The 112,500-nt window shown below is 39.6% G+C and carries 90 protein-coding genes, 3 tRNA genes, 11 rRNA genes, 1 other RNA gene and 1 other annotated feature (1 of these 106 only partly in view); of the genes, 15 read left to right on the top strand and 90 right to left on the bottom strand.

The features are described from left to right. From MKY13_RS00525 to MKY13_RS00435, 19 genes are all read right to left on the bottom strand, one after another. Positions 1-2,247, bottom strand: a 23S ribosomal RNA gene (locus tag MKY13_RS00525) (it extends 682 nt beyond the left edge of the window). A 268-nt stretch (positions 2,248-2,515) separates the two neighbouring features. Next, positions 2,516-4,070 (bottom strand): 16S ribosomal RNA (locus MKY13_RS00520). The 16S and 23S rRNA genes sit together here, the layout of an rRNA operon. Positions 4,071-4,537: 467 nt before the next feature. Then, positions 4,538-6,040 (bottom strand): lysine--tRNA ligase, encoded by a 1,503-nt coding sequence (gene lysS / locus MKY13_RS00515; protein ID WP_191701696.1) that lies wholly within the window; start codon positions 6,038-6,040, stop codon positions 4,538-4,540. Positions 6,041-6,336: 296 nt separating this feature from the next. Continuing rightward, positions 6,337-7,350, bottom strand: coding sequence for a tRNA dihydrouridine synthase DusB (dusB, locus tag MKY13_RS00510; RefSeq protein ID WP_191701697.1), 1,014 nt, complete (start codon positions 7,348-7,350; stop codon positions 6,337-6,339). Between the two features lie 22 nt (positions 7,351-7,372). Beyond that, the gene (locus MKY13_RS00505; protein WP_191701698.1) at positions 7,373-7,576 is read right to left on the bottom strand and encodes a helix-turn-helix transcriptional regulator; all 204 of its coding nucleotides are present in this window, start codon (positions 7,574-7,576) and stop codon (positions 7,373-7,375) included. Next, positions 7,528-8,049: a 2-amino-4-hydroxy-6-hydroxymethyldihydropteridine diphosphokinase gene (gene folK / locus MKY13_RS00500; protein ID WP_191701699.1), complete on the bottom strand. Its 522-nt coding sequence runs from the start codon at positions 8,047-8,049 to the stop codon at positions 7,528-7,530. The genes MKY13_RS00505 and folK overlap by 49 nt, the downstream gene beginning before the upstream one ends. Beyond that, positions 8,046-8,414, bottom strand: a complete 369-nt coding sequence (folB, locus tag MKY13_RS00495; RefSeq protein ID WP_191701700.1) for a dihydroneopterin aldolase — start codon at positions 8,412-8,414, stop codon at positions 8,046-8,048. Before folB ends, folK begins: the two co-directional genes overlap by 4 nt. 10 nt (positions 8,415-8,424) lie before the next feature. Next, positions 8,425-9,285 carry a dihydropteroate synthase gene (gene folP / locus MKY13_RS00490; protein ID WP_191701701.1) on the bottom strand — a complete coding sequence of 287 codons (861 nt, stop codon included), beginning with the start codon at positions 9,283-9,285 and terminating at the stop codon, positions 8,425-8,427. Next, positions 9,269-10,132, bottom strand: a complete 864-nt coding sequence (gene pabC, locus MKY13_RS00485) for an aminodeoxychorismate lyase (RefSeq protein ID WP_339214679.1) — start codon at positions 10,130-10,132, stop codon at positions 9,269-9,271. Before pabC ends, folP begins: the two co-directional genes overlap by 17 nt. Positions 10,133-10,147: 15 nt before the next feature. Then, on the bottom strand, positions 10,148-10,717 hold the full coding sequence (gene pabA / locus MKY13_RS00480) for an aminodeoxychorismate/anthranilate synthase component II (protein ID WP_339214677.1): 570 nt from the start codon (positions 10,715-10,717) through the stop codon (positions 10,148-10,150). Beyond that, positions 10,714-12,123: an anthranilate synthase component I family protein gene (locus tag MKY13_RS00475; RefSeq protein WP_339214675.1), complete on the bottom strand. Its 1,410-nt coding sequence runs from the start codon at positions 12,121-12,123 to the stop codon at positions 10,714-10,716. Before MKY13_RS00475 ends, pabA begins: the two co-directional genes overlap by 4 nt. A gap of 145 nt (positions 12,124-12,268) precedes the next feature. Next, the gene (gene cysK / locus MKY13_RS00470) at positions 12,269-13,204 is read right to left on the bottom strand and encodes a cysteine synthase A (protein WP_339214673.1); all 936 of its coding nucleotides are present in this window, start codon (positions 13,202-13,204) and stop codon (positions 12,269-12,271) included. Between the two features lie 201 nt (positions 13,205-13,405). After that, the gene (locus MKY13_RS00465) at positions 13,406-14,389 is read right to left on the bottom strand and encodes a peptidyl-prolyl cis-trans isomerase (protein WP_339214671.1); all 984 of its coding nucleotides are present in this window, start codon (positions 14,387-14,389) and stop codon (positions 13,406-13,408) included. Further along, entirely contained in the window at positions 14,373-15,254 is an 882-nt protein-coding gene (gene hslO / locus MKY13_RS00460) for an Hsp33 family molecular chaperone HslO (RefSeq protein ID WP_191701707.1), read from the bottom strand. The genes MKY13_RS00465 and hslO overlap by 17 nt, the downstream gene beginning before the upstream one ends. A gap of 17 nt (positions 15,255-15,271) precedes the next feature. Further along, entirely contained in the window at positions 15,272-16,039 is a 768-nt protein-coding gene (locus MKY13_RS00455) for a type III pantothenate kinase (protein ID WP_191701708.1), read from the bottom strand. 156 nt (positions 16,040-16,195) lie between these two features. Then, positions 16,196-18,229, bottom strand: coding sequence for an ATP-dependent zinc metalloprotease FtsH (ftsH, locus tag MKY13_RS00450; RefSeq protein WP_191701709.1), 2,034 nt, complete (start codon positions 18,227-18,229; stop codon positions 16,196-16,198). A gap of 176 nt (positions 18,230-18,405) precedes the next feature. Continuing rightward, positions 18,406-18,948, bottom strand: coding sequence for a hypoxanthine phosphoribosyltransferase (gene hpt, locus MKY13_RS00445; RefSeq protein ID WP_191701710.1), 543 nt, complete (start codon positions 18,946-18,948; stop codon positions 18,406-18,408). Positions 18,949-18,980: 32 nt separating this feature from the next. Further along, positions 18,981-20,387, bottom strand: coding sequence for a tRNA lysidine(34) synthetase TilS (gene tilS / locus MKY13_RS00440; protein ID WP_339214667.1), 1,407 nt, complete (start codon positions 20,385-20,387; stop codon positions 18,981-18,983). A gap of 20 nt (positions 20,388-20,407) precedes the next feature. Continuing rightward, entirely contained in the window at positions 20,408-22,762 is a 2,355-nt protein-coding gene (locus MKY13_RS00435) for a SpoIIE family protein phosphatase (RefSeq protein ID WP_339214665.1), read from the bottom strand. A 258-nt stretch (positions 22,763-23,020) separates the two neighbouring features. Between MKY13_RS00435 and MKY13_RS00430 the strand changes: the two genes are divergently transcribed. The 3 genes from MKY13_RS00430 (at position 23,021) to MKY13_RS00420 (ending at position 23,485) form a co-directional block, all read left to right on the top strand. After that, positions 23,021-23,097: transfer RNA gene (locus tag MKY13_RS00430), tRNA-Met, on the top strand. Between the two features lie 6 nt (positions 23,098-23,103). Then, positions 23,104-23,175, top strand: a tRNA-Glu gene (locus MKY13_RS00425). Between the two features lie 118 nt (positions 23,176-23,293). Continuing rightward, positions 23,294-23,485, top strand: coding sequence for a sodium:potassium antiporter (locus MKY13_RS00420; RefSeq protein WP_191701713.1), 192 nt, complete (start codon positions 23,294-23,296; stop codon positions 23,483-23,485). A gap of 166 nt (positions 23,486-23,651) precedes the next feature. Here MKY13_RS00420 and MKY13_RS00415 read toward each other — a convergent pair whose 3' ends face one another. From MKY13_RS00415 to spoVT, 7 genes are all read right to left on the bottom strand, one after another. Continuing rightward, positions 23,652-24,080, bottom strand: a complete 429-nt coding sequence (locus tag MKY13_RS00415) for a S1 domain-containing RNA-binding protein (RefSeq protein ID WP_008408265.1) — start codon at positions 24,078-24,080, stop codon at positions 23,652-23,654. Positions 24,081-24,338: 258 nt separating this feature from the next. Beyond that, positions 24,339-24,764 (bottom strand): septum formation initiator family protein, encoded by a 426-nt coding sequence (locus MKY13_RS00410; RefSeq protein WP_191701714.1) that lies wholly within the window; start codon positions 24,762-24,764, stop codon positions 24,339-24,341. A gap of 504 nt (positions 24,765-25,268) precedes the next feature. Then, positions 25,269-25,568 (bottom strand): sporulation protein YabP, encoded by a 300-nt coding sequence (gene yabP, locus MKY13_RS00405; RefSeq protein WP_191701716.1) that lies wholly within the window; start codon positions 25,566-25,568, stop codon positions 25,269-25,271. Between the two features lie 87 nt (positions 25,569-25,655). Further along, positions 25,656-25,946, bottom strand: a complete 291-nt coding sequence (locus MKY13_RS00400) for an RNA-binding S4 domain-containing protein (RefSeq protein WP_191701717.1) — start codon at positions 25,944-25,946, stop codon at positions 25,656-25,658. Between the two features lie 4 nt (positions 25,947-25,950). Continuing rightward, positions 25,951-27,417, bottom strand: a complete 1,467-nt coding sequence (gene mazG / locus MKY13_RS00395; protein WP_339214663.1) for a nucleoside triphosphate pyrophosphohydrolase — start codon at positions 27,415-27,417, stop codon at positions 25,951-25,953. 9 nt (positions 27,418-27,426) lie between these two features. Further along, positions 27,427-29,034 carry a polysaccharide biosynthesis protein gene (locus MKY13_RS00390; RefSeq protein WP_339214661.1) on the bottom strand — a complete coding sequence of 536 codons (1,608 nt, stop codon included), beginning with the start codon at positions 29,032-29,034 and terminating at the stop codon, positions 27,427-27,429. Positions 29,035-29,179: 145 nt separating this feature from the next. Then, a complete protein-coding gene (spoVT, locus tag MKY13_RS00385; protein ID WP_191701720.1) occupies positions 29,180-29,716 on the bottom strand; it encodes a stage V sporulation protein T in 537 nt (178 codons plus the stop codon). A 255-nt stretch (positions 29,717-29,971) separates the two neighbouring features. Between spoVT and MKY13_RS00380 the strand changes: the two genes are divergently transcribed. Next, positions 29,972-30,283 carry a hypothetical protein gene (locus tag MKY13_RS00380; protein WP_191701721.1) on the top strand — a complete coding sequence of 104 codons (312 nt, stop codon included), beginning with the start codon at positions 29,972-29,974 and terminating at the stop codon, positions 30,281-30,283. 65 nt (positions 30,284-30,348) lie between these two features. Here MKY13_RS00380 and mfd read toward each other — a convergent pair whose 3' ends face one another. The 18 genes from mfd to metG all read right to left on the bottom strand — a co-directional run bounded on the left by mfd (position 30,349) and on the right by metG (position 49,433). Beyond that, a complete protein-coding gene (gene mfd, locus MKY13_RS00375) occupies positions 30,349-33,861 on the bottom strand; it encodes a transcription-repair coupling factor (protein ID WP_339214658.1) in 3,513 nt (1,170 codons plus the stop codon). A gap of 85 nt (positions 33,862-33,946) precedes the next feature. Beyond that, positions 33,947-34,174, bottom strand: a complete 228-nt coding sequence (locus MKY13_RS00370; protein WP_191701723.1) for an anti-sigma-F factor Fin — start codon at positions 34,172-34,174, stop codon at positions 33,947-33,949. A gap of 60 nt (positions 34,175-34,234) precedes the next feature. Then, positions 34,235-34,798, bottom strand: coding sequence for an aminoacyl-tRNA hydrolase (gene pth, locus MKY13_RS00365; RefSeq protein ID WP_191701724.1), 564 nt, complete (start codon positions 34,796-34,798; stop codon positions 34,235-34,237). 72 nt (positions 34,799-34,870) lie between these two features. Beyond that, positions 34,871-36,082, bottom strand: a complete 1,212-nt coding sequence (locus MKY13_RS00360; RefSeq protein ID WP_339214656.1) for an MFS transporter — start codon at positions 36,080-36,082, stop codon at positions 34,871-34,873. 122 nt (positions 36,083-36,204) lie between these two features. Next, on the bottom strand, positions 36,205-36,858 hold the full coding sequence (locus MKY13_RS00355; protein WP_339214654.1) for a 50S ribosomal protein L25/general stress protein Ctc: 654 nt from the start codon (positions 36,856-36,858) through the stop codon (positions 36,205-36,207). A gap of 163 nt (positions 36,859-37,021) precedes the next feature. Continuing rightward, positions 37,022-37,981 (bottom strand): ribose-phosphate diphosphokinase, encoded by a 960-nt coding sequence (locus MKY13_RS00350; RefSeq protein WP_191701727.1) that lies wholly within the window; start codon positions 37,979-37,981, stop codon positions 37,022-37,024. A 26-nt stretch (positions 37,982-38,007) separates the two neighbouring features. Continuing rightward, positions 38,008-39,378: a bifunctional UDP-N-acetylglucosamine diphosphorylase/glucosamine-1-phosphate N-acetyltransferase GlmU gene (glmU, locus tag MKY13_RS00345; protein WP_339214652.1), complete on the bottom strand. Its 1,371-nt coding sequence runs from the start codon at positions 39,376-39,378 to the stop codon at positions 38,008-38,010. A gap of 234 nt (positions 39,379-39,612) precedes the next feature. Continuing rightward, positions 39,613-39,912 carry a septation regulator SpoVG gene (gene spoVG, locus MKY13_RS00340; RefSeq protein ID WP_191701729.1) on the bottom strand — a complete coding sequence of 100 codons (300 nt, stop codon included), beginning with the start codon at positions 39,910-39,912 and terminating at the stop codon, positions 39,613-39,615. 279 nt (positions 39,913-40,191) lie between these two features. Continuing rightward, on the bottom strand, positions 40,192-40,566 hold the full coding sequence (locus MKY13_RS00335) for a RidA family protein (protein WP_339214650.1): 375 nt from the start codon (positions 40,564-40,566) through the stop codon (positions 40,192-40,194). A gap of 1 nt (position 40,567) precedes the next feature. Next, positions 40,568-41,395, bottom strand: a complete 828-nt coding sequence (gene purR / locus MKY13_RS00330) for a pur operon repressor (RefSeq protein WP_191701731.1) — start codon at positions 41,393-41,395, stop codon at positions 40,568-40,570. 71 nt (positions 41,396-41,466) lie between these two features. Next, positions 41,467-42,333 carry a 4-(cytidine 5'-diphospho)-2-C-methyl-D-erythritol kinase gene (ispE, locus tag MKY13_RS00325; protein WP_191701732.1) on the bottom strand — a complete coding sequence of 289 codons (867 nt, stop codon included), beginning with the start codon at positions 42,331-42,333 and terminating at the stop codon, positions 41,467-41,469. A gap of 187 nt (positions 42,334-42,520) precedes the next feature. Further along, positions 42,521-42,712 carry a small, acid-soluble spore protein, alpha/beta type gene (locus MKY13_RS00320; RefSeq protein ID WP_191701733.1) on the bottom strand — a complete coding sequence of 64 codons (192 nt, stop codon included), beginning with the start codon at positions 42,710-42,712 and terminating at the stop codon, positions 42,521-42,523. A 108-nt stretch (positions 42,713-42,820) separates the two neighbouring features. Further along, positions 42,821-43,078, bottom strand: a complete 258-nt coding sequence (locus MKY13_RS00315; protein ID WP_191701734.1) for a Veg family protein — start codon at positions 43,076-43,078, stop codon at positions 42,821-42,823. Positions 43,079-43,218: 140 nt separating this feature from the next. Beyond that, positions 43,219-44,106: a 16S rRNA (adenine(1518)-N(6)/adenine(1519)-N(6))-dimethyltransferase RsmA gene (gene rsmA, locus MKY13_RS00310; RefSeq protein ID WP_191701735.1), complete on the bottom strand. Its 888-nt coding sequence runs from the start codon at positions 44,104-44,106 to the stop codon at positions 43,219-43,221. Next, the gene (rnmV, locus tag MKY13_RS00305) at positions 44,099-44,662 is read right to left on the bottom strand and encodes a ribonuclease M5 (RefSeq protein WP_191701736.1); all 564 of its coding nucleotides are present in this window, start codon (positions 44,660-44,662) and stop codon (positions 44,099-44,101) included. The genes rsmA and rnmV overlap by 8 nt, the downstream gene beginning before the upstream one ends. A gap of 356 nt (positions 44,663-45,018) precedes the next feature. Beyond that, the gene (locus tag MKY13_RS00300; RefSeq protein WP_191701737.1) at positions 45,019-46,218 is read right to left on the bottom strand and encodes a G5 and 3D domain-containing protein; all 1,200 of its coding nucleotides are present in this window, start codon (positions 46,216-46,218) and stop codon (positions 45,019-45,021) included. Positions 46,219-46,454: 236 nt separating this feature from the next. Beyond that, complete coding sequence (locus tag MKY13_RS00295; protein WP_191701738.1) at positions 46,455-47,228, bottom strand: TatD family hydrolase; 774 nt, start codon at positions 47,226-47,228, stop codon at positions 46,455-46,457. A 243-nt stretch (positions 47,229-47,471) separates the two neighbouring features. Next, on the bottom strand, positions 47,472-49,433 hold the full coding sequence (metG, locus tag MKY13_RS00290; protein ID WP_191701739.1) for a methionine--tRNA ligase: 1,962 nt from the start codon (positions 49,431-49,433) through the stop codon (positions 47,472-47,474). 349 nt (positions 49,434-49,782) lie between these two features. Here metG and MKY13_RS00285 point away from each other — a divergent pair, with 349 nt between their 5' ends. After that, on the top strand, positions 49,783-50,061 hold the full coding sequence (locus tag MKY13_RS00285; RefSeq protein ID WP_191701740.1) for an AbrB/MazE/SpoVT family DNA-binding domain-containing protein: 279 nt from the start codon (positions 49,783-49,785) through the stop codon (positions 50,059-50,061). Between the two features lie 113 nt (positions 50,062-50,174). Here MKY13_RS00285 and rsmI read toward each other — a convergent pair whose 3' ends face one another. The 13 genes from rsmI to MKY13_RS00220 all read right to left on the bottom strand — a co-directional run bounded on the left by rsmI (position 50,175) and on the right by MKY13_RS00220 (position 62,718). Next, positions 50,175-51,047: a 16S rRNA (cytidine(1402)-2'-O)-methyltransferase gene (gene rsmI / locus MKY13_RS00280; RefSeq protein WP_191701741.1), complete on the bottom strand. Its 873-nt coding sequence runs from the start codon at positions 51,045-51,047 to the stop codon at positions 50,175-50,177. After that, positions 51,028-51,306, bottom strand: a complete 279-nt coding sequence (locus tag MKY13_RS00275) for a GIY-YIG nuclease family protein (RefSeq protein WP_191701742.1) — start codon at positions 51,304-51,306, stop codon at positions 51,028-51,030. Before MKY13_RS00275 ends, rsmI begins: the two co-directional genes overlap by 20 nt. Next, entirely contained in the window at positions 51,290-52,039 is a 750-nt protein-coding gene (locus MKY13_RS00270; protein WP_191701743.1) for a tRNA1(Val) (adenine(37)-N6)-methyltransferase, read from the bottom strand. Before MKY13_RS00270 ends, MKY13_RS00275 begins: the two co-directional genes overlap by 17 nt. Positions 52,040-52,125: 86 nt before the next feature. Then, a complete protein-coding gene (gene yabA / locus MKY13_RS00265; RefSeq protein WP_191701744.1) occupies positions 52,126-52,485 on the bottom strand; it encodes a DNA replication initiation control protein YabA in 360 nt (119 codons plus the stop codon). Between the two features lie 23 nt (positions 52,486-52,508). Then, positions 52,509-53,324, bottom strand: a complete 816-nt coding sequence (locus tag MKY13_RS00260; protein ID WP_191701745.1) for a stage 0 sporulation family protein — start codon at positions 53,322-53,324, stop codon at positions 52,509-52,511. Then, positions 53,317-54,321, bottom strand: coding sequence for a DNA polymerase III subunit delta' (gene holB, locus MKY13_RS00255; protein WP_191701746.1), 1,005 nt, complete (start codon positions 54,319-54,321; stop codon positions 53,317-53,319). The genes MKY13_RS00260 and holB overlap by 8 nt, the downstream gene beginning before the upstream one ends. 122 nt (positions 54,322-54,443) lie before the next feature. After that, entirely contained in the window at positions 54,444-54,884 is a 441-nt protein-coding gene (locus tag MKY13_RS00250; protein ID WP_191701747.1) for a YaaR family protein, read from the bottom strand. Between the two features lie 132 nt (positions 54,885-55,016). Continuing rightward, complete coding sequence (locus MKY13_RS00245; RefSeq protein ID WP_191701748.1) at positions 55,017-55,346, bottom strand: cyclic-di-AMP receptor; 330 nt, start codon at positions 55,344-55,346, stop codon at positions 55,017-55,019. Between the two features lie 69 nt (positions 55,347-55,415). After that, a complete protein-coding gene (gene tmk, locus MKY13_RS00240; protein WP_191701749.1) occupies positions 55,416-56,045 on the bottom strand; it encodes a dTMP kinase in 630 nt (209 codons plus the stop codon). 19 nt (positions 56,046-56,064) lie between these two features. After that, entirely contained in the window at positions 56,065-57,486 is a 1,422-nt protein-coding gene (locus tag MKY13_RS00235) for an aminotransferase class I/II-fold pyridoxal phosphate-dependent enzyme (protein ID WP_318245231.1), read from the bottom strand. 301 nt (positions 57,487-57,787) lie between these two features. Beyond that, positions 57,788-57,903 (bottom strand): 5S ribosomal RNA (rrf, locus tag MKY13_RS00230). Positions 57,904-57,966: 63 nt separating this feature from the next. Further along, positions 57,967-60,895 (bottom strand): 23S ribosomal RNA (locus MKY13_RS00225). 268 nt (positions 60,896-61,163) lie between these two features. Further along, a 16S ribosomal RNA gene (locus tag MKY13_RS00220) occupies positions 61,164-62,718 on the bottom strand. Between the two features lie 1,321 nt (positions 62,719-64,039). Between MKY13_RS00220 and MKY13_RS00215 the strand changes: the two genes are divergently transcribed. Beyond that, complete coding sequence (locus tag MKY13_RS00215; RefSeq protein WP_191701903.1) at positions 64,040-64,453, top strand: DUF3888 domain-containing protein; 414 nt, start codon at positions 64,040-64,042, stop codon at positions 64,451-64,453. Positions 64,454-64,670: 217 nt separating this feature from the next. Here MKY13_RS00215 and rrf (MKY13_RS00210) read toward each other — a convergent pair. The 9 genes from rrf (MKY13_RS00210) to ffs form a co-directional block, all read right to left on the bottom strand. Next, positions 64,671-64,786, bottom strand: a 5S ribosomal RNA gene (rrf, locus tag MKY13_RS00210). A 63-nt stretch (positions 64,787-64,849) separates the two neighbouring features. Next, positions 64,850-67,778 (bottom strand): 23S ribosomal RNA (locus MKY13_RS00205). 268 nt (positions 67,779-68,046) lie between these two features. Beyond that, a 16S ribosomal RNA gene (locus tag MKY13_RS00200) occupies positions 68,047-69,601 on the bottom strand. A gap of 276 nt (positions 69,602-69,877) precedes the next feature. Beyond that, entirely contained in the window at positions 69,878-70,126 is a 249-nt protein-coding gene (locus MKY13_RS00195; RefSeq protein ID WP_336047046.1) for a pro-sigmaK processing inhibitor BofA family protein, read from the bottom strand. Positions 70,127-70,211: 85 nt separating this feature from the next. After that, the gene (locus tag MKY13_RS00190; protein WP_191701842.1) at positions 70,212-70,427 is read right to left on the bottom strand and encodes a YaaL family protein; all 216 of its coding nucleotides are present in this window, start codon (positions 70,425-70,427) and stop codon (positions 70,212-70,214) included. A 15-nt stretch (positions 70,428-70,442) separates the two neighbouring features. Next, positions 70,443-71,039 (bottom strand): recombination mediator RecR, encoded by a 597-nt coding sequence (gene recR, locus MKY13_RS00185; protein WP_191701843.1) that lies wholly within the window; start codon positions 71,037-71,039, stop codon positions 70,443-70,445. 68 nt (positions 71,040-71,107) lie between these two features. After that, positions 71,108-71,422 carry a YbaB/EbfC family nucleoid-associated protein gene (locus MKY13_RS00180; RefSeq protein WP_191701844.1) on the bottom strand — a complete coding sequence of 105 codons (315 nt, stop codon included), beginning with the start codon at positions 71,420-71,422 and terminating at the stop codon, positions 71,108-71,110. A gap of 26 nt (positions 71,423-71,448) precedes the next feature. Beyond that, positions 71,449-73,194, bottom strand: a complete 1,746-nt coding sequence (gene dnaX / locus MKY13_RS00175) for a DNA polymerase III subunit gamma/tau (protein WP_339214638.1) — start codon at positions 73,192-73,194, stop codon at positions 71,449-71,451. Between the two features lie 152 nt (positions 73,195-73,346). Continuing rightward, positions 73,347-73,614, bottom strand: an RNA gene (gene ffs, locus MKY13_RS00170) — signal recognition particle sRNA large type. 156 nt (positions 73,615-73,770) lie between these two features. On the opposite strand from ffs, the gene MKY13_RS00165 reads away from it, so the two are divergent. From MKY13_RS00165 to MKY13_RS00150, 4 genes are all read left to right on the top strand, one after another. After that, positions 73,771-73,863: transfer RNA gene (locus MKY13_RS00165), tRNA-Ser, on the top strand. 192 nt (positions 73,864-74,055) lie between these two features. Further along, positions 74,056-75,291 (top strand): ATP-binding protein, encoded by a 1,236-nt coding sequence (locus tag MKY13_RS00160; RefSeq protein WP_339214636.1) that lies wholly within the window; start codon positions 74,056-74,058, stop codon positions 75,289-75,291. Next, positions 75,291-76,169 (top strand): response regulator, encoded by an 879-nt coding sequence (locus MKY13_RS00155; protein ID WP_191701847.1) that lies wholly within the window; start codon positions 75,291-75,293, stop codon positions 76,167-76,169. Before MKY13_RS00160 ends, MKY13_RS00155 begins: the two co-directional genes overlap by 1 nt. A gap of 81 nt (positions 76,170-76,250) precedes the next feature. Then, positions 76,251-77,519 carry a cation:dicarboxylase symporter family transporter gene (locus MKY13_RS00150; protein WP_339216812.1) on the top strand — a complete coding sequence of 423 codons (1,269 nt, stop codon included), beginning with the start codon at positions 76,251-76,253 and terminating at the stop codon, positions 77,517-77,519. Between the two features lie 46 nt (positions 77,520-77,565). Here MKY13_RS00150 and MKY13_RS00145 read toward each other — a convergent pair whose 3' ends face one another. Next, a complete protein-coding gene (locus MKY13_RS00145) occupies positions 77,566-78,186 on the bottom strand; it encodes an RraA family protein (RefSeq protein ID WP_339214634.1) in 621 nt (206 codons plus the stop codon). 155 nt (positions 78,187-78,341) lie between these two features. Here MKY13_RS00145 and MKY13_RS00140 point away from each other — a divergent pair, with 155 nt between their 5' ends. Continuing rightward, positions 78,342-78,719: a sodium:proton antiporter gene (locus tag MKY13_RS00140; RefSeq protein WP_191701849.1), complete on the top strand. Its 378-nt coding sequence runs from the start codon at positions 78,342-78,344 to the stop codon at positions 78,717-78,719. Positions 78,720-78,765: 46 nt separating this feature from the next. On the opposite strand, the gene MKY13_RS00135 is transcribed toward MKY13_RS00140, so the two are convergent. The 3 genes from MKY13_RS00135 to MKY13_RS00125 form a co-directional block, all read right to left on the bottom strand. After that, positions 78,766-79,434, bottom strand: coding sequence for a deoxynucleoside kinase (locus MKY13_RS00135; protein ID WP_191701850.1), 669 nt, complete (start codon positions 79,432-79,434; stop codon positions 78,766-78,768). Next, positions 79,431-80,069: a deoxynucleoside kinase gene (locus MKY13_RS00130; RefSeq protein ID WP_339214631.1), complete on the bottom strand. Its 639-nt coding sequence runs from the start codon at positions 80,067-80,069 to the stop codon at positions 79,431-79,433. The genes MKY13_RS00135 and MKY13_RS00130 overlap by 4 nt, the downstream gene beginning before the upstream one ends. A 124-nt stretch (positions 80,070-80,193) precedes the next feature. Beyond that, positions 80,194-80,988 (bottom strand): hypothetical protein, encoded by a 795-nt coding sequence (locus MKY13_RS00125; RefSeq protein WP_339214629.1) that lies wholly within the window; start codon positions 80,986-80,988, stop codon positions 80,194-80,196. A 104-nt stretch (positions 80,989-81,092) separates the two neighbouring features. Between MKY13_RS00125 and tadA the strand changes: the two genes are divergently transcribed. The 3 genes from tadA to MKY13_RS00110 are packed head-to-tail and all read left to right on the top strand — an operon-like array spanning position 81,093 to position 82,568. Further along, positions 81,093-81,596, top strand: coding sequence for a tRNA adenosine(34) deaminase TadA (gene tadA, locus MKY13_RS00120; protein WP_191701853.1), 504 nt, complete (start codon positions 81,093-81,095; stop codon positions 81,594-81,596). Between the two features lie 8 nt (positions 81,597-81,604). Further along, positions 81,605-82,303, top strand: a complete 699-nt coding sequence (locus MKY13_RS00115; RefSeq protein ID WP_339214627.1) for a YwaF family protein — start codon at positions 81,605-81,607, stop codon at positions 82,301-82,303. Between the two features lie 37 nt (positions 82,304-82,340). Then, positions 82,341-82,568, top strand: a complete 228-nt coding sequence (locus MKY13_RS00110; RefSeq protein ID WP_339216810.1) for an IS3 family transposase — start codon at positions 82,341-82,343, stop codon at positions 82,566-82,568. A gap of 82 nt (positions 82,569-82,650) precedes the next feature. Here MKY13_RS00110 and MKY13_RS00105 read toward each other — a convergent pair whose 3' ends face one another. From MKY13_RS00105 to serS, 7 genes are all read right to left on the bottom strand, one after another. Further along, entirely contained in the window at positions 82,651-82,797 is a 147-nt protein-coding gene (locus tag MKY13_RS00105; RefSeq protein ID WP_339214625.1) for a hypothetical protein, read from the bottom strand. Between the two features lie 168 nt (positions 82,798-82,965). Beyond that, entirely contained in the window at positions 82,966-84,330 is a 1,365-nt protein-coding gene (locus tag MKY13_RS00100; RefSeq protein WP_339214623.1) for an MmgE/PrpD family protein, read from the bottom strand. Further along, the gene (locus MKY13_RS00095; RefSeq protein WP_339216808.1) at positions 84,317-85,441 is read right to left on the bottom strand and encodes a CoA transferase; all 1,125 of its coding nucleotides are present in this window, start codon (positions 85,439-85,441) and stop codon (positions 84,317-84,319) included. Before MKY13_RS00095 ends, MKY13_RS00100 begins: the two co-directional genes overlap by 14 nt. A gap of 30 nt (positions 85,442-85,471) precedes the next feature. Then, positions 85,472-86,323: a hydroxymethylglutaryl-CoA lyase gene (locus MKY13_RS00090; protein ID WP_339214621.1), complete on the bottom strand. Its 852-nt coding sequence runs from the start codon at positions 86,321-86,323 to the stop codon at positions 85,472-85,474. A gap of 10 nt (positions 86,324-86,333) precedes the next feature. After that, positions 86,334-87,500 (bottom strand): acyl-CoA dehydrogenase family protein, encoded by a 1,167-nt coding sequence (locus MKY13_RS00085; RefSeq protein ID WP_339214619.1) that lies wholly within the window; start codon positions 87,498-87,500, stop codon positions 86,334-86,336. 11 nt (positions 87,501-87,511) lie between these two features. Continuing rightward, complete coding sequence (locus MKY13_RS00080; protein WP_191701859.1) at positions 87,512-88,288, bottom strand: enoyl-CoA hydratase/isomerase family protein; 777 nt, start codon at positions 88,286-88,288, stop codon at positions 87,512-87,514. A 358-nt stretch (positions 88,289-88,646) separates the two neighbouring features. Further along, positions 88,647-89,939, bottom strand: coding sequence for a serine--tRNA ligase (gene serS, locus MKY13_RS00075; protein WP_339214616.1), 1,293 nt, complete (start codon positions 89,937-89,939; stop codon positions 88,647-88,649). A 95-nt stretch (positions 89,940-90,034) separates the two neighbouring features. Continuing rightward, positions 90,035-90,254, bottom strand: a binding site (T-box leader). A gap of 156 nt (positions 90,255-90,410) precedes the next feature. Between serS and MKY13_RS00070 the strand changes: the two genes are divergently transcribed. Continuing rightward, positions 90,411-91,817, top strand: a complete 1,407-nt coding sequence (locus MKY13_RS00070; RefSeq protein ID WP_339214615.1) for a PLP-dependent aminotransferase family protein — start codon at positions 90,411-90,413, stop codon at positions 91,815-91,817. 40 nt (positions 91,818-91,857) lie between these two features. Here MKY13_RS00070 and asnB read toward each other — a convergent pair whose 3' ends face one another. The 13 genes from asnB to dnaA form a co-directional block, all read right to left on the bottom strand. Further along, entirely contained in the window at positions 91,858-93,684 is a 1,827-nt protein-coding gene (asnB, locus tag MKY13_RS00065) for an asparagine synthase (glutamine-hydrolyzing) (RefSeq protein ID WP_191701862.1), read from the bottom strand. A gap of 127 nt (positions 93,685-93,811) precedes the next feature. Continuing rightward, on the bottom strand, positions 93,812-95,152 hold the full coding sequence (locus MKY13_RS00060; protein ID WP_339214613.1) for a D-alanyl-D-alanine carboxypeptidase family protein: 1,341 nt from the start codon (positions 95,150-95,152) through the stop codon (positions 93,812-93,814). 132 nt (positions 95,153-95,284) lie between these two features. Further along, entirely contained in the window at positions 95,285-96,751 is a 1,467-nt protein-coding gene (gene guaB, locus MKY13_RS00055; protein ID WP_339214611.1) for an IMP dehydrogenase, read from the bottom strand. Positions 96,752-97,166: 415 nt separating this feature from the next. After that, a 5S ribosomal RNA gene (gene rrf / locus MKY13_RS00050) occupies positions 97,167-97,282 on the bottom strand. Between the two features lie 83 nt (positions 97,283-97,365). Beyond that, positions 97,366-100,294: ribosomal RNA gene (locus MKY13_RS00045) — 23S ribosomal RNA — on the bottom strand. Between the two features lie 268 nt (positions 100,295-100,562). Further along, positions 100,563-102,117: ribosomal RNA gene (locus tag MKY13_RS00040) — 16S ribosomal RNA — on the bottom strand. Positions 102,118-102,563: 446 nt separating this feature from the next. Continuing rightward, positions 102,564-103,658, bottom strand: a complete 1,095-nt coding sequence (locus MKY13_RS00035; RefSeq protein ID WP_191701040.1) for an HD-GYP domain-containing protein — start codon at positions 103,656-103,658, stop codon at positions 102,564-102,566. Between the two features lie 190 nt (positions 103,659-103,848). After that, the gene (gyrA, locus tag MKY13_RS00030; RefSeq protein ID WP_191701041.1) at positions 103,849-106,350 is read right to left on the bottom strand and encodes a DNA gyrase subunit A; all 2,502 of its coding nucleotides are present in this window, start codon (positions 106,348-106,350) and stop codon (positions 103,849-103,851) included. Positions 106,351-106,378: 28 nt separating this feature from the next. After that, complete coding sequence (gyrB, locus tag MKY13_RS00025; protein WP_191701042.1) at positions 106,379-108,304, bottom strand: DNA topoisomerase (ATP-hydrolyzing) subunit B; 1,926 nt, start codon at positions 108,302-108,304, stop codon at positions 106,379-106,381. 67 nt (positions 108,305-108,371) lie between these two features. Then, positions 108,372-109,484 (bottom strand): DNA replication/repair protein RecF, encoded by a 1,113-nt coding sequence (recF, locus tag MKY13_RS00020; RefSeq protein WP_339214609.1) that lies wholly within the window; start codon positions 109,482-109,484, stop codon positions 108,372-108,374. A 3-nt stretch (positions 109,485-109,487) separates the two neighbouring features. Continuing rightward, positions 109,488-109,724, bottom strand: coding sequence for a S4 domain-containing protein YaaA (gene yaaA, locus MKY13_RS00015; RefSeq protein ID WP_191701044.1), 237 nt, complete (start codon positions 109,722-109,724; stop codon positions 109,488-109,490). 125 nt (positions 109,725-109,849) lie between these two features. After that, positions 109,850-110,986 (bottom strand): DNA polymerase III subunit beta, encoded by a 1,137-nt coding sequence (gene dnaN / locus MKY13_RS00010; RefSeq protein WP_191701045.1) that lies wholly within the window; start codon positions 110,984-110,986, stop codon positions 109,850-109,852. A gap of 170 nt (positions 110,987-111,156) precedes the next feature. Next, positions 111,157-112,500, bottom strand: coding sequence for a chromosomal replication initiator protein DnaA (gene dnaA, locus MKY13_RS00005; RefSeq protein ID WP_191701046.1), 1,344 nt, complete (start codon positions 112,498-112,500; stop codon positions 111,157-111,159).

The following is a 112,500-nucleotide window of genomic DNA, read 5'->3' as shown; positions in this document are numbered from 1 at the left end:
CCCGCTAAGGGGCATGGGTTAGAAGTTCAATACAACCAGGGTAGTATCCCACCGACGCCTCCTCCGAAGCTGGCGCTCCGGGATCTCTGGCTCCTACCTATCCTGTACAAGTTGTACCAAAATTCAATATCAGGCTACAGTAAAGCTCCACGGGGTCTTTCCGTCCTGTCGCGGGTAACCTGCATCTTCACAGGTACTATAATTTCACCGAGTCTCTCGTTGAGACAGTGCCCAGATCGTTACGCCTTTCGTGCGGGTCGGAACTTACCCGACAAGGAATTTCGCTACCTTAGGACCGTTATAGTTACGGCCGCCGTTTACTGGGGCTTCAATTCACAGCTTCGCTTGCGCTAACCGCTCCTCTTAACCTTCCAGCACCGGGCAGGCGTCAGCCCCTATACGTCACCTTACGGTTTTGCAGAGACCTGTGTTTTTGCTAAACAGTCGCCTGGGCCTATTCACTGCGGCTTCTCTAGGCTATGCACCCAAAGAAGCACCCCTTCTCCCGAAGTTACGGGGTCATTTTGCCGAGTTCCTTAACGAGAGTTCTCTCGCACACCTTAGGATTCTCTCCTCGACTACCTGTGTCGGTTTGCGGTACGGGCACCTCTCACCTCGATAGAGGCTTTTCTTGGCAGTGTGAAATCAGGAACTTCGCTCTAAAGAGCTCGTCATCACAGCTCAACGTTATAGTATGCGGATTTGCCTACATACACGCCTTACTGCTTGAACACGCGCAACCAACGGCGTGCTTACCCTATCCTACTGCGTCCCCCCATTTCTCAAACGGTGAGGAGGTGGTACAGGAATATCAACCTGTTGTCCATCGCCTACGCCTATCGGCCTCGGCTTAGGTCCCGACTAACCCTGAGCGGACGAGCCTTCCTCAGGAAACCTTAGTCATACGGTGCATGGGATTCTCACCCATGTTTCGCTACTCATACCGGCATTCTCACTTCTAATCGCTCCACCAGTCCTTCCGGTCTGACTTCAACGCTATTAGAACGCTCTCCTACCACGCATACTCAAAGTATGCATCCACAGCTTCGGTGAATCGTTTAGCCCCGATACATTTTCGGCGCAGCGTCACTCGACCAGTGAGCTATTACGCACTCTTTAAATGATGGCTGCTTCTAAGCCAACATCCTGGTTGTCTAAGCAACGCCACATCCTTTTCCACTTAACGATTACTTGGGGACCTTAGCTGGTGGTCTGGGCTGTTTCCCTCTTGACTACGGATCTTATCACTCGCAGTCTGACTCCCGTGTATAAATATCCGGCATTCGGAGTTTGTCTGAATTCGGTAAAGCGAGATGCCCCCCTAGTCCAAACAGTGCTCTACCTCCGGTATTCTCAATCACGAGGCTAGCCCTAAAGCTATTTCGGAGAGAACCAGCTATCTCCAGGTTCGATTGGAATTTCTCCGCTACCCACACCTCATCCCCGCACTTTTCAACGTGCGTGGGTTCGGGCCTCCAGTGAGTGTTACCTCACCTTCACCCTGGACATGGGTAGATCACCTGGTTTCGGGTCTACGACCACGTACTAATTCGCCCTATTCAGACTCGCTTTCGCTGCGGCTCCGTCTTCTCAACTTAACCTCGCACGTAATCGTAACTCGCCGGTTCATTCTACAAAAGGCACGCTATCACCCATTAACGGGCTCTAACTACTTGTAGGCACACGGTTTCAGGATCTATTTCACTCCCCTTCCGGGGTGCTTTTCACCTTTCCCTCACGGTACTGGTTCACTATCGGTCACTAGGTAGTATTTAGCCTTGGGAGATGGTCCTCCCGGATTCCGACGGAATTTCACGTGTTCCGCCGTACTCAGGATACACTCTGGAGGGAATGAACTTTTGACTACAGGGCTTTTACCTTGTTTCGCGGACCTTTCCAAGTCGCTTCGTCTAACTCATTCTTTTGTAACTCCGTATAGAGTGTCCTACAACCCCAAAGAGCAAGCTCTTTGGTTTGGGCTCTTCCCGTTTCGCTCGCCGCTACTCAGGGAATCGAATTTTCTTTCTGTTCCTGCAGGTACTTAGATGTTTCAGTTCCCTGCGTCTGTCCTCATCACGCTATGTATTCACGTGTAGATACTATCCGATTAAAGATAGTGGGTTCCCCCATTCGGAAATCCCCGGATCAAAGCTTACTTACAGCTCCCCGAGGCATATCGGTGTTAGTGCCGTCCTTCATCGACTCCTAGTGCCAAGGCATCCACCGTGCGCCCTTATTAACTTAACCAAAAGTTAACACTTAGATAAAATCTAAGATTTAAGTTTACACGTCAATTGCTTGACTTGTTACATTTCTATAAAATAGAAATTTGTTTTATTGCTATCAATGTCGTTTTATCCAGTTTTCAAAGAACGAAATGCGGTTCAATCATACAAGATGAATTAAACCAACAAGGTTTTGAAGTATCTCATTCAATTAAGAATGAACCTTCAAAACTGAACAGCAAACGTTAATGTTTCATTCCCCAAGGGAATGATTCCGAAATAATCCTTAGAAAGGAGGTGATCCAGCCGCACCTTCCGATACGGCTACCTTGTTACGACTTCACCCCAATCATCTATCCCACCTTCGGCGGCTGGCTCCATAAAGGTTACCTCACCGACTTCGGGTGTTACAAACTCTCGTGGTGTGACGGGCGGTGTGTACAAGGCCCGGGAACGTATTCACCGCGGCATGCTGATCCGCGATTACTAGCGATTCCGGCTTCATGTAGGCGAGTTGCAGCCTACAATCCGAACTGAGAACGATTTTATCGGATTAGCTCCCCCTCGCGGGTTGGCAACCGTTTGTATCGTCCATTGTAGCACGTGTGTAGCCCAGGTCATAAGGGGCATGATGATTTGACGTCATCCCCACCTTCCTCCGGTTTATCACCGGCAGTCTCCTTAGAGTGCCCAACTGAATGATGGCAACTAAGAATAAGGGTTGCGCTCGTTGCGGGACTTAACCCAACATCTCACGACACGAGCTGACGACAACCATGCACCACCTGTCACCGTTGCCCCCGAAGGGGAAACTATGTCTCCATAGTGGTCACCGGGATGTCAAGACCTGGTAAGGTTCTTCGCGTTGCTTCGAATTAAACCACATGCTCCACCGCTTGTGCGGGCCCCCGTCAATTCCTTTGAGTTTCAGTCTTGCGACCGTACTCCCCAGGCGGAGTGCTTAATGCGTTAGCTGCAGCACTGAGGGGCGGAAACCCCCCAACACTTAGCACTCATCGTTTACGGCGTGGACTACCAGGGTATCTAATCCTGTTTGCTCCCCACGCTTTCGCGCCTCAGTGTCAGTTACAGACCAGACAGTCGCCTTCGCCACTGGTGTTCCTCCAAATCTCTACGCATTTCACCGCTACACTTGGAATTCCACTATCCTCTTCTGCACTCAAGTTCCCCAGTTTCCAATGACCCTCCCCGGTTGAGCCGGGGGCTTTCACATCAGACTTAAGGAACCACCTGCGCGCGCTTTACGCCCAATAATTCCGGACAACGCTTGCCACCTACGTATTACCGCGGCTGCTGGCACGTAGTTAGCCGTGGCTTTCTAACAAGGTACCGTCAAGGTAGCGCCAGTTACTACGCTACTTGTTCTTCCCTTGCAACAGAGTTTTACGAACCGAAATCCTTCTTCACTCACGCGGCGTTGCTCCATCAGACTTTCGTCCATTGTGGAAGATTCCCTACTGCTGCCTCCCGTAGGAGTCTGGGCCGTGTCTCAGTCCCAGTGTGGCCGATCACCCTCTCAGGTCGGCTACGCATCGTTGCCTTGGTGAGCCGTTACCTCACCAACTAGCTAATGCGCCGCGGGTCCATCTTATAGTGACAGCCGAAACCGTCTTTCAACTTTCAAACATGTGTTTAAAAGTATTATTCGGTATTAGCCCCGGTTTCCCGGAGTTATCCCAATCTATAAGGTAGGTTACCCACGTGTTACTCACCCGTCCGCCGCTAAATCAGAGAGAAGCAAGCTTCTCTCATCATCCGCTCGACTTGCATGTATTAGGCACGCCGCCAGCGTTCGTCCTGAGCCAGGATCAAACTCTCCATAAAAGTAGTTTGAAAGCTCATTTGCTTTGCTAGCGATTTAACTTAATTAAAAGTTAAAATCTATTGTTTGCTTCATTTAAGAAGCTTGTTTCATTAACGTTGCTTGTTCAGTTTTCAAGGTTCATCGCGCTGTCCTTTATGACAACTCTTATATCTTACCAACTTTCTTTTCGAATGTCAATAACTTTTTTAAAAAGTTTTAAGGGACATTCAATCTTTCAAATCGGCAACTTTTATACTTTATCACTCTGAAGTTGATAAGTAAAGAAGTATTTTAAAAGTGTGTGACGCGTTTCAGCGACAAGTAATAATATATCACCTTGTAAATTATATTGCAATAGTTTTTTATAATTTATTTCATATTTTTATTTTATTAATCTCTTCCACCCACATACTTTTATAATCTTCACGCTCTCTCTACTTATATAGAAGTAAAGAGCCCTGTAATTATTACAGGGCTCTTTAAAAGATTATTTCGTTGTGTGGCGCATTGTTGGGAATAATAGTACGTCACGGATAGATGGAGAGTTTGTTAATAACATAACTAAACGATCGATACCGATACCTAAACCACCAGTTGGCGGCATACCGAATTCTAATGCTTCAATGAAGTCATTATCCATTTCGTGGGCTTCATCATTACCCGCTTCTTTTTCTGCCATTTGTGCTTCAAAGCGCTCACGTTGATCGATAGGATCGTTCAATTCCGTGAAGGCATTTGCATGTTCACGACGAACGATGAACAACTCAAAACGATCCGTAAAGCGTGGGTCTTCAGGATTTTTCTTCGCTAATGGAGAAATTTCTACTGGGTGACCTGTAACAAATGTCGGTTGAACTAATGTTTCTTCGATTTTTTGCTCGAAGAATTCATTAATAATATGCCCTACTTCGTGAGAATCTTTAATTTCTACACCGTGTTCAGCAGCATGTTTACGAGCCTCTTCGACAGTCATCGGAGCCCAGAAGTCTACACCTGTTGCTTCTTTAACTGCATCTACCATATGAACACGTTTCCAGCCAACACCTAGCTCGATTGTATCTTCGCCGTATTGTACAGACGTAGAACCTAAAACTTCCTTAGCTACGTGTGCGATAAGGTTTTCTGTTAAGTCCATAATATCATTGTAATCTGCATACGCTTCATATAATTCAATCATCGTAAATTCTGGGTTGTGACGAGTTGAAATTCCTTCGTTACGGAATACACGACCGATTTCATATACTTTTTCCAAACCACCAACAATTAAACGTTTTAAATGTAGCTCAATTGCAATACGCATATAAAGCTCCATATCTAATGCGTTGTGGTGTGTAATGAACGGACGAGCCGCTGCTCCACCAGCAATTGTGTGTAGCATTGGTGTTTCTACTTCTAAATAACCGTTGTTATCTAAGTAGTTACGGATTGCACGGATAATTTTAGAACGTAAAATGAAAGTGGCCTTTGACTCTTCATTCGTCATTAAGTCTACATAACGTTGACGGTAACGTTGTTCTACATCTGTTAACCCGTGGAATTTATCAGGTAGTGGACGTAATGCTTTTGTTAAGAACGTGAATTCCGTTGCTTTAACAGAAAGTTCTCCTACTTGTGTGCGGAATACGTTTCCTTTTACCCCTACAATATCACCAAGGTCTGCTTTATTGAATAATTCATATGCTTCTTCACCGATAGCATCTTTACGTACATAAATTTGGATTTGACCTGCTAAGTCTTGGATATGCGCAAAACCAGCTTTACCTTTACCGCGCTTAGTCATGATACGTCCTGCGATTACAACTTCGCGAGGGTTTTCTTCTAATTGTTCTTTATCAAATTGGTCATTTTCTGCAACTACTTCATTTGATAAATGTGTGCGCTCAAAACGGCTACCGAATGGGTCCATACCGTTTTCGCGAATATCAGTCATCTTCTGGCGTCTCACCAAAAGTTGGTCGTTTAATTCTTCGATATTTGACACGTATTTCACTCCTTAATGTTTTTGCGCTCCAAAACGGCACAATAGTCCATAATGTTTCTATTGTACAGTATTTCGTTTTGTGATTCACCTGTTTCGAATTAAATAGAAATATTTAATAATTCTGTTAAGTGAATGGCGGTATCTAGATAGAGAGATACCGTAATGTCATTCCAAAGCTAGTCACCTGAGAAGAGTAACACTAGAACAGATTACATAGTACTTACTTATAAAAAAGAAAGGCTATGTTAAAAGTCCATTCACTTTTAACATAGCCTCACCTATTGATAGTATTACGGATCTCGGACTTAAGCTAACACTAACTCATCTTCATCACGTTCTTCTACAACATTATTCAGAAGTGCACGCAGCTCTTGCTCAGTCTCCGCTAAATTAATAGCGTTACGGATTTTTCCGTTACCGCGAATTCCTTTTAAATACCAAGAAGCATGTTTTCGCATTTCACGAACAGCAACTTTTTCACCTTTTAATGCTTTAAGTCGTTCAAAGTGCAACAGACATACATCCATTTTCTCACGCACAGACGGTTCTGGCATTAATTCACCCGATTCTAAATATTTTACCGTTTGGTACATCATCCATGGATTTCCTAATGCCGCGCGACCAATCATGACTGCATCGGCTTTCGTATGCTCCAGAATCCGTTTTGCATCCGCTGGTGTTTCCACGTCACCGTTAGCAATGAATGGGATATTAATATTTTTCTTCACTTCTGCCAAGACGTCCCAGTTTGCCTTACCTTCATACATTTGAACACGAGTCCGTCCATGCATTGCAATTGCTGCTGCTCCTGCACGTTCTGCTGCTTGTGCATTTTCTACAGCAAATACACGTTCATCGTCCCAACCAATACGCATTTTCACTGAAACCGGCTTATCAACTGCATCTACTACAGCCGAAACCATTTCGTAAATTTTATTCGGATCTAGAAGCCATTTCGCACCAGCTTCACATTTAATAATTTTATTAACAGGACAACCCATATTAATGTCGATAATATCCGCTGTTGTATTTTTATCTACGAATTTTGCCGCCTCTACTAAATTTTCTTTGTCTCCACCGAAAATTTGTAGGGTCATTGGATTTTCACGTTCATCAATATAAAGCATATCCAACGTTTTTTTATTGCGAATATTTAATGCTTTGTCACTAATCATTTCCGCATATACTAAACCTGCACCAAACTCTTTCACCGTTAAACGGAAAGCCGAGTTACAAATCCCTGCCATAGGGGCTAGTACGACACGGTTATCCATTATAATATCACCAATTTGGAAAGGTTTTTGGTCATTATTTGACACCTTTAGTTACCTCCACACTAGGTTACTCACCTTTTAATTCTTGAACATCTATTTGTAATACATCCGCAATTTTTTGGAACTGTTCTTCAGAGGGAATTTTTTCGCCTCGTTCAATACGCCCCAAAATCGTAACAGATATACTAATCTGTTTTGCAAATTCGGTTTGCTGAATACGTTTTAGCTTTCGAAAGGCACGAATTCTTCGACCGTAGCGATTTTCTTCCACAACTTGACGCCCTCTTTCTCTATGTCGAGTGCTAGTAGTGCTTTTTGCACAGATACAAGCATACCACATTTTTGCGTCATAATCTCTTCAAGAGGCACTAATACAAACGCACGTTCGAACATGCGAGGGTGTGGGACAACTAAATTTTCTGTTTCATATTTTTCGTTATTGTATAACAAAATATCGAGATCTATAATGCGGGGACCCCACCGGAATTCGCGTACACGCCCTAAATCATTTTCGATCTTTTGACATTGTGCAAGCAGCTCAAAAGCATTTAGGCTTGTTTCAACGGCGACCGCAATATTTAAAAAATCTGCCTGTTCCGTAAATCCGACCGCTGCTGTCTCATAGATTGAAGAAATGGCTGTAACTGTTATTTCCTTATGTGAAAGGAGCAGCTTTACTGCGTCTTGCAAGTTTTGCTCACGTTCCCCGATATTTGTTCCAATGGATAAATAGGCTGTTGTCATATAAATTGTCCTCGAACAATTTCCACTGCGACTTCTTTATAATGACCTGGAATTGGCGGGTCAGGCTTAATCACTTCCACACGGCAACCGAAAATTTGCCCTTCGTATTGGGTTAAAATGCGAGTAGCAATCGTTTCCGCAACCGCCTCAATTAATTTATACGGCTTGCCTTCCAATACTTCTTTACATATATCATAAACTCCTACATAGCTTACAGTGTCATCAAGCTCATCTGTTTTACCGGCACGCTTCATATCAACAGCAAGCGATACATTCGCACGAAAGCGTTGACCTAACACGTTTTCTTCCGGCAACACACCATGATAACCAAAAAATTGCATCTCTCTTAAATGAATATAATCCATTACAATCTCCTTAATGTCTCGGTGCTAATTCACCTTGTACTTCAAACTTTCCAACAAGCGCATCCATCATTTTAACAGTCCGCGCCACTTCTTTTACATCATGCACCCGCATAATATGACAACCCTTCTGTACACCGAATGCACAAGTTGCAGCTGTTCCTTCTACACGTTCGTCAACAGGTAAATCCAATACCGAGCCGATCATACGCTTTCGAGAAGTCGCCAATAACACGGGATATCCCAATGCAACAAGCTCATCTAAACGCTGCATTGTCTCGATACTTTCACTTAAGCTTTTCACAAACCCTATACCTGGATCAAGAAAAATATGTTCATCGCGAACACCGGCTTCTTTGGCAATTTCAATACTTTCATGCATATCTGCCATATAATCATTGAAAAAGTTATTATACTGATTATTTTCTCTATTATGCATTAAAATAATCGGTACATTTAGCTCTGCCGCCACTTTGGCCATTTCTGGGTCTGCTTTTGCTCCCCAAATATCATTAATAATATGGGCACCTGCTTCAATTGCGGCACGTGCAACGTTCGATTTATACGTATCAATTGAAATAATTGCTTGTACTTCTTTTAACAGCGCCTGGATTACTGGGACAACACGCGCAATTTCCTCTTCATCTGATATTCGTGTATAGCCGGGACGTGTGGATTCTCCACCAACATCAATAATTTTCGCACCATCTGCTACCATCTTTTTCGCTTGCGCAACTGCTTTTTCAATCGAATTAAACTTTCCGCCATCCGAAAAAGAGTCTGGTGTCACATTTAAAATTCCCATAACGAATGTTTCTTTATTAAAATCCAATTCAATTCCATTTAGTGTAAGTGTTTTATAATTTTCTAACATGACTTTCTCCTAAGTGCATAACAATTTTTTGTAAATAAGCCGTATGAAGCTTTTTATAAAGCCTACCTTCACTTCCAGCAAAACGAATCTTTCCAATATGTGAAATTGGTACAAGCTCCTGCACCGCTGTCGTAACAAAACATTCGTCCGCCTGCTCTAATTCCCATGTCATAAAACTACCTTCTCTTACCGGAATTGCGAGCTCTTTAGCAAGGCGGATAACAATTGCTCGTGTAATGCCTGGCAAAATACCCAACCTTGTGGAAGGCGTATACAGTATATCATCTTTAATCCAGAATATATTCGATGTAATGCCCTCTGCTACTACCCCGTTTTTATCGGTAAAAAATCCTTCTTGGTTGGCTAGACTAGATAATTCTAGACGCGCACGGACATTATTACCGTAATGATGACTTTTATAGCGTGTTTGTTGTTCAGGAGAATTACGCGCAGTTTTCACCCAAACTGCCTCTTTTTCAGTCCCGCGCACCATTTTAGGCAGCTCTTTACGGAATAGAATGATTGTCGGCTCCGTATATTCGGACGGAGCAAGACCAATTGGATGTACACCTGCTGATACATTTAAGCGAAAATACCCTTCTTTACCGTCCTGTGCATTGAGCTTTTCGATTACTTCCTCTATATCTTGAATAGTATATGGAAAATGAATACGGTATTCTTTCAATGCTTCTATTAAGCGATTGAAATGTTCTTGTAAGTACACAGCTTTCCCCTCATATGTACGAAACGTCTCGAAAAATCCAAGGCCATACAAAAACCCATGATCAAAAGGGGAGATTTTCAACTCATGTTCATCGATATACTGTCCATTCATCCAACAAAGCATTGATCTCCACTCCTCTTAACAATATGTTTCGATAAATGTGCGTAAAAGTTGTTTACCATCTTCAGTCATAATGGATTCCGGATGATATTGAACCCCTTCAATTGGATACGTTTTATGACGTAGCCCCATTATTTCGCCTTCTTCTGTCCAAGCTGTCACTTCTAAACAATCCGGTAAAGTTGTCGGTTCCACTATTAAAGAATGATAGCGTGTCGCAGAAAATGGATTGGCATTTTTTCTATGTAGACCGATGCCTTTATGATGTACAGGAGATGTTTTCCCGTGCATCAGCCGCTCTGCCCGCACAACATCTCCACCAAAAACCTGTGCAATCGCTTGGTGGCCTAAGCACACCCCTAAAATCGGAAGCTTTCCAGCAAAATGCTCAATAATATGAAGACTTTGTCCGGCTTCATTTGGTGTACATGGCCCTGGTGAGATGACGAGCATCATCGGTTGAAACGCTTCAATGTCTTCTATCGTTATTTCATCATTACGCTTTACTACTAACTCGTGACCGAACTCCCCAAAATATTGCACTAAGTTATACGTAAACGAATCATAATTATCAATCATTAAAATCATTTGCTCACCTCTTCTGCCATTGCCTTTGCTTGCCACATTGCTTTTGCTTTATTCATCGATTCGATAAATTCGTTTTCTGGAATCGAGTCGATTACAATTCCCGCCCCTGCTTGTATGTACACAATTCCATCTTGTATATACGCTGTACGAATCACAATATTTAATTCTAAATCACCTGTATAGCCAATCCAGCCAATTGACCCTGTATAAAGACCACGGCGAATAGGCTCAAGCTCTTCAATAATTTCCATCGTTCGAATTTTAGGTGCACCCGTTATCGTACCACCCGGGAACATTGCACGAATGACATCTGCATTCGTTTTCCCTTCCGCAATTTCTCCACGTACATTCGATACAATATGCATTACATGGGAGTAATGCTCGATCACCATAAATTCATTAACTTCCACCGTTCCATACTTACTTACCCGCCCTAGATCATTACGTTCTAAATCGACAAGCATCACATGTTCGGCGCGTTCTTTTTCATGTTGAATCAATTCGTTAGCCAACGCCAAATCCTGTTCTTTCGATTCTCCGCGCGGCCGCGTCCCTGCAATTGGTCTTGTTGATAATTCATTGCCTTTACGTTTCACAAGCAATTCAGGCGAACCACTTACAATCGTAAAATGTTCACTTTCAATATACGCCATATACGGAGAAGGGTTAAATGAACGAACCGCCTCATACATTGTGATCGGTGCAGCAGAAAGTTTTTTTGCCTGACGCACAGACAAATTCACTTGGAATACGTCACCCTGACCAATATAATGTTGAATTTTACGCACAGCCGCTTCAAAAGCTTCTCCCTTAAATGACACTTGTAATTCCATTTCATCTTGCTGGATGTTTTTTGCTGTTTCCTGATTAAAATGGCGCTTTTCTAATCCAACTACGGCTTTTTCCTGCCAATTTGTCTGCCATGCCTGTAGATCTATTTCACATGTAGAAAACTTCATAAGTGTTACTTCATTGGTTTTTACGTTATGTACAGCCCAATGATCAAATAAATAAAAATAAATGTCTGGTATTTGTAGATCATCTTCTGCCTCAAGTGGAAGTACCTCAATCGTACGAGCGTAGTCATAGGAAATAAACCCAATTGCGCCACCTTGGAAATCTGGCAATTGCGAATTCACTTCAAGCTTGTATTCAGAAATTACTTGTTCTAATTCGGCTAGTGCTTCCCCTGTCTTCAACTCAATATTTCCATTTGCCCAAGTCAGTTCAAGTCCTTGTTCTACAGATTTGGCACTAGCAATTGGATGCCATGCTGCAATTGAATAATGCCCTCCACGTCCACTTTCTAAAAATACACGTTGCTTTTCGGCCATTGACTGCTCTTGAAAACTATAGAAAAATTCATCTTTAGTCATTTGAAATGTATGATATTCTAGTTGTTGCATCTATTTACACCCGCTTTATTCTTTTCCTTAATTAAACTCGAAAACACTCTAAAAATCCAATTTTATCTTAGAGTAAACTAAGAAAAAGCTATTTTACGAGTGTTAACCCATAAAATAGCTTTAGAGAATGACTTGTTGGTTTTAATTAGTCTTCAAATTGATATAAAGGTGTTGATAAATAGCGCTCACCATTTGAAGGGATGATTGCCAATACGTTTTTGCCTTTACCTAAACGTTTTGCTGTTTCGATAGCTGCATAAATAGCTGCACCTGAAGAAATACCCGCTAAAATACCTTCTTCACGCGCTACTTTACGTGCATTTTCAAATGCAATTTCATTTTCTACCGGGAATACAGAATCATATATCTCTGTATTTAATACGTCCGGAACGAAACCTGCACCAATACCTTGAATTTTATGTGGTCCAGGGTTACCACCTGAAAGAACTGGTGAATCTTTAGGCTCAACAGCAATAATTTCGATATCTGGGAATTTATTTTTCAATACTTCGCCTGCACCCGTAATTGTACCACCAGTACCTACACCAGCGACAAAGGCATCCAGCTTTAAGCCCTCTTGCTCAAATGCTTCTGCAATTTCAGGACCTGTTGTTAAACGGTGAATTTCTGCGTTAGCTTCGTTTTTAAATTGTTGTGGCAAGAAGTAGCCTTCTGATTTTGATAACTCCTCCGCCTTTGCAATTGCACCTTTCATTCCTTCTGGACCAGGTGTTAATACTAGATCAGCTCCATATGCACGTAACAGGTTACGACGCTCTAAAGACATTGTCTCTGGCATTACTAAAATTGACTTATAACCTTTCGCTGCTGCAATCATCGCTAAACCAATACCTGTATTACCTGAAGTTGGTTCAATAATTGTACCACCTGGCTTTAAAGAGCCATCCTTTTCAGCTGCTTCAATCATCGCTAAAGCTAAACGATCTTTTACGGAAGAACCCGGGTTAAAGTATTCCAATTTTACATATACCGTTCCGTCATTTTCACCTGTAGCATTATTTAACTTTACGATTGGTGTACGTCCTACTAAATCTGCCACCGAATTTGCTAATTTACTCATCTAATCCATCCCTCTCTCAATCCCTACAAAGTCAATAGGTTTTACTTAATCGTATCTTATCAATTTTTTATACTACTTGTCAATTGCTTGGATCGTAATTTTTGGAAAATTTCTGACTATTTTACTGAATTTTTCATTTAGTTTAAAAATGGCTGTATTAGAAGCAACGCATACTAATACAACCATTTATTATGTTTTATTTTATTTTTTCGATTCTCCATAAATCCAAGTAGCATTAAACTCTTTCCAGAAGGTTTCTGGTGTAATCGAAGGTGGCAGTTGTTCCAATGCTAGCTGACGCTTCACATGTCCTGTCACCTGATCAAAGCTAAAGGACTGTCCTTCCATCTTTTCTGTAACCATAGCAATCGCATATCGGCCATCACTTAACACAAAAGGCTTAGAAGTCTCTTTCTCCTTGAGTTGCTCCACTTCTTGTAAAACGGCTGGATCGAGTGTCGTTTGACTAGATGTAATAAAGCCAATATCGCCGCCTAAACTAGCCGAGGCTGCATCCACTGAATGCTCACGTGCTAAAACCGTAAAATCAGAGCCACTTTTCAGCTCTTTTTCCACTCGCTCCACATCTTCCTTAGAGTTCACGATAATCATACTTGTTCGATAGGTCGTCGGAATATTATAGAGTGATTTGTTTTCGTCGTAATACTTTTTTGCCTCTTCCTCTTCTACAACAACATCATTTGTTAATACTTTATCTAAGATGAGCTGAGCACGCACTTTTTGGCGGAGTTGCTCTGGGGAGAGGCTATGTAGAGTTGTATCATTTGAATCTTGTGCCGAACGCAATAAAGCAATTTCTAAATCGATTTCTTCGTCTTTAACATCAATTTTATATTTTTTAGCGGCCTTTTCCATCACCGCTTCATTCACTAAACCTTGTAAAGTTTCTTTTCCATAACGATTTTCCATCGCGGATAACCATTGTTGGCTTGTAATGGGCTCTCCGTCAACGGCAGCAATTTCCTCGCTGCCGTCTTGAGATGCTGGGGATGTTGTATCATCCGAAGGGAGTAGCCATAATACTAGCCAAAATAAATTTCCGATTAACAAAATAAGCAGTAAAAGTAGCGTTGGTTTTGTTTTTAAGCGTCGTTGTGTGTACGGTAAATTATTTGGTGTATTTTGTGGTGGTTGGTGTAAATTACGATTACGATTGGATTTCATTCACAAAGCCTTCAAGTTCATTTTTGTCGAAATGATATTTCTCTAAACAGAAATGACATTGCGCTTCTGCTCCACCATCTTCGTCAATCATTTCTTGAATCTCACCGACACCTAGACTGATAATTGCCGCACCAAAACGCTCTTTTGAACATTGACATTGAAACTGCACAGGCATTGATGTAAGAATTTGAACATTCCCTTCACCTAATACCGCATCTAAAATTTGTTCAGGTGAATAGCCTTTTTCAATCATTTTTGATACAGGCTCAATGGATGACAAACGTCTTTCAATCTCTTCGATTGTTTCCTCATTACAGCCTGGCATTAATTGAATGATAAAGCCACCTGCAGCTAAAATTGTATTATCCGGATTTACTAATACGCCTAAACCTACTGATGAAGGTACCTGTTCAGATGAAGCGAAGTAGTATGTGAAGTCTTCAGCGATTTCGCCGGAAACAATTGGTGTCTGACCTGAGAACATATCGCGTAAACCTAAATCTTTTACGACTGTTAGTGCACCTTCTGTACCGACACCTGCACGAACATCTAGTTTCCCATGTTCATTTAATTCAAAATGAACATGCGGATTCGTAACAAAGCCTCGCACATCTCCTTTAGCATCTGCATCAATTACCATTGGACCAATTGGACCGTTACCTTCGATTTTTATCGTAACTTTATCGTCACCTTTTAACATCGCCCCCATCATTACTGATGCTGTCATCGAACGACCTAAAGCAGCAGATACGATTGGCCATGTATTGTGGCGACGTTGTGCTTCTCCTACAGTCTCTGTTGTATTTGTTGCAAATGCACGAACCTGTCCGTCAAAAGCAATTGCTCTTACTAAGTAGTCTTTCATGTTGAAATTCCTCTTTTCTACTGATTTCTTTTATAAATAATCGCTAATCCCTTTAAGGTAAGGAATGAATCGACAATATCAATCATTTGTGTTTCATCGGCAATTAGTTTTGCTAGTCCACCTGTGGCAATAACCATTGGCTCCTCTTTACTTTGAGCCTTCATACGACCTACAATGCCCTCCACTTGTCCGATAAAACCGTAAAAAACACCTGCTTGCATTGCGGCAATCGTATTCTTCCCAACAACCTGCGATGCTCGGGCAATTTCAAAGCGGGGCAATTTTGCTGCCCGTACATTTAGCGCTTCTACAGAAATCGCAATTCCGGGTGCAATGGCGCCTCCTAAATAATCCCCACGTTCATTTATAAAGCAGTACGTAATAGCTGTCCCAAAATCGATAATAATTAATGGTCTGCCACCATATTGCTCTAAAGCGGCGACAGCATTAACAATACGGTCAGCCCCCACTTCACGTGGATTTTCATACTTTATATTCAAGCCGGTTTTTACACCTGGTCCAACAATTAAAGGCTGGGTATGAAAATATTTTTTGCACATTAATTCAAGTGCAAACATTATAGGCGGCACAACTGAGGATATAATAATCCCCTTTATTTGTTCAAATGAAATGCCTTCATGAGCAAAAAACGCCTTAAATTGTATCGCATATTCATCTTCTGTCTTCCGTATATTTGTTTCTGTCCGCCAATGATGTATGAGTTTATCATGATGATAAATACCTAAAGTAATATTGGAGTTTCCTGCATTCATTACTAAAATCAAAAGCGACACCTACTTTTCATGTTCTGAAAAAAATCATACCATATTTGGTCATTCACTTTACAGTATTCCGTTTTTTCCTTTATCAGTTGAATAATAAAAAATCGAATGAAAAAACTGACTATCTCCTTTTCCTAGGAAATAGTCAGTTTACTTATATTACTTTGGACGGTCTTCATCAATACCTTGTGGGCGATCATCCGACACATCTTTCGGTAAATCTTCTACAGTTGGAGGCGTCTTTTCACCTTGTACCTCTTCATTAATTGAAGCATTGCCTGCCGTTTCAATTGTTGGCGTTACTTCTTTTTCTGTTTGAGGCTCTGATTCTACTACCTCTTCTTCAGGAGGCAGTACACCATGGTCACGTAAATGTTCGATTTGCTGTGCATTTAACGTTTCAATGTTAATTAACGTATTTGCAATTAAATCAAGCAAGTCACGACGCTCTGTTAAAATACGTTTTGTACGAGCATATTGCTCATCGACAATACGTTGAACTTCTTTATCAATTTCATATGCTACTGTATCTGAGTAGTTTTGGTCTGAGCCGAAATCACGTCCTAAGAACGGATTACCACCTTGGTTTGAGCCATACTGAACAGCACCTAAACTATTGCTCATACCATACTCTGTTACCATCGCACGTGCAATGCTCGTTACTTTTTGGAAGTCATTATGTGCACCTGTTGATACTTCACCAAGTACGATTTCTTCCGCAACACGTCCACCTAAAAGGCCAGCGATACGGTCAAGTAACTCTTGCTTTGTCGTAAAGAAGCGCTCTTCTTTTGGTAACATAATCGCATAACCACCCGCTTGACCGCGTGGAACAATTGTTACTTTATGAACAGTATCTGCTTCATCTAATTCTAACCCAACAACAACGTGACCCGCTTCATGGAAGGCAACAAGCTTTTTCTCTTTTGGAGAATAAACGCGGCTCGCTTTTGCCGGACCAGCGATAACGCGGTCCGATGCTTCATCAATATCAGCCATCGTGATTGTTTTTCTGTTTTTACGAGCTGCAACTAGGGCACCTTCGTTTAATAAGTTTTCTAAATCAGCACCTGAGAATCCTGGTGTACGCTGTGCAACGGCCGCTAAATCAACTGTATCCGCTAATGGCTTATTGCGTGCATGTACTTTTAGAATTGCTTCACGGCCTTTTACGTCTGGGTGACCAACCGTAATTTGACGGTCAAAACGACCAGGACGTAATAATGCTTTATCTAGGATGTCTGGGCGGTTTGTCGCAGCGATAATAATAATCCCTTCGTTTGCACCGAAACCATCCATTTCAACTAATAATTGGTTTAATGTTTGTTCACGCTCATCGTGACCGCCACCAAGACCCGCACCACGTTGACGACCTACTGCATCAATCTCATCAATGAAAATGATACATGGTGCATTTTTCTTCGCGTTTTCGAACAAGTCACGAACACGAGATGCACCGACACCGACGAACATTTCCACGAAGTCAGAACCTGAAATCGAGAAGAATGGTACACCTGCTTCACCTGCTACCGCACGTGCAAGTAATGTTTTACCAGTACCTGGAGGACCTACAAGTAGAATCCCTTTAGGAATACGTGCACCGATATCAGTAAATTTACGGTGATCTTTTAGGAAGTCGACTACTTCGACAAGCTCTTGCTTCTCTTCATCGGCACCTGCTACGTCGTTGAAGCGAACTTTTTTCTTTTGGTCATCATAAAGCTTAGCTTTTGATTTACCAAAGTTCATCACCTTATTACCGCCACCTTGAGATTGGCTTAATAAGAAGAAGAATAAAATGATAATGATAACAAATGGAATAATGCTCGTAAGGAATGTTACGAACCCGCTTGTTTGCGGTTGTTCTAAAATTTCCACTCCTGGATATTCACCGTTTGCAACTTGATCTTGCATCTGCATAATACGGTCTACAGAAGTTTGGTCATTTTGTAAAACGTTTACTGTGAAAGTCTCGCCTTCTTCAGCACCGTTCATTTGACCTACGATTTTGTACACGCCTCGCTCAGGCTGTATTGTAATAGAGGCAACCTCATTACTTTCTAAAGCCTCAAAAAATGCGTGATAATCAAGATTTTCAGTTGTCTGTTTTCCACCATTAAATGTTCCAAAAATCCCGATAATTACGAGAAAAATTAGTAAATAAAATATGGTGTATCGAAATATTCGATTCATCCCCAGCCTCCTCACAACGTTACAGAAAAACTATAAGTAAAATCTTAACATACGTTGAAATTTTCATACAACGAAAAGCACTCTAATTTTAAATGTTCAAACGAATTATGACAAAACCCGCTCTTTTTATCGATTATGCCAATGAAAAACAGCATTTGTATCGACTTTAATCCCAATTAAAATGAATAAACTTCACGTTTTAAAATTCCGATATATGGCAAGTTACGATATTTTTCCGCATAATCTAAACCGTAACCAACTACAAATCCGTCTGGAACTTCGAAGCCAACAACATCTGCTTCTAAATTTACTTTGCGCCCAGATGGCTTATCTAGCAATGTAACAATTTTTATTGATTTTGCTTTACGGTACTTAAATAAATCGACTAAATAGCTCAAAGTTAAACCGCTGTCGATGATGTCTTCAATAATAATGACATCGCGGCCTTCTACACTCGTATTTAAGTCTTTTACAATTTTTACTTCCCCTGATGATACTGTTGCATTACCGTATGAAGTAACGTCCATAAAATCCAACTCAACATACGAATCAAAACGCTTCATTAAATCTGTCATAAAAGGCATAGCACCTTTTAATACACCAACTGCCAATGGGAAAAGTTCTTTATATTCCTCTGTCAGTTCTGCACCAAGTTCTTTAATACGCTCTTGGATTTGTTCTTCTGTAATCATAATTTTTTCAATATCATTTTGAATCATGAGTAGATTCCTCCTTTAATTAATTAAACTTTCTAAAGACGTTCATTGCTGTCGACAAGAAGCACCATTGAATGCACTGTCGATTTTACATTAGAAAATTTATTGTTTACGCGCACAGCTAATATGGAGAGCAACTCATCATTAGCATCTACTAACAACGGCCAACTAGCTCTTTTTAAGAAAGGAATCTTGTCATCAATAAAAATGCGAGATACTTTTTTCTGGTGCTGCATGCCATGTAGCGCAATACGATCCCCTTGTTTTGGAGACCTTATGAATAATGGAAACGATACAGATGACGCTTCGAAAAAATGTGGATGATATTGTTGTAATAGAGCATCATCACATAACGTAAGTTCTCCGATATAAATGCGCATCGTCCCAAGCATGTACCACTCATTCAAAACGATTTGTTGTTTTTCCATCAAAAAGCTCTTCTTTTTAGTTTCAAATACAACTTCATCGTATTGTCGCCGGGCAATAAAATTCTCAGGTAAATCAAGTGTACAACTTCCTTCAGACGTTGAAAACAACGCCAAAACTGTCGTACAAAGTACATAGCTTTGAAACGTTTTTGAATCGTTATAAAGATAACTTAATAGTATTAAAACGAGCCTTCTTTGTAAAGCAAGTGGTTCTTTTTGAAATGCGGAAACATTCACTTTGTAATAATTTTTGTCAAATTTATTAAAAAGCTCAGAAAAACGCACTTTTGCAAGGTCCATTAAATACGTATCATCTTCTGTAAGTTGTTGTGCGATTTGTACGGCATGTTGGGACACGAGGGGATTTTCTTCTTTTAAAATTGGCACGACATGATGACGAAATCGATTGCGGGTATAATCATTCTTTGCGTTGCTTGGATCTTCACGGTATAAAATGCTTTTACTATGTAAATATTCCCCAATTTCATGTTTTGTAACCATTAAAAACGGGCGAATTACCGTATAATCATAAAATTTTCGAATCGGTAAAATTCCTTTTAATCCATTTAACGAACTCGCTTTCGTCAGTGCCATTAACATGGATTCCAATTGATCGTCTGCATGATGGGCCGTTACTAGTTTTGTGCATTTGTGTGCATCCATGACCTCTTCAAAATAACGATAGCGCTCTTGACGGCAAATTGCCTGGATATTGCCTCCGTCTCTTTGCTGAATTTCTGCAATAGGAATAGCACAGCTGTAAAAAGGGATTCCCCAAGTTTTACACGTCTCTTCCACAAATTCACAATCCTCAGCCGATTGCTCGCCGCGTAACATATGATCGACATGGGCTACGGCGAGCTCGATTTGAAAGTAGCTTTGAAAATGGTGAAAAAAAGAAAGAAGCGCCATCGAATCAACGCCTCCTGAACAAGCAATTAATAGTTTTTCACCATCTTCTATAAGCTGATGCTCTTTTATAAAAGCTAAAACACGATGTTCTAAACTGTGCATTTTTTCACCTCATAAACCGTTCAATGTTTGATTGTTGGTCGAAATACTTGCCATGGCTTTGTTACATGTTGCAGACGGAACAGCATTACAGTACAGTCGTCCGCAATTGGGTACATTTGTTTGAATTGAGTCATTACATCAAATAATACAACTTGGATAGAGGCACCTTTTTCGATTCCTTGACGAATCAAACGGATAAATAATTGTTCTTGAGCATCCCATTGTGCGGAGGGTGAAAACAATCCATCCGAAATCATTAAAATAACGTCCTCTGATAATAATGGGGTCATTTCAGTGTCGATCGCGAAATTCGGTAAAAAGCCAATCGGTGCACTTGTACTCTCTATTTTAAATAAATCTGGTCCTCTCAACACGTAAGTTGTCATGCCGCCTGCTTTCCAGCACCATAAATGACCGAACTGTAAATCAACCAAGGCAAAATCCATCGTAGCATACATATCGGAATCATTTTTTAATGACATAACGTAATGCATCGTATGCATAGCCGTTTCAGGATCCATGTTATACGTTATACAATCTTGCATCATTTGAATTAAACGTTCGCTTTCTTCGTGTGCCCTCACATTCGTTCCCATACCATCTGATAGCATAACCGCCATTAACCCTGGGTGAATCGGAAATACTCGGTAGGAATCTCCGGAAATCGTATGGTGCGCATGCGAGTACGTATATATATCATACTCCAATTGATAACGGATTGCCGAGCGAAACTTTATTTGTCGATAAAAAATAGGCGATTGCTGTTCATAAATCGATTCGCCTTTCAGTGGTTCATGAAGCAAATCGAACAATTGCTGTTCTAGCTGCTGAATCACAACGTGTGCATCTCGCTGGTCTGCAATATAACAAATAAATTCACGATCCCCTATTTCTGTTTTTAACCACTGGATATGCAGACAATGGATATCACGTTCATTTAAATATTGCTGAATATCTCCATCTACTTCTGTTGAACCGACATCTAACTGGTGACTGCTTAAAAGCTTTTCAAAATGACTGCTTAAGTCACGCAGCTGTAAAGCAATCATCTTTTTACCATGATAATACTCACGTTCCATATGTTCTTTTTGCATAGCCGATTCCAACTCTTCTAGCAGCTTAGAAGACTTTATACACTTTCCTTTAAGTTGCTCCTCAACACGCATCCATGCAACAGGTTTTGGACTCCTTTTTGCTAATCGCCAAGCATTGATCGTCTCTTCCATTTCTCTATTTTTTCCCCAGCATTGTTCATATTTAAAACAGCTAGAGCAAATTAAAAACGGCTCTACTTTCTTTTCGTTTTTTGTTGATGGTTGTGTAAAACGTTCAAAAACAAGTTCCTTCATGAATGACACAAAGTGCTGAAATTGCTTGAGCTGAACTTCCACTACTTCATTGCGATTCACTTGAACGATACTGACCGTTTGCTGCTTATAATACATTTGACAGTATGAGAGCACATTTTTCGGTACTAATAAAAATCCAATCGCTCCTGTTAACATCGATAAAAAATAAACACTGTCTATCGGTAATGTCGCATCATAGAAAAAGAAAAAGACACTTGGGAGCAAACTAAACAATGCAACTATATAACGCCCTTGATTTTGTACTAATGCTGCAACCAAACCTGTACAAGCATATAAAATCATCATACCCGTGAAGGATAAATTGGCGAGTCCCATAAAGAACCCAAGAGATAATGAAAAGATTACGGTAGCCCCTACTGTAGAAGTATAGGCAACGAGGCAAATTAGAAAGTGAAGTAAAATGAGCGGTAATGAAAAGTAAAGTAGAGTCATGCTTTGCATACCTACCATTACACCCGCCAAAATAATCATGATTGCCGTGATTTTGTCCCTTGTCCATTCAATATGGCCTACTTCGTTAGTTTGTAATGTTAGAAGTCGAATAAAAAATAACATAGAAACGGAGAAAAAGCACTCATAAATAATATAGAATAATACCATGACAGACGGTGTACCACTATGCAGCATCATTTGCCATAATAATTGTACGATGACGATGCTGCTTGCCAGCAAAATATATGGAGATAGTTTCAAAAACTTAAATCTTACGAGACATTCCATGAAAAGTAATTGTACTAAAACAATAGCAACTTGCCCAAAACCAAGGAAGCAAGTTCCGATTATTCCTCCTAGTAATGCACTCTTTTGAAAAACAGCAAATCGGGTCCGTATAATAAGCCAGAAAGGTAGAAACAATGGAACAACTGCTTCAAAAAAAACAGCCTGAGCAAAACAAAAGGCTAGAAAGACTATAGCACTTGATATTATCATTTTTGATTTTTCTTTATATAATAATAGGCTTAAATTAAATGTTTGAAACTCATTTTGATTGTTTAATGTCACCATTTTTACTATCACCTTTTCTTTTTATCGCTATTATACAAATGCTTGAAAAGTGAATTTTGTCTGTTTGTAGGACTGCTTATAAAAAATTGTTCGACGGATTTTTTAAGGGAATATGCACGTTTTTAACTTAATTTCTAATCAAAATACAAAAAAATAATTATTACCCATTTTCCTTTCCATAATGGCCTCAAAATTTAGCGGAAATTGTTGTTGACACTTATTACAACGCATTGTATTATTAGTTCTGTTGTTAATTTTGGCGGTGTAGCTCAGTTGGCTAGAGCACTCGGTTCATACCCGAAAGGTCGTGGGTTCGACTCCCTCTGCCGCCACCATTTTTAGGCCCGTTGGTCAAGTGGTTAAGACACCGCCCTTTCACGGCGGTAACACGGGTTCGAATCCCGTACGGGTCATCTTAAGGGCTGTTTAGGAAAACATTATTTCCTAGGCGGCTTTTTTCTATTTTGGGGATTTCATAACAATCTTTTTGCTTTATACTTTATAATGTTGAAGTAAGAGGAGGCGTTTTCTTTGGTACAAAACTTTACATACTTGGCTTTTCTTTGTGGTGTGAGCATGCTTTTAGTTGTTGGAGGCGTTATTTTAACCAACTTGCCTCTCCCTCTACAGATTATAATGATTGCAGTTGGTCTTGTTGGAGGGATCTTCTGTTTTATTACACTCATCCGCTTGCTAATAAAACATAATGCAGAAAGAGAATAGCTTATACGTATAGGGCTTTACGCGGTAGCATAACTTTGCGTTGAGTTTACTGCGGAGCCTAAATATTTATACAAAGAAAGGCAGTGTTAAAAGTCAATTTGACTTTTAACACTGCCTTATCTTTCATCTATTCGACACTTTTTCTACGTTCAAACAGCCAGCAAAATTATCCTCTGCGAGCTCCACGGCCACCGCGCTTAGACTCAGTTGCACGCTTTAATGTAGTTAAACGCTCATCGCTATCTTTTAAGAAACGCGCCATCTTCTGTTCAAAGTTCTCTTTTGGTTGACGATCATTACGATCGTTAGAACGGTTGTTTTCGCGACGAGGACGCTGTGGACGCTCTGGTCGCTCAGCTTGAGGCTTTGCTTTACGAATTGAAAGACCAATCTTTCCATCCGCTTCAACATTCATCACTTTAACTTCGACTTCATCGCCTACTTTAAGATGCTCGTTAATATCTTTTACGTAGTTATCTGCCACTTCACTAATGTGAACTAAACCTGTTTTCCCATCTGGAAGCTCAACGAATGCGCCAAAATTTGTGATGCCTGTTACCTTACCTTGTACTTTGCTGCCTACTTCAATTGACATAAAAAAAATGCTCCTCCTTAAATTTTAAGAGACTCTTCGATTGAAAAGCCATTTATCAATTATAATGAAACTTTTGTTCAATAGCTTCTTCTCTAATTATAGCTAACATAAAAAGAGTGTCAACAAGACACTCTAACTAGAGGCAAATTATACCAAGTATTTTATGACAAAATGAACATATTGATTGGTTTTTTTATTTAATTTTCAAAGTAGCATTCCTTCTTAAACAATTGTAACCAACAACCGTTAAAACGCTTTCTAATCATCATCTTCTTCATCTTTAGCTTTTTCGGATTTGTTAGGGATAGTAAAAATAATTTCGCCTTCATCGGAAAGGAAAAACTCTTTCCGTGCCAACTTAGCAATATATTCATCGTCTTCCAATTTTGCTATTTGCAAGTTTAAAAGCTCTTGTTTGTGTAATGCTTCATCTAGTAATGCAGTAGCAGCAACTTTTGCTTCCTCTTTCGCAGCGAGACGTTCATGTTGAACCATATTTGCCTTAACTAATAAAACAATTGCTACCGTTGCAAGAATGAAAAATACAGCGATTCTTCTACGACGTCTAACAGCTATTTTTGCTTTAATTTGAGCTCGAGCTTGCGGATTTGATCGGACATAGTCGTTATTTAACGGCTGTACATTCTGATTATGTAGCTCTTCTTGCACATTTCTTCTTCCCATTCCCGTCGCCTCCCTCACTATAACTATTCGTTCTAATTATACAAATTCCCTACTGCGTTTTAAAGTTTTTTAACAAATATTTCCTAAAAAATTTAATAAACGGATTACATAAAAAAATAATTATTGTTTTTAATAACCTTATAATACTTACTATGACTTTGGCAACTACATGTCCTATAAATAAAATGGGCCTTATAAATATATTGATGAATACCCTTCCGAGGAAGCGTATGCTATTTTGGAAAACGACTTCATAAGCTGCAATCCCAGCTATTTGGGCAAGTGGGTCCACAAATCTCCATTGCCCTCCTTTTACTAAAAATAACAGATAAAACGTACTAACCCCTAATATCAACCAAACGTGCCATTCTAAAAGCCATGAGATCCGTCTAATATTTTTAAGGGGGATACGATTTAAATTAATTCTTATACAGTCAATGATGGCACCTACAGCTAGTCCACTTATAAACATGACGAGGATGCTTACAAGTTGCGCACTCATCATCATCCAAACAATTTATGAAGGAAACTTTTTGACAAACCATTCTCGCTTTCATCGTATTGGAATGCCTTTACTTCCCCTTCCAACGTTAGCAACCCTTTATCGACATCCAAATGTACGATTCGCAGCTCTTCTCCACGTATTAGTAAGTGGCCTTGTGATGTATTTACATAGAATTCTTCCTGATCAAACCGTTCAATACTTTTTACAGAAGTCATGTCCATACGCTTTCTATTGCGTACCGTCACTAAGTGATCCCCAGATGAAATGGTATAACGACTACTTTCTTGATGAATAGTCAATGCAAGTCCCCCTTTGAGCTTATAGTTGTACACTATATGCAACAATTAAAAAAAGCATGACTCAAAAAGATGGTCATGCTTTCTTCATTATTCTTCGTCATCAATAAATTCTGGTTCAACCTGCTCGAGACGCTCTTCTTTAACGATAGTAAACATTTTTAAAGCGTCTTCTTTTTTTACATTTTCACGCAATTCCTCAACTCGTGCGGTTACAATTTTTTGACCGAAGCGTATCGCTAGCTCATCGCCTACTTTTACTGTGCTGCTTGCTTTAGCTACTTTACCATTAATCATAATACGACCTTGTACTGCAACTTCTTTTGCTAATGTACGACGTTTAATTAATCGTGAAACTTTCAAAAATTTGTCTAAACGCATAAAATTACTCCCCTTTTTCTAATTGTTTGGCTTCATTCCAAAACGCATCTAATTGTTCTAAAGTGAAGTCATTAAATGCTTTTCCACTATTTTTCACACTTTGTTCAACAAAATGAAACCGACGGGCGAACTTCTCATTTGCATGAAGCATTGCTTCTTCCGGTGAAATTTTATAGAAACGGGCGATATTAACAAGTGTGAACAATACATCTCCAAACTCATCTGTTCGACTTATTGCTGAACCTTGTGTAATTTCATCGCGGAATTCTTGCCATTCTTCGGTAAATTTCTCCCATGCAAATTCGGCATTCGGCCAATCAAATCCGACTGTAGCCGCTTTTTTCTGATAGTTGTAAGATGTCTGGAGTGATGAATATGGACTGTATTCGTTTTCTAAAAGGGACTGATGTGCTGTATCAGCTTTTTCTTGTTTTTTTATCTCTTGCCAATTGACCATAACTGTTTCGGCATCTTCTGCTATGACATCACCAAATACATGAGGGTGACGACGGATCATTTTTTCACTGACCGTTGCCAGTACTTCCTCCAATGTAAAGTAACCATTATCTTCACCAATCTGTGCATGTAAAAATACTTGTAAAAGTACATCTCCCAGCTCTTCTACCATCGCAAAATCATCTTCTGCATCCACTGCCGCCAAAAACTCATGTGCTTCTTCCAATAAGTATTTTTTTAAAGATTCATGTGTTTGTTTTTGATCCCAAGGGCAGCCATTTGGACCACGCAATGTTGCAATGATTTGTCGGAATGTCGTCCAATCGCGCAGTGCATCTTCATCGGAGGTAACAGGTGGTACATATACCGTTGTTAAGTTATTAATTTCAGCCGCTTGATCGAGCTCATATAATGGAACTGTGCGCAGCTGCTCCTGTGATGATCCAGCTGCCGTTACAATCGTTACTGGGTAGTCATCTCGGTATTTCTCCATTAGCGTTAACTTCACCTCGGAAGCGCTGAATGAATCGTATACTTGCGCAATTAAAATGTGTTGTCGCATATTGATATCATGCTGCGACATGCTCGTCCCATCCAATAGCTGAAATCCTTCAATAGGGTCAATCTTTAACGCTCCAAAGATAGGATCTAAAAAGCTTTGCCCACCTTCAATAATCAGCTGGACACGTCCTTCACGGTCAGCTTCAATTAAATGCTGAACTGTCTGTTCCGCTACAAGGGGATGACCAGGGACCGCATACATAATATTTTCCTGTGCAGCCGCTTCAATTAAACGCTCTGCAATTTCCTCATAAACCGGACCAAACGAACCATGCTTGACGTACACTTCATCAAAGCTCGTAAATTCAATTCCTTCTCGCTTTAAATCCTGTAAAACAGGATGATCCTCTGTTCGAACATATAACTTTTCAGCGGATTTAATTTTTCTATAAACACCCATTTGCATTTGTTCAAAATCGGCCGCGCCTAAACCGATGACTGTTAATTGATTCAATATAAACACCTACTTCTTTCGATTTAACAATAGCTGATATGCGGCCATTCTTCTACCGAGCGGGATTAAAAACCAATCCTTTTCCGTTAATACACGCATTTTCGCCACTGCTGTTATAAAACTAAAAGCCCCCAACCCCACGAGCAGCACACTATAAATGAGTGCATCAACCCGACTCAGCATAGTTGGAAACACGAAATCCAAGCCAAAAATAGTACCATTTACAACAATAGCCATAATGATGGAGGCTAGTGCCAACCTTTTATAAAACTGAAAACCGGCGAAACGAATTGACGTCAGTTTTTTTAAATAAACAATTAAGGCAATAGCAGTAAAAATCAGTCCGATGTTACTTGCCATTGCTGCTCCTAAAATCCCAAACTTCGGGACGAAATAGGCATTCCCTAAATACTTCAGTATAATGCCCATTCCTAAACAGATAGCCGGAAATTTTAATTTACTATATCCTTGAAGGATTGCCGTAAATGTCAAAATAATTGATAGTGGCACAATTTGAAACGAATAAAGCTTTAGCACTTCCGAATATGCATCTGTCATAAACAGCATTTGGTTGATATATGGCATGACTAATATTAATCCAAGTGCCGATGCCACTCCGAATAATAATGAACTTCGATATGTCAACTGAATGAATGGCTTCTCACCACGGCCATTCGACTTGTGCGCCTTCAATGCTACAAGTGGCACAATAGCTAACGATAATGAGGTAGCAATAACGATACCAAGTTGAACAAGTGGTTGACCTCGATCGTATATCCCTTTTATTTCCATAGCTTGTTCTGAAGCCACCCCTGATTGGATGAGCATTTTAAAGATTGTAAAGGAGTCGACAAGTTGGAAGCATAATAATAACAGGGCACTCATGCTGATCGCGATGCTATATAGCGTTACTTCTTTTAAAATTGGCCAAATCTTTATTTTTATAGTGGTTTTGCCTAAAGGCTTATATGACCGTTTTAAAAAATATAAGAGGAGCACAATACCGGCAACTTCCCCAATGACTGTTCCGAGCATCGCGATTTTTCCCGCTGAATAAACCGATTGAGTATATTGTATTAAAATAATAGTACCAATTAAAATAATCGATACTCGAATCGTCTGTTCAAAAACTTGTGCATAGGCTACAGGTTGCATATGGCTATTAGCTTGAAAATTACCTTTTAAAATAGCCAGAAGCGGCATGCATAATGTAATAAACGAACCGACCTTCAGTAATCCTGCTAACTGCGGATCCTCCATTAAATTTGCCAATGGTTGCGCTCCAAAAAACAATAGACAAAAAAATAGCAGGGATAACGCTGTTAAGTAATAAAAGATAACCCGTGACACTGATCTTTTATATTCAGAGGTACCCCCATTTCCTTCAATATCCGCAAGCATTTTTGAGATTGCAACGGCAAATCCACTAGATGTCCAAACGACAAAAAATGAGATAAATGGATACACTTGCTGATAGACATAAAATCCTTGATCCCCTACTAAGTTTTGATAAGGAACACGGTATACAGCACTTAATACTTTTACTATGAGTGCTGCAACTGTTAAGAGAAGAGCACCCTTCATATAATTTTTCATACCAAATCTTTGCGAAGTCATTCTATTTCCTTCCTCTATTTCATACAATGTACTAATTATATCATGAAAAACCACTCGTATTTTTAGACGTTAAAGGTAATAACTACTTTTAGTGTTTGGCAAACAAATAAAAAACGCCCATCTTTATGGACGTTTTTAAGTAATTTTAGTTTTCCATTTGTTTTGCTAGGAAGTTTGCAGCCGTTTCAGCTGTCTTTTGCTCGGTTTCACCGATAAAGTGTGCTCTTGATATTAAATAGATCGCACCAATCGGGTCTCCATTCGCAATAATAGGAACGATGCAATACGATTTCACTTGTTCATACTGTCCTGCTACAAGTTCAATCGACATTTCTAATTTTTCACTAGCAATTGATCGGTTTTTAATAATATCTTCTGCAAAAACCGTTAACCGTCTTGCGACATAATCCTTTTTGGAAACGCCCGCAACGGCAATTACCTCATCTCGGTCACTTATTAATGTTGGCGTACCTAATGTTTCAAATAGTGATTCCGCATATTGTTGTGCAAATTCACCTAGATCATTAATTGGTGAGTATTTTTTTAAAATGACTTCACCTTCACGATCCGTATAAATTTCCAAAGGGTCGCCCTCACGAATACGAAGAGTTCTTCTAATTTCTTTTGGGATAACAACACGACCTAAATCATCGATGCGGCGAACTATTCCTGTTGCTTTCATCGTTTATGTTCCCTCACTTTCACATCATTTAACAGCATGATGCAACTAGTATGGTATGGAAAACTTGAAACTATGCATAAATGTAACAGTAAAAAAACAAAAAATTACCTTAAGTCCCTTTGAATAACTGAGCTTTATGGCCCGATTTTCAATAAGAGGCATAGGAAATTACAACGCTTTAATGAAAAAATGGTTTTGTTTTAAAAAGAAAGGGATATTTACAAATGATAGATAACTTTTTGGGAGGTGCTTTACATGCTAAAAGTAGACCGTACTACTACGACACCTGATGCATATCGTCAACAGCAATATTATGCAGGAACACATTTAGCTTATTATCCTGATTTATCCAAAGAACGTGCTACAACTATTACAAAGTTTGAAAACGGCATTTTTAAACGTTATTTGGAAAAACAGAATGGTCAGCGCGAATTAGTTTCATTTTCGACGACAAGAGAAAAGCAATTATTGGAATTGCGTGAAGAACATCGAAATCGTGAAGAATTACTTCAACGTCTGAATTATGCGAGTGGTGTTCATTATAGTGTGCAACCAAACTTCCTGTAATTCATTTAGCATTAAAAAAGAGAGGAAATGTTAAAAGTTAAAAACTTTTAAGATTCCCTCTCTTTTTATGATTCTTTTTTTGCTGATGCTATAATTTTTATCACTTTTTCAACTACATCGAATGGCAAGTGGTTTCCGCATTTTTGATAATCTACTGTTACTACCAGCTGTGCTCCTTCCATTCCGAAGCCTACCGCTCGACCAAACTCCATCGATTGCTCTACAATTTGCGCTCCATTTGTATTGGATGTGCCTTCCTCCGATAGGATAATCGATACGGTTTGTTGTTTTTCTTTGATCGAAAGTACACCTGCTTCCATTGCCCATACTTTCATACGTGCAATGCGCATGAGCCGTTCAGTTTCTACTGGTAAATCCCCGAAACGGTCCTGTAATTCATCAATGATTTCTAAATAATCCTCTATGCGCTCCATTGCTTTAATTCGTTTATACATCTGGATTTTTTGAAATCCATCCGGAATATATGCATCTGGTATATACGCATCAATATGCAGCATAATTTCAATTTCCTGCTTCTCTTCTTTTTTCACACCACTGCGACGTTCTTCCACCGCTTCTTCCAGCATTTGTGAGTACAGATCAAACCCGATGGAATCAATGAACCCATGCTGCTGCGCACCAAGTAAATTTCCTGCCCCACGAATTGATAAATCACGCATTGCTATTTTAAAACCTGAACCAAGTTCCGTGAATTCCTTAACTGCCTGTAAACGCTGCTCTGCTACTTCTGTCAGTACTTTATTGTGTTCATACATAAAGTAGGCATAGGCAATACGATTCGATCGACCAACACGTCCACGCAGCTGATATAGCTGAGAAAGACCCATTCGATCTGCATCATGTACAATTAATGTATTCACATTTGGAATATCAACGCCTGTTTCGATAATTGTTGTCGTTACTAAAACATCAAATTCCCCTTCAATAAACGCTAAAATAACAGATTCCAGCTTTGCTTCCGTCATTTGTCCATGTGCAAAAGCAATTCGCGCATCGGGTACAAGCATTTGAATCTCCTCTACACGTCTTGTAATATCTTCCACTCGATTGTATAAATAAAAGACTTGCCCTCCACGCGCCATTTCACGCTCAATTGCTTCGCGAATGAGCGCACCATTATGCTCCATTACATAGGTCTGTACAGGGAAACGATTTTGCGGCGGTGTTTCAATAACAGATAAGTCACGAACTCCCACCATAGACATATGGAGTGTACGTGGAATCGGTGTAGCTGTTAGTGTTAACACATCGACATTAGTCCTTAGCTGTTTAATTTTCTCTTTATGAGTAACACCAAAACGCTGCTCCTCATCGACAATAAGTAAACCGAGATCCTGATACACTACATCTTTTGATAAGATACGATGTGTACCTATAACTATATCAACGGTTCCTTCCCGTAAACCTTTTAATGTGTCCGTTTGTTGCTTTTTAGTACGGAATCGACTTAATAGCCCAACATTAATAGCATATTCCTCAAAGCGCTTCGATATTGTTTCATAATGTTGTTGTGCCAAGATCGTTGTTGGCACTAAAAAGGCAACCTGTTTGCCATCTAAAATGGCTTTAAATGCAGCACGTATCGCAACTTCAGTTTTCCCATACCCTACATCTCCACAAACAAGGCGATCCATCGGGCGTTCACGTTCCATATCTTTTTTCACTTCAGCGATTGTACGCAGTTGATCTTCTGTTTCTTCATAAGGGAAGGCCGCCTCAAAACCTCGCTGTTCATCGGAATCCGGTGAAAATGCAAAACCTTTTTCTGCTTCACGCTTTGCATAAAGCTTAATTAAATCGTCTGCTATGTCTTGTACAGCATTCGAAACTTTAGTGCGTGTCTTTTTCCATTCTGTACCACCTAGTTTATGAAGCTTTGGCTCCTTTTCACCTGATGGCACATAACGCTGAATGAGCTCAATTTGATCGACCGGCACATATAATTTATCATCTTCCCGGTAGCGAACATGTAAATAATCCTGATGAGTCCCATTTACAACGAGTGTTTCAATACCGATATATTTCCCGATTCCGTGATGTACATGGACAACATAGTCTCCAGGTTTAATTTCGGTATATGATTTAATTCTCTCCGCATTTGTCATTTGCTGTGGACGTGATTTTTTCTTTGCCTGTTGTTTAAACAGTTCATCATCTGTAACAACTGCTATTTTTTGTAGCGGGAGCTCAAAGCCAGATGACAATGCTGTGTTCACTAAATAAATACCCGGTGCATCTGAATAACCAATTGTCGATGCAATATGGTAGTCGTCCAATAAATTTTGCATCGCTTTTATGCGATTTTCGGAATTAGCCGTAAATAGAACAACAAATTTTTCATGGGTCCAACGTTCAATCTCATTTTGTAATAATGCAATCTGTCCATGAAATTGTTGCATTGGCTTGCATGAAAAGTTAATCGTCTTCTTAAGCGTGATACCTGCAAATGTGCGTGTAAATAACGCGAAATACACCTTTTGTTGCTTTAACATGGCAAGTAGTTCTTTCATCGAATGGGAAGGCTTTACTTCATGAAGCATTTTCCCTTCTTCGATTAAGGAAATAAACCAGCCACTCTCCTCACGTTCCCATGCTTCCATTACTTCTTGTATTCGTCCTAGTTCATCAAAAAGAACGAGGCCATCTTGCATGAAGTAATCACCTAGAAAATGAGGCTTCTCAAATAGTAACGAGCCATATTTTGCAATGTGATCAGGTAAATGACCATGACGAAGCATTTCAATATCCTGTGTGATATTTTGCATAAGCAATTCCTGTGTTTCTTGCTTACGAACCTTCTTTAAGCTTGCTGCCAGGGATACTTCTAGGCGATCTGCAAGAATGATTCGTTCGTCTTTTGTAAGAATTAATTCCGTTGCAGGCAAGATTTTAATCTCATTTAACTTCTCAATAGAACGCTGATTGTCTGCCGAAAATGTACGGATTGAATCTACTTCTGTATCAAATAATTCAATTCGAATTGGATTTTGTGCATATGGCGGGTAGATATCCAAAATCCCTCCGCGCATGGCAAACTCCCCAGGGGTAGTTACCATTTCACTTCTCGTATAGCCCATTTCTACGAGTTTATTTAACCACTGACTAATGTCGACATCCTCACCTAAAGACGTAGAAAGCTCGTGTCCAAGCCAGTCTTGCGGGGCATTTAACATCCTGCGCATTCCTGCGGCTGGAATGATATAAATACCGCGCTCTTTATTTACTAATTTTCCTAATGTGGCAATACGCTGTGCACGAAGCTCTGGAGAGGAAATCGTCATATTGGCAGCGATAAATTCTTCCGCAGGATAATAATGAACATGTTCCTCACCGACTAATGCACTTAAATCATCGACCAATTTCTGTGCCTGCAGCAAATTGGAGGATACGATATAAATGGATTTGTTCGTTTCCTGGTAAATCGTATGAATTAAAGCTGGCCTCGCACTACCAGTCAACCCTGTTATGAGGTAGTCATTCGCTAAATTCTTGTCTATTTGCTCTATAACATTATCAATCTGTTTATCTTTTTTTAATAACTGATGAATCGTATCCACGTATAGTCCCCTTCCTCTATTTTAAGTAAGTGGATATAGAAACGGAAAAAGCCTTGGCGCACTGTATGCGACCAAAGCAACTCCTTTACTGTAACCATTTTTTAAGCGCATAATAATCTGGGAACTGACGCAATGAATCTTCACAATGCTCACAAATACTATGAATTGTCGTTTCTCCACGCTCGTTTTTTTCAAGATAATCATCTATTTCACCTATTTCAAATAAATGAAGTTTTTGAATTGTCTCTTCCGCCTCAAAAGGTAAAGTACCAATCTCTACCTTACAATGTCTACATAGGTAGCGTACAGGCATCTCCCATGGCCTCCTTTAAAACACTTATGTATATTAAAGTATAGCCATCATTTCATTAATTTATGCGCCGTTGAATTTGTTCATCACTTCTAAAAATGGCTTTGTTAATGCTGTTTCAATTGCATCACAACTCTTATCAATTGCATCTTTTACTATAGGCTGATCTTCTTTTGAAAACTTCGATAATACATAATCAGCCACTTTCATGCCTGCAGGAGGACGATTCACACCGACACGGATTCGATTAAATTCTTGTGTACCTAAATGCTGTATTAAAGATTTAATCCCATTATGACCGCCAGCGCTTCCCTTACTGCGTAATCTTAATTTACCCGTTTCTAAATCTAAATCATCATAAATAACAATAATATCTTCAATTTCTATATCAAAATAATCCATTAAAGGTCTTACACTTTCTCCTGATAAATTCATATATGTTAATGGCTTCAATAAAATAACTTTTCCTTCAGGACGATGAACCGTTGCATACATACCATTAAATTTTGTCTGGTTTAATGGTGCATTCCACCGATTTGCTAATTCATCAATCACATCAAAACCTATATTATGGCGTGTATGTTCATATGGTTTCCCTGGATTCCCTAATCCAATAATTAATTTCACTAGTAATCGCATCCTTTTTCTCTAATCGCCTTTATTTTATCACACATTCTCTTAGAACGTATGCATCACCGATTAGTATGGCGCTAACGAACTATCTCTTTTTTTTCTCACCATATACAGCACAAAAAAGCCTACTGCTGCTAGAAAACGTACAACTGTCGATAAATACATTGCTACTTCCATCGTATATGCCTCGAGGAGCCAAATGCCGATTTGAGGGGAAGTAAATGCTATAGTAGCAAGCAACACATTATAAGTCGTAATACAATAAGTACGCACTTCCTGTGGTGAGTTTTCCAGCAATAAATTAAACAATATTAATACAGTCCCTGAGACGAATAACCCCGAGATCAATGACATTACTACTAAATAATAAAGGTTTGTCGATAAAGCCATTAGTAAAGGTGCTGTCGACATGCCAAAGGCTACCCAGACGAATACGTACATATTGCCATATTTTTGAGACCACTTCCGCCATAATGAAAAGGAGAAAATTTGTGCCGACATATTCGCTACATTGAACATACTAATCCAAAAAATAGTTGCTCCTGCATAACGTACATTATAAATATTAAAAAGTCCCCATGCCATTTGCCAACCAAAGTTAAAAATAAGGGCAACAATTAAAAACAAGACATACTTATTATTCTTAAAAATGGACCAATCCATCGCACGCTTCTTTTCTAAACTTAGTTCTCGTACAGGCTCATCGTGCTTTAATAAAAAATAGAGCTCTACAATCCCAACAACAAAAGTAAACATAAATAAGATTTGATAGGCTATTTGATTAGCCGTCATATCCTTCATAACAACGCCAATAGTAAGTGTGACAATTAAGCCTACAATTGTTAACAATCGATTACGATCACTGAAAAACTGTGCTCTGCGTGTTTCTTCGATAATATTCCCGATAAAAGATTGCCAACCCATATTAGCCATCGTATTCGGTACGCTCATCGCAGCAATTAATGCTAAAAGCAGCCATGAACCAAAGCTTCCAGGCACATAACTAACAAATGCAATTAGCAAAAATACAAAGCGCGCGGCTAATACAGAAAAAGCAACAAGCCTTTTTTGTTCAATAGACCGATTCAGCAAAATGGCGGCAGGTAATGTCATTAGTAATGTAATGAGTGGTGGTAAAGAACTAATTAACCCCACCTGATAATTTGTTGCACCGAGAATGGTCATAGCAAATATTGGAATATAGCTATTTGAAGTATTTTGTGCAACGGCAGAAGCCATTCCGTGATAAATACTCATCTTTTCATTATGTGTTCTCATAAATCCCTCTGATTTTTCTTAATATTTACGCATCTTCATATTATTATACTGATTTTCTTTCGGATGTCGAAGCTTTTTTGAAGCAAAAAAAAGCCACCCTATAGGGCGACTTCTTTTAAATGCTAATCTTCTCTACCTGGTTTTTCAGGTGTTAATTTTTCTCCTGTTGCTTCAACATCATCGGCTGTAACATTTTCTGCATCTGCATTAACATCTTCAACTGGTGCCGCTGGTGGTGTTACCGTTGCTAATGTATAATCGTCATCTTGTACTATTGAAAATCCTGTAAACTGATCACGAACATTACCCACAGATAACGTATCACCAACTTCTAATCCGGATACATCAATTTCTACAGTATCTGGAATATCGCTTGGATTTACTTTCACTTTCAATGTATGATTCGGTTGAGTTAACACTCCACCTTCCTTCACACCAACTGAAGTTCCTACCAATGCTACAGGAACATCCACTTCAAGCTCTTCTTTCATATTGATAGCAAGGAAGTCAACGTGTTTTACAAGACCTTTAATTGCATCACGTTGGATATCAGTAAGTACTGCATTTACACTTTTCCCGTCTACCTCAATTTTAAACACGCTTGCTGTACCATATGATTGAACTACCTTTGCCGTTTCTCTATAATCCAACGAAATCGGCGTTGTATTTGTTTCGTAGCCATATAGCACACCTGCTAACTGACCATCTTTTCTAAGTTGGGTTAATGTCGAACGTTTCCCAGTATCGCGCTTTTTTGCTTTTAAAACTGCAGTCATATTCCATCGTCCCCCTTAAGTAGTTATACAATAGTTTATTTACCCTGCATTTGTAGAAATTAAACATATTCATTATCTGACTTTTTCAAAAATTAATAGATAGATTTCAATCAAAAAAGAAAAACAGCCCAGGGAATAATATCCCTGAGCTGTCCAAATTTTATTAATCAAATAATGTACTAACTGATTTATTTTCATAAACACGAGAGATTGCATCTGCCATTAATTTAGCAACAGATAATTGCTTAACTTTTGGAGAAATTTTATCTTCACTTAATTGAATGGTATTTGTTACAACCAATTCTTTAATTGAAGAATTTTCAATACGCTCAATTGCTGGACCAGATAATACTGGGTGAGAACAGCAAGCATAAACTTCTTTTGCACCACTCTTAATTAATGCCTCTGCACCAATCGTAATTGTACCTGCCGTATCAATAATATCATCGATTAAAATACATACTTTACCCTCTACATTACCAACAATGTTCATAACTTCCGCTACATTCGGCTTTGGACGACGTTTATCAATAATAGCAATTGGAGCTTTTAAGCGCTCAGCCATTTTACGAGCACGTGTTACTCCACCATGATCTGGAGAAACAATTACTAATTCCTCTTCTTTAAATCCTTTAGAACCGAAATGTTCAGCAAGTAGTGGTACTGCCACTAAATGGTCAATTAAAATATCGAAGAAACCTTGAATTTGAGGTGCGTGTAAATCTAATACGATTACACGAGTTGCACCGGCAGTCTCGAGAAGATTTGCTACTAATTTAGCAGTAATTGGTTCACGCGCTTTTGCTTTACGGTCTTGACGTGCATAGCCATAGTAAGGCATAACAACGTTTACCGTGCGAGCAGATGCACGTTTAACAGCATCAATCATAATTAAAAGTTCCATTAAATGTTCATTAACAGGAGCAGAAGTAGATTGAACGATAAATACATCCATTCCTCGAATACTTTCTTCAATGCTAATTTGGACTTCTCCATCACTGAAGTGTTTTACAGATGATTTCCCTAGTTCTACACCCATTTCATCAGCAATCTCTTTTGCAAGGGGATTGTTTGAATTTAATGAGAAGATTTTTAATTTTGAGTCAGCGTATTGATACGGCATGATGGCCTCCTGTATTTTAAATAATTTTATTTTGAATTTAATTTACTCATATAGCCTAGCTTATTTTCCTGACGAGCACGTGCAATCGCTAATGCATCTTCTGGAACTTCTTTTGTAATTGTCGAGCCAGCTGCAATAAATGACCCTTTTTTCAATGTTACCGGGGCAACTAAATTTGAATTGCATCCAATAAATACATCGTCTTCAATAATTGTCTTATATTTATTTTTACCATCATAGTTCACAGTAATAGAGCCACAACCAACATTTACATTGCTGCCTACTTCTGCATCACCAATATAACTTAAGTGGGACACTTTTGTATCATCACCTAGCGTGCTTTTCTTAACTTCTACAAAGTTACCAATTTTTACGTGGTTGCCCAATGACGATTCCGGACGTAAATGCGCAAATGGACCAACTGCCGTTTCATCACCCACTTGGCTATTTAGCACAACTGAACTGTGGATCGTAGTTTTATTTCCAATTTGGCTATCAACGATATGGCTGTTCGGACCAATTTTGCAGTCTTCACCAATTACCGTTTTACCTTCAATAATTACACCAGGTAAAATGACAGAGTCACTGCCAATAATCGCGTCTGCACTAATATGTGTAGTTGCCGGATTAATAATCGTTACACCATTTCTCATATGACGTTCATTAATACGAGCTCGCATTAACTCTTCAGCTTGAGACAGCGCAAAGCGATCATTAACACCCAGCGTTTCATCAAAGCTATCTGTCACATGTGCTGCAACAATTTCACCTTGCTTTTGAAGGATTTCAATGACATCCGGTAAATAGTATTCACCCTGTGCATTTTCATTTTTCACTTGCTTTAGGGCCTCAAATAACGCTTCATTATCAAAGCAGTAAGTACCTGTATTTATTTCTTTTACAAGCTGTTGCTCCTGTGTTGCATCTTTTTGCTCAACAATTTGAGAAACCTGACCATCCTCGTTGCGTAAAATACGCCCATAGCCGGTTGGGTTATCTGTAACCGCTGTCAAAATAGTAGCTTTTGCATTTTCTGAAGCATGGTGATCTAGTAATGCTTGCATTGTTTCAGGACGAATTAAAGGCGTATCTCCACATACTACAAGTGTAGTTCCAGTAAGTCCTTTTAAAATAGGCTCTGCTTGCTGAACAGCGTGTGCAGTACCAAGTTGCTCTGCTTGTAAAACATACTCACTTTTATTTCCAAGTGTTTCTTGAACAAGCTCTGCACCATGTCCTACAACAGTTACGACGCGCTCTACATTAAGAGAACCAATATGGTCGATTACATGTTCCACCATTGGCTTTCCACATACTGGGTGAAGCACTTTATATAATTTGGACTTCATTCGTGTACCTTGACCAGCAGCCAAGACAACTGCATAAGTATTTGTCATATTACAAGTCCTCCATTTTCAGCTCATTTTCTCTTATGACTATATAGTAAATTCACAATCTTTTCAAGGTATTCAGACTTGACAAAAGTTTGAAATCACATATTTAAATGCGATTAAAATATATAATCATTATGGCTTTTTCGACATTATTCCCTTTTTTTCTGTTATAGAACATTTTTATCAAAAAAAATAAAAAAAGAGCCTCCTCAAATGAGTGACCCCTTCGTTTTAATATTAAACATTTGCTTCTTCCAATTCCATTGCATCGTCCTGATTTTCATCAGCTGAAGCATGGAATGCCTCTAACACGATGTCCTGGATTTTATTACGTGTATTCGAATTAATTGGGTGTGCAATATCCCGGAATTCACCATCTGGTGTTCTTTTACTTGGCATCGCTACAAATAAACCAGTATTTCCATCAATTACACGAATATCATGAATAACAAATTCATCATCTAGTGTAATTGATGCAATAGCGCGCATACGTCCATCTGTTTGAACACGTCGTAATCTTACGTCTGTTATTTCCATTATGAATTCTCCCCCTATACTTAGGCGCTTCATTTTGTAATACTGAAAAAAGAGAATTTCTTCTCTCCCATTCATTTAATCACTTAAATTGCACCTTTTATCATAGAATACAATAGAATGTAATTTTTTTCTATCTACAATTTTTATAATTGTTAAAATAAACAAAATATTCTGCGTTTTATTTATTATTTTGTAATAATTCAACGAAAAAATCTATCATAATATTTATAAAATAGAAAAACCTACACTTTTTTTATAGTAAAGGTGTAGGTTTTATTATTATTTAACTAACGCTATAACTTCAATTTCAACTTGTACATCTTTCGGAAGCCGCGCAACTTCTACTGCCGAACGTGCTGGTTTATGATCGCCAAAATGACTCGCATACACTTCATTCATTGCAGCAAAATCATTCATGTCTTTCATAAATACTGTTGTTTTTACAACCTGATTTAAAGACGATCCTGCAGCAGCCAAAACGGCCTTTAAGTTTTCAAATACTTGATGTGTCTGTACTTCAATATCGCCTTCTACTAGTTCCCCTGATGCTGTAAGGGGGATTTGGCCTGAAGAATAAAACATATTATTTACTACGATACCTTGTGCATATGGTCCGATTGCTGCAGGTGCATTTGCTGTTGATACTGTTTTCATACTAATTTCTCCCCTTTTGAAAAAAATTACCTTCACTTAATGCAATAGTGCGATCTTTCTCATTCACTTCTTGTAGCTTTACTAATGAATAATAGTCCCCTACTAGTGTTTCATCTGCATGTTCTGCTTCTACTAAGACAGCAATACCTGCAAGTTCACAATCAAATTCTTCTAGTAAGTTTTTCATTCCATTCATCGTACCTCCGACTTTCATAAAATCGTCGGTAATTAATACGCGCTGGCCACTTTTCATACTACGCTTAGATAAAACCATTGTTTGAATACGACGAGAAGATCCCGATACATAATTAATACTTACGGTTGAGCCCTCTGTTACTTTGCTGTCACGACGAACTACGACTACAGGCACATTTAAATGTCTTGCAATCGCATGGGCAATTGAAATACCCTTTGTTGCAACTGTCATGATAACATCAATTTTTTGGTCACCAAATGCACTCGCAAATACTTTCCCTACACGATTCATCAACTCCGGATTTCCCAATAAATCCGTCATAAATAAATACCCACCAGGAAGTAGACGATCTGATTGGCTTAATTCAGCAATTAATTCCCTAGTAATTTGACGAACTTCATGTTCCGCCATTCTAGGAATATATTTAACACCACCTGCTGCGCCAGGTACGGTTGTCAATAACCCGATTCCTTTTTCTTCAAATGTTTCCTTTACAATTGTTAAATCTTCACTAATTGAAGACTTTGCAGAACTGTAAAGCTCAGAAAAATAAGTTAGCGGGATCAACTGATGTGGATGCTCAAGTAAATAATAAGTCATATCTACAAGGCGTTCACTACGCTTCCATTTCATGCGACCCTCTCCTAAACAATAATAATTAAAATACGAATATTTAATAGTCAAATTACCATAATTATACGTATTTATGCAAGTGGATTACGTTCCCCTAACATACGAACTACATATACTTCCTCACAAAAACCTCGTAATCCATTGTAAATGCGACTAACACGTGCTTCATTTTCGACTAGACCAAACACTGTCGGGCCACTGCCACTCATCAGTACAGCATCTGCACCAAAGCGTTGCATCTGTTCTTTAATCGTAATCACTTCTGGATGTAACTTAAATGTTACAGTTTCCAAAACATTTCCAAGCGACTGGCACATTAATTCATAATCATCCGTCTCAATAGCTTTTATCATTTGTTTTGTATTTGGATGATTTAAACCTTCAATATTTAATCCACCATATACATCTGCAGTAGAAACACCAATTTTCGGCTTTGCTAATACAACCCAACATGTTGGAGGTGCTGTTAGTTCCTGAATTTTTTCGCCGCGCCCAGTTGCTAGGGCCGTACCACCGTATACACAGAACGATACATCGGAGCCAATTTTCGATCCTAGTTCAGCTAGCTCGTCTAAAGATAAATTTAAATTCCAAAGCTCATTTAAACCGCGCAACGTAGCAGCTGCATCGCTACTTCCGCCAGCTAAACCTGCCGCAATTGGAATTTGTTTTTCAATTGAAATGTCGACGCCTTCTTTAATATCGTATGTACTTTTAATTAGCTCAGCCGCTTGATAAGCGAAATTACGTTGGTCATCCGGCACAAAATTATCGGCCGAGATAATTTTAATTTGTCCGTCTTTACGCGTCTCCAGTCCAATCCGGTCAGCTAAATCAACCGTAGTCATAACCATCTCTACTTCATGATAATTATCAGGACGCTTATAAAGCACATCGAGTGTTAAATTAATTTTAGCGGGTGCTTTTACATACAACATTGAAAATTCCTCCTACTAGATAAGGCACGCAATTTTAATTACGTAATCAATTTATTAATATACCTATTTTAACATACGACGTGCTTGAGCAATGTACTAAAGTAGATACTTTTTACGCATATTTCAACTTATAAAAAGAACACCCTCGCAAGGATTACCTTGCTTAAGGGTGTCACTTTTCGTCAACTTACTTTTGGTTGTTCTGCGAGTTCTGTTTGGCTAAGTTATTCTCGGCCATTTCAATTGCACGCTTTACCATGTTTCCTGCATCACGGGATTTAATACCGCCCCAACCCTCACGTTCCACTACGTCATAAAATCCAAGTTCTTTTGCAATCTCTTCCTTTAGACGGCTAGACATGATTTTTTGTTTCGCCATGCAAAAAACCTCCCTTTTCGTTGACGCACTTAGCATGTGTAAAAAATAAAAAAACACTCATATAAAATGAGCGCTTTTTTAAAAATATTAAAATAAGTACTAGAAAAACTATTTGATGGTAGCAACAGCATCATCTAAAAAAGTAATCTCTACTGCTTCAGTAAGTATATCTGTGTAACTGTAAGAGACGCGTTTATTCGCATTATCCTCTTGCTTTAGTTCGATAACGAACACTGCGTGATAAGTATCACTTAAGACACCCTCACATTCAATCGTTTTCTTGCGGCCTCCATTTGCTTTTAATTGCAAACGTTTACCCAAGTGACTATCTAATGATTTTTTAATGTCTGCTAACGTTTTTGGCATTTTTGCATACACCTCACTATAAACCAGTTTAACACAGTGTATTTTAAATGTCAATAAAATATAATATTTTATCACCGCTATCCGAAGCCGTCAACTTTTTTCTGAAGTTTTTCTGAAGTTTTTTCAACTCTACATTCACATTATTGACGAACACAAAAGGCTGGATGTAAGCAATCTGATAATTTCCCAAATTCTTGAATACTCAACGTTTCGCCACGGCGACTTGGATCAATCCCCGCTTCTGCTAGTGCTTGAATAATGAGCTCTTTATTTTGTTTCCCATTTACAAGTCCGTTTTGTAAATTATTTAAAATCGTTTTACGACGTTGCGCAAACGATGCACGGGAAACTTCGAATAAAAAGTCTTCATCAATGACTTTAACTGGCGGTGTTTCATGTTTTATAAGTCGAATAACCGCAGAATCTACATTAGGCTGGGGCATAAATACCGTCTTCGGTACAATCATGGCAATTTCAGCAGTTACGTAATATTGAATTGCGATGGATAATGAACCATACGCTTTCGTACCTGGTTTTGCAGTAATACGGTCCGCTACTTCCTTCTGCATCATGACCACAAAGCCACGAATAGGTAAACGATCATTCAAAAGTTTCATTAAAATAGGTGTTGTTACGTAATAAGGCAAATTGGCTACAACCATTATATCTTCAATGCCCGGCATTTCCTCAGCAATTACTTGTTCTACATCTGCTTTTAAAATGTCTGAGTGGACAATTTTTACATTATTATAAGGGCTGAGCGTATCTTCTAATACTGGCAACAGTCGTTGGTCAATCTCAAACGATACGACCTTCTTGGCTTCCCGCGCTAAATGTTCTGTTAATGCACCAATACCAGGACCGACTTCAATCGCCCCACTATTTTCTGTTAAATTCGCATGGCTAACAATGTTTCGTAAAATATTGGGATCTATTAAAAAGTTCTGCCCTAAACTTTTTTTAAATGAAAATCCGTACTTCTCTAAAATTTCCTTAGTACGTATCGGTGTGGCAATGTCTTTATACATGCATATCCTCCTGATCTAATTGCAAAATGGCTTCTGCGAATTGCTCGATTGAAATCTGAAACATCATTAATCGTTTATGCAATTGCTTCCCGTTTGTCATTCCTATATTTAAAATTTCCCCTAACTGTTCACGTCGCTTTTTCGATTGGGGGTGACCTATCAGTTTGGCTATCATTAAATCTTCCAATGTAATTTTCTCATCAATTTGTGATTCAGCTAATGTATATACATTACTTAACGCTTCACGAATATCTTCATCACTCGCATGCTCAACCCCTAAGCCTTTGCCGTTTTTTGCAATAGTTTTTGCCTTTGCTAAAAATGCATGTTTTACTCCGGGGATACGTTCTTCAATAATGGAACGAATTCGGCGTCCAGGGTAATCCGGGTCAGTAAAAACGATGACGCCTCGTTTCTTTTGCGCATGTGCAATTCTACGTAATACTTCATCCGAAATTGCTGAGCCATTTGTTTCAATTGTATCTGCACCTGTCGCACGCTTAATTGCAGTTGTATCATCTTTTCCTTCGACAACAATAATCTCTTGAATATCCAAGAAATGTTCCTCTTTTCTAACATAGTCTTTCGCTATTTTACCATAGAATGCGTTTTGTTACTTCTGTACTTACTCTAAGAACTAAAGCACATATCTCCCGTACAACTCTGACTCTTACATTTAATTATTTCCAATACAGCGAAAAAAGCTTCCTCGCTATCAGTCAAAAAGCGAGAAAGCTACTATACATTTTGGAATAATATTTTATAGAATATACTTTATCTTTGCTAATCCAAACTCCTATATATTTTGAAAATTAACTGTAAAACTTCCAAAATGCCAAGAGCTGTGACGACTAACAGATGATAAGAACATTCTATAACAAACACATTTCTATTTGTTTTATTTACGGTATATTATTTTAATACTTTAAGACGTACTTTTTTACGTCCCCAGTTATATGCCTCAGATTTTGTTGGTACTAAAACGTCAATCTTATTGCCTTTAATAGCTCCACCTGTATCTGCAGCTACCGCGTTACCATAGCCCTCAACCCAAACTTTTGTGCCTAATGGGATGATACGAGGATCCACCGCAATAACCTTCATGTCTGGATTTGCGCGCAGGTTAAGACCAGCTGCTGATATACCTGAGCAGCCTGTACAGTGTGGTGTATATGCTGTTGCTTCAACATAAAACTCTTTTCCTGAATTCGGTTCACTCGAACGTGATACTTTTGCAGTTACAACTTTTGTACCTACTGATAAAACCTTTGTTTTCGGTTGCTCAATTATTTTTTCAGAAGCTACCTTTTTAGATACGACTTTACCGTTTTCTTTCACGATATTGTACGTACGCTCAACTTTACCTTTTTTACCTTCTGTTACAACTTTCTCTTTACCCTTCAATAACGAAGAGTCATTTTTTCTTTCAATTGGGAAATCTACTGATTCCTCCACTACATCGGTAACCTTTTCTACGCGAACAACTGCGATTTTATCATTCGGAGTGATAACGTCCTCCAAATTTTTATCGACACGATCCGATTCACCTAGTTGAATCTCTTGTTGTTTTAAAAAGTTAGCGACCGTAGTCGAAGTGGACCATACTTGTCTCTCTTTTTTGCCATCGACAAGCGTTAACTGAAACGCCTTTTGAATATCGATTTTGTTATCGGCTCCTACTTCTGTATCTAAGCTTTGTGATACAAGATCCTGCTCTGTTACTTCAATATTTGCTTCTTCCAAAATGTTCTTCACTACTTTTTCAGTTGTCCAAACTTTTGACTGATTTCCATCAACTGAAATTACTATTTCTTTTGCCTGTTCCCATTCGATTGACATTCCACTATCAATCTTGGTGCTCAGTGAGGGTGATACTTTATCATAATTTGTGATATCTATATTTTGAGCTGTAAGTAGCTCATCAACCGTAGTTGCGTGTGTGTATAATTTTGATGTCTCACCGTTTGCGATAAGCGTAACGGGAGTTTTCGTTCCATGATAAAGAACGAATGCAATTACAGATACAAACAGGACTACCGATAAAACCCGAATTCCTGTTTGCTTACTCCTCAATGATCCTAAGAACTGGCTTTTCATGGATTGATTTGACATGAAAATAACGCCTCCTTAATACAAAGTTGGATTATACGCGACTACTTTTCGTACTGTCAATAGAAATGAATTTTTGTAAAATTGGATGTTTTATTTAAACTCGTGACACAACTAGTATTGGAGACGTATTAAAACTTTAATCAATTCCAAATAAAAAATAATCCAAATAAGTATTCCATCAATTTGATAAATATTTTTATTGGATTATTTATTTTGCTATTTTACATCATTTGTTATTAATCGATTTTAAAAAAGCGCTTTGCATTTTCAGTCGTTTTTAAAGCAACTTCTTCCACTGGTATTTCCTTAAGTCGCGCGATTTCCTCAGCGACTAAAGTAACGTACGCAGGTTCGTTTCGTTTCCCTCTGTAAGGATGAGGTGCTAAATAAGGCGCATCCGTTTCTATTAATAGGTGCTCCAATGGAATTTCAGTAGCTACTTCTTTTGGCTGACGCGCATTTTTAAATGTAACAGGTCCTCCTAAACTAATCATAAAGTTCATGTCTATGCATTCACGGGCAGTTTCAACACTCCCACCAAAACAATGCATAATACCACCTACAGCTGCGGCATCTTCTTCATGTAAAATGCGAACAACATCTCCTGTTGCATCACGGTTATGAATAATAATTGGCAAATTAAGTTTTTTTGCTAGTTGGATTTGCTTTCGGAACCAGTACTGTTGGATATCTTTCGGTGATTTATCCCAATAATAATCCAGTCCTGTTTCACCAATCCCAACTACTTTAGGATGTTTTGCTAGTTGTTCAATCCAACTTAAGTATTCATCTGTACAATCTATTGCATCTACTGGATGCCAACCAATCACGGCATAAATAAAATCAAATTCTTCTATAAGTTGCATCGCTCGTTCTATTGTTTTTTTATCAAAGCCGATAACAACCATTTTTTCTATTTTTGCAGCAATTGCTCGGTCAATTACCTCATGTAAATCTTCCTCATACTGATCTGCGTTTAAATGGACATGTGTATCGATATATGTGCTCATCATCATTTCTCCTATCGTGTATTGTACTCACTGAACATATTTCTTAGTTTTCAGTATTATTACATTCAAATTACAAAAATAAAACCCCTTGTTATATTACCGTTTCAAAAATAGTAATTATAATTCCAAATAACTATAGAATTAACTATTTCTCTCAACAAAATATTATATCAATATACTTTATGATGGATTAAAAATACAAAAGCCTGTTGAACATCATTCGTCCAACAGACTCCATTTAAATTACTTCACTTGTGCACCGTTTGCCAATTTAGGATCGACAGTTGCCAATGTTAAAATGCCATCGTGCGAGCCCGCTAAAATCATACCTTGAGATAATTCTCCACGTAATGTAACCGGTTTTAAATTTGCTACTACAATTACTTTTTTACCAACTAATTCTTCCGGTTTATAATGCTCAGCAATACCTGAAACAACTTGACGTTGCTCATAGCCTAAGTCTACTTGTAACTTTAACAGCTTCTTCGCTTTTGCAACCGGTTCACAAGCTAATACTGTCGCAACTCTTAGGTCAATTTTCATGAAATCGTCTATTGAAATCTCTTCTGTATTAGGTGCTTCTACACTTGTAGATTCTTCTTGTTGTGTTGTTTTTACAGAGCCTTGCATTTGTTCACGAATATAGGCCACTTCAATTTCCGCATCTAAACGTGGGAAAATTGGTGTTCCTTTTTCTACCACTTTAATGTTTCTTGGAATAACATTGCCGAATGTTTCAATTGTGTCCCATGCTAATAATTTATCATCTAGTCCCAACTGCTCCATAATTTGCTTTGGTGCATTTGTCATAAACGGTTGAATCAGCACTGCAATATGACGTAAACTTTCTGCTAAATTATTCATTACAGCAGCTAACTTATTTCTATCCGCTTCGTCTTTTGCCAATACCCAAGGAGATGTTTCATCAATATACTTATTTGTACGTGATACAAGTGACCAAATCTCAGAAAGTACGACACTAAATTGCATTTTTTCCATACTTTCTTCATATCTAATACGTACACTTTCAGCATGTGATTTTAAAGCTGCATCAAATTCCGTTTCCTGTAAGTTTTCAGTAGGAATTTCTCCATCGAAATACTTGTTCATCATTGAAACAGTTCGATTTAAAAGATTTCCTAAGTCATTTGCTAAATCAAAGTTTGTACGCTCTACAAATGATTCTGGCGAGAAGACACCATCTTGACCGAATGGCAATTCACGTAATAAGAAATAGCGTGTCGCATCTAGACCATATCGCTCGATTAACATTTCCGGGTAGACAACGTTCCCTTTAGATTTCGACATCTTTCCATCCTTCATCATAATGAAACCGTGTGCAAAAATCTTTTTCGGTAAAGGCAACTCCAAGGCCATTAAGAAAATCGGCCAATAAATCGTATGGAATCGCACGATATCTTTCCCTACTACATGGACATCGGCTGGCCAGTATTTATTGAACAACTCTTCATTGTCAGAACCATACCCTAATGAAGTAATATAGTTCGATAAAGCATCTACCCATACATAAATAACATGTTTCGGATTTCCTGGTACTTTAATGCCCCAGTCGAATGATGTTCGAGAAACCGATAAATCTTCCAGCCCCGGTTTAATGAAGTTATTAATCATTTCATTTTTTCGAGATTCAGGTTCTATAAATTCTAAATTATCCTCATAATAAGCAAGTAATCGATCGGCATACTTTTTCATATTAAAGAAGTAAGATTCTTCATTTACTTTTTGAACATCCCGACCACAATCCGGGCACTTTCCTTCCATTAATTGCGTCTCAGTATAATAAGATTCACAAGGCACACAATATAACCCTTCGTATTCACCTATATAAATATCGCCATTATTCAAAAACTTTTGGAAAATCTTTTCGACTGCATCAACATGGCGCTTTTCAGTAGTTTGAATAAAGTCATTATAGGAAATATCCATAGTATCCCATAATTTCTTTGCACTCTCTGCAATTTCGTTTACGTAATCTTGTGGGTGCATACCAGACTCTTGCGCTTTTTCCTGTATTTTTTGACCGTGTTCGTCCATACCTGTTAAAAAGCGTACATCAAAACCTTTTAAACGCTTATACCGCGCTATTGCATCAGATGCAACCGTTGTATAGGCGGTACCGATGTGAAACTTACCGCTTGGATAATAAATTGGGGTTGTTATATAGAATGTTTGTTGTTCACTCACGAAAGTGCCTCCATTTGTTTGTTAAGTATAATCTTTATTCTAACCAAGTACGAAACTTGTTTCAATGAAAGTTTATCGGAATCCCAACATGTCGAAAAATCAACACGCAAAATTGGGAATTCCTTAAATCTTTTTGACTATTGCAAAAATATTTTGGTAAATATTTTTCATATCTGCACATTATATTACAAATATGACAAAAAAGTTTCTCGAACGAAGAAAATGTGAATGCTAATTAATTGACGTATATGGTATTAGTTGGTATGATTCTAAATAGACAAGGTTAAATGTCGAATTTTGACGAAATTTAAATAAGTTAATTAAAAGAATATAGGAGGAAATATTAATTATGAAATCAACAGGTATCGTACGTAAAGTAGACGAATTAGGACGTGTGGTAATTCCAATTGAATTGCGCCGTACATTAGGTATTGCAGAAAAGGATGCTTTAGAAATCTACGTAGACGACGACAAAATTATCTTAAAAAAATATATGCCTAACATGACATGTGCAGTAACTGGTGAAGTTTCTGATGAAAACATGCGTTTAGTAGGCGGTAAATTAATCTTGTCTTCTGAAGGTGCAGAAGCATTAATGAAAGAAATCCAATCAAACCTAAAAAAGTAAGTGAAGACTCTATTTAAAAAACCTTCTAGGTAACCAATACTTTTCTAATATAAAGTATTATTTTACCAAACAAAAAAAGCATTGAAAAGTAAGATGACTTTTCAATGCTTTTTTTATTGATGATATGCTTGATACACATCGCGTTTAGGTAAATTACGTAATTTAGCTACTTCTTTAATTGCTTCTTTTGAAGAAACTTTAGTTTCCTCTATTATATAAGAGACATGTTCTTCTAAAGACATGTTTGTCCAATAGCTTTCTTCCTCATCTTCTATTTCATCAGCAGTGTTACCTTCCAAAACAATACAAAATTCCCCTCGGATTTCATTTTCGCTTGCCCACACTATCGCTTCCTCTATAGTCCCACGTAAAAACTCTTCAAATTTCTTTGTTAGTTCACGTGCCAATGTAATTTGGCGATTTCCTAAAACAAGCTGTAAATCTTTCAAAGTTTCCTTTAATCGATGAGGTGCTTCATAAAAAATAAGTGTTTCTTGTCGTTTCGATAATTTATCCAGTTGCTCTCGACGTTCCTTTTTATTCCGTTTTAAAAAACCAAAGAAATAAAAGGGCTGTGGGGATAAGCCGGATGCAATCAAGGCAGTCAATGCTGCATTCGCCCCTGGGATCGGTACGACAGCAAAATCTTCGGCAATTGCTTTCACAACAATATCTGCACCAGGATCAGAAATGCACGGTAGACCCGCATCACTTACTAATGCGATGGACTTCCCTTCACGCAAATAGCCTAATAACTTCTCCCCACCTACTTCTATATTATGCTCATGATAACTAATAAGCGGTGTTTGTATGTCATAGTAATTACATAGCTTTTTCGTATTACGCGTATCTTCTGCAGCAATAATATCCACTTCTTTTAGAATTCGTAATGCTCGCATAGTCATATCTTCTAAATTGCCAATTGGTGTGGCTACTAAGTACAGGCAGCTTCCTTGCTCATGTTGACTACTTTTCTGTGATTTCATCTGAAGCCCTCCTAATATAATCAATTTTTTGGGAACGTTTAAGTTGCTTGAATGCATATTCAGCCGACATCGCTTGTTCCTTTGTTGTAAAGGTTTCATAGTAAATACATTTTACAGGACCTCGTGCGCGCGTATATTTAGCACCTTTACCTGCATTATGTGCAGCAATACGCTTCTCTAAATTGTTTGTATAACCTGCATAGAATGATGTATCTTTGCACTCTAACACATAAAAATAGTGTTTATTTTCCTTCTCCATATAAAAGTGCCCTCACTTCTGCCGTATATTCGTTATCATCCTTATATACGTATAATGGAGGAAGAATTTTTAAATCCGGCTTACCATCTTTTATCGCTTCGATTAATAGCGTATTGGCTTCTTTCCCATGTTTCGGATAGACAAATTGAATTCGCTTCGGCTCTAAACGATTTGCCCGCATCGCTGTTACAATATCCAAAAGTCTACCTGGTCTGTGCACAAAAGCCGCTTTGCCACCTTGCTTTAATAAACGGCTTGCCGCTTCTACTGCCTCGTCTAGTGTTAAATGGATTTCATGCCTCGCAATCGCATAATGTTCACTCATATTTTTTTCACTTAGTTCGTGTGCTAAAAAATACGGCGGGTTACATGTAACTACATCGTATTTTTCGATTCCCAATGTTTGTGGTGTTTCCTTTACATCTCCCAATTGCATTTCTATTTGATGTGATAAATCATTATAGGCAATGCTGCGAGTTGCCATGTCATGTAATCTAGGTTGCAGTTCTACTCCTGTAATCTTTGCCTTTGTTCGAGCACTCAAAAATAGCGGAATTACTCCATTTCCCGAACAAAGGTCAATTATATGACCTCTACTTTTTGGGATTTGCACAAAGCGTGCTAATAATACTGCATCTAATGAAAACGAAAAGACTGATGGACTTTGAATAATTCTTAAATCTTCAGCAAGCAAATAGTCCAGTCGTTCATCATTCTTTAACCATTGTTCCAAATCACAATCCTCCACATAACTACTATTTATAAATTCTTACCTAAACAAAAGACTGATATCTACTTTTGCAGATTCAGCCTTTTTTTTTAACCATTTTGTTTATTTAAAAATGATAGACAGAACAAACAATCTTCACTTTTACGCGAGCTACCAAAATGCACATGGCATACGTGGAAACCTTCGTTATAAAGCCTTGCTAAATTATCGTAACCTTCGCCAATATCTACGGGTTCCTTTTTTATCTCTTCAACTTGTTTACTTGCAATCGCTTCATTCGCCAATAGTTCCTCTAAACGCTTACGTAGGTGAAGGTTTTCTGTTTGAAGCGTCTGATGCTCCTCCATCATATGCGCAACAAATTGCTTAAGTGCGCTAAATTGTTGTTGCATTGATTCAAGCTGTTGTTCGAACTCCATAACAGTATCTAAAAAATTACGGTCCTTCACTCAAGCCACCCCATTAATTCTATCTATATCAGATTTTTCTCATACTGCATGAGCTCTTCAAGCGTATATTCAACCATACGCTCCTGCTTCGTTAAATATACTTGAATAAGTCGCTCTAATACATTTAATCCGATGACTTTGCCTTCTCCTTCTGGTGTCATAGATAGATCACCAATGTCAGGCATACCTTCTTTTGCAATTTCATAATCATCATTTTCATATTTTAAGCAGCACATTAAACGTCCGCATAGCCCTGAAATTTTTGTCGGATTTAATGATAGGTTTTGATCCTTTGCCATTTTAATTGATACTGGCTCAAAATCCCCTAAAAATGTCGAACAACAAAGCATTCTTCCACAAGGCCCTATTCCGCCAAGTAATTTGGCTTCATCACGAACACCTATTTGGCGAAGTTCAATACGTGTACGGAAAACACTAGCTAAATCTTTTACTAGTTCTCGGAAATCTACACGTCCCTCTGCTGTAAAATAGAAAATAATTTTATTACGATCAAATGTATATTCTACGTCCACGAGCTTCATTTCTAACGAATGTTCAATTATTTTCGTATTCGCTAAATCAAATGCCCGCTTAGACTCAAATGTATTTTCTTCTACTTGAAAACGATCACGCTCATCTGCAGGTCGAACAACTTGCTTTAATGGTAAAACAACGTCATTTTCCCCGACTTGTCGCATGGGCACTACTACCTTGCCATATTCAATTCCGCGTGCAGTTTCTACGATGACATATTCTCCAACATCCAAAATATATGCTGCTGGATCAAAATAATATATTTTACCCGCTTTCTTAAAGCGAACTCCGACTACATTATACAAATGTATACCCCTCCTGAAGATTCAGCATAAGCTGTTCCATCAATAACGTACGATTCATATTACGATTTAAGTTTGTACGGGCTTGTAATATTGCCTGCATTTGACTCGATAACTTTTCATACGTCAATACTAAAGCCATCTCATTAAATCGTTGATACATATCGGGATACGTAGACACGGCTTGTTGATTTGCTTTAATCGCTACAATATCACGATACGCAAATAACAATAAATCCAGTGCCCGCTCCATTTCTTCTTTTTCTTTAAATAATGGAAGCCATTCTTCATGAAGGAATAATAAAGCTTCATGAATATTTTGATGAACAATCTCTACTAATTTTAACACTGTTTTCCGTGCAAGTACAAACTGCTCATCATTTGCTAGTGCAAAAGCTGTATCAATATCATTCGTTACCATACTTGTTGTCGATGCCATAGATTTAGTAAGCCCTTGATCTATGAGCTGCTCCATTAAATTAATACGTGGAGCTTTTGCAAATTTAATATGCTGACAACGTGAACGAATTGTAGGAATAATAGATTGAATTTGCTCCGTTAATAAAATTGCCACAACTTGTCCATCTGGCTCTTCTAAAAACTTTAAAAGCATATTGGCAGAGGCAATATTTAATTTGTCTGCATGATGCAGAACATAAATTTTTTTACCTTCCTCTACACCTGTCATTTTCACTTCAGCAACTAATTCCCGTATTTGATCTATTTTAATAAATTGACCATCTGGCTCTATTTGCCAAATATTCGGATGATTTCCCGAATCAATACGTCTGCAATTTCGACATGTTTCACATGGAACATTTTTTGACAAATTTCCGCAAAGGAGAAGTTTCATAAAAAAAGAGACGACATCTCGTTTGCCCGTACCTTTTTCACCTTCAAAAATATAGGCATGTGCTAAACGATTTTTTTCTACAATGGTTTGTAATTGCTTCATTACTACGGGCTGCAGCTTTGTAAGCTCTTCAATAGTTCGTGTCATTTCCTTCACCTTTTCATTTACTGCTTCTTTTTATTTGAATGGTCCTATGTACAATTCAAACAATTTATCGTCTGCTTGGAAAAAAGCCCGTGTCTAGTGCACAACAAAGACACGGGCATATTTTACATATACAGATTTATTAATAGTCCTTTAATTTCGCCAATTTTCGATAATAGCTCAATAGACTCTTTTTCTTCATTTAAAATATCTTCGGTTAATTCGACAAGTCGCTCATCAATTGTTTCGACAATTTTCAGGCGACGTCCTTCACCAAAGCGATTCCATGTATGGGATTGCTTCATTTCAAGACCATAATCAACGGCTTCTTGTAAAAAGCGTTTAATAAGCATTTTAAAACGTGCCAATTCCCTCAAATTTCGAGAACGGGCTACACGATCACCAGCTGTTGATATATCGCCTAAAAGTCTCGTGAGTTGCTCTGATTGCATTTTTGAACCTTGTTTTACAACCATATCTCCAAAACGATTACCATTTTGGTTTGCTGGACGTAAATCATTGCGATTTGCATTCAAATTTACCCGGAGATCCTGATTAATTTTCATTTATCATTCGCCTCCAAAAAGTCAATTATGCCTCGGCATAATTGCATCCGAAATCCGCTTTGCCCTCGAAAGAACATGCTGAATTCGTATATCTACCAGAGGCCTTAATATCTTTCATTCTGTTGAAAGATATTAAAAATGATGGAATTGTTCGATTGGCAATACAAATACAATCGCTCCACCAACTTCAACTTCTACAGGGTACGGGATGTAGGAATCAGCATTCCCTCCCATTGGTGAAACAGGAGCGACCATTTGCTCGCGTGAACGACAGTTTTCACGAATAATTTCTAACAACTTCGGAATTAATGAATCATCCGTACCTATTAAAAATGTCGTATTTCCCGACCGTAAAAAACCACCTGTACTCGCTAATTTTGTTGCTCGATAGTTGTTTTTCGTTAATGCATTGGATAAACGGTTACTATCTTGATCCTGTACTACTGCTACTACTAACTTCATCCGTACTCACCCCTTCATTGAATTGGTTCCTCTATTATATCATAAATAAAAGGTACACTTCATTTACTTTTACCCTAATAACGGATTTAAAATCATCCATACATCCTCAATCACTTGCTCTAACTCCTGATCTGCATTAATAATTTTAAAGCGTTCCGGATAACGTCTCATGGCCTCTCCGTAGCCTTCGTATACTTTTTCATGGAATCCTAAACTCTCTACATCTAATCGGTTTAATTCATCCGTACGGGTTGTATGAATACGAGCTAAACCTTTTTCAGGAGATATATTAAAGAATATAGTCACATCTGGAAGGCGCTTTCCTATGGCAAATTCATTGATAGCTAATACTTCATTAACACCGATTTCACGTGCATAGCCCTGATACGCTAATGAAGAATCGATGAATCGGTCACATAGTACATGTTTCCCTTTATCTAAAGCAGGTACTATTTTTTCATAAAAATGCTGGGCACGTGCTGCTGCATATAGTAATGCTTCTGTCCGTTCATGCATTTCGGTATGTGTTGGATCTAAAATAACAGCACGGATTTTTTCTGCTATTTCAATCCCACCTGGTTCACGTGTTAATAAAGCATCAATCTGTCTTTCTTTGAGGCGGTCACCTATTGCTTTTAACACGCTCGTTTTACCTGCCCCTTCTCCGCCTTCAAATGTAATAAATAAATTCCTTTGCATTTTTATATTCTCCCTGCATCTATTTTATGACTTGTATTAATTTCTCTTGTAGACGGTGCTCCCCTTGGAACACTGCTCCAATCGCAAGAAGCTCTTCCAATTGACTCAGTTTTGCGACTGTGATTTTCTCACCTGGTACAAATAACGGTATACCGGGTGGATATGGAATTATTGTTGAAGCGGCCACTCGTCCGATTGCTCTCATATACGGGAGCCACTCTTTCTCAGCCCGTTCAATTTCGTCAAAGCTATACTCCGCTTTTATAATAGGTGTCATTTCAAAAGTAGTCTGATTATCATACTCTTTCTTTCCTGGTAAGTCCTTCAAATGAATAAGTGCTTCTTTCATTCTGATTCGTAAATCAGCAAATGAATAACTATCTCCCTGCTTTAACAATGGCAAAATAATTAGGACTTGTTTCGCATCAGCCAATTCTACATAAACCTGTTCTTTTTCTAATGCTTCTTTTAATTGAAAGCCTGAATAGCCAGGTGCTCGAATTAATAATTTTAACGTATCATCGACTTCTACTACTTGCAATTCTGTCGATGATGTTAAAGATTCTATAAATTGCCGACGTTTATCCATTAAATAGGAATAGTCAATATCCGTATAATTTGCAACATAGCTTCTCGCATCATCAAGTGAAGCTAACAATAAATAGGACGGACTACTCGATTGTAACATACGTAAATAATGGTTTACCCTTTGTGCACTTATTAGCGATGTTTTCATATGTAAAAAAGAGGCCATCGTCATTGCCGGCAATGTTTTATGGGCAGACTGTACAACAATGTCTGCACCAGCATCTAAAGCGGATTGTGGCAGTTTGTCTGTCACTTTCAAATGAGCTCCATGTGCTTCATCCACTAATACAGGAATATTGTAAGAGTGGCAAAGGTCAATTTGCTCCACTAAATCACTCGCTGTCACCCCATAATAAGTTGGATATGTAAAAATGGCTGCTTTTGCATATGGATAGCTCGCTAATGCAGATCTCAGTGTATCCAATTCAATACAGCCAGGAGTTTGACTTTCAGTATGCCATTTAGGCGCAATATATACTGGGTTTACCCCCACCAGTTCAAGAGCATGGAAAATAGATTTATGCGCATTACGTTGGACAAGCACCGTATCCCCTCTTTGGCATGTTGCATAGATCATTGCCAAGTTACCAACTGTAGAACCGTTAACTAAAAAGAAACTTCGATCTGCTCCATATGTAGAGGCAAGTAACTGTTCAGCTTGTAAAATAATTGTTTCTGGATGATGGAAGTCATCTAAGCCTGTCAACTCGGTTACATCGTATGTTAATGCGCGCTTAACCACGCTTGGTAAATTTGAAAGCAACCCATTTTTATGTCCAGGCACATGAAGGGATTGCGGTTCATTCGCTACAAATTCTTTTAATGCTTGAACGATTGGTCGATTATTTTTCACCGTCGTCACCTCATTTATTATTATCATTCTATTATAAGACGATTATGCAAATAAAAAAACTAGCCAACAACCCTTATTAGCTAGTGAACTATCTCAGGGAATTTTCACTTTCCCTACTATGAGAGAAAATCCCAACAGATTTCGCAGATTATTAAATAACTCCGATATTTTAGTTCAACTTTGACAATAATTAAAGTCCTTCGTATCTAATATTTTTTAACTACTTTTTTCTTTGAAAATTAACTTGTACTAACTTATTAAACAACAAAAAAACCACTGAAAATTCAGTGGTTTTGCGTGTGCGAAGCGACGTCCTACTCTCACAGGGGGAAGCCCCCAACTACCATCGGCGCTAAAGAGCTTAACTTCCGTGTTCGGTATGGGAACGGGTGTGACCTCTTTGCCATCATCACTTCACTATTGAAAGAATTTCATTCTTTCAAAACTGGATAAACGTTTCATTGAGTTGTGCAATAAAATGTGGTTAAGTCCTCGACCGATTAGTATTCGTCAGCTACATGCGTCACCGCACTTCCACCTCGAACCTATCTACCTGATCGTCTTTCAGGGGTCTTACTTACTTGCGTAATGGGAAATCTCATCTTGAGGGGGGCTTCATGCTTAGATGCTTTCAGCACTTATCCCGTCCACACATAGCTACCCAGCGATGCCTTTGGCAAGACAACTGGTACACCAGCGGTGTGTCCATCCCGGTCCTCTCGTACTAAGGACAGCTCCTCTCAAATTTCCTACGCCCACGACGGATAGGGACCGAACTGTCTCACGACGTTCTGAACCCAGCTCGCGTACCGCTTTAATGGGCGAACAGCCCAACCCTTGGGACCGACTACAGCCCCAGGATGCGATGAGCCGACATCGAGGTGCCAAACCTCCCCGTCGATGTGGACTCTTGGGGGAGATAAGCCTGTTATCCCCGGGGTAGCTTTTATCCGTTGAGCGATGGCCCTTCCATGCGGAACCACCGGATCACTAAGCCCGTCTTTCGACCCTGCTCGACTTGTAGGTCTCGCAGTCAAGCTCCCTTATGCCTTTACACTCTTCGAATGATTTCCAACCATTCTGAGGGAACCTTTGGGCGCCTCCGTTACTCTTTAGGAGGCGACCGCCCCAGTCAAACTGTCCGCCTGACACTGTCTCCTACCCCGCTAAGGGGCATGGGTTAGAAGTTCAATACAACCAGGGTAGTATCCCACCGACGCCTCCTCCGAAGCTGGCGCTCCGGGATCTCTGGCTCCTACCTATCCTGTACAAGTTGTACCAAAATTCAATATCAGGCTACAGTAAAGCTCCACGGGGTCTTTCCGTCCTGTCGCGGGTAACCTGCATCTTCACAGGTACTATAATTTCACCGAGTCTCTCGTTGAGACAGTGCCCAGATCGTTACGCCTTTCGTGCGGGTCGGAACTTACCCGACAAGGAATTTCGCTACCTTAGGACCGTTATAGTTACGGCCGCCGTTTACTGGGGCTTCAATTCACAGCTTCGCTTGCGCTAACCGCTCCTCTTAACCTTCCAGCACCGGGCAGGCGTCAGCCCCTATACGTCACCTTACGGTTTTGCAGAGACCTGTGTTTTTGCTAAACAGTCGCCTGGGCCTATTCACTGCGGCTTCTCTAGGCTATGCACCCAAAGAAGCACCCCTTCTCCCGAAGTTACGGGGTCATTTTGCCGAGTTCCTTAACGAGAGTTCTCTCGCACACCTTAGGATTCTCTCCTCGACTACCTGTGTCGGTTTGCGGTACGGGCACCTCTCACCTCGATAGAGGCTTTTCTTGGCAGTGTGAAATCAGGAACTTCGCTCTAAAGAGCTCGTCATCACAGCTCAACGTTATAGTATGCGGATTTGCCTACATACACGCCTTACTGCTTGAACACGCGCAACCAACGGCGTGCTTACCCTATCCTACTGCGTCCCCCCATTTCTCAAACGGTGAGGAGGTGGTACAGGAATATCAACCTGTTGTCCATCGCCTACGCCTATCGGCCTCGGCTTAGGTCCCGACTAACCCTGAGCGGACGAGCCTTCCTCAGGAAACCTTAGTCATACGGTGCATGGGATTCTCACCCATGTTTCGCTACTCATACCGGCATTCTCACTTCTAATCGCTCCACCAGTCCTTCCGGTCTGACTTCAACGCTATTAGAACGCTCTCCTACCACGCATACTCAAAGTATGCATCCACAGCTTCGGTGAATCGTTTAGCCCCGATACATTTTCGGCGCAGCGTCACTCGACCAGTGAGCTATTACGCACTCTTTAAATGATGGCTGCTTCTAAGCCAACATCCTGGTTGTCTAAGCAACGCCACATCCTTTTCCACTTAACGATTACTTGGGGACCTTAGCTGGTGGTCTGGGCTGTTTCCCTCTTGACTACGGATCTTATCACTCGCAGTCTGACTCCCGTGTATAAATATCCGGCATTCGGAGTTTGTCTGAATTCGGTAAAGCGAGATGCCCCCCTAGTCCAAACAGTGCTCTACCTCCGGTATTCTCAATCACGAGGCTAGCCCTAAAGCTATTTCGGAGAGAACCAGCTATCTCCAGGTTCGATTGGAATTTCTCCGCTACCCACACCTCATCCCCGCACTTTTCAACGTGCGTGGGTTCGGGCCTCCAGTGAGTGTTACCTCACCTTCACCCTGGACATGGGTAGATCACCTGGTTTCGGGTCTACGACCACGTACTAATTCGCCCTATTCAGACTCGCTTTCGCTGCGGCTCCGTCTTCTCAACTTAACCTCGCACGTAATCGTAACTCGCCGGTTCATTCTACAAAAGGCACGCTATCACCCATTAACGGGCTCTAACTACTTGTAGGCACACGGTTTCAGGATCTATTTCACTCCCCTTCCGGGGTGCTTTTCACCTTTCCCTCACGGTACTGGTTCACTATCGGTCACTAGGTAGTATTTAGCCTTGGGAGATGGTCCTCCCGGATTCCGACGGAATTTCACGTGTTCCGCCGTACTCAGGATACACTCTGGAGGGAATGAACTTTTGACTACAGGGCTTTTACCTTGTTTCGCGGACCTTTCCAAGTCGCTTCGTCTAACTCATTCTTTTGTAACTCCGTATAGAGTGTCCTACAACCCCAAAGAGCAAGCTCTTTGGTTTGGGCTCTTCCCGTTTCGCTCGCCGCTACTCAGGGAATCGAATTTTCTTTCTGTTCCTGCAGGTACTTAGATGTTTCAGTTCCCTGCGTCTGTCCTCATCACGCTATGTATTCACGTGTAGATACTATCCGATTAAAGATAGTGGGTTCCCCCATTCGGAAATCCCCGGATCAAAGCTTACTTACAGCTCCCCGAGGCATATCGGTGTTAGTGCCGTCCTTCATCGACTCCTAGTGCCAAGGCATCCACCGTGCGCCCTTATTAACTTAACCAAAAGTTAACACTTAGATAAAATCTAAGATTTAAGTTTACACGTCAATTGCTTGACTTGTTACATTTCTATAAAATAGAAATTTGTTTTATTGCTATCAATGTCGTTTTATCCAGTTTTCAAAGAACGAAATGCGGTTCAATCATACAAGATGAATTAAACCAACAAGGTTTTGAAGTATCTCATTCAATTAAGAATGAACCTTCAAAACTGAACAGCAAACGTTAATGTTTCATTCCCCAAGGGAATGATTCCGAAATAATCCTTAGAAAGGAGGTGATCCAGCCGCACCTTCCGATACGGCTACCTTGTTACGACTTCACCCCAATCATCTATCCCACCTTCGGCGGCTGGCTCCATAAAGGTTACCTCACCGACTTCGGGTGTTACAAACTCTCGTGGTGTGACGGGCGGTGTGTACAAGGCCCGGGAACGTATTCACCGCGGCATGCTGATCCGCGATTACTAGCGATTCCGGCTTCATGTAGGCGAGTTGCAGCCTACAATCCGAACTGAGAACGATTTTATCGGATTAGCTCCCCCTCGCGGGTTGGCAACCGTTTGTATCGTCCATTGTAGCACGTGTGTAGCCCAGGTCATAAGGGGCATGATGATTTGACGTCATCCCCACCTTCCTCCGGTTTATCACCGGCAGTCTCCTTAGAGTGCCCAACTAAATGATGGCAACTAAGAATAAGGGTTGCGCTCGTTGCGGGACTTAACCCAACATCTCACGACACGAGCTGACGACAACCATGCACCACCTGTCACCGTTGCCCCCGAAGGGGAAACTATGTCTCCATAGTGGTCACCGGGATGTCAAGACCTGGTAAGGTTCTTCGCGTTGCTTCGAATTAAACCACATGCTCCACCGCTTGTGCGGGCCCCCGTCAATTCCTTTGAGTTTCAGTCTTGCGACCGTACTCCCCAGGCGGAGTGCTTAATGCGTTAGCTGCAGCACTGAGGGGCGGAAACCCCCCAACACTTAGCACTCATCGTTTACGGCGTGGACTACCAGGGTATCTAATCCTGTTTGCTCCCCACGCTTTCGCGCCTCAGTGTCAGTTACAGACCAGACAGTCGCCTTCGCCACTGGTGTTCCTCCAAATCTCTACGCATTTCACCGCTACACTTGGAATTCCACTATCCTCTTCTGCACTCAAGTTCCCCAGTTTCCAATGACCCTCCCCGGTTGAGCCGGGGGCTTTCACATCAGACTTAAGGAACCACCTGCGCGCGCTTTACGCCCAATAATTCCGGACAACGCTTGCCACCTACGTATTACCGCGGCTGCTGGCACGTAGTTAGCCGTGGCTTTCTAACAAGGTACCGTCAAGGTAGCGCCAGTTACTACGCTACTTGTTCTTCCCTTGCAACAGAGTTTTACGAACCGAAATCCTTCTTCACTCACGCGGCGTTGCTCCATCAGACTTTCGTCCATTGTGGAAGATTCCCTACTGCTGCCTCCCGTAGGAGTCTGGGCCGTGTCTCAGTCCCAGTGTGGCCGATCACCCTCTCAGGTCGGCTACGCATCGTTGCCTTGGTGAGCCGTTACCTCACCAACTAGCTAATGCGCCGCGGGTCCATCTTATAGTGACAGCCGAAACCGTCTTTCAACTTTCAAACATGTGTTTAAAAGTATTATTCGGTATTAGCCCCGGTTTCCCGGAGTTATCCCAATCTATAAGGTAGGTTACCCACGTGTTACTCACCCGTCCGCCGCTAAATCAGAGAGAAGCAAGCTTCTCTCATCATCCGCTCGACTTGCATGTATTAGGCACGCCGCCAGCGTTCGTCCTGAGCCAGGATCAAACTCTCCATAAAAGTAGTTTGAAAGCTCATTTGCTTTGCTAGCGATTTAACTTAATTAAAAGTTAAAATCTATTGTTTGCTTCATTTAAGAAGCTTGTTTCATTAACGTTGCTTGTTCAGTTTTCAAGGTTCATTGCGCTATCTGTTATGACAACTTTTATATCATACCATTCATTCGATTGCTTTGTCAACAACTTTTTTGAATGTTTTTTTATAATGTGTTGTCGTCGTTGCGACTTATAATAATATATCACGATATTATTCGATTAGCAATAGTTATTTTAAAACTTTATTATTTTTATAGGAATTATGAGTTTCTATTTATAGACTAGTAAAATTCAAACAATATATAAACTACTAGATAAAGGGGTTAAAGGATTTACTCTATACTTATTATGCCCTCTATTGGTCCCCCTTTTTTAGTTAATAAAGGCTTTTATAATATCTCAATTATTATTCCACCAACGAATAAATCTTATTATATATGAGTATTGGAATGCTACTTCTTTCTATTCTTTTTAAATATCGCTACTTTACATATACGTTTTTATTTTTCGGTAACTATATAAACAATAACAATAGTAAAAATGCAATCGAACCCTAAAAGAAACGGTTGATTTATATCGTTAAGAATAGAATCGTATTTCGCGATTAAAATATGAGCCATATCACAACTGAAATATTAGGACATTTTGGTAAACAAGATTACCGAGATAGCAAGTTTAAAGCTAGGCCTTAAATGGAGTCTCTGCGGGCAGTCGTATGGCAACGATTATTTAACGCCTGAACAAGAGAGAGTAACGTGCTTGCTACTCCAATTGTGACTTGGACTTCTGCATTAAAATCAAAACTGCCCTCATGCTCTCTTGTAATACTTAAAATTTTTGCATTCTCAAATTGTTTGGGATAGCTATAATAAATAATAATTAATAATTTCTTTATCTATAAAGGGGAATAGCGTTGTAATCAAAGTATCATAAATAAGCTTATAATCAGGCTGTTCTCTTTGGACTTCTAGATTTTTTGAGATTAATGTTAACTTCATGGGTTTTTCCGCAACCACCTGATCGTAATTAATGTGTAAACTAAGAAAAACAAAAGAAGATAAAATTACAAGTATATTCCGCATAGAATACTCCCTTAATATAGATTTAATTAATGAGTGTTTTCCCCCGAAACCTTTAAATTATTCTTCCACTAAACTGTCCAGCAGTTGAAGTGACAAATATCTCAAAGTTCTTTAAAACCTTATGATATAAGCAGCACATACCTTATTGGAAATAAGGTGATAATACAATTAAATGATAAAGCTTTAAAGAGGTGTATTCAAAGAATGAAAAAGATGTTATCAGTTTTTATACTATTCCTGGCTCTTATTACTCCTTTTCAATCAACAACAGTTTCATCAAATATAATAACTCAAGATTCTGAAGAGCTTAAATTACAGGATATGCTTGTGCTAATGCTTACTCCTTATATAGAAAAGGATTTGACTGAATATTATTATCCGGAGATTTCAAAGGATTTTTCGCCTCATGTTACTCCGTGGAAAATTGAATTGATTGAAACAAGAAGAAATCATTTTCGAGGCTTTCAAATGCAAATTACATTTGTTATTGAACCTACAGATGGCGGTCAGTATATTCCAGTAGGAAAGGATAGGATGACCTATGAAATATCTTCTGGACCTGAAGTTAAATTGATAAATCATACTCACCTAAAAACATATAAATATCCACCGGAATAAAAAAGTGAATTAACCCGTTGTATTAAGTGTAGTCTAAACCTTCCCATCGTTTCGTTATTTCACAATACGCCCAGACCATCCATTTTTATATTTCCTCGGACAAAATATAACTAATAACATAAATCTTTTAAATACCCATCAACTACTTAATTATCAATATTATAAAATAAATTTTTAAACACAAAAAAACCACTGAAAATTCAGTGGTTTTGCGTGTGCGAAGCGACGTCCTACTCTCACAGGGGGAAGCCCCCAACTACCATCGGCGCTAAAGAGCTTAACTTCCGTGTTCGGTATGGGAACGGGTGTGACCTCTTTGCCATCATCACTTCACTATTGAAAGAATTTCATTCTTTCAAAACTGGATAAACGTTTCATTGAGTTGTGCAATAAAATGTGGTTAAGTCCTCGACCGATTAGTATTCGTCAGCTACATGCGTCACCGCACTTCCACCTCGAACCTATCTACCTGATCGTCTTTCAGGGGTCTTACTTACTTGCGTAATGGGAAATCTCATCTTGAGGGGGGCTTCATGCTTAGATGCTTTCAGCACTTATCCCGTCCACACATAGCTACCCAGCGATGCCTTTGGCAAGACAACTGGTACACCAGCGGTGTGTCCATCCCGGTCCTCTCGTACTAAGGACAGCTCCTCTCAAATTTCCTACGCCCACGACGGATAGGGACCGAACTGTCTCACGACGTTCTGAACCCAGCTCGCGTACCGCTTTAATGGGCGAACAGCCCAACCCTTGGGACCGACTACAGCCCCAGGATGCGATGAGCCGACATCGAGGTGCCAAACCTCCCCGTCGATGTGGACTCTTGGGGGAGATAAGCCTGTTATCCCCGGGGTAGCTTTTATCCGTTGAGCGATGGCCCTTCCATGCGGAACCACCGGATCACTAAGCCCGTCTTTCGACCCTGCTCGACTTGTAGGTCTCGCAGTCAAGCTCCCTTATGCCTTTACACTCTTCGAATGATTTCCAACCATTCTGAGGGAACCTTTGGGCGCCTCCGTTACTCTTTAGGAGGCGACCGCCCCAGTCAAACTGTCCGCCTGACACTGTCTCCTACCCCGCTAAGGGGCATGGGTTAGAAGTTCAATACAACCAGGGTAGTATCCCACCGACGCCTCCTCCGAAGCTGGCGCTCCGGGATCTCTGGCTCCTACCTATCCTGTACAAGTTGTACCAAAATTCAATATCAGGCTACAGTAAAGCTCCACGGGGTCTTTCCGTCCTGTCGCGGGTAACCTGCATCTTCACAGGTACTATAATTTCACCGAGTCTCTCGTTGAGACAGTGCCCAGATCGTTACGCCTTTCGTGCGGGTCGGAACTTACCCGACAAGGAATTTCGCTACCTTAGGACCGTTATAGTTACGGCCGCCGTTTACTGGGGCTTCAATTCACAGCTTCGCTTGCGCTAACCGCTCCTCTTAACCTTCCAGCACCGGGCAGGCGTCAGCCCCTATACGTCACCTTACGGTTTTGCAGAGACCTGTGTTTTTGCTAAACAGTCGCCTGGGCCTATTCACTGCGGCTTCTCTAGGCTATGCACCCAAAGAAGCACCCCTTCTCCCGAAGTTACGGGGTCATTTTGCCGAGTTCCTTAACGAGAGTTCTCTCGCACACCTTAGGATTCTCTCCTCGACTACCTGTGTCGGTTTGCGGTACGGGCACCTCTCACCTCGATAGAGGCTTTTCTTGGCAGTGTGAAATCAGGAACTTCGCTCTAAAGAGCTCGTCATCACAGCTCAACGTTATAGTATGCGGATTTGCCTACATACACGCCTTACTGCTTGAACACGCGCAACCAACGGCGTGCTTACCCTATCCTACTGCGTCCCCCCATTTCTCAAACGGTGAGGAGGTGGTACAGGAATATCAACCTGTTGTCCATCGCCTACGCCTATCGGCCTCGGCTTAGGTCCCGACTAACCCTGAGCGGACGAGCCTTCCTCAGGAAACCTTAGTCATACGGTGCATGGGATTCTCACCCATGTTTCGCTACTCATACCGGCATTCTCACTTCTAATCGCTCCACCAGTCCTTCCGGTCTGACTTCAACGCTATTAGAACGCTCTCCTACCACGCATACTCAAAGTATGCATCCACAGCTTCGGTGAATCGTTTAGCCCCGATACATTTTCGGCGCAGCGTCACTCGACCAGTGAGCTATTACGCACTCTTTAAATGATGGCTGCTTCTAAGCCAACATCCTGGTTGTCTAAGCAACGCCACATCCTTTTCCACTTAACGATTACTTGGGGACCTTAGCTGGTGGTCTGGGCTGTTTCCCTCTTGACTACGGATCTTATCACTCGCAGTCTGACTCCCGTGTATAAATATCCGGCATTCGGAGTTTGTCTGAATTCGGTAAAGCGAGATGCCCCCCTAGTCCAAACAGTGCTCTACCTCCGGTATTCTCAATCACGAGGCTAGCCCTAAAGCTATTTCGGAGAGAACCAGCTATCTCCAGGTTCGATTGGAATTTCTCCGCTACCCACACCTCATCCCCGCACTTTTCAACGTGCGTGGGTTCGGGCCTCCAGTGAGTGTTACCTCACCTTCACCCTGGACATGGGTAGATCACCTGGTTTCGGGTCTACGACCACGTACTAATTCGCCCTATTCAGACTCGCTTTCGCTGCGGCTCCGTCTTCTCAACTTAACCTCGCACGTAATCGTAACTCGCCGGTTCATTCTACAAAAGGCACGCTATCACCCATTAACGGGCTCTAACTACTTGTAGGCACACGGTTTCAGGATCTATTTCACTCCCCTTCCGGGGTGCTTTTCACCTTTCCCTCACGGTACTGGTTCACTATCGGTCACTAGGTAGTATTTAGCCTTGGGAGATGGTCCTCCCGGATTCCGACGGAATTTCACGTGTTCCGCCGTACTCAGGATACACTCTGGAGGGAATGAACTTTTGACTACAGGGCTTTTACCTTGTTTCGCGGACCTTTCCAAGTCGCTTCGTCTAACTCATTCTTTTGTAACTCCGTATAGAGTGTCCTACAACCCCAAAGAGCAAGCTCTTTGGTTTGGGCTCTTCCCGTTTCGCTCGCCGCTACTCAGGGAATCGAATTTTCTTTCTGTTCCTGCAGGTACTTAGATGTTTCAGTTCCCTGCGTCTGTCCTCATCACGCTATGTATTCACGTGTAGATACTATCCGATTAAAGATAGTGGGTTCCCCCATTCGGAAATCCCCGGATCAAAGCTTACTTACAGCTCCCCGAGGCATATCGGTGTTAGTGCCGTCCTTCATCGACTCCTAGTGCCAAGGCATCCACCGTGCGCCCTTATTAACTTAACCAAAAGTTAACACTTAGATAAAATCTAAGATTTAAGTTTACACGTCAATTGCTTGACTTGTTACATTTCTATAAAATAGAAATTTGTTTTATTGCTATCAATGTCGTTTTATCCAGTTTTCAAAGAACGAAATGCGGTTCAATCATACAAGATGAATTAAACCAACAAGGTTTTGAAGTATCTCATTCAATTAAGAATGAACCTTCAAAACTGAACAGCAAACGTTAATGTTTCATTCCCCAAGGGAATGATTCCGAAATAATCCTTAGAAAGGAGGTGATCCAGCCGCACCTTCCGATACGGCTACCTTGTTACGACTTCACCCCAATCATCTATCCCACCTTCGGCGGCTGGCTCCATAAAGGTTACCTCACCGACTTCGGGTGTTACAAACTCTCGTGGTGTGACGGGCGGTGTGTACAAGGCCCGGGAACGTATTCACCGCGGCATGCTGATCCGCGATTACTAGCGATTCCGGCTTCATGTAGGCGAGTTGCAGCCTACAATCCGAACTGAGAACGATTTTATCGGATTAGCTCCCCCTCGCGGGTTGGCAACCGTTTGTATCGTCCATTGTAGCACGTGTGTAGCCCAGGTCATAAGGGGCATGATGATTTGACGTCATCCCCACCTTCCTCCGGTTTATCACCGGCAGTCTCCTTAGAGTGCCCAACTAAATGATGGCAACTAAGAATAAGGGTTGCGCTCGTTGCGGGACTTAACCCAACATCTCACGACACGAGCTGACGACAACCATGCACCACCTGTCACCGTTGCCCCCGAAGGGGAAACTATGTCTCCATAGTGGTCACCGGGATGTCAAGACCTGGTAAGGTTCTTCGCGTTGCTTCGAATTAAACCACATGCTCCACCGCTTGTGCGGGCCCCCGTCAATTCCTTTGAGTTTCAGTCTTGCGACCGTACTCCCCAGGCGGAGTGCTTAATGCGTTAGCTGCAGCACTGAGGGGCGGAAACCCCCCAACACTTAGCACTCATCGTTTACGGCGTGGACTACCAGGGTATCTAATCCTGTTTGCTCCCCACGCTTTCGCGCCTCAGTGTCAGTTACAGACCAGACAGTCGCCTTCGCCACTGGTGTTCCTCCAAATCTCTACGCATTTCACCGCTACACTTGGAATTCCACTATCCTCTTCTGCACTCAAGTTCCCCAGTTTCCAATGACCCTCCCCGGTTGAGCCGGGGGCTTTCACATCAGACTTAAGGAACCACCTGCGCGCGCTTTACGCCCAATAATTCCGGACAACGCTTGCCACCTACGTATTACCGCGGCTGCTGGCACGTAGTTAGCCGTGGCTTTCTAACAAGGTACCGTCAAGGTAGCGCCAGTTACTACGCTACTTGTTCTTCCCTTGCAACAGAGTTTTACGAACCGAAATCCTTCTTCACTCACGCGGCGTTGCTCCATCAGACTTTCGTCCATTGTGGAAGATTCCCTACTGCTGCCTCCCGTAGGAGTCTGGGCCGTGTCTCAGTCCCAGTGTGGCCGATCACCCTCTCAGGTCGGCTACGCATCGTTGCCTTGGTGAGCCGTTACCTCACCAACTAGCTAATGCGCCGCGGGTCCATCTTATAGTGACAGCCGAAACCGTCTTTCAACTTTCAAACATGTGTTTAAAAGTATTATTCGGTATTAGCCCCGGTTTCCCGGAGTTATCCCAATCTATAAGGTAGGTTACCCACGTGTTACTCACCCGTCCGCCGCTAAATCAGAGAGAAGCAAGCTTCTCTCATCATCCGCTCGACTTGCATGTATTAGGCACGCCGCCAGCGTTCGTCCTGAGCCAGGATCAAACTCTCCATAAAAGTAGTTTGAAAGCTCATTTGCTTTGCTAGCGATTCAACTTAATTAAAAGTTAAAATCTATTGTTTGCTTCATTTAAGAAGCTTGTTTCATTAACGTTGCTTGTTCAGTTTTCAAGGTTCATTGCGCTATCTGTTATGACAACTTTTATATCATACCATTCATTCGATTGCTTTGTCAACAACTTTTTTGAATGTTTTTTTATAATGTGTTGTCGTCGTTGCGACTTACAATAATATATCACGATATTATTAAATTAGCAATACTTTTTATTAATTTTATTTCATTAATATTAATAAACTAACACACATCACCCCAGGGAGACCTAAAACTGCAATCATCAGTACAGAGAAAAAATTAATCGGAACGTGAAAAAGAACACCGCTGGCCCCCATTATTAAATTACCTATAAATAAGACAACGATAACAGCCGCTATTTTAAACCAAAACCATGCAAAGTACTCCCATACTTTCCCGCGGCTCTCTTTGTTTAAGAAAAAAAGAAATAAGACAACAAAACAGATCATAGCTATAACTATGTATCGCATAGCACCATCCTTTTTTCATTTAGTGGTAACATATGCATCTGCTTCGATTCTTATTTCTAAAACATTATTTAATTAATACACGACGTACACGTGCTTCTTTATATAAATAGTAATGGATGCTTTCGGCTTTTTTTCGTTCAGCAATTACATCTAGATTATAGTCGTCCGTTAATCCTTCAATTACTTTTGCATTTTGCAAAGTTCCCTTTGTCTCTTTAATAGAAGAAACTAACTTTTCATCGAATTCTTTTTTGAGCTTCCCTTTACGTGAAAATAACATCGTGCTTCCCCCTGCTTATAACTCTCGTCTTCCTTCTAATGCTTTCGATAATGTAACTTCATCAGCGTATTCTAAGTCCCCACCAACAGGTAAGCCATGTGCAATACGTGTTGTTCGAAGTCCGGATGGTTTAACGAGACGGGAGATATACATCGCTGTCGCTTCACCTTCAATAGTAGGATTAGTCGCTAAAATTAATTCCTGTACACGTTCATCGTGCAAACGCGCTAATAGCGAAGCCACATTAATATCCTCTGGTCCAATTCCGTCCATTGGTGAAATCGCTCCATGCAGTACATGATAAAGCCCTTGATAATCACGCATTTTTTCCATAGCAATAACATCTTTTGGATCTTGCACGACACAAATGGTAGAAATATCTCGTTGTTTATCTGAACAAATATGACAAGGATCTATATCTGTTATATGACCGCATTGTGAGCAATATAGTAAATTACGTTTTGCATCAATCAGTGCTTTCGCGAATGTTGATACTGTATCTTCTTTCATCGTTAAAACGTGAAATGCTAAACGGGCAGCAGTTTTAGGTCCAATCCCTGGTAATTTCATAAAGCTGTCGATTAGCCTGGATATCGGCTCTGGATAATGCATTCTATTCCCTCCTATAAAAAGGCACATCCCAAAGCTTGAGATGTGCTCTTATTTCTACATGTTTCAAATTAGAAAGGAAGGTTCATCCCTTGTGTGAATTTGCCCATTGTAGAATTTGTTGTTTCTTCTACTTTTTTAAGTGCTTCGTTCGTTGCGATAATGATTAAATCTTGTAACATTTCGATATCTTCTGGATCAACTACAGATTCGTCTAAATTTACTTCTAACACTTGGCGTTGACCGTTCATTACAACTTTAACCATACCGCCACCAGCAGTACCTTCAAATAACTCTGCATTTAAAGCCTCTTGTGCTTCCATCATTTCTTTTTGCATTTTTTGCATTTTTTTCATCATGCCTTGCATATTACCCATACCACGCATATTAATTTCCTCCTTTAAATGTGCAATTATTCTTCGATAACCTCAACAAAGTCTTTTCCAAAATTCTTTTCAGCCTCTGTTACAAGTGGATCTTGTGTTTCCATCATTTGAACTTCATCCATAAAAGAAGGCTCATCCGATAAATCCGTTGCGGCATCACCATCAGCCATTCCGGAATTTTTCTGGTTCAACCCATTTTCCTGAATGAAACTTTCCCGAAGACGAACCCACGCTGACTCCGGAATACATAAAAGCTCATACTGTACCCCTACTTCAGATGCTATCCTCTGTGTAAACAATGAAACAAGAGCGTTGTTGTCTGCTACCATTTGACAATGTATATCATACTTGAATTTTATCACAAAAGCACTTGCATTTGCGGCAACTGGCTCTGCGTCTGCCAATAAAGCAGCATGTGACTTTTGTAAGCTTGATAAACTAATCGCCCAAGCCGATTTCACCTTTTGCAAATCTGTTTTTGTTGCTGTTTTTAAGACTTCTTGAATACGACCTGTTGGGGCATTGTATTGATTACCTTGTGGACGTACACGTTGGCGAGGTTGCTCATTTTGTTGAACGGGCGCTCCTCCACCTTGAAGTTGTTGTGTCAGTTGACCTAGACGATTTTCAAGTGAAGCCACTTTCCCTTCGATTGCAGGGTCTACTGCCGTTGCCCCTTGTGGTGATGCTTTATACTGCGCCATTTTTAGAAGTGCTGTTTCTAAATAAATTTTCGTGTGATGTGAAAAACGCATCTCTTGTTGCGTTTTCGCTAGAATATCGATAAAGCCATATAGTGTACTTGCATCAAAGTGCTCAGCTAAAGCTAAAAATTTATCTTCAGGTGCAATAAACTCCAATAGTTCCTCTAATGTACCGTCTGTTTTCAAAAGCAGTAAGTCCCGGAAAAATGTAATGAAGTCTTCAGCCAGACGTAACGGTTCTTTTCCATCTGCAATTAAATTTTCCACGCTGCTTAGTACTTGTGCAACTTCCTTTTGTAAAAGTGAGTTGGCAATATCATAAAATGCGTCTTGGCTAACAGAACCTGTTACAAGGAGTACATCTTCCAATTGAACATGCTCATTACTGAATGATACGACTTGATCAAGTAGACTTAGTGCATCACGCATACCACCAGCTGCAGCTTGTGCAATTGCTTTCAACGCTTGCTCATCGTACCCCATACCGATGTCTTCCAATACTACCTTCATACGCTCCACTATATCTATAGAAGAAAGTCGCTTAAAATCAAAACGCTGACAACGGGAAATGATCGTCGCTGGTAATTTATGTGGCTCTGTCGTAGCTAATATAAACACTGCATGTTCAGGCGGCTCCTCAAGTGTTTTTAGTAAAGCGTTAAATGCACTTGTGGAAAGCATATGCACCTCATCAATAATATACACTTTAAAGCGTGCATTCGCTGGGGCAAAGCGTACCTTTTCTATAATATCGCGCATTTCTTCCACTCTAGAGTTAGAAGCTGCATCGAATTCAATAACATCCGTATGTGATCCTTCAGTAATACTTACACAGGTCGCACACTCATTACATGGCTCACTTGCTGGAGCATTTTCACAGTTTAAAGCTTTCGCAAAAATTTTCGCAGTACTTGTCTTACCTGTCCCGCGTGGACCAGAAAATAAATAGGCATGTGTCGTTTTGCTTGCAAGGAGAGCATTTTGAAGGGTCCTCTTCACATGTGTTTGCCCAGACATTTCACGAAATGACTGTGGTCTATAAACACGATAAAATGCTTGATACGTCAACCTTTCCCTCTCCTTTCGTAATAAAAATCTATAAATTTAGTATAGCACAAAGTAATAAGAAACTCTTTTGAAATCAAACGAATATACTTCATACAAATAAAAAAACGCACCCATCAAATTTTGATGAGTGCGTTTGAGTTGGTAAGTTAATACCGTGCACCTTTCTTCGACTGCCGCACATAAGCGTTACTCTTGTCGTTAGCTCGGGTTAGGCTACCCCGCGGCACATAAGTGATTCCACTTAATGCTGCTTCCTTCCGGACCTGACATGGTTCATGGGTACTTATTGCGCAGGACCCAACCGTCAACACTACGTGCAAAAGGCAGACCAAACAATACGGACAGCCTCAGAAAAGGAATTCAATCTTGCTAGAGCGGATTGCAAGTTACAGGGCACCGCTACCTCCCCATCTAGCACGGCAAGTATTAGTATACTAAGCAAGCAATAAAAATGCAATGATATGTCCCAATTAATTTTTCCCATTTTAAAAAAATATCTTTTTTTTGCACAAATTTTATTGACGTGAAATTTATTTCGTGATAAATTAATCTTTGTCGAAAAGACAGCTTATATTTGGAGGTATACCCAAGTCCGGCTGAAGGGATCGGTCTTGAAAACCGACAGGCGGGTAACACCGCGCGGGGGTTCGAATCCCTCTACCTCCTCCATATTTTTAACATTATTCCGCTACAGCTATTGGGCGGTTTTTTTATATAAAAAATCATTTAAGTACTATTTCTATCTGTTTAGAAATAGTACTTTTTGTATTTATTTTTGCTTTTCATGTACAATTAACTCCTAAAACAGGCTTTTAAAGGCGGTATATTACTTTGGAATCGACTCTACCTCGAATAAAATCAATGAATTTATTTCTCTTTATACTGCTTGTAGCGTGTTTAACGGCTATAGGTAGCGAAATAAAGTTTATTCCCTTTGAAGACGGACCATTTCGTTTTGGATTAGGGAGTATTATTTTTTTCTTTGTATTATTAACTCGACCATTGCCAATTTTATCAACAGGTCTTTTAACTGGAATAGTTGTTATTATTAGCCGATCTTTAATGGACTTTTTAATTTACGGCCAAGATCTTGCTGTTCAACTACTTGAACATATACCGGCAGGTTTTTTTTATATTACCTTTGCGCTATGCTTTAAACTAATTGCATTGGATGAAATAAAAAACCAACCGTTTATTCTTGGTTTATTAGGCGCATTATTTGAGGTTGTTTCCAATATGGTCGAGTATATTTTAACGGAAATACTCCTTGCCTCTGATCAAGAAACGTTAGTTATTTCTTTCTTACTGTTTAGCGTAGTTGGATTATTACGTAGTTTTTTCGTTGTCGGTATCTATAGCATTATTACTATGTCGGAACAGAAAAAGCAGTTAAAGCAACTGATGACCATTCATTCCGATTTATATGTTGAAGCACTCTATTTACAAAAGACAATGAATCAAATTGAACAACTTACCGCAAATAGTTATCAGCTTTATAAAAAGCTAAAAACAACCGAAGAAAAGCATGCGTTGGAAGCGTTATATATTGCCCAAGAAATTCATGAGGTAAAAAAAGATCATGAGCGCATTTATGCAGGTCTTTCAAAAATTACAAATCAAAATTATCCATCCAAATTCTTATTAACGGATATTTTAGCTTTTATTGTAGAAGCTAATGAAAGCTACGCAAAATATTTAAATAAATCTATTTCGTTTACACTAATATGTCCAGAAGATTTTGTAACAAAAAAGCATATTGCCCTTTTTGCTATTTTAAATAATTTAGTGGCAAATGCCGTAGAAGCAATTGAAAAAAGCGGGTTTGTTACGGTAAGTGTTACGGTCGAAAAAGAAACGACAACTTTTATCGTAGAAGACAATGGCATTGGCATCGAAGAATCACTTATTCCTGTTATATTCGATCCAGGCTATACATCGAAATTCAATGAACAAGGACAAGGCTCCACAGGAATTGGTCTGTCTCATACAAAAACAATTGTCGAAAACCTAGAAGGAAAAATTCACATAACGAGTGACACTTCAACTTGCTTTATTGTACAAATTCCTTCTAAAAATATTCAAAAGGAGATTTTCTAATGCGTTATTTTATAGTAGATGACGACCGTGCAAGTCGGGCGATGCTTAGTAATATTATCAACGACTGTGAACTTGGGACTGTCATCGGAGAGGCAAAAAACGGTCTTGATGCAATTCCTCAAATTTTGATGATGCAACCGGAATTCGTATTAATCGATCTATTAATGCCTAAGTTGGATGGTATCGAAACAATTGAACGCCTTCAGCAAAATGGATTTAAAGGCCACTTTATTATGATTTCACAAGTGGTCAATAAAGAAATGGTGGCAGATGGCTATTCAAAAGGGATTGAATTTTTCATCCATAAACCTATTAACAAAGTTGAAGTGCAAATGGTCTTAAAACGGACGACCGAGCAATATTTATTGAAAAATTCTCTTGAAGTTATCCGCCAATCTTTAACAAATTTTAATATTACAGAAGTGACTCATACTAAAAAAACAACACGCGAACATATACAGTCCATCTTAAATGATATGGGGATTGTCGCTGAAGTTGGCAGTGAGGATATTATTAAAATAATTGAACAACTGTTAATTGAAAAGCATAAAATTGCTCCCCTCCCTCCATTAAAGGAGGTCTATGAACGTGTAGCAATGCTAACGAAACATACACCCGATGACATTTTAAAAGAGAGTAAAGCGATAGAACAGCGTGTGCGTCGAACGATATTAGCTGCCATGATTAACTTAGCCAATATGGGAATTGTCGACTATACAAACTCTGAATTTGAATACTATACTCCACGCTATTTCGATTTAACCGATATTCGATATTTAATGAAGCAAATAGAAAATAATGACCAACGAAAGGCAAAGGTAAATATCAAAAAATTCATTCAAGTATTATATTCTGAAATTATTAGCAAAGTCGATTAGTCGGATTTTGTCGGATTTTGTAGGTATGCAATAAAATTAATTTTAGGCTAGTCCTGAATCTGTATTTTTAGGGGGAACTATATTTTGAAAAAGCTAAAAATTAGTTTAGCTGCTCAAATTTTAATCGGTCTTGTACTTGGTGTTATCGTTGGGGCAGTATTCTTTGGTAACGAAAATGTACAATCATATTTACAGCCACTTGGCGATATATTCTTAAACTTAATTAAGATGATCGTGGTACCGATTATTATTTCGACACTAATCGTTGGTGTTGCCGGAACTGGTGACCTGAAGCAATTAGGTCGTCTTGGCGGTAAAACACTTATTTATTTCGAAGTCATTACAACAGTAGCAATTGTTGTTGGTTTATTAGCAGCGAATCTATTCCAACCTGGCGCTGGAATTGATATGAATGAGCTGCAGCAAACAGATATCTCTTCTTATGTAGAAACATCAGAACAAGAAGAAGCAAAAGGAACTTTCCAAATCATTGTTGATATTGTACCAACAAACATCATCAATGCTATGGCTGAAGGCGATATGCTTGCAATCATCTTCTTCTCTGTAATTTTTGGTTTAGGTGTAGCAGCCATTGGAGAACGAGGGAAACCTGTCCTTGCATTTTTCCAAGGTACAGCTGACGCCATGTTCTGGGTTACAAACCTAGTCATGAAATTCGCACCAATTGGGGTATTTGCACTTATCGGTGTAACCGTTTCCAAGTTTGGTGTGGAATCACTTATACCATTAGGAAAACTGGCGATTTTAGTATATGCAGCAATGATTTTCTTCGTAATTGTTGTTTTAGGTATTACAGCCCGTATTTTCGGTATTAATATTTTCAAGTTAATCCGCATGATTAAAGATGAGTTATTACTTGCATTCTCTACTTCATCATCAGAGACAGTATTACCTCGCATTATGTTAAAAACAGAACAGATGGGTGCACCAAAGGATATCGTATCATTCGTTATTCCAACAGGTTACTCATTCAATTTAGACGGCTCGACACTATACCAGGCAATTGCAGCACTATTCATTGCGCAAATGTACGGTATCGATCTTTCAATAATGGAACAAATTACATTAATGCTTGTATTAATGGTAACATCTAAAGGGATTGCCGGTGTTCCAGGGGTATCATTCGTAGTACTTCTTGCAACATTAGGCTCTGTAGGTATTCCACTTGAAGGTTTAGCGTTCATCGCAGGTATTGACCGTATTCTAGATATGGCTCGTACAGCTGTAAACGTAGTTGGTAACACATTAGCTGCACTTGTTATGGCAAAATGGGAAAAACGTTTCGACGAAAAGCAATTTGCCGAGTATCAAGCTGCAAACTTAAAATAAAGATATGAAAACGCCGTAGTGAGATACAATACACTACGGCGTTTTTTTATTTTACAACTTTTGCCAAGTAAGCTCGGATGGATGCTTCGCCATTATGTAAAGCTTCATGTTCCCGTGCTTCATCCTTTGCAACTTTTGCTTCTGCTGCTTCTATTATCTGTTGAATATCTCTTTGTGGAATGACAATTACCCCATCAATATCACCAACGATATAATCACCATTTTGAACGGCCACTCCACCTACTGATACAGGTCCCCCAACCGTACCACCGCCATGTTTATTGCCTGCTGCTACTGTTGTTCCTAATGCAAATACAGGAAAATCAATAGCTCGTGCAGCTGCTAAATCCCGTATGACCCCGTCGACTACAAATCCCTGCACTCCGACGCCTTGTGCAAGCTGCATGACGAAATCACCTGCGACTGCACGATTTGTATTACCCTTTGCATCGATAACTAAAATATCTCCCTTTTCTGCTTGACTAATCGCTTCCAAAACAGCCCCGTTTTCCCCATCCGGTAGTCGTACCGTTAGCGCACGTCCTGCAATTTTAAAATGATCAGCCAGTGGTTTAATTGATGCTGCAACATTTGTATGCCCCCCTGTTGCATCGGAAATTGCCGTCGTTGGTAAAACAACTAATCGTTCTACTATTCTTAAAGTCATATTTCCATCCCCTTTTCGCTATAATGTTACAAATCATAAAATTCATAAACACTTTAAGCATAAACGAAATAACTTTTTTTTTACAATATTTTTTATACTCGTTACAAATTTATACAGATTGGGAATACTGATACTACTTAAAAGGAGGATTAATCATGAACAATCGACTCATTGAAGTTGTAACAAATGATGTTGGTGAAACTGTTTATAAAATGAAGACCTTTGATATTCATGTTACAGCTAAGTTAACAGGGGGAATTGCGCCGACAATTACTTATCTTCATGGAGATAAGGATGTTACGGATGATATACGTGCCATTCGCTTTCATTTCGAAAATCCGGCTTCCTATATTGAAAATTACGCCTCTTTTCAAAAAATGCTTTTCGAAAAAGAACAACGTGCTGTTAATGAATTGTATGAAATGATTAGTATAAAACCTAAAAATATGTCGACTGGTAAGCAGATTTTATGGAGCTCTTTCGTATTTTTTCTTGTAATGATTCCAGTCTTTATTATTCTTTTAATAAAATAATGAAAAAGACCGATTTCCGTCATGATACAGAAATCAGTCTTTTTCATTATTTTCTTAGATGGCTTGTTTGCTCTAGCATATAACCAATACGTGCTACAACATCTTCTACTTGATCCGGATTTTTCATTAAATCGTAGTCATTTATATCAATGCGCAATACGGGGCACGCATTGAAGTTATTAATCCAGTCTTCATAGCGTCCATGCATTTCCTGCCAGTAAGTATGAGGCGTTTGCTGCTCCATCTCACGTCCACGTTCCTGGATACGACCAATCACATCGTCAATCGGTCCCTCTAAATAGACAAGCAAGTCCGGATGTGGGAAATAAGGTGTCATGACCATGGCATCAAAAAGGTTTGTATATGTCTCATAATCTGTTGGTGACATTGTGCCTTTGTCATAATGCATCTTTGCAAAAATACCTGTATCTTCATAAATAGAACGGTCTTGAATAAAGCCACCGCCATATTCAAATATACGCTTCTGTTCTTTAAAACGCTCAGCTAAAAAGTATATTTGTAAATGGAAGCTCCATTTTTCAAAGTCATCATAAAATTTATCTAAATAAGGGTTTGTATCGACCTTTTCATATGATGTGCGGAAATTTAAGCTCTGTGATAATGCATTTGTCATTGTCGATTTTCCGACACCAACTGTCCCTGCAATCGTAATGACCGCATTTGCAGGAATATTGTACTTCTCTCTTAAGTTCATTTCTGATGCAAACTCCTTTGTTGTAACTTTTCCTCTACTACTCGTAGTACATACTGTAAATCTTCTTCGTTCTTTACATAATCAAGCTCATCCCCATTAAGCGAGATAACAGGAATCTCTGGATGCATCTTTTCAAAATGCCCAATAAACTCATGATAATCACTTGAAAGTTGTTCCATATATTCACGTGTTATATTCTTTTCTACTTCACGACCGCGCATCGCAATTCGTTTCATTAAAGTATCCAAGCTTGCATGTAAATAAATGACCATGTTTGGCTTTGGCATATCTGCCGTTAAAATTTTATAAATAGATTCGTACTTTTCATATTCTGACGCCTTTAAAGTACGTTTCGCAAAAATTAAATTTTTAAAAATATGATAATCAGCCACTACCGGACCTTGCGCTTCAATAATCTCATGAATATCAGATAATTGCTTATAACGATTGCACAGGAAAAACATTTCGGTCTGGAAGCTCCACTCATTGATATTTTCATAAAACTTACCGAGAAATGGATTTTCATCTACAATCTCTTTTAATAAATGATAATCAAACGTTTGTGATACGGCCTTAGATAATGAGGTCTTCCCAACACCAATCGGACCTTCTACTGTTATAAATGGCACAGACATTAGAAGTGCTCCTTCTCTTTTTATAGTCAATGCTTTTCATTTTATCACAATGACTAATAGACAACAAAACAAACTATTTTATTTTACTGAAATCATGAAAAAAGCTGTTCCAAACATGAATCATTCAATCGAATTGAGCAAGTGCCTGTTCTTGTTGTTCATATACTTTATTACATTTTTGTTCATAGTCTACTTCAATCTTTTCACATTCAGTGTTCACCATCTCTTCAAGTGAATGTTCCTTTTCTATGAAATCCCGTTCTAAAGTATCTTGCTGTTGGTCAATTTTTTCATTTAAATCCTGTAATTTCTCAAACAATTGATTCTCGAGCTGGTTTTGTGATGCTATCTCGCTATCCAGGATTTTTTCAATGGCTTCATCCCGCTTTTGCTCAATTAATTCACACTTTTCCTCATGTTTCTCTTCCAGGATACTAAATTGCTGCTCATATATTTCACATAAGTTTAATAGCTCAGAATGTAATTCATCCAACCTTTGTTCAAAGTCGGTTATAAGACACCTACTTTTCTCCACTTGTTGATGCTGATAGTTTTTAAATACTGCACGTTCTTCCGATTGCATTTGCTCCAGCAACTGTACCTTATTTTGTTTGTAGCCTTTAACTTCTTCATTATATTCACTTTTATATTTTTCTAATATAATTTGTTTTTTATTTTCAAATAGAAATTTTATTTTGTCCACTGCAAGAGCACAATTTTGTTTAAGGTCATTTTCTTCATTTTGTTTCAGTTGTTCCAGTGCGATTAATTGCTCTTCATACTTCTTTTGTAAAGTCGTATAAATTTGTATTTTATTTTTCTCAACGATTTGTAATTGTGCCGTATACTTTTCGTATAAACTCTCCAACTGCTTTTCAAAATAACCGTTCACTTCTTCAATTGTTTGAAATGAATTCATAACATTACTCCTTCAAGCTTTTCCTTCATCATAGCACGATTAACTCTATAGTCGCCTAAGCATTTCAACTCATGCTAAACTGAAATATAAGGAGTGATAGATAAATGCTCGAACATAACGATCGCTATTACATGCAAGAGGCATTAGAAGAAGCAAAAAAGGCAGCTGCCCTTGGCGAGGTTCCAATCGGGGCTGTCATTGTATATAAAAATGAAATTATTGCACGGGCACATAATTTACGGGAAACAACCCAAAACGCTCTAACACACGCAGAAAGCATGGCAATTCAAGAAGCCTGCCAAAAAATAGGCAGCTGGCGTTTAGAGGAAACAACACTGTACGTAACATTAGAACCTTGCCCCATGTGCGCAGGTGCTATTCTCCAATCACGCATACCTCGCGTAGTTTATGGTGCACGTGATATTAAAGCAGGTTGTGTTGACTCGTTATATCGTTTATTAAATGATGCGCGGTTTAATCATGAATGTGAGGTTACAGAAGGTATATTAGGAGATGAGTGCGGGCAAATTCTAACGGACTTTTTCAAGGCTTTACGCGAACGTAAAAAACAAGAGAAATTATTGCGTAAACAACAACAAGAAAAGTAGGTGATACGGTGGGCGGATTTGTTATTTTTGATTCCATTCATGTAACATGGCTTATTTTTATTAGTTTGTTTTTAATTATTTCAATATATGGTTATCATTATATTTCTAATAAACAGCAACAGCTCTATCAAAAATCAATTTTTTGGCTGTTGCTGTTTTTGGAAATAACGAAGCAAATTTACTTAATTGTTACGGAACAATATTCATATTGGAGCCCGCCACTCCATTTATGTGGGCTCGGTATTTTTATTACTGGTTGGCATGCTTACTTTTCAAACCGAACAACGGCTACACTACTTTATACACTCACTTTACCAGGGGCTGCAATTGCTCTATTATTCCCTGGTTGGACAGCAGATCCGGTTGGAGGATTTTTACATATCCACAGTTTTGTGTTTCATGCCTTGCTCGTAGCCTTTATTTGTCCATTAATTCGAGAACATCAGTTACATACTACATTCCGGGATATTTGGCGCTCGGTGTTGCTCTTACTCATTACGGTACCGGCTATTTATTATTACAATGCACGATTTCAAACGAATTTTATGTTTTTAAATCGACCAGTAAAAGGAACACCCCTCCAGTGGCTTTATGATGCATTTGGCGCTTCCGGTTATTTATTGAGTTTAGCCGGAGTTATCTTTAGTATTTGGATTATGCTTTATGTAATTTTGAACATACAAAAACGACGAAACATGTTCTTTTGATATGCTCCCCATTAGGTAGACAGATAAAAAATAAAATCTGTTTGTCGAATGGGGGCATTTGAGAGTCGGCCGCTGTATTGATAATGGACCGATAGAAGCGCTTTGGGGGACTCTAAAAGTAGAGAAGTATTATTTACATAAGTTTGAGACGTACGAAGAGTTAAAACATGCGATTGATACATATATAAAATTCTATAACAACGAACGATATCAAGAAACATTAAACGGCTTGAGTCCTAAAGAGTTCAGGTCTCAAGCCGCTTAAAGCATTTTTATTATTTCCACTGTCTACTTGAGAGGGAGCAGTTCACTTTTAGTTGTTTCATCGTTTTATATCTCCACATCGATTAATCCATTTTAATAATGATTCGGGAATTATCCCCAGTAGCTAATAAATCAAAGCCAGCATTAATTTCTTCTAATGGAATAATATCGGATAATAATTGGTCCACTGGTAGTTTACCGGATTTCATCATATGCGGAATATCTCTCAAATGATGGCATTGCAAGCAGCCCCCGTCACCACCTTTCACTGTTTCTTTTTTTAGTAGGGATAATTGTAGTACACGTTAGCGTTTTGCTGATTCATCCAATGCTTTTTATTTTCAAAGTTAAGGGCTTTTGATCACTTACCCTTTATTTATCTGAAAATTGCACAGCTGTTAAACGATTGAAATGTGTTTGATGGGATGTATTGTACGAATGATCTGCTGAACTTGGAGAGTTTCTAAATGTAGTAGTTGATTTATGATTTTTTCCTTGTGGATTTCTTCTAGTGGTACTAAACTATTGAATTTTTCAATGAAATCTTGCTCGGTTAATGGATTTTCAGGGTCTCCTTTTGGAAATTGGCTTTGCATGACATCAATTGTGCCATCCAACCAGTGAATTTGAATTTTCGCACCCCACTCTTGAGGATATTGACTATGAATGTCTTCATCTACAGACACAACCATCTTTTCCATTAGGCTGCGAATTAACGGATCCTGCAAGGAGTCGGCAGTATAGGCATCATAACCGCCTTTACCAGTCAATAACGCTAAAGCTACACAAAATTGCATACTAAATTTTGCCGCATAAACCGTTTGGGGATTCTTAGCATCAGTAATATCAAGTGCCACTTGATAGGCACCTACTTCAATTAATTTTATAGAATGGATTCCGTTATTTTTTACCTTTTCATACAGTTCAATCGCTAAGTCCATTGCGGCATGTGTATGGCGACATGATGCATGAACTTTAAAAGCATTTTCGGTAATTTTGTATTGCTCCCCTAATTTATCCGTCATTCGCGTTACATCGTACTCGTCGCTCATTGCTTCAAAAAACCCTCTCCGCCCCTCAAGAATGGCTGTTGCTCCTGTAAAACCTTGCTGTGCTAACAAGGCACTTAAAATCCCATTCATCGCTGCCTTACCAGGATGTAATTGCTTACTCATTGCACCATCCTCAATAAATTCCCATAGCCCGGCAGCTTGTGTACCGGCTGAACCAAATGCTTGAACAATTTGTTCTTTGGATAAATCCAATAATTTAGCCACAGCTGCTGCCGCGCCAAAGGTACCGCAAGTCGCTGTATTATGGAAATAGTAATAATGCGAAGGAGTAACGGTTTCTCCTATGCGAAACGCTACTTCATAGCCTACAATAATCGCCTCGATTAATCGTTTTCCCGATAAATTCTGCCACTCGGCAATGGCAATTGCTGCGGGCATAATGACGGTTGCAGCATGTACAATGGACGCTTTATGAATGTCATCCAGTTCAATAACGTGGCTCGCCCCACCATTGATGAAAGCTGCATTTGTTATGCTCGTTTTCAATCCCGTAACTGCCGTTGCCTGCTTTTCTCCTCCAATTAGGAGCGCAACCTGCTCCATCATCTGAACGGGTTCTGCTTCTTTGCCTTTCAATAAAGATGAATAATAGTCGACTATACATAATTTCGTAAAGTGTATAACCTCCTCTGGTATATCCTCAAAACGAACATTCACAATGTATTGTGCCAACTGCTCACTTATTGTCATGTATGCTCTCCCTCCCTAAGATTTCCTTATTGTGCTCCCCTAGCATTGGTGCAGGTACAGTTGGTGTTAAGTCACAGTTTGAAAATGTTAGAGGAATACGTGTTGCATACATTTCCTTATCACGTAAATGTGGCAGACGTATGATAAGTTTATTCTCTATTTGCTGCGGGTCTATAAGGACATCTTGCATCGTTTTCACCTGTGCTACAGGAACTCCTCCATTTTCAAGTGCCTGAATGAGTACATCGCTTTTTTCCGCTTGTGTTATTTGTTCAATTTGTTCCATCAGTAAGGAACGATTTTTGACGCGCTCTTCATTTGTACAGTAACGAGGATCTTCAACCCATTCATGCCTATTCAATACTTCACATAGTTTTTCGAATAATTTATTGTTTGAGATACCAATCATTATTGCCCCATCTGATGTTCGAAACGCTCCATAGGGTGCAAATGCGCCATGATTAGAGCCTAATTTTTCAGGATTTTCACCCGTTAATTTGGTTGAAAGCAAATGATAGTTCGCCCAAAATACACCGGTTTCATACAATGATGTTGAAACAAAGCTCCCCTCATTTGTATGACTACGCTGCAAAATGGCAGATACAATACCAAGTGCCCCCCACATGGCACTTCCTTGGTCAATTAATGAAACAGGCACCCTTGCTAACTCTTCGCTCCCTGTAATACTCATAATGCCTGTTTCAGCCTGCATAATGGCATCATAGCCTGGATACATTTTTTTAGGGCCATGTTGGCCATAGGCAGTCAGTGAACAATAAACAAGTTGAGGATTCACTTCCTTCAATGCTTTATAATCAATCCCCAATTTCTGCGCTATACCAAGCCGGTAATTTTCAACAAAAACGTCGGCTGTTTTAATCAAATCCATTAATCTTTCAAAATTGGAATTATCCTTTAAATTAAGGGTAATAGATTTCTTCTGTCTATTAATATTTAAAAAGTAAACGCCATCTTCCTGAAATTTAGGCTCCATTTTACGGGCTTCATCGCCACTCAACTTTTCGATTTTGATTACTTCTGCCCCTAAATCGGCCAAAATCATTGTTAATGTTGGCCCTGAAATATTGGTAGTCATATCGATGACACGTATGCCTTGTAATGGTTTCAGTTTCAGCCCCCCTTAAACTAAGTTACTAGCAAAAGCGCCGACGTCCTTCAATTTTTCAGACTGAATATTTGTCTTAATTCCCATTGCTTCAAACAGCTCCACCACCTTCTCTGTCGCTATATTTCCTGTTGCTCCAGGCGAAAATGGACAGCCGCCAAGGCCCGCGATCGAACTATCAAACTTTTCGATTCCCGCATTTAATGCGGCCATGATATTGGCATAGGCAAAGCCGTTAGTATCATGGAAATGAGCCACGAACGTTGTGTCCGGAAAGTCTCTTCTCAATGCGCTAAATCGCTCATACACAATGCGCGGATTTGCCTGTCCATTCGTATCTCCAATCGAAATTTCATCAGCCCCATCACTCACAAATTGTGAAACGACTCGCTTTACTTGCTCATAGGAGATAGCCCCTTCATACGGACAGCTAAAACACATCGACACATAGCCTCGGATAAATTTTTGCTGAGCCTTTGCATGCCGGAACATTTCACTGCATTCTGCTAAAGACTCTTCAATGGAACGCTTAATATTTTTTTGATTGAATGTCTCGCTTGCCCCAACAAATACTGCAATCTGTGGTACACCTGCTTCGATTGCACGCTCCAGCGCTTTCATATTTGGTGTTAAAGCAAGATAATTCATCCCTAACTCATTGCAAAATGATGTAATTTCCTGTGCATCGGCCATTTGTGGCACTATTTTTGGATGGACAAAGGAGGCCGTTTCGATTCGCTGAAAACCAGCTTCATATAATTGTTTAATTAGTTGTTTCTTTTCCTCTGTTGGAACAAAGCGTGCTTCATTTTGTAGACCATCGCGAGGACCTACTTCAATAATTTCTACTTGATTTGGAAAGTGCATGATGTTCACCTCAATAAGATTTAGGAAGTTTTAAAATATGTTCTCCTACGTATGATAAAATTAAATTCGTTGAAATAGGAGCTACTTGATATAATCGCGTCTCTTTAAATTTACGCTCAATATCATATTCTGCTGCAAAGCCAAAGCCGCCGTATGTTTGAATCGCTACATTAGCTGCCTCCCAGGATGCATCTGCCGCAAGTAACTTCGCCATATTGGCCTCTGCCCCACAAACTTGCTGCTGATCATAAAGTTCTGCTGCTTTTATGCGCATCAAATCTGCAGCTTCAATATGGATGTGCGCTTGTGCAATCGGGAATTGGATCCCTTGGTTTTGTCCAATCGGTCGATCAAAAACGACACGATCTTTTGCGTAATTCGTTGCCCGTTCAATAAACCAACGACCATCACCAATACATTCTGCAGCAATTAAAATTCGCTCAGCATTCATCCCGTCCAAAATATAGCGGAATCCTTTTCCCTCTTCGCCAATTAAGTTCTCTACCGGCACTTTTAGATTATCGATAAATAATTCCGTTGTTGCATGATTCATCATCGTTTTGATGGGACGGATCTCCAATCCATTGCCAACTGCTTCATTTAAATCCACAATCAGCACGGATAATCCATCACTCTTTTTAACACATTGATCTTTCGGGGTTGTACGCACCAATAAAATCATTAAATCTGAATGCTCTGCACGTGAAATGAATACCTTTTGACCGTTCACTATATAATGGTCACCATCACGTTTCGCAAATGTCTTTAAATTTGTTGTATCCGTACCTGTGTTTGGTTCTGTCACACCAAATGCTTGTAAACGAAGCGTACCATCCGCAATCTTTGGTAAGTATTTCTCCTTTTGTGCCGGCGAACCATGCCGCAAAATTGTGCCCATCGTATACATTTGGGCATGGCAAGCACCCGCATTCCCGCCTGAGCGGTTAATTTCTTCTAAAATCACTGACGCTTCCAATATTCCTAAACCTGAACCGCCATATTGTTCTGGTATTAGAGCTCCTAAAAAACCTGCCTGTGTAATAGCCTCCACAAATTCTGTCGGATAACCTTCAATTTCATCTAACTTCCGCCAATACGCACCATCAAAACGTTTACAAACTGCTCTTACAGCTTCCCGAAGTTCCTCTAGAAAAACGAGATTCTCTGTTTGCATCATATGGTACCCTCCTACCTTCCAATAAAATTAGGTTTCCTTTTCTCATTAAAGGCTAAGATACCTTCTATTCGATCCTCTGAAGCAATGACCTCATTGTATGTTTCAATTTCAATTCGAAATGCTTCAGATGCTTCTAATGAACTGATTTCTGCTATTTTCTTTACCCCTTGAATTCCTAATGGGGCATTAGAAGCAATCGTTTCGGCCAATTGCAGTGCAGTTTGCAGCACATCTGAGGGCTCGACTACTGCATTAAATAAACCTGCCTGCTGAGCTTCCGCTACTGGAACAATTCGACCTGTAAACAGCCATTCCTTTGCAATATGAAGCGGTACACGTTTTGGTAATAATCGCGCACCTCCTCCGCCAGGCATTATTCCTCGAGTAACCTCAGTCAATCCTACTTTAGTGTTCCTGCCGGCGATTATTAAATCCGTATTTAAGACGAGCTCAAATCCTCCCGCAAGTGCATAGCCGTTTATTGCAGCTATTGTAGGTTGCTTACAATTGGCTACAGCCTGAAACATTTGCTCAAATAAATGATGCTGTTCTGTCCATTGTGAGTCGCTCATCCCCTTACGTTCTTTTAAATCTGCGCCTGAGCAAAAGGCATCTACAGTAGAAGAAGTTAAAATAACGACACGTACTGGCTGCTCATTCAGGGATTGAAATACATTGAGCAACTCCTTGGCCATCTCCGTATTAAAGGCATGCCGCATTTCAGGTCGGTTTAACGTGACAATCGCAATTTTCTCTTCATATTCATATGAAACTTGAATGTATTCCATTCGTTCACTCATCCTCCTGTGAGATTACTTGATTCAATAAAGGCTTTATAATTTTTGTTGGAACTGAGGTGTTATTAAAAAAGAGAGCATTAGGCAAGATTATATTGGAATTATTGAAGTGAAAATAACTGTGTATATATAGAGGGTTTTTATGAAAATTGATTTTGATGTAACTGCTGAAAATATTGTTATGAGTCAGTAGAATCTATTATTCTTTGAACATTGCATCGAGTATCCTATTTTCTCGAATATAACAAAATACTCTACTTTTGTAAAACTAATTCCTAAATAATATATTTGTTTATAAATGAAAAAAAGCGTGCTGAATTTATTAGATTCAGCACACTTTTAATTTTAATTATTTAGGCGCAATGATTTCTATGCCGCCCATATACGGACGTAATACATCAGGAATAACTACAGAACCATCTTCTTGTTGGTAATTTTCCAGAATTGCTGCTACTGTACGGCCAATTGCTAGACCTGAACCGTTTAACGTGTGAACGAATTCCGGTTTTGCTCCTGCTTCACGACGGAAACGGATATTGGCACGACGCGCTTGGAAATCTTCGAAGTTTGAACAAGAAGAAATTTCACGGTACATGTTTTGTGCAGGAATCCATACTTCCAAATCATACTTTTTCGCAGCTGTGAATCCTAAATCTGCTGTGCACATTTTTAATTTGCGGTATGGCAAGCCTAAAAGCTGTAATACTTTTTCGGCATGACCTGTTAAAATTTCCAATTGCTCATAAGATTCTTCCGGTTTTACAAAGCGTACTAATTCTACTTTGTTGAACTGGTGCTGACGGATCAATCCGCGTGTATCACGACCTGCAGATCCTGCTTCTGAACGGAAGTTAGCGCTGTATGCTGAAAATGCTTGTGGCAGCATGTCTGCTGATAAAATTTCATCACGGTAGTAGTTTGTTACCGGCACTTCAGCTGTTGGAATTAGATAATAGTCCATTTCATCTTCTTCACGAACTAATTTAAATACATCTTCTTCAAACTTCGGTAATTGACCTGTGCCCGTTAATGAATCGCGGTTAACGATTTGCGGTGGCAACATTTCCGTATAGCCATGTTGATCTGAATGAAGATCCATCATAAAGTTCAGTAAAGCGCGCTCTAAACGTGCACCCAACCCTTTATAAAATAAGAAACGGCTTCCTGTAACTTTTGCTCCGCGCTCAAAATCCACGATATCTAGCTCTTTTGCAATATCCCAGTGTGCCTTTGTTTCAAAATCAAATGTTGGTACAGTGCCCCAAGTATATTCCTCTACATTGTCATCTTCTTCTGTTCCAACTGGTACTGACTCATGTGGAATATTTGGCAGACGCATCATCATATCTTTAAACTCTTCTTCAATGCCATTTAATTCAGCATCTAAAGCTTTAATCTCATCGCCTACTTCACGCATACGAGCAATCACTTCTGTTGCATCTTCCTTGTTGCGCTTCATAACAGAAATTTGCTCAGATACTTTATTGCGCTCAGCCTTTAATACTTCTGTTTTGGAAATTAGCTCACGACGCTTTGTATCTAGGTTTTCAAAGTTGTCCAGATTCCCTAAATCTTCGTTACGTGTAAGAAGCATACGTTTTACTTCTTCAAAATTGTCTCGGACACGCTTAATGTCTAACATAATTTTTCCTCCTAAAGTTTATGAATGATGATCCCGAGCACTTTAACGCATTAATGTATTAGTAAAGTGAATACAAAAAAGCCCTCAATCCCTATGAAAGGGACGAGAGCTACCCGCGTTGCCACCCTAATTGAATAGATCTAAAATCTATTCCTCTTAACAATTAACGACTCTGGTAAGCCGGCTTCTACCTACTTGTTAGTTTTCGGAAAAAGCATCTCAAGGACGGATTCACAAGTGCTTTTATCAGCTTTCACCACCCGCTGACTCTCTAAAAAAAACTTGCTTGCTACTACTTCCTATCATCGAATTCATTTATAAATTTAACCATACTGTACTATAAACAGTACATCAATGCAAGTTTTCCCTAAAACATTCAGAAATAATTGCCGATGTGCTATACTTTTCTGACATTGTTGAATTTAATATATTTTTATTTTTCTTAAAGGTCACAAAAGGAGGTACTTTAATATGCTTTTCTTTCAACTAAAAAAAGAACATTCTATTCCACTCTACGAACAGCTATATATCGGTATAAAAGATGCGATTACAAATAGCCAACTGGTTGTAGGAACTCGCCTACCTTCTAAACGGGAACTGGCGGAATTTTTCAATATTAGCCAAACAACTGTTGAACTGGCCTATGCTCAGCTGTTAGCGGAAGGATATATTATGTCAAAACCTCGCATTGGCTATTTTGTAGAAGAAATTGATTCATTGCCTTATCGTAAAAATTCCGTAATGAATGTTAACTTTAAGAATGTAACTCAGCAAACGGAATATAAAATTGACTTTTCCTCTGCAAAAATTGACGAGGATGCATTCCCGTTTACAACATGGCGAAAATATGCCAAAGATGTTCTAGATAAGCCATTCAAACATTTACTGCAAACTGGCGAACGTCAAGGTGAGCTGGCATTACGAATCGAAATTTCAAACTATCTTCATCAGTCCCGGGGGATAGCGTGCCAGCCGGAACAAATCGTGATTGGCTCCGGAACCGAACAGCTCCTGCCCATGATTTTAAAAATATTAGACGATGATTTCCTACTAGCCTTTGAAAATCCAGGCTATTCACCAATACCAAGGCATCAACTAAGTCAGCTCGCTATTCCAATTTCCGTTGATTCAGACGGAATTGTTGTGGAACAATTGCAGAAAACGAACGCAAATGTTGTTTATGTTACTCCATCTCACCAATTCCCGACTGGGGCAGTACTGTCTGCCAACCGGCGCACTCAGCTATTGAATTGGGCAGCTAAAGCACCCAATCGTTTTATAATTGAGGATGATTACGATAGTGAGTTTCGTTATATTGGAAAGCCAATTCCGGCATTACGGGGAATGGATCAAAACGATCGCGTTATTTATTTGAGTACTTTTACGAAATCCCTTATGCCATCATTACGCGTTGCCTATTTCGTATTACCCCCATCACTTATTAAACGCTATCAAGAGCATTTTAATTACTATTCTTCTACTGTTCCTCGGTTTGAACAGCATATTCTAGCAAAGTTTATGGCAGACGGGCATTTTGCAAAACACTTAAATCGCATGCGGAAAATTTATCGTAAGAAGCACGATAAATGTATTGAGATTTTTTCGAATTATTATCCACAAATATCTATATCCGGAGATGCGGCAGGTACGAATATATTAATAGCCTTTCTTCACGATCAAACTGAATTGGCGCTTCAACAAATTGCCTTACAGCATAATATTAATATTTTGCCTCTTTCCAACTATTATCTAACAGAGCAATCATATTCTAAACGGACATTTTTACTGGGTTTTGGAAATATACAAATTCATGAAATAGAACATCAAATCCATCAACTAATGGCTATTTGGAATATCTCCAAAAAATCAGTAAACTAAATCCAGCCTTTGAGACGTTCTAAATTAAGAACGTCTTTCTTTATGTTGAAATAATATCAATTCGGTAATGTTCTACCCAATCATGCACCTGAATTAAGTAGGCAATTAATTGTGGACCAGCCATTAACTGACCAAACCATGGAATCTGAAATGACTGACCATTTGTAGCGAGTAGACGCTTTAATTGGTCATGCTCGAACAATTCATATAATACTGAATCCTTCTGTTTCAAAATTTGCTGTAAACGTTTATGCACAAGTTCAGTATATTTTGGATGATATGTTTTGGGGTATGGATTTTTTTTACGCTCCACTACTTCTTTCGGTAAAAGAGAGGAGAAAGCCTCCCGTAAAATTCCCTTTTCTTTGCCACCACTGTTTTTCATTTCCCATGGAATATTCCATACGTATTCTATAATCGTATGATCAGCAAATGGAACACGCACCTCCATACTCGCTCCCATTGTCATTCGATCATTTCTTTCTAACAAGGTTTGCATAAAGAATAAATTATTTAAATAAAACAATTGCTGGCGTTCCTGCTCCTCTTTACTGCCTGTAAAATGAGGCATATCCTTGATTGCTTCATCATAAGTATTTTGCATAAACTGAGGCAGCTGTAACCTTTTTTGCCATTCTGTTTTAAATAGCTGTTCCCGCTCATTTGTTGATCTTAACCACGGAAACAGACTTTCTGTTTTTTCACCATAAAACCATGGATACCCACCAAATACTTCATCTGCACACTCGCCTGATAAAGCTACCGTATGTTCATTTTTCATCTCTTTACAGAACAAATAAAGCGAACTATCAATATCGGCCATACTCGGCATATCTTTCAATATCATGGCATGCTGTAAGCTTTCAACTAAATCTTCCTGAGTAAGGGTAACTTGCTTATGATTGGTTTGAAATGCTTGTTGCATCTTCCCAATCCAAAATTCATCCTGAGATGTTTGAAATGAGTTTTCCTGAAAGTGTTGGTCATTTTCTTCATACGCTACGGAATATGTCGATAATGTTTTATTTTCTTTGGCAAGTTGTTCAGCTGCTACAGCCGTTATAATACTTGAATCTAGCCCTCCCGAAAGCATTGTACTAATAGGTACATCACTTATTAGTTGGCGTTCAATTGCCTTCGTTACAAGCTCCCGTACTTTATCTATTGTTTCTTCCTCTGAATGTTCATGTTGTTTACTTACTATATCCCAATATTTCCAGCTCTTTTTGCCCTCTTTACGAACAGTCATGGCATATGCCGGTTTTATTTCCTTAATTCCTTTAAATATAGCATTACCGACTATTCGAGAAGGTCCTAAACTAAATAACGCCGCCAGCCCTTCTATATCGACTTGCGGCTTTACTGAAGGGTGTGCCAAGATCCCTTTAATTTCAGAGCTAAATAATATGCCATCTTCATATTCATAGTAAAATAATGGCTTAACTCCTAACCGGTCACGGCATAAGAATAAAGATTGTTCCTCTGCATCCCATATAGCAAAACCATATATCCCATTCAAATAGTCCATACATCGCTCTTTCCATTCACAATACGCAATTAAAATAACTTCCGTATCGGATGTGGTATGGAATGTATAGCCACGTTTAATGAGCTGTTCACGAATTTCATTGGCATTATAAACTTCCCCATTGTAAACAATCGTAAAATTCCCTCTAGTCATTGGTTGGTCACCTGTGACTAAGTCAATAATTGCGAGCCTTTTATGTCCTAGTAAGGCATGCTTGCTCACAAAATACCCCTCACTATCCGGACCACGATGTAAAAGCGTTCTCGTCATCTTCTTTATAAGTAATTCATTATCTACCAGATTTTTCGAGTAATCAATCCAGCCTGAAATCCCACACATAATTATCCCTCCATAACAACAATGTATGTATGGCATGCTCTATCTACAAATTGTCCCATTCGAAAATTCCGTTTTTCTACAAAAAAACCTTTCTATAAGATTTATCTTATAGAAAGGCATCACATATTTATTTAATTAATCCATTTGCAAAACCAAATACACCGCTCCATAAATTAGCAAAGAAGCTTCCAATACCCTGGAAGAATAGTGCTACTTTTCCTGCACGTTCTACAGCATCCGTTGTTACCACTTCTGCTACAATTTTAGAGCCGTCAATATAGCCATAATCCATTCCCTGTGAAATATTAACAACAGCTTGACCTACTACTTGGTTCTTCTCAACACCAGCTTCCAGTTCTTCTGTTGTTAACATTAGTGTCGGAACATATAAATCTTTTTCAGACGTTTTTACCATCACTGAAACAGGCTCTTTTACTGCTATATTTACAGCTTCTTCTTTCCCTTTTGTTACAGGAAGTGATTTCTTCCCTTCAAATGTGTAGTTTGCCGGAACAAGTTCTACTTTTGAAAATTGACCAAATCCATAATCAAATAGCTTCGCTGTTGCATCAAAACGTGCCTTATAAGAGCCTACACCTTTTGAATCTACAGCCTTCATTACTACTGCAATTAAACGTGTATCCCCACGTTTTGCTGTACCCGTAAACGTATGACCCGCAAAATCAGTTGTACCAGTTTTTAAACCGTCTACTCCTTCATATGCATAGACAAGACCTGGAAGCATGAAATTCCAGTTTGACATGTTAATTGCATCCGAAGTTCCTTCACGGAAGACTTTTTTCGGAATTTTTGCTGTTTCTAGCATATCAGGATGATCCTTCAGTAAATGATACGCTAACTTTGCCACAGAACGGGCAGGCATCACATTTTCATCATTTTCCCCTGTACCTTCTGGATGCATCCCCAATAAATCTGAGTTATTTAACCCCGTAGAGTTTACAAATTTATAATTTTCCAAACCCAGTTCTTCTGCTTTTTTATTCATAAGCTTTAAAAATTCTTTTTCTGTCCCTGCAATTGTTTCAGCAATTGCAATTGTTGCTGCATTGGCAGAATAAATAGCCATCGCTTCATATAATTCTTTAATTGAATACGTACCATCCGCACGCAAAGGTACATTACTTAATAAACGGTTTTGAGAAACTTTATATGTATACTCTGTTACATTATATTGTTGATCCCAAGTAATCGATCCTTCTTTAATTGCATCTAGTAATAAGTATTCCGTCATCATTTTCGTCATACTTGCAATACCTAATGCAGTTTCTGCATTTTGTTCATATAAAATCTTACCAGTATCTGCATCAATTAATATCGCTGCATCTACCGTTAATCCTAAATCCGTCTCTGCATTTGTTGGAGCAGGTATGGCCATCGCCAACATACTGAATATTAACACTGGAATTAAGACGAAGCTTAATACCATTTGCTTACTTACTATCTTCACAAAGCTACCTCCAAAATTTTTATTCTCTAACGCCATTTTATCATACATAAGTAGTCTAATGTGTGCTCTTCTTAATAAAAAAACGCTACTATCTCAATTTGACGATAGTAGCGTTTAAAAGTTGCCTAGTACTTATTGTAAAGAATAGTTTGGTGATTCTTTTGTAATTTGTACATCATGTGGGTGTGACTCACGTAAGCCTGCCCCTGACATTTTAATGAATTGTGATTTTTCTCGTAAATCTGCTAAATCCGGAGCACCACAGTAACCCATTCCAGCACGTACACCACCAACTAATTGATGAATTGTATCTGCTAAAGGTCCTTTATAAGGTAGACGTCCTTCTATTCCTTCTGGAACTAACTTCTTCGCATCTTCCTGGAAGTAACGATCCTTAGAACCTTTTTCCATTGCACCAAGTGAACCCATACCGCGGTATACTTTAAAGCGACGCCCTTGGAAGATTTCAGTTTCACCTGGAGATTCAGAAGTTCCCGCTAATAATGATCCTAACATTACAGTATGTCCGCCTGCAGCTAAAGCTTTTACGATATCTCCTGAATACTTAATCCCACCATCAGCGATAATCGTTTTGCCTATCTCACGTGCTACTGTAGCAGCATCATATATCGCTGTAATTTGAGGTACACCTACACCTGCCACAACACGAGTAGTACAAATAGAACCAGGACCAATTCCCACTTTTACAACATCTGCTCCTGCCTCAAATAAAGCACGTGTACCTTCAGCTGTTGCTACATTACCTGCAATAATGTCTAAATTCGGGTAAGCGGCACGGATGTCTTTAATAGTATTTAATACACCTTGTGAATGACCATGTGCTGTATCAATTACCACAATATCAACCTGTGCCTCCACCAACTTAGCAATGCGTACCATTGTATCTTTAGAAACACCTACTGCTGCACCTACAACTAAACGTCCATGGCTGTCTTTAGCTGCATTAGGGAATTCAATAACCTTTTCGATATCTTTAATCGTAATTAAACCTGTAAGTTTTCCATCTTCATCTACAATAGGTAACTTTTCGATTTTATATTGTTGAAGAATTTCTTCGGCCTCTGCTAAAGTTGTCCCAACAGCTGCCGTAATTAAATCCTCTTTTGTCATAACATCATCAATTTTTAATGAATAATCAGAGATAAAACGTAGGTCACGGTTTGTAATAATCCCAACTAACTTTTGATCTTCCATGTTGTTCACAATAGGAACACCTGAAATGCGGTATTTGCCCATTAAATGTTCTGCATCGAATACTTGGTGCTCAGGTGTTAAGAAAAAGGGATTAGTAATAACACCATTTTCAGAGCGTTTTACTTTTTCTACTTCTTCTGCTTGCTTTTCAATACTCATGTTCTTATGAATAATACCAAGTCCACCTTGACGAGCCATTGCAATTGCCATTTTTGCTTCTGTTACAGTATCCATACCGGCAGAAATCATTGGAATGTTTAACTTAATATTATTAGTAAGATTTACAGATAAATTAACATCCTTTGGTAATACTTCTGAGTGTGCTGGCACTAATAATACATCATCAAATGTTAAACCTTCTTTAGCAAATTTTGTTTCCCACATTTTTAAGTATGCCTCCTATTTAGAAAAGAATATTATTGTAAGGTTATCAACGTCGACCTCGACTGTCAAGATTACTTAAAAAATAAAATAATTCGGAATATTACCTTAGTTGAGTGTTTTCTTACTTTTACTGTTTTATTATAATTTTATTTTACTTTTGCTTTATCTTTTCCTTTAATAAACTTTTTATAATATAATTTTTAGCTTTCAAATATTAGCTAAAATATACCTATTATAAAAGGAAATTATTTAGTTGATTTGAAAAAGCTTTATTAAATAAGTAGTTAATTTGATTTTATATAAGGAAGTACTTAGAGGTATTGAAAAGGGAATTTAAAGATTTTCTCTGAAGAGCATTATTGATGAATATTTTTATACAAAAAAACCACTGATTTCTCAGTGGTTTTTTTCGTGTGCGAAGCGACGTCCTACTCTCACAGGGGGAAGCCCCCAACTACCATCGGCGCTAAAGAGCTTAACTTCCGTGTTCGGTATGGGAACGGGTGTGACCTCTTTGCCATCATCACTTCACTATAGGGCTTCTTACGAAACCTGTAGAAAGAACCATTCTTTCAAAACTGGATAAACGTTTCATTGAATTTGTGCAATAAAATGTGGTTAAGTCCTCGACCGATTAGTATTCGTCAGCTACATGCGTCACCGCACTTCCACCTCGAACCTATCTACCTGATCGTCTTTCAGGGGTCTTACTTACTTGCGTAATGGGAAATCTCATCTTGAGGGGGGCTTCATGCTTAGATGCTTTCAGCACTTATCCCGTCCACACATAGCTACCCAGCGATGCCTTTGGCAAGACAACTGGTACACCAGCGGTGTGTCCATCCCGGTCCTCTCGTACTAAGGACAGCTCCTCTCAAATTTCCTACGCCCACGACGGATAGGGACCGAACTGTCTCACGACGTTCTGAACCCAGCTCGCGTACCGCTTTAATGGGCGAACAGCCCAACCCTTGGGACCGACTACAGCCCCAGGATGCGATGAGCCGACATCGAGGTGCCAAACCTCCCCGTCGATGTGGACTCTTGGGGGAGATAAGCCTGTTATCCCCGGGGTAGCTTTTATCCGTTGAGCGATGGCCCTTCCATGCGGAACCACCGGATCACTAAGCCCGTCTTTCGACCCTGCTCGACTTGTAGGTCTCGCAGTCAAGCTCCCTTATGCCTTTACACTCTTCGAATGATTTCCAACCATTCTGAGGGAACCTTTGGGCGCCTCCGTTACTCTTTAGGAGGCGACCGCCCCAGTCAAACTGTCCGCCTGACACTGTCTCCTACCCCGCTAAGGGGCATGGGTTAGAAGTTCAATACAACCAGGGTAGTATCCCACCGACGCCTCCTCCGAAGCTGGCGCTCCGGGATCTCTGGCTCCTACCTATCCTGTACAAGTTGTACCAAAATTCAATATCAGGCTACAGTAAAGCTCCACGGGGTCTTTCCGTCCTGTCGCGGGTAACCTGCATCTTCACAGGTACTATAATTTCACCGAGTCTCTCGTTGAGACAGTGCCCAGATCGTTACGCCTTTCGTGCGGGTCGGAACTTACCCGACAAGGAATTTCGCTACCTTAGGACCGTTATAGTTACGGCCGCCGTTTACTGGGGCTTCAATTCACAGCTTCGCTTGCGCTAACCGCTCCTCTTAACCTTCCAGCACCGGGCAGGCGTCAGCCCCTATACGTCACCTTACGGTTTTGCAGAGACCTGTGTTTTTGCTAAACAGTCGCCTGGGCCTATTCACTGCGGCTTCTCTAGGCTATGCACCCAAAGAAGCACCCCTTCTCCCGAAGTTACGGGGTCATTTTGCCGAGTTCCTTAACGAGAGTTCTCTCGCACACCTTAGGATTCTCTCCTCGACTACCTGTGTCGGTTTGCGGTACGGGCACCTCTCACCTCGATAGAGGCTTTTCTTGGCAGTGTGAAATCAGGAACTTCGCTCTAAAGAGCTCGTCATCACAGCTCAACGTTATAGTATGCGGATTTGCCTACATACACGCCTTACTGCTTGAACACGCGCAACCAACGGCGTGCTTACCCTATCCTACTGCGTCCCCCCATTTCTCAAACGGTGAGGAGGTGGTACAGGAATATCAACCTGTTGTCCATCGCCTACGCCTATCGGCCTCGGCTTAGGTCCCGACTAACCCTGAGCGGACGAGCCTTCCTCAGGAAACCTTAGTCATACGGTGCATGGGATTCTCACCCATGTTTCGCTACTCATACCGGCATTCTCACTTCTAATCGCTCCACCAGTCCTTCCGGTCTGACTTCAACGCTATTAGAACGCTCTCCTACCACGCATACTCAAAGTATGCATCCACAGCTTCGGTGAATCGTTTAGCCCCGATACATTTTCGGCGCAGCGTCACTCGACCAGTGAGCTATTACGCACTCTTTAAATGATGGCTGCTTCTAAGCCAACATCCTGGTTGTCTAAGCAACGCCACATCCTTTTCCACTTAACGATTACTTGGGGACCTTAGCTGGTGGTCTGGGCTGTTTCCCTCTTGACTACGGATCTTATCACTCGCAGTCTGACTCCCGTGTATAAATATCCGGCATTCGGAGTTTGTCTGAATTCGGTAAAGCGAGATGCCCCCCTAGTCCAAACAGTGCTCTACCTCCGGTATTCTCAATCACGAGGCTAGCCCTAAAGCTATTTCGGAGAGAACCAGCTATCTCCAGGTTCGATTGGAATTTCTCCGCTACCCACACCTCATCCCCGCACTTTTCAACGTGCGTGGGTTCGGGCCTCCAGTGAGTGTTACCTCACCTTCACCCTGGACATGGGTAGATCACCTGGTTTCGGGTCTACGACCACGTACTAATTCGCCCTATTCAGACTCGCTTTCGCTGCGGCTCCGTCTTCTCAACTTAACCTCGCACGTAATCGTAACTCGCCGGTTCATTCTACAAAAGGCACGCTATCACCCATTAACGGGCTCTAACTACTTGTAGGCACACGGTTTCAGGATCTATTTCACTCCCCTTCCGGGGTGCTTTTCACCTTTCCCTCACGGTACTGGTTCACTATCGGTCACTAGGTAGTATTTAGCCTTGGGAGATGGTCCTCCCGGATTCCGACGGAATTTCACGTGTTCCGCCGTACTCAGGATACACTCTGGAGGGAATGAACTTTTGACTACAGGGCTTTTACCTTGTTTCGCGGACCTTTCCAAGTCGCTTCGTCTAACTCATTCTTTTGTAACTCCGTATAGAGTGTCCTACAACCCCAAAGAGCAAGCTCTTTGGTTTGGGCTCTTCCCGTTTCGCTCGCCGCTACTCAGGGAATCGAATTTTCTTTCTGTTCCTGCAGGTACTTAGATGTTTCAGTTCCCTGCGTCTGTCCTCATCACGCTATGTATTCACGTGTAGATACTATCCGATTAAAGATAGTGGGTTCCCCCATTCGGAAATCCCCGGATCAAAGCTTACTTACAGCTCCCCGAGGCATATCGGTGTTAGTGCCGTCCTTCATCGACTCCTAGTGCCAAGGCATCCACCGTGCGCCCTTATTAACTTAACCAAAAGTTAACACTTAGATAAAATCTAAGATTTAAGTTTACACGTCAATTGCTTGACTTGTTACATTTCTATAAAATAGAAATTTGTTTTATTGCTATCAATGTCGTTTTATCCAGTTTTCAAAGAACGAAATGCGGTTCAATCATACAAGATGAATTAAACCAACAAGGTTTTGAAGTATCTCATTCAATTAAGAATGAACCTTCAAAACTGAACAGCAAACGTTAATGTTTCATTCCCCAAGGGAATGATTCCGAAATAATCCTTAGAAAGGAGGTGATCCAGCCGCACCTTCCGATACGGCTACCTTGTTACGACTTCACCCCAATCATCTATCCCACCTTCGGCGGCTGGCTCCATAAAGGTTACCTCACCGACTTCGGGTGTTACAAACTCTCGTGGTGTGACGGGCGGTGTGTACAAGGCCCGGGAACGTATTCACCGCGGCATGCTGATCCGCGATTACTAGCGATTCCGGCTTCATGTAGGCGAGTTGCAGCCTACAATCCGAACTGAGAACGATTTTATCGGATTAGCTCCCCCTCGCGGGTTGGCAACCGTTTGTATCGTCCATTGTAGCACGTGTGTAGCCCAGGTCATAAGGGGCATGATGATTTGACGTCATCCCCACCTTCCTCCGGTTTATCACCGGCAGTCTCCTTAGAGTGCCCAACTAAATGATGGCAACTAAGAATAAGGGTTGCGCTCGTTGCGGGACTTAACCCAACATCTCACGACACGAGCTGACGACAACCATGCACCACCTGTCACCGTTGCCCCCGAAGGGGAAACTATGTCTCCATAGTGGTCACCGGGATGTCAAGACCTGGTAAGGTTCTTCGCGTTGCTTCGAATTAAACCACATGCTCCACCGCTTGTGCGGGCCCCCGTCAATTCCTTTGAGTTTCAGTCTTGCGACCGTACTCCCCAGGCGGAGTGCTTAATGCGTTAGCTGCAGCACTGAGGGGCGGAAACCCCCCAACACTTAGCACTCATCGTTTACGGCGTGGACTACCAGGGTATCTAATCCTGTTTGCTCCCCACGCTTTCGCGCCTCAGTGTCAGTTACAGACCAGACAGTCGCCTTCGCCACTGGTGTTCCTCCAAATCTCTACGCATTTCACCGCTACACTTGGAATTCCACTATCCTCTTCTGCACTCAAGTTCCCCAGTTTCCAATGACCCTCCCCGGTTGAGCCGGGGGCTTTCACATCAGACTTAAGGAACCACCTGCGCGCGCTTTACGCCCAATAATTCCGGACAACGCTTGCCACCTACGTATTACCGCGGCTGCTGGCACGTAGTTAGCCGTGGCTTTCTAACAAGGTACCGTCAAGGTAGCGCCAGTTACTACGCTACTTGTTCTTCCCTTGCAACAGAGTTTTACGAACCGAAATCCTTCTTCACTCACGCGGCGTTGCTCCATCAGACTTTCGTCCATTGTGGAAGATTCCCTACTGCTGCCTCCCGTAGGAGTCTGGGCCGTGTCTCAGTCCCAGTGTGGCCGATCACCCTCTCAGGTCGGCTACGCATCGTTGCCTTGGTGAGCCGTTACCTCACCAACTAGCTAATGCGCCGCGGGTCCATCTTATAGTGACAGCCGAAACCGTCTTTCAACTTTCAAACATGTGTTTAAAAGTATTATTCGGTATTAGCCCCGGTTTCCCGGAGTTATCCCAATCTATAAGGTAGGTTACCCACGTGTTACTCACCCGTCCGCCGCTAAATCAGAGAGAAGCAAGCTTCTCTCATCATCCGCTCGACTTGCATGTATTAGGCACGCCGCCAGCGTTCGTCCTGAGCCAGGATCAAACTCTCCATAAAAGTAGTTTGAAAGCTCATTTGCTTTGCTAGCGATTCAACTTAATTAAAAGTTAAAATCTATTGTTTGCTTCATTTAAGAAGCTTGTTTCATTAACGTTGCTTGTTCAGTTTTCAAGGTTCATTGTGTTGTTCGAGTGACAACTTTTATATCATAACATTTCTCTAAGTTGCTTGTCAACAACTTTTTGAAAGTTTTTAAGAAAAGTAATAACCCGTTTAACAGCTTTTATAATTCTATACTATTTTCCCTCTTAAGTCAACTCTTTAATAAATTTTTATAATTTATAATTGGTTTCTCTTAAGGACTCTTAATATAATATCATTGTGAAATCCTAGCGTCAATAATTTTTTAAAAAAAGTTATGTTTGTTTTTAATATTTTATTTCTTATTAAAAAGAGCCGTATCCATTCTATGAAAAACAGCTCTCTTCAGAAATAATCTTAATCTAATAATCCTTTGTAATGACACGCGAAATATAGAAGCTTCTATTAGTAGCAAGATCCAGTAACTCTCCCGTACGAGTTAATTTTACTAGCGGGCGGGTAGGGGAATATTTATTGATAAACATTACTTCTCCTAACTCTAAATTGGATAATTCAATTTTTGTTCCAATTGGTAAATCAACGACGATATCAATTAATGCCTGCACAACTTTAATATCAAACTTTCCAAACTCTTCTTCTTTAATCATTTCGATTACCTTAAAAGGAGATTGTTTTGAACGATATACTCGCTCGCTAGTCATCGCATGGAAAACGTCTGCCACTGCGATAATTTGTGCAAACGTGGAGATGGAGCCATTACGGATTCCATTCGGATAGCCGCTGCCATCTAGTCGCTCGTGATGCTGGAAGATGGCTACTTTCATTACCTCTTTCATAGCAGGATTATTCTTTACTAACATAAAGCTATAAAAAGCATGTTTTCGTACTTCTTCAAATTCAGAAGATGTTAACGCGTTTTTCTTGTCCCGTATACGCGCTGGAATACGTGACATTCCGCTATCCGCTAACATCCCCGCAATGGCTAGTTGAATAGTATCGCCACGTTCAAAGCCCATTTTTTTTGCTATAACCGTTGCAATTAATCCCGTAGCAATACAATGATGGTATAAGTAGTCCTTTGGATTTGAATAGTTATTTATGTTGTATATGTACGAACGGTCTTCTAATACTTTTTCTATTAGTGGAATCATAATGCCCCGAACTTTTGTAAGATCAATTTTCCCACCAGCCGCCCAATTCAAAAATTCTTTTTTCAATTGGACAATGCCATCATTATAATAATTTTCAAAACTTATATACTTCGGTAGTGGCACAGTTAAAGGATTCTTTTCAGAATTCGTCTCAACTGACTTGATTTCTTCTAAATCGTTATAAACTAATACTGTTTTTAAATTAAAGAGCTCAATTACACGCAGATGCTCAGATATCACTTTAGTATCTTTATAAATGATTGGATATTGTGTATTGGCAAATATATCTTCTGCAATTACCTTACCTAATCGTAATTCTTCGGCTCTCAAAACTATTGCTTCCAACTTCACAACCCCTTCAGTTCATTATTATAGGTATTTAGGTTTAATTGAAATATTTAGATTAGATAATCCAGAATTATAATTAATCCTTACAAATCTTTACTATTACACAGTTTATTATAACGAATGGAGAAAAAAATACAATTAAAAAAAGTAATCTAGATAGTAAAAACCTACTAGATTACTTTTCGATTTACTCTTCTGTTTCAGAAGTTGATTCGCCTTCTAAATCCGATTCTAATTCTAATTCGTCTTCATCAGTATCATCGTCTTTTTTCACACGTGCTACTGTTGCAACAATTTCTTCATCTGCTAGGCGAATTAAACGAACACCTTGCGTGCTTCGTCCAATAACAGAAATATCTTTAACATCCATGCGGATCAACATACCGTTAATTGTAATTAGCATAATGTCTTCTGAACCATCAACTGCTTTTACCGCACACATCTTACCGTTCTTATCAGTAATTTGCATCGTCTTCAGACCTAAACCACCACGGCTTTGTAAACGGTACTCTGATTCAGGCGTACGTTTACCGTAACCTTTTTCAGTAACAACTAATATTTCCTGACCCGGTTCAATAATTTCCATACCAACTACATAATCGCCATCACGAAGTTTAATACCTCTAACCCCTGCAGCAGTACGCCCCATTGAACGAATATCGTCTTCTTTGAAACGAACTAGCATACCTTCACGAGTACCGATAATAATTTCTTTCGTACCATCTGTTAAATGGACTGAAATTAAATCATCATCTTCACGCAATGTAATAGCAATTAACCCATTCGTACGAATATTTGCGAATTGGTCTACTGGTGTACGTTTCGTTACACCCGTTTTTGTCGTAAAGATAAAGTATGCATCTTCTTTAAATTCCGTAACGCGAATCATTGCAGTAACATGTTCACCTTTATCGATATTCAGTAAGTTAACAATTGGTAAACCTTTTGCCTGTCTACCGAATTCAGGAATTTCGTATCCTTTTGCACGGAAAACTTTACCTTTTGAAGTAAAGAATAAAATCGTATCATGCGTAGATGTAAATAGTAAATGCTCAACGAAATCATCCTCATTCGTACCCATACCTTGTACACCACGGCCCCCTCGCTTTTGCGAGCGATATGTATTCGCTGCTAAACGTTTAATATACCCGTTATGTGTCAATGTCAGTACTGAATTTTCTCTTGGGATTAAATCTTCGTCTTCTATCATTTCTAAACCGCCAGCAGTTATTTCTGTACGGCGTGTATCATTGAAACGTTCTTTAATTTCCGTCATTTCTGTACGGATAATCTCAATTACCTTTGCTTCATCAGCTAAAATCGCCTTTAATTCGTCGATTAGTTTTAGAAGTTCTTGGTATTCTGCTTCAATTTTTTCACGTTCCAATCCGCTTAAACGTACTAGGCGCATATCTAAAATTGCTTGTGCCTGACGTTCAGATAAATTGAAGCGCTCCATTAATTGAGGTCTTGCTTCTTCCCCACTTCGAGAGGCACGGATAATCGCAATAATTTCATCAATATGATCCAGTGCGATACGTAAGCCTTCTAAAATATGTGCACGTTCTTCTGCTTTTCGAAGTTCGAAAGCAGTACGACGTTTAATAACTACTTTTTGGTGTTCTAAGTAATGATAGAGCACTTCTTTTAGACCTAATACTTTTGGCTGTCCATCCACTAATGCAAGCATATTTACACCGAAGCTTGATTGCATCGCTGTTTGTTTAAATAAGTTGTTGAGTACAACGTTTGCATTGGCATCACGACGAACCTCAATCACAATACGCATACCATTACGATCTGATTCATCCCGTAAATTTGTAATACCATCAATTTTTTTATCACGTACTAGCTCAGCAATTTTTTCAATAAGTTTTGCTTTATTCACTTGGTAAGGTAATTCGTGAACTAAAATTGTCTCTTTACCATTTGCAGCTTGTTCAATCTCAACTTTTGCACGAACTGTTAAAGAACCTCTGCCTGTTTCGTAGGCACGGCGAATCCCGGAACGACCTAAAAGAATACCACCTGTCGGGAAATCAGGTCCCGGAATAATTTCCATCAGCTCTTCAGTTGTAATACTTGGGTTATCCGCAACTGCCAATACCGCATCAATTGTTTCTCCTAATTGATGTGGTGGGATATTTGTCGCCATACCTACAGCGATTCCCGAAGCACCGTTTACTAAAAGGTTTGGATAACGTGCTGGTAATACTAACGGCTCGTTTTCACTACCATCATAGTTCGGACCATAATTAATTGTATCTTTATTGATATCGCGAAGCATTTCCATCGCGATTTTTGACATACGAGATTCTGTGTAACGCATAGCTGCAGCGCCATCACCATCTACCGAACCAAAGTTACCGTGACCATCAACAAGCATGTAACGATAGCTGAAATCCTGTGCCATACGTACCATTGCATCATAGATGGAAGAGTCACCATGTGGATGGAACTTACCCATTACATCCCCAACGATACGAGCACTCTTCTTATATGGTTTATCTGAAGTATTACCTAATTCCTGCATGCCGTACAAAATACGACGGTGTACTGGCTTAAGCCCATCGCGTACATCCGGTAAGGCACGTGAAACGATAACGCTCATCGCATAGCTTAAGAAAGATGATTTAATCTCTGTTGTAATATTTTTTGATTCTATATGTCCATGTTGAATGTCAGACAAAATAAGGACCTCCTTCCAATTGAACTAATTAAATATCCAGGTCTTGTACATAGACTGCATTTTCTTCGATAAAGTCACGACGTGGGGCAACTTCATCACCCATCAATGCATCGAAAATTCTATCGGCTTCAATCGCATCATCCAATTCTACACGAATTAACGTACGGTGCTCTGGATCCATTGTTGTATCCCATAATTGCGTTGCATTCATTTCTCCTAAACCTTTGTAACGTTGTACATTTGGCTTAGGCAATTTTGGTAGACGCTGCAAAATATCTTCTAATTCTTGATCTGAATAGCAGTATTCTACATGTTTCCCTTGTTTCACTTGGTAAAGTGGAGGTTTTGCTGCATAAACATATCCAGCCTCAATTAATGGACGCATGAAACGGAAGAAGAAGGTTAATAATAATACGCGAATATGCGCACCATCGACATCGGCATCCGTCATAATTACGATTTTGTGATAACGTGCTTTTTCTAAATTAAACTCTTCGCCAATACCTGTACCAAATGCAGTAATCATTGCACGAATCTCAGCATTGGATAAAATACGGTCTAAGCGGGCTTTTTCAACGTTTAAAATTTTACCGCGCAATGGCAAAATTGCTTGGAAGTGACGATCACGACCTGATTTTGCAGAACCACCCGCAGAGTCACCCTCAACGATATAAATTTCCGATTCAGCAGGATTTGTAGAAGAACAATCTGATAACTTACCAGGTAAACTTGAAACTTCCAATGCTGATTTACGACGTGTAAATTCACGTGCTTTTTTCGCTGCAACTCGTGCTCGAGCAGCCATTGTACCTTTTTCAACAACCTGGCGCGCTACTGAAGGATTCTCCAACAGGAAACGTTCAAAGCCTTCTGAGAATAATGAGTTTGTAATTTGACTCACTTCAGAATTCCCTAATTTAGTTTTTGTTTGCCCTTCAAACTGAGGGTCGGGGTGTTTAATCGATACGATAGCTGTTAACCCTTCTCGTACGTCTTCACCTGTAAGGTTAGGATCTGCTTCTTTAATTAAATTTGATTTTCTCGCATAATCATTGATGACACGCGTTAAAGCCGTTTTAAAGCCTGATTCATGCGTACCGCCTTCATACGTATTAATGTTATTCGCAAATGACATAATTGTTGAACTAAAGCCAGCATTATATTGCATAGCAATTTCCACAGAAATGCCTTCTTTTTCTCCAAATACATCAATTGGTACATGGATCGGTTCTTTGTTTACGTTTATGTGCTCAACATATTCGCGAATACCACCTTCAAAGTGGAATGTTTCTGAACGTTCCTGGCCAATTCGTTCATCGGCAATTGTAATTCTAATACCACGGTTTAAATAGGCTAATTCACGAATACGAGTCGCTAAAATATCGTATTCATATGTTGTAGTTTCTTTAAAGATTTCACTATCGGCCTTAAAACGTGTAGTTGTACCTGTATAATCGGTTTCACCAATAACAGTTATTTTTTGGACAGTATGACCGCGTTCGAAAATTATTTCATGAATTTTCCCATCACGATGTACTTGAACAATCGTTTGACTTGATAAAGCGTTTACTACTGAAGCACCAACACCATGAAGACCACCTGATACTTTGTAGCCCCCACCGCCAAATTTACCGCCAGCATGCAGAACTGTCATAATAACTTCAACAGCAGGCATACCCATTTTTTCCTGAATATCTACGGGAATACCACGACCATTATCTTCTACACGAATCCAATTGTCTTGTTCAATCGTTACTGAAATATCTGTACAATATCCAGCTAAAGCTTCATCAATACTATTGTCTACAATTTCCCACACTAAATGGTGCAATCCTTTTGAACTTGTTGAACCAATATACATACCAGGACGTTTTCGTACAGCTTCTAATCCTTCTAATACCTGTATTTGATCCGCATCATAAGATTGCTGGACTTTATTATCTTCTAAAGTCACTATTGGTCACCTACTCTTTCATAACTTTCAGTATGCTTCGCTAATATTAACTTTCATGCATTTATCGTTATTCAATTGCTCCTTTTTTCACATGGAACAATTTAGCGTGCTGTATTGTTTCATGGTGAATACCTTCAACACTTGTCGTTGTAACAAATGTTTGAACTTCACCCTGAATTGTATTTAATAAATGTGATTGACGATAATCATCTAATTCAGATAAAACATCATCCAACAATAAAATCGGTGTTTCTTTTGTTTCTTGTTTTATGAGCTCGATTTCAGCAAGCTTTAGTGATAACGCAGTTGTACGTTGTTGACCTTGCGAGCCATATACTTGTACATCATAGTCATTCACGAAAAACTGCAAATCATCACGGTGTGGACCTATTAATGTTACGCCTCGCTCAATTTCACGCTGTTTAACCTCTTTTAGTTTTTCCGTTAAATGCGCTATCATTTGCTCAGCTGACCAATTTGCTTCCATCCCTGACACAGGGCGGTATTTAATTACAAGCTTTTCTAGACCGCGTGATATGCCAAAATGAATTGGTTCCGCCCACTCCTGCAAGAGTTCCATAAATTGAAATCTTTTACGAATTATTTGTATAGCTGCCTGAACATACTGCTCTGTATAAATATCAAACATTACATCAGATGCAAATGCTTGTTTGCCTTGGTTTTTTTTCAGTAAATGATTACGTTGTTTTAATATCTTTTGAAATGTCAGTAAATCATGTAAATAGACTGGCGATATTTGTCCGATTTCCATATCGATAAATCTTCGGCGAATTTGTGGGCTACCTTTTACGATATTCAAATCTTCAGGAGCAAACATGACAACATTCATCTGTCCAATGTAATTACTTAATTTAGTTTGTTCAAGATGATTGATTTTGCCTTTTTTGCCCTTTTTTGAAATCGTTAATTCGATAGGAATGCCACCGTAACGCTTATTTACCACACCTTCTATTTTACCATAATCCGCGTCCCAAAGTATTAATTCTTTATCGTTCGCAGTACGATGAGATTTGGCCATCGCTAGTACATAGATTGATTCCATAACATTTGTTTTTCCTTGAGCATTCTCCCCAATAAAAACGTTAATTTTATTTGAAAAATCTAGTGTTAACGATTCATAGTTACGATAATTCGTTAGCTGTAAGCGCTCGATGTTCATGAATTATTCTTCTCCGTTTGCAATAAACGCATCCACAATTTTAAATCGGCCAACACCTGGGATATTAATAACATCTCCATGACGTAATTTTTTTCCTCGGCGACCTTCTGCTTCTCCATTCACAAACACTTCATGTTCACTTAAAAACCATTTTGCCATACCACCAGAGCTAATTGTATCTGTCATTTTCAGCGCTTGACCAAGCGTTATAAATTCTGTATCAATTACTAAATCATTCAACGTAATTCATCCTCCACTTAAATAAAGTCTTATCATTCTATCATACCTAAAATTTGTCCATAAGTAAAAAAGGAATGGTCTCAATAATAAGTTAAAGACCATTCCTTTTTAAAAATTATATTTTTTTAGTAAGTACGTACCGGTAAAATCAGTTGTAAAATCGCATCATCTGCTACAGATCGCAGAATGAATGGACGCATTGCCCCCGTAAATTCAATTACAACATCTTGACCATCAATTGCTTTTAGCGCTTCCATCATGTATTTTGCACTGAAAGAAATTTTTAAAGTTTCTCCTTCTAGGCTTTCCACTTGGATTTGCTCTTCCACTTTACCAATCTCAGGTGAATTTGATGATATTTCCACTGTTTGGTTTTCAAGCGTTTCAAATCGAACAACATTATTACGGTCTTCACGAGCAAGCAACGATGCACGGTCAATTGCTTGAAGAAGTGATTTTCCATTAATAGTAATCATTGTTTTAAATTCTTCTGGAATTAAACGGGATGTGTCTGGGTAATTCCCTTCCAAAAGACGTGAAAAGAAAAGAACGTCATCTGTTTTAAACAGTACATGTTGACTCGTTAATACAATTTGTACTGGGTTATTCGTATCTTCTAAAATTTTATTTAATTCATTTAAACTTTTTCCTGGAATAACAACTGAAGTCACATCAGTTGGTAAATTTTCAAGATTTACTTTACGACGTGCTAAACGGTGACTATCCGTTGCAACGCATATTAATTCATCGCCATCAACTTTCCAGTTTACACCTGTCAACACGGGACGGCTTTCAGAAGTAGCTACAGCAAATACCGTTTCACGAATAATCGACTTTAATAGATCCGTAGGTATTGTAAATTGGCGATCAGCTGCAAGTTCAGGTAGTTGTGGATATTCTGTTGCATCAGATCCGATTAGATGAAATTCTGATTTACCAGAACGAATAATTGTTGCAGTACCGTTTGTAATTTCAATTTCTACTTCGTTTGTAGGTAATTTACGAACAATTTCGTTGAACATACGTGCTTGTAATACGATAGAACCTGTTTGAGTAATGTTTATGATTTGTTCGCCATTTTCTTCTACTGGGATAAATGTTTGGATTGTAATATCTGCATCACTACCAGTTAAAGTCATACCTTCATTTGTAACATCAATCTTAATTCCCGTTAAAATAGGAATCGTCGTTTTAGAGCTAACTGCTTTCATTACATCATTTAATCCAGCTAAAAGATGATCACGTAAAATATTAAATTTCATTAGTTTACCTCTCTTATATAATTAATTATTTATTTAAAGATATTAATAGATATAGTAATAGGTCCTGTGGATTTGTGGATAACCGAACTTTTTCTTACGGCGTGTAAGCTATCCACATGTGCACAAGTTGTGAATATCCTTGTGTGAAAAACAGTGAGTTATACACAACTTTACTTACCTAGCATGCTTCGAATTTGTTTAATATCCTGTTGGAGTTGTTGATCCGTTTTAATTAATGAAGATATTTTTTCATGTGCATGGATGACGGTCGTATGGTCTCGGCCACCAAATTCCTCACCAATTTTAGGTAATGAAAAATCCGTTAGTTCTCTCGATAAATACATTGCAACCTGTCTTGGGAAAGCAATCGACTTTGTACGGCGCTTTGCCGTAAAATCCTCTAATCGAATATTGAAGTGTTCGCCAGTTGCTGTTTGAATATCTAAAATTGAAATCATGCGCGGCTTTGAGTTTGGCATAATATCTTTTAGAGCTTCTGCAGCCAGTTCCGGTGAGACATCCGTATTGACCAAAGAAGAATAAGCAACTACACGGATTAATGCGCCTTCCAATTCACGGATATTTGTATCGACTTGGTTGGCAATATACAGCATAACCTCATTTGGAATATCTAGACCGTCAGCTTTGGCTTTTTTTCGTAAAATAGCAATACGTGTTTCTAAATCAGGTGGTGCTATGTCTGTGATTAAACCCCATTCAAATCGAGAGCGCAAACGATCTTCCAATGTAGGGATTTCCTTAGGTGGTCGGTCACTTGAAATGACAATTTGTTTTGATTCTTCATGTAAAGTATTGAATGTATGGAAAAACTCCTCTTGCGTTGATTCTTTCCCAGCTAAAAACTGAATATCGTCAATTAGCAACACATCAACATTCCGGTATTTATTACGAAAATCAATTGTTTTGTTATCACGAATCGAGTTGATAAACTCATTTGTGAATTTTTCCGATGATAAATAGACGACATTTGCAGTAGGATTATGTTCTTTTACATAATGGCCAATGGCATGCATTAAATGGGTTTTTCCTAGTCCTACCCCCCCGTATATAAAGAAAGGGTTATACGCTTTTGCTGGTGCTTCTGCTACAGCTAAGCTTGCTGCATGAGCAAAGCGGTTACCAGAACCGATAACGAACGTATCAAATGTGTATTTTGGATTGAGCATACCAGGTGTTATATCATGATGTTCACTTGATTTTGCTTGGGTAATTGGTGGTGGTAGTTCAAAGTCGTCTGCAACTTGATCTTTCTGAACGACAAATTTTATGACCAGATCTTCGCCAGTTAACTCATTTAATATTCCTGTAATCATATGAATATAGTATTGTTCAAGCCAATCACGGGCAAAAGAGTTAGGTGCTGATATCGTTACTTTTGTGCCACTATGAGCCAACAGTTTTGTCGATTTCAGCCAAGTATCAAAGCTCGGTTTTGAAATTTTTTGTTCAGCTTGGGCAAGGACGGCATTCCATAAATTTTCTAAATGTTCCAA

The organism is Solibacillus sp. FSL W8-0372, from assembly GCF_037969735.1.
In the GTDB taxonomy this organism is placed as follows: Bacteria; Bacillota; Bacilli; order Bacillales_A; family Planococcaceae; genus Solibacillus; species Solibacillus faecavium.
Note: the sequence above shows the minus strand (reverse complement) of the source record. Positions and strands in the feature narration are given on the sequence as shown.

Excerpts from the sequence above, each read along its gene's own strand:
- purR (WP_191701731.1), bottom strand. The coding sequence starts at position 41,395 with ATGAAATGGAAGCGTAGTGAACGCCTTGTAGATATGACTTATTATTTA.
- MKY13_RS00295 (WP_191701738.1), bottom strand. The coding sequence starts at position 47,228 with ATGAGCACATATATCGATACACATGTCCATTTAAACGCAGATCAGTAT.
- MKY13_RS00250 (WP_191701747.1), bottom strand. The coding sequence starts at position 54,884 with ATGAAAATTAATCAGGATCTCCGGGTAAATTTGAATGCAAATCGCAAT.
- MKY13_RS00380 (WP_191701721.1), top strand. The coding sequence starts at position 29,972 with ATGCTAAAAGTAGACCGTACTACTACGACACCTGATGCATATCGTCAA.
- MKY13_RS00275 (WP_191701742.1), bottom strand. The coding sequence starts at position 51,306 with ATGGAGAAGGAAAATAAACACTATTTTTATGTGTTAGAGTGCAAAGAT.
- MKY13_RS00085 (WP_339214619.1), bottom strand. The coding sequence starts at position 87,500 with ATGATGCAAACAGAGAATCTCGTTTTTCTAGAGGAACTTCGGGAAGCT.
- MKY13_RS00145 (WP_339214634.1), bottom strand. The coding sequence starts at position 78,186 with ATGACTTTAAGAATAGTAGAACGATTAGTTGTTTTACCAACGACGGCA.
- MKY13_RS00350 (WP_191701727.1), bottom strand. The coding sequence starts at position 37,981 with ATGCCGTATCAATACGCTGACTCAAAATTAAAAATCTTCTCATTAAAT.
- MKY13_RS00215 (WP_191701903.1), top strand. The coding sequence starts at position 64,040 with ATGAAAAAGATGTTATCAGTTTTTATACTATTCCTGGCTCTTATTACT.
- MKY13_RS00390 (WP_339214661.1), bottom strand. The coding sequence starts at position 29,034 with ATGACTTCGCAAAGATTTGGTATGAAAAATTATATGAAGGGTGCTCTT.
- folB (WP_191701700.1), bottom strand. The coding sequence starts at position 8,414 with ATGGATTATATTCATTTAAGAGAGATGCAATTTTTTGGTTATCATGGT.
- tilS (WP_339214667.1), bottom strand. The coding sequence starts at position 20,387 with ATGCACAGTTTAGAACATCGTGTTTTAGCTTTTATAAAAGAGCATCAG.
- MKY13_RS00355 (WP_339214654.1), bottom strand. The coding sequence starts at position 36,858 with ATGACTGCAGTTTTAAAAGCAAAAAAGCGCGATACTGGGAAACGTTCG.
- spoVG (WP_191701729.1), bottom strand. The coding sequence starts at position 39,912 with ATGGAAATAACAGACGTAAGATTACGACGTGTTCAAACAGATGGACGT.
- dnaN (WP_191701045.1), bottom strand. The coding sequence starts at position 110,986 with ATGAAATTTAATATTTTACGTGATCATCTTTTAGCTGGATTAAATGAT.
- asnB (WP_191701862.1), bottom strand. The coding sequence starts at position 93,684 with ATGTGTGGGATTTCAGGCTGGATTGATTACTCGAAAAATCTGGTAGAT.
- tmk (WP_191701749.1), bottom strand. The coding sequence starts at position 56,045 with ATGCAAAGGAATTTATTTATTACATTTGAAGGCGGAGAAGGGGCAGGT.
- MKY13_RS00130 (WP_339214631.1), bottom strand. The coding sequence starts at position 80,069 with ATGTCTGTGCCATTTATAACAGTAGAAGGTCCGATTGGTGTTGGGAAG.
- hslO (WP_191701707.1), bottom strand. The coding sequence starts at position 15,254 with ATGAAAGACTACTTAGTAAGAGCAATTGCTTTTGACGGACAGGTTCGT.
- MKY13_RS00315 (WP_191701734.1), bottom strand. The coding sequence starts at position 43,078 with ATGCCAAAAACGTTAGCAGACATTAAAAAATCATTAGATAGTCACTTG.
- ftsH (WP_191701709.1), bottom strand. The coding sequence starts at position 18,229 with ATGAATCGAATATTTCGATACACCATATTTTATTTACTAATTTTTCTC.
- MKY13_RS00090 (WP_339214621.1), bottom strand. The coding sequence starts at position 86,323 with ATGCACTTTCCAAATCAAGTAGAAATTATTGAAGTAGGTCCTCGCGAT.
- spoVT (WP_191701720.1), bottom strand. The coding sequence starts at position 29,716 with ATGAAAGCAACAGGAATAGTTCGCCGCATCGATGATTTAGGTCGTGTT.
- guaB (WP_339214611.1), bottom strand. The coding sequence starts at position 96,751 with ATGTGGGAAACAAAATTTGCTAAAGAAGGTTTAACATTTGATGATGTA.
- MKY13_RS00400 (WP_191701717.1), bottom strand. The coding sequence starts at position 25,946 with ATGCGTTTAGACAAATTTTTGAAAGTTTCACGATTAATTAAACGTCGT.
- recR (WP_191701843.1), bottom strand. The coding sequence starts at position 71,039 with ATGCATTATCCAGAGCCGATATCCAGGCTAATCGACAGCTTTATGAAA.
- MKY13_RS00410 (WP_191701714.1), bottom strand. The coding sequence starts at position 24,764 with ATGGGAAGAAGAAATGTGCAAGAAGAGCTACATAATCAGAATGTACAG.
- folP (WP_191701701.1), bottom strand. The coding sequence starts at position 9,285 with ATGTTAGAAAATTATAAAACACTTACACTAAATGGAATTGAATTGGAT.
- MKY13_RS00195 (WP_336047046.1), bottom strand. The coding sequence starts at position 70,126 with ATGATCTGTTTTGTTGTCTTATTTCTTTTTTTCTTAAACAAAGAGAGC.
- glmU (WP_339214652.1), bottom strand. The coding sequence starts at position 39,378 with ATGACAAATACTTATGCAGTTGTCTTGGCTGCTGGTCAAGGTACACGA.
- tadA (WP_191701853.1), top strand. The coding sequence starts at position 81,093 with ATGCTCGAACATAACGATCGCTATTACATGCAAGAGGCATTAGAAGAA.
- MKY13_RS00465 (WP_339214671.1), bottom strand. The coding sequence starts at position 14,389 with ATGAAATCCAATCGTAATCGTAATTTACACCAACCACCACAAAATACA.
- MKY13_RS00125 (WP_339214629.1), bottom strand. The coding sequence starts at position 80,988 with ATGAATTCATTTCAAACAATTGAAGAAGTGAACGGTTATTTTGAAAAG.
- recF (WP_339214609.1), bottom strand. The coding sequence starts at position 109,484 with ATGAACATCGAGCGCTTACAGCTAACGAATTATCGTAACTATGAATCG.
- MKY13_RS00320 (WP_191701733.1), bottom strand. The coding sequence starts at position 42,712 with ATGGCGAAACAAAAAATCATGTCTAGCCGTCTAAAGGAAGAGATTGCA.
- MKY13_RS00080 (WP_191701859.1), bottom strand. The coding sequence starts at position 88,288 with ATGGAATACATTCAAGTTTCATATGAATATGAAGAGAAAATTGCGATT.
- pabC (WP_339214679.1), bottom strand. The coding sequence starts at position 10,132 with ATGCTTTGTTGGATGAATGGACAGTATATCGATGAACATGAGTTGAAA.
- MKY13_RS00435 (WP_339214665.1), bottom strand. The coding sequence starts at position 22,762 with ATGGTGACATTAAACAATCAAAATGAGTTTCAAACATTTAATTTAAGC.
- folK (WP_191701699.1), bottom strand. The coding sequence starts at position 8,049 with ATGACAACAGCCTATTTATCCATTGGAACAAATATCGGGGAACGTGAG.
- serS (WP_339214616.1), bottom strand. The coding sequence starts at position 89,939 with ATGTTAGACATTAAGCGTGTCCGAGACAATTTTGAAGAAGTAAAACGT.
- MKY13_RS00160 (WP_339214636.1), top strand. The coding sequence starts at position 74,056 with ATGAATTTATTTCTCTTTATACTGCTTGTAGCGTGTTTAACGGCTATA.
- ispE (WP_191701732.1), bottom strand. The coding sequence starts at position 42,333 with ATGTTGTATGTAAAAGCACCCGCTAAAATTAATTTAACACTCGATGTG.
- MKY13_RS00140 (WP_191701849.1), top strand. The coding sequence starts at position 78,342 with ATGAACAATCGACTCATTGAAGTTGTAACAAATGATGTTGGTGAAACT.
- holB (WP_191701746.1), bottom strand. The coding sequence starts at position 54,321 with ATGACACGAACTATTGAAGAGCTTACAAAGCTGCAGCCCGTAGTAATG.
- MKY13_RS00370 (WP_191701723.1), bottom strand. The coding sequence starts at position 34,174 with ATGCCTGTACGCTACCTATGTAGACATTGTAAGGTAGAGATTGGTACT.
- MKY13_RS00335 (WP_339214650.1), bottom strand. The coding sequence starts at position 40,566 with ATGAAAACAGTATCAACAGCAAATGCACCTGCAGCAATCGGACCATAT.
- MKY13_RS00135 (WP_191701850.1), bottom strand. The coding sequence starts at position 79,434 with ATGAACTTAAGAGAGAAGTACAATATTCCTGCAAATGCGGTCATTACG.
- MKY13_RS00285 (WP_191701740.1), top strand. The coding sequence starts at position 49,783 with ATGAAATCAACAGGTATCGTACGTAAAGTAGACGAATTAGGACGTGTG.
- MKY13_RS00300 (WP_191701737.1), bottom strand. The coding sequence starts at position 46,218 with ATGTCAAATCAATCCATGAAAAGCCAGTTCTTAGGATCATTGAGGAGT.
- MKY13_RS00360 (WP_339214656.1), bottom strand. The coding sequence starts at position 36,082 with ATGAGAACACATAATGAAAAGATGAGTATTTATCACGGAATGGCTTCT.
- cysK (WP_339214673.1), bottom strand. The coding sequence starts at position 13,204 with ATGAGTAAATTAGCAAATTCGGTGGCAGATTTAGTAGGACGTACACCA.
- rsmA (WP_191701735.1), bottom strand. The coding sequence starts at position 44,106 with ATGTATAAAGACATTGCCACACCGATACGTACTAAGGAAATTTTAGAG.
- MKY13_RS00155 (WP_191701847.1), top strand. The coding sequence starts at position 75,291 with ATGCGTTATTTTATAGTAGATGACGACCGTGCAAGTCGGGCGATGCTT.
- hpt (WP_191701710.1), bottom strand. The coding sequence starts at position 18,948 with ATGATTCAAAATGATATTGAAAAAATTATGATTACAGAAGAACAAATC.
- MKY13_RS00415 (WP_008408265.1), bottom strand. The coding sequence starts at position 24,080 with ATGTCAATTGAAGTAGGCAGCAAAGTACAAGGTAAGGTAACAGGCATC.
- MKY13_RS00070 (WP_339214615.1), top strand. The coding sequence starts at position 90,411 with ATGCTTTTCTTTCAACTAAAAAAAGAACATTCTATTCCACTCTACGAA.
- MKY13_RS00100 (WP_339214623.1), bottom strand. The coding sequence starts at position 84,330 with ATGACAATAAGTGAGCAGTTGGCACAATACATTGTGAATGTTCGTTTT.
- MKY13_RS00475 (WP_339214675.1), bottom strand. The coding sequence starts at position 12,123 with ATGCAACAACTAGAATATCATACATTTCAAATGACTAAAGATGAATTT.
- pabA (WP_339214677.1), bottom strand. The coding sequence starts at position 10,717 with ATGATTTTAATGATTGATAATTATGATTCGTTTACGTATAACTTAGTG.
- MKY13_RS00180 (WP_191701844.1), bottom strand. The coding sequence starts at position 71,422 with ATGCGTGGTATGGGTAATATGCAAGGCATGATGAAAAAAATGCAAAAA.
- rsmI (WP_191701741.1), bottom strand. The coding sequence starts at position 51,047 with ATGAAATCACAGAAAAGTAGTCAACATGAGCAAGGAAGCTGCCTGTAC.
- MKY13_RS00190 (WP_191701842.1), bottom strand. The coding sequence starts at position 70,427 with ATGTTATTTTCACGTAAAGGGAAGCTCAAAAAAGAATTCGATGAAAAG.
- MKY13_RS00245 (WP_191701748.1), bottom strand. The coding sequence starts at position 55,346 with ATGAAGTTAGTAGTAGCAGTAGTACAGGATCAAGATAGTAACCGTTTA.